The sequence below is a fragment of the Streptomyces sp. BRA346 genome (assembly GCF_052851135.1).
This window is the reverse complement of record NZ_JAIWIH010000007.1, coordinates 54,746-164,011: the sequence shown is the minus strand read 5'-3', so window position 1 is coordinate 164,011 and position 109,266 is coordinate 54,746. Positions and strand designations below refer to the sequence as shown.

At 71.5% G+C, this 109,266-nt stretch carries 104 protein-coding genes, 3 tRNA genes and 7 pseudogenes (1 of these 114 running past the window's edge); 53 read left to right on the top strand and 61 right to left on the bottom strand.

Annotation, left to right across the window (positions count from 1 at the left end; all coding sequences use genetic code 11):
• Together LCH29_RS13005 and LCH29_RS13000 are read left to right on the top strand one after the other, a co-directional pair.
• Positions 1-298 (top strand): annotated as a pseudogene (locus LCH29_RS13005) (hypothetical protein); the annotation flags it as partial.
• Complete coding sequence (locus LCH29_RS13000; protein WP_446461857.1) at positions 286-588, top strand: hypothetical protein; 303 nt, start codon at positions 286-288, stop codon at positions 586-588. The pseudogene LCH29_RS13005 and the gene LCH29_RS13000, both read left to right, overlap by 13 nt.
• Here LCH29_RS13000 and LCH29_RS12995 read toward each other — a convergent pair.
• A complete protein-coding gene (locus tag LCH29_RS12995) occupies positions 527-1,099 on the bottom strand; it encodes a hypothetical protein (RefSeq protein WP_446461856.1) in 573 nt (190 codons plus the stop codon). The two genes, LCH29_RS13000 and LCH29_RS12995, sit on opposite strands and share 62 nt — an antisense overlap.
• 133 nt (positions 1,100-1,232) lie before the next feature.
• Here LCH29_RS12995 and LCH29_RS12990 point away from each other — a divergent pair, with 133 nt between their 5' ends.
• The gene (locus LCH29_RS12990; RefSeq protein WP_446461855.1) at positions 1,233-2,447 is read left to right on the top strand and encodes a histidine kinase; all 1,215 of its coding nucleotides are present in this window, start codon (positions 1,233-1,235) and stop codon (positions 2,445-2,447) included.
• Positions 2,435-3,079 carry a response regulator transcription factor gene (locus LCH29_RS12985; protein WP_446461854.1) on the top strand — a complete coding sequence of 215 codons (645 nt, stop codon included), beginning with the start codon at positions 2,435-2,437 and terminating at the stop codon, positions 3,077-3,079. Before LCH29_RS12990 ends, LCH29_RS12985 begins: the two co-directional genes overlap by 13 nt.
• A 45-nt stretch (positions 3,080-3,124) precedes the next feature.
• Here LCH29_RS12985 and LCH29_RS12980 read toward each other — a convergent pair whose 3' ends face one another.
• The 3 genes from LCH29_RS12980 to LCH29_RS12970 form a co-directional block, all read right to left on the bottom strand.
• Positions 3,125-3,712, bottom strand: coding sequence for a TetR family transcriptional regulator (locus LCH29_RS12980; protein ID WP_446461853.1), 588 nt, complete (start codon positions 3,710-3,712; stop codon positions 3,125-3,127).
• A gap of 7 nt (positions 3,713-3,719) precedes the next feature.
• A complete protein-coding gene (locus LCH29_RS12975; protein WP_446461852.1) occupies positions 3,720-4,739 on the bottom strand; it encodes an aldo/keto reductase in 1,020 nt (339 codons plus the stop codon).
• 246 nt (positions 4,740-4,985) lie between these two features.
• On the bottom strand, positions 4,986-6,359 hold the full coding sequence (locus tag LCH29_RS12970; RefSeq protein ID WP_446461864.1) for an MFS transporter: 1,374 nt from the start codon (positions 6,357-6,359) through the stop codon (positions 4,986-4,988).
• A gap of 203 nt (positions 6,360-6,562) precedes the next feature.
• Between LCH29_RS12970 and LCH29_RS12965 the strand changes: the two genes are divergently transcribed.
• Positions 6,563-7,441 carry a helix-turn-helix transcriptional regulator gene (locus LCH29_RS12965; protein ID WP_446461851.1) on the top strand — a complete coding sequence of 293 codons (879 nt, stop codon included), beginning with the start codon at positions 6,563-6,565 and terminating at the stop codon, positions 7,439-7,441.
• On the opposite strand, the gene LCH29_RS12960 is transcribed toward LCH29_RS12965, so the two are convergent.
• Entirely contained in the window at positions 7,408-8,907 is a 1,500-nt protein-coding gene (locus tag LCH29_RS12960) for an MFS transporter (RefSeq protein ID WP_446461850.1), read from the bottom strand. The genes LCH29_RS12965 and LCH29_RS12960 overlap by 34 nt on opposite strands.
• A 133-nt stretch (positions 8,908-9,040) precedes the next feature.
• Here LCH29_RS12960 and dusB point away from each other — a divergent pair, with 133 nt between their 5' ends.
• Positions 9,041-10,180 carry a tRNA dihydrouridine synthase DusB gene (gene dusB / locus LCH29_RS12955; RefSeq protein ID WP_446461849.1) on the top strand — a complete coding sequence of 380 codons (1,140 nt, stop codon included), beginning with the start codon at positions 9,041-9,043 and terminating at the stop codon, positions 10,178-10,180.
• Positions 10,181-10,204: 24 nt separating this feature from the next.
• Here dusB and LCH29_RS12950 read toward each other — a convergent pair whose 3' ends face one another.
• Positions 10,205-11,554: an MGH1-like glycoside hydrolase domain-containing protein gene (locus tag LCH29_RS12950; RefSeq protein WP_446461848.1), complete on the bottom strand. Its 1,350-nt coding sequence runs from the start codon at positions 11,552-11,554 to the stop codon at positions 10,205-10,207.
• 491 nt (positions 11,555-12,045) lie between these two features.
• Here LCH29_RS12950 and ppdK point away from each other — a divergent pair, with 491 nt between their 5' ends.
• Both ppdK and LCH29_RS12940 read left to right on the top strand, forming a co-directional pair.
• A complete protein-coding gene (gene ppdK, locus LCH29_RS12945; RefSeq protein ID WP_446461847.1) occupies positions 12,046-14,772 on the top strand; it encodes a pyruvate, phosphate dikinase in 2,727 nt (908 codons plus the stop codon).
• A gap of 180 nt (positions 14,773-14,952) precedes the next feature.
• Entirely contained in the window at positions 14,953-15,384 is a 432-nt protein-coding gene (locus tag LCH29_RS12940) for a HEAT repeat domain-containing protein (RefSeq protein WP_446461863.1), read from the top strand.
• Here LCH29_RS12940 and LCH29_RS12935 read toward each other — a convergent pair.
• Both LCH29_RS12935 and LCH29_RS12930 read right to left on the bottom strand, forming a co-directional pair.
• Entirely contained in the window at positions 15,357-15,548 is a 192-nt protein-coding gene (locus LCH29_RS12935; RefSeq protein WP_446461846.1) for a hypothetical protein, read from the bottom strand. The two genes, LCH29_RS12940 and LCH29_RS12935, sit on opposite strands and share 28 nt — an antisense overlap.
• Positions 15,548-15,973, bottom strand: a complete 426-nt coding sequence (locus LCH29_RS12930) for a hypothetical protein (protein WP_446461845.1) — start codon at positions 15,971-15,973, stop codon at positions 15,548-15,550. The genes LCH29_RS12935 and LCH29_RS12930 overlap by 1 nt, the downstream gene beginning before the upstream one ends.
• A gap of 140 nt (positions 15,974-16,113) precedes the next feature.
• Between LCH29_RS12930 and LCH29_RS12925 the strand changes: the two genes are divergently transcribed.
• The 3 genes from LCH29_RS12925 to LCH29_RS12915 all read left to right on the top strand — a co-directional run bounded on the left by LCH29_RS12925 (position 16,114) and on the right by LCH29_RS12915 (position 19,518).
• Positions 16,114-17,316 carry a helix-turn-helix domain-containing protein gene (locus LCH29_RS12925; protein WP_446461844.1) on the top strand — a complete coding sequence of 401 codons (1,203 nt, stop codon included), beginning with the start codon at positions 16,114-16,116 and terminating at the stop codon, positions 17,314-17,316.
• Between the two features lie 40 nt (positions 17,317-17,356).
• Positions 17,357-18,073: a RibD family protein gene (locus LCH29_RS12920; protein WP_446461843.1), complete on the top strand. Its 717-nt coding sequence runs from the start codon at positions 17,357-17,359 to the stop codon at positions 18,071-18,073.
• Between the two features lie 377 nt (positions 18,074-18,450).
• The gene (locus tag LCH29_RS12915) at positions 18,451-19,518 is read left to right on the top strand and encodes an ArsR/SmtB family transcription factor (RefSeq protein WP_446461842.1); all 1,068 of its coding nucleotides are present in this window, start codon (positions 18,451-18,453) and stop codon (positions 19,516-19,518) included.
• Here LCH29_RS12915 and LCH29_RS12910 read toward each other — a convergent pair.
• The 10 genes from LCH29_RS12910 to LCH29_RS12865 all read right to left on the bottom strand — a co-directional run bounded on the left by LCH29_RS12910 (position 19,476) and on the right by LCH29_RS12865 (position 29,630).
• Positions 19,476-20,312 (bottom strand): carbohydrate ABC transporter permease, encoded by an 837-nt coding sequence (locus LCH29_RS12910; protein ID WP_446461841.1) that lies wholly within the window; start codon positions 20,310-20,312, stop codon positions 19,476-19,478. The genes LCH29_RS12915 and LCH29_RS12910 overlap by 43 nt on opposite strands.
• Entirely contained in the window at positions 20,312-21,226 is a 915-nt protein-coding gene (locus LCH29_RS12905) for a carbohydrate ABC transporter permease (RefSeq protein ID WP_446461840.1), read from the bottom strand. Before LCH29_RS12905 ends, LCH29_RS12910 begins: the two co-directional genes overlap by 1 nt.
• Positions 21,226-22,500 carry an ABC transporter substrate-binding protein gene (locus LCH29_RS12900; RefSeq protein ID WP_446461839.1) on the bottom strand — a complete coding sequence of 425 codons (1,275 nt, stop codon included), beginning with the start codon at positions 22,498-22,500 and terminating at the stop codon, positions 21,226-21,228. The genes LCH29_RS12905 and LCH29_RS12900 overlap by 1 nt, the downstream gene beginning before the upstream one ends.
• A gap of 90 nt (positions 22,501-22,590) precedes the next feature.
• Positions 22,591-23,778 (bottom strand): bifunctional 3-oxoadipate enol-lactonase/4-carboxymuconolactone decarboxylase PcaDC, encoded by a 1,188-nt coding sequence (gene pcaDC / locus LCH29_RS12895; RefSeq protein WP_446461838.1) that lies wholly within the window; start codon positions 23,776-23,778, stop codon positions 22,591-22,593.
• Positions 23,779-24,150: 372 nt separating this feature from the next.
• Positions 24,151-25,449: a 3-carboxy-cis,cis-muconate cycloisomerase gene (gene pcaB, locus LCH29_RS12890; protein WP_446461837.1), complete on the bottom strand. Its 1,299-nt coding sequence runs from the start codon at positions 25,447-25,449 to the stop codon at positions 24,151-24,153.
• Complete coding sequence (pcaG, locus tag LCH29_RS12885; RefSeq protein ID WP_446461836.1) at positions 25,436-26,014, bottom strand: protocatechuate 3,4-dioxygenase subunit alpha; 579 nt, start codon at positions 26,012-26,014, stop codon at positions 25,436-25,438. The genes pcaB and pcaG overlap by 14 nt, the downstream gene beginning before the upstream one ends.
• Positions 26,014-26,781, bottom strand: coding sequence for a protocatechuate 3,4-dioxygenase subunit beta (pcaH, locus tag LCH29_RS12880; protein WP_446461835.1), 768 nt, complete (start codon positions 26,779-26,781; stop codon positions 26,014-26,016). The genes pcaG and pcaH overlap by 1 nt, the downstream gene beginning before the upstream one ends.
• A gap of 67 nt (positions 26,782-26,848) precedes the next feature.
• On the bottom strand, positions 26,849-28,042 hold the full coding sequence (locus LCH29_RS12875) for a thiolase family protein (protein ID WP_446461834.1): 1,194 nt from the start codon (positions 28,040-28,042) through the stop codon (positions 26,849-26,851).
• Positions 28,039-28,812 carry a CoA-transferase subunit beta gene (locus LCH29_RS12870; protein WP_446461833.1) on the bottom strand — a complete coding sequence of 258 codons (774 nt, stop codon included), beginning with the start codon at positions 28,810-28,812 and terminating at the stop codon, positions 28,039-28,041. The genes LCH29_RS12875 and LCH29_RS12870 overlap by 4 nt, the downstream gene beginning before the upstream one ends.
• Positions 28,809-29,630, bottom strand: a complete 822-nt coding sequence (locus LCH29_RS12865) for a CoA transferase subunit A (protein WP_446461832.1) — start codon at positions 29,628-29,630, stop codon at positions 28,809-28,811. The genes LCH29_RS12870 and LCH29_RS12865 overlap by 4 nt, the downstream gene beginning before the upstream one ends.
• Positions 29,631-29,827: 197 nt before the next feature.
• Between LCH29_RS12865 and LCH29_RS12860 the strand changes: the two genes are divergently transcribed.
• A complete protein-coding gene (locus tag LCH29_RS12860) occupies positions 29,828-30,265 on the top strand; it encodes a MarR family winged helix-turn-helix transcriptional regulator (RefSeq protein ID WP_446461831.1) in 438 nt (145 codons plus the stop codon).
• A gap of 44 nt (positions 30,266-30,309) precedes the next feature.
• Here the strand turns inward: LCH29_RS12860 and LCH29_RS12855 are convergent, their stop codons facing one another.
• On the bottom strand, positions 30,310-31,125 hold the full coding sequence (locus LCH29_RS12855; protein ID WP_446461830.1) for an IclR family transcriptional regulator: 816 nt from the start codon (positions 31,123-31,125) through the stop codon (positions 30,310-30,312).
• A 419-nt stretch (positions 31,126-31,544) separates the two neighbouring features.
• Here LCH29_RS12855 and LCH29_RS12850 point away from each other — a divergent pair, with 419 nt between their 5' ends.
• The 7 genes from LCH29_RS12850 to LCH29_RS12820 all read left to right on the top strand — a co-directional run bounded on the left by LCH29_RS12850 (position 31,545) and on the right by LCH29_RS12820 (position 36,765).
• Positions 31,545-32,531 (top strand): zinc-dependent alcohol dehydrogenase, encoded by a 987-nt coding sequence (locus tag LCH29_RS12850; RefSeq protein WP_446461829.1) that lies wholly within the window; start codon positions 31,545-31,547, stop codon positions 32,529-32,531.
• Between the two features lie 65 nt (positions 32,532-32,596).
• Positions 32,597-33,946 carry an MFS transporter gene (locus tag LCH29_RS12845; RefSeq protein WP_446461828.1) on the top strand — a complete coding sequence of 450 codons (1,350 nt, stop codon included), beginning with the start codon at positions 32,597-32,599 and terminating at the stop codon, positions 33,944-33,946.
• Between the two features lie 65 nt (positions 33,947-34,011).
• Positions 34,012-34,341 (top strand): hypothetical protein, encoded by a 330-nt coding sequence (locus LCH29_RS12840; protein WP_446461827.1) that lies wholly within the window; start codon positions 34,012-34,014, stop codon positions 34,339-34,341.
• Between the two features lie 191 nt (positions 34,342-34,532).
• Positions 34,533-34,940, top strand: coding sequence for a hypothetical protein (locus LCH29_RS12835; protein ID WP_446461826.1), 408 nt, complete (start codon positions 34,533-34,535; stop codon positions 34,938-34,940).
• Between the two features lie 80 nt (positions 34,941-35,020).
• A complete protein-coding gene (locus LCH29_RS12830; RefSeq protein WP_446461862.1) occupies positions 35,021-35,782 on the top strand; it encodes a transcriptional regulator in 762 nt (253 codons plus the stop codon).
• 38 nt (positions 35,783-35,820) lie between these two features.
• A complete protein-coding gene (locus LCH29_RS12825) occupies positions 35,821-36,345 on the top strand; it encodes a roadblock/LC7 domain-containing protein (RefSeq protein ID WP_446461825.1) in 525 nt (174 codons plus the stop codon).
• A gap of 45 nt (positions 36,346-36,390) precedes the next feature.
• Positions 36,391-36,765: a hypothetical protein gene (locus LCH29_RS12820; protein WP_123107792.1), complete on the top strand. Its 375-nt coding sequence runs from the start codon at positions 36,391-36,393 to the stop codon at positions 36,763-36,765.
• A 5-nt stretch (positions 36,766-36,770) separates the two neighbouring features.
• On the opposite strand, the gene LCH29_RS12815 is transcribed toward LCH29_RS12820, so the two are convergent.
• From LCH29_RS12815 to LCH29_RS12805, 3 genes and pseudogenes are all read right to left on the bottom strand, one after another.
• The gene (locus LCH29_RS12815; RefSeq protein WP_446461824.1) at positions 36,771-37,574 is read right to left on the bottom strand and encodes a putative protein N(5)-glutamine methyltransferase; all 804 of its coding nucleotides are present in this window, start codon (positions 37,572-37,574) and stop codon (positions 36,771-36,773) included.
• A gap of 133 nt (positions 37,575-37,707) precedes the next feature.
• Positions 37,708-38,555, bottom strand: a pseudogene (locus LCH29_RS12810) (helix-turn-helix domain-containing protein).
• A gap of 21 nt (positions 38,556-38,576) precedes the next feature.
• Positions 38,577-38,882: pseudogene (locus LCH29_RS12805) on the bottom strand (DUF6879 family protein); the annotation flags it as partial.
• An 81-nt stretch (positions 38,883-38,963) separates the two neighbouring features.
• On the opposite strand from LCH29_RS12805, the gene LCH29_RS12800 reads away from it, so the two are divergent.
• Entirely contained in the window at positions 38,964-39,233 is a 270-nt protein-coding gene (locus LCH29_RS12800; RefSeq protein WP_446461823.1) for a hypothetical protein, read from the top strand.
• Here the strand turns inward: LCH29_RS12800 and LCH29_RS12795 are convergent.
• The 7 genes from LCH29_RS12795 to LCH29_RS12765 form a co-directional block, all read right to left on the bottom strand.
• Complete coding sequence (locus tag LCH29_RS12795; protein ID WP_446461822.1) at positions 39,226-40,155, bottom strand: oxidoreductase; 930 nt, start codon at positions 40,153-40,155, stop codon at positions 39,226-39,228. The genes LCH29_RS12800 and LCH29_RS12795 overlap by 8 nt on opposite strands.
• A 100-nt stretch (positions 40,156-40,255) precedes the next feature.
• Positions 40,256-40,804, bottom strand: coding sequence for a hypothetical protein (locus LCH29_RS12790; protein WP_446461821.1), 549 nt, complete (start codon positions 40,802-40,804; stop codon positions 40,256-40,258).
• A gap of 217 nt (positions 40,805-41,021) precedes the next feature.
• Positions 41,022-43,379 (bottom strand): beta-xylosidase/alpha-l-arabinosidase, encoded by a 2,358-nt coding sequence (locus LCH29_RS12785; protein WP_446461820.1) that lies wholly within the window; start codon positions 43,377-43,379, stop codon positions 41,022-41,024.
• 40 nt (positions 43,380-43,419) lie between these two features.
• Positions 43,420-44,268 (bottom strand): carbohydrate ABC transporter permease, encoded by an 849-nt coding sequence (locus LCH29_RS12780; protein ID WP_446461819.1) that lies wholly within the window; start codon positions 44,266-44,268, stop codon positions 43,420-43,422.
• 56 nt (positions 44,269-44,324) lie between these two features.
• Positions 44,325-45,230 carry a carbohydrate ABC transporter permease gene (locus tag LCH29_RS12775; protein ID WP_446461818.1) on the bottom strand — a complete coding sequence of 302 codons (906 nt, stop codon included), beginning with the start codon at positions 45,228-45,230 and terminating at the stop codon, positions 44,325-44,327.
• Positions 45,230-46,540, bottom strand: coding sequence for an ABC transporter substrate-binding protein (locus tag LCH29_RS12770; RefSeq protein ID WP_446461817.1), 1,311 nt, complete (start codon positions 46,538-46,540; stop codon positions 45,230-45,232). Before LCH29_RS12770 ends, LCH29_RS12775 begins: the two co-directional genes overlap by 1 nt.
• A 518-nt stretch (positions 46,541-47,058) precedes the next feature.
• Positions 47,059-48,111 carry a LacI family DNA-binding transcriptional regulator gene (locus tag LCH29_RS12765; RefSeq protein ID WP_446461816.1) on the bottom strand — a complete coding sequence of 351 codons (1,053 nt, stop codon included), beginning with the start codon at positions 48,109-48,111 and terminating at the stop codon, positions 47,059-47,061.
• A gap of 121 nt (positions 48,112-48,232) precedes the next feature.
• Here LCH29_RS12765 and LCH29_RS12760 point away from each other — a divergent pair, with 121 nt between their 5' ends.
• Complete coding sequence (locus LCH29_RS12760) at positions 48,233-49,285, top strand: endo-1,4-beta-xylanase (protein ID WP_446461815.1); 1,053 nt, start codon at positions 48,233-48,235, stop codon at positions 49,283-49,285.
• A gap of 12 nt (positions 49,286-49,297) precedes the next feature.
• Here the strand turns inward: LCH29_RS12760 and nirD are convergent, their stop codons facing one another.
• The 8 genes from nirD to LCH29_RS12720 all read right to left on the bottom strand — a co-directional run bounded on the left by nirD (position 49,298) and on the right by LCH29_RS12720 (position 57,950).
• On the bottom strand, positions 49,298-49,663 hold the full coding sequence (nirD, locus tag LCH29_RS12755; RefSeq protein ID WP_446461814.1) for a nitrite reductase small subunit NirD: 366 nt from the start codon (positions 49,661-49,663) through the stop codon (positions 49,298-49,300).
• Positions 49,660-52,281 (bottom strand): nitrite reductase large subunit NirB, encoded by a 2,622-nt coding sequence (nirB, locus tag LCH29_RS12750; RefSeq protein WP_446461813.1) that lies wholly within the window; start codon positions 52,279-52,281, stop codon positions 49,660-49,662. The genes nirD and nirB overlap by 4 nt, the downstream gene beginning before the upstream one ends.
• Before the next feature lie 98 nt (positions 52,282-52,379).
• The gene (locus LCH29_RS12745; protein ID WP_446461812.1) at positions 52,380-53,660 is read right to left on the bottom strand and encodes a cytochrome P450 family protein; all 1,281 of its coding nucleotides are present in this window, start codon (positions 53,658-53,660) and stop codon (positions 52,380-52,382) included.
• Positions 53,657-54,994, bottom strand: a complete 1,338-nt coding sequence (locus LCH29_RS12740; RefSeq protein WP_446461811.1) for a cytochrome P450 — start codon at positions 54,992-54,994, stop codon at positions 53,657-53,659. Before LCH29_RS12740 ends, LCH29_RS12745 begins: the two co-directional genes overlap by 4 nt.
• Positions 54,991-55,737: a GTP-binding protein gene (locus LCH29_RS12735; RefSeq protein WP_446461810.1), complete on the bottom strand. Its 747-nt coding sequence runs from the start codon at positions 55,735-55,737 to the stop codon at positions 54,991-54,993. Before LCH29_RS12735 ends, LCH29_RS12740 begins: the two co-directional genes overlap by 4 nt.
• The gene (locus LCH29_RS12730; protein ID WP_446461809.1) at positions 55,721-56,080 is read right to left on the bottom strand and encodes a DUF742 domain-containing protein; all 360 of its coding nucleotides are present in this window, start codon (positions 56,078-56,080) and stop codon (positions 55,721-55,723) included. Before LCH29_RS12730 ends, LCH29_RS12735 begins: the two co-directional genes overlap by 17 nt.
• On the bottom strand, positions 56,077-56,520 hold the full coding sequence (locus LCH29_RS12725) for a roadblock/LC7 domain-containing protein (protein WP_009718089.1): 444 nt from the start codon (positions 56,518-56,520) through the stop codon (positions 56,077-56,079). Before LCH29_RS12725 ends, LCH29_RS12730 begins: the two co-directional genes overlap by 4 nt.
• Positions 56,520-57,950, bottom strand: a complete 1,431-nt coding sequence (locus tag LCH29_RS12720) for an ATP-binding protein (protein ID WP_446461808.1) — start codon at positions 57,948-57,950, stop codon at positions 56,520-56,522. The genes LCH29_RS12725 and LCH29_RS12720 overlap by 1 nt, the downstream gene beginning before the upstream one ends.
• 192 nt (positions 57,951-58,142) lie before the next feature.
• On the opposite strand from LCH29_RS12720, the gene LCH29_RS12715 reads away from it, so the two are divergent.
• The 5 genes from LCH29_RS12715 (at position 58,143) to LCH29_RS12695 (ending at position 61,601) form a co-directional block, all read left to right on the top strand.
• On the top strand, positions 58,143-58,925 hold the full coding sequence (locus LCH29_RS12715) for a sulfite exporter TauE/SafE family protein (protein WP_446461807.1): 783 nt from the start codon (positions 58,143-58,145) through the stop codon (positions 58,923-58,925).
• A gap of 76 nt (positions 58,926-59,001) precedes the next feature.
• Positions 59,002-59,511 carry an RNA polymerase sigma factor gene (locus tag LCH29_RS12710; RefSeq protein WP_446461806.1) on the top strand — a complete coding sequence of 170 codons (510 nt, stop codon included), beginning with the start codon at positions 59,002-59,004 and terminating at the stop codon, positions 59,509-59,511.
• Complete coding sequence (locus LCH29_RS12705) at positions 59,511-60,167, top strand: hypothetical protein (RefSeq protein ID WP_446461805.1); 657 nt, start codon at positions 59,511-59,513, stop codon at positions 60,165-60,167. The genes LCH29_RS12710 and LCH29_RS12705 overlap by 1 nt, the downstream gene beginning before the upstream one ends.
• A gap of 75 nt (positions 60,168-60,242) precedes the next feature.
• Entirely contained in the window at positions 60,243-60,908 is a 666-nt protein-coding gene (locus LCH29_RS12700; RefSeq protein ID WP_446461804.1) for a hypothetical protein, read from the top strand.
• A gap of 54 nt (positions 60,909-60,962) precedes the next feature.
• The gene (locus LCH29_RS12695; RefSeq protein ID WP_446461803.1) at positions 60,963-61,601 is read left to right on the top strand and encodes a maltokinase N-terminal cap-like domain-containing protein; all 639 of its coding nucleotides are present in this window, start codon (positions 60,963-60,965) and stop codon (positions 61,599-61,601) included.
• Here LCH29_RS12695 and LCH29_RS12690 read toward each other — a convergent pair.
• A complete protein-coding gene (locus LCH29_RS12690) occupies positions 61,582-62,772 on the bottom strand; it encodes a GDSL-type esterase/lipase family protein (protein WP_446461802.1) in 1,191 nt (396 codons plus the stop codon). The two genes, LCH29_RS12695 and LCH29_RS12690, sit on opposite strands and share 20 nt — an antisense overlap.
• 187 nt (positions 62,773-62,959) lie before the next feature.
• Between LCH29_RS12690 and LCH29_RS12685 the strand changes: the two genes are divergently transcribed.
• From LCH29_RS12685 to LCH29_RS12675, 3 genes are all read left to right on the top strand, one after another.
• Positions 62,960-63,559: a TIGR04222 domain-containing membrane protein gene (locus LCH29_RS12685; protein ID WP_446461801.1), complete on the top strand. Its 600-nt coding sequence runs from the start codon at positions 62,960-62,962 to the stop codon at positions 63,557-63,559.
• Positions 63,560-63,753: 194 nt separating this feature from the next.
• Entirely contained in the window at positions 63,754-65,382 is a 1,629-nt protein-coding gene (locus LCH29_RS12680; protein WP_446461800.1) for an IS200/IS605 family accessory protein TnpB-related protein, read from the top strand.
• Positions 65,383-65,426: 44 nt separating this feature from the next.
• Positions 65,427-66,326 carry a hypothetical protein gene (locus LCH29_RS12675; RefSeq protein ID WP_446461799.1) on the top strand — a complete coding sequence of 300 codons (900 nt, stop codon included), beginning with the start codon at positions 65,427-65,429 and terminating at the stop codon, positions 66,324-66,326.
• Between the two features lie 11 nt (positions 66,327-66,337).
• Here the strand turns inward: LCH29_RS12675 and LCH29_RS12670 are convergent, their stop codons facing one another.
• Positions 66,338-66,499, bottom strand: a complete 162-nt coding sequence (locus LCH29_RS12670) for a hypothetical protein (protein WP_446461798.1) — start codon at positions 66,497-66,499, stop codon at positions 66,338-66,340.
• A gap of 32 nt (positions 66,500-66,531) precedes the next feature.
• Complete coding sequence (locus LCH29_RS12665; protein ID WP_446461797.1) at positions 66,532-68,691, bottom strand: alpha-galactosidase; 2,160 nt, start codon at positions 68,689-68,691, stop codon at positions 66,532-66,534.
• A 73-nt stretch (positions 68,692-68,764) separates the two neighbouring features.
• Between LCH29_RS12665 and LCH29_RS12660 the strand changes: the two genes are divergently transcribed.
• Both LCH29_RS12660 and LCH29_RS12655 read left to right on the top strand, forming a co-directional pair.
• A complete protein-coding gene (locus LCH29_RS12660) occupies positions 68,765-69,841 on the top strand; it encodes a LacI family DNA-binding transcriptional regulator (RefSeq protein WP_446461796.1) in 1,077 nt (358 codons plus the stop codon).
• Positions 69,838-72,414: a CBM35 domain-containing protein gene (locus LCH29_RS12655; protein WP_446461795.1), complete on the top strand. Its 2,577-nt coding sequence runs from the start codon at positions 69,838-69,840 to the stop codon at positions 72,412-72,414. Before LCH29_RS12660 ends, LCH29_RS12655 begins: the two co-directional genes overlap by 4 nt.
• 112 nt (positions 72,415-72,526) lie before the next feature.
• Here LCH29_RS12655 and LCH29_RS12650 read toward each other — a convergent pair whose 3' ends face one another.
• A complete protein-coding gene (locus LCH29_RS12650; RefSeq protein WP_446461794.1) occupies positions 72,527-72,886 on the bottom strand; it encodes a cupin in 360 nt (119 codons plus the stop codon).
• Positions 72,887-72,995: 109 nt separating this feature from the next.
• Between LCH29_RS12650 and cutA the strand changes: the two genes are divergently transcribed.
• Positions 72,996-73,319: a divalent-cation tolerance protein CutA gene (cutA, locus tag LCH29_RS12645; protein WP_123106591.1), complete on the top strand. Its 324-nt coding sequence runs from the start codon at positions 72,996-72,998 to the stop codon at positions 73,317-73,319.
• Positions 73,320-73,398: 79 nt separating this feature from the next.
• Here the strand turns inward: cutA and LCH29_RS12640 are convergent, their stop codons facing one another.
• Together LCH29_RS12640 and LCH29_RS12635 are read right to left on the bottom strand one after the other, a co-directional pair.
• Positions 73,399-74,082, bottom strand: coding sequence for a SanA/YdcF family protein (locus tag LCH29_RS12640; RefSeq protein ID WP_446461793.1), 684 nt, complete (start codon positions 74,080-74,082; stop codon positions 73,399-73,401).
• A 74-nt stretch (positions 74,083-74,156) separates the two neighbouring features.
• Complete coding sequence (locus tag LCH29_RS12635) at positions 74,157-74,765, bottom strand: Uma2 family endonuclease (RefSeq protein ID WP_446461792.1); 609 nt, start codon at positions 74,763-74,765, stop codon at positions 74,157-74,159.
• Positions 74,766-74,954: 189 nt separating this feature from the next.
• Between LCH29_RS12635 and LCH29_RS12630 the strand changes: the two genes are divergently transcribed.
• From LCH29_RS12630 to LCH29_RS12600, 7 genes are all read left to right on the top strand, one after another.
• Complete coding sequence (locus LCH29_RS12630; RefSeq protein ID WP_446461791.1) at positions 74,955-75,935, top strand: adenosine deaminase; 981 nt, start codon at positions 74,955-74,957, stop codon at positions 75,933-75,935.
• A gap of 34 nt (positions 75,936-75,969) precedes the next feature.
• Entirely contained in the window at positions 75,970-76,425 is a 456-nt protein-coding gene (locus tag LCH29_RS12625; protein WP_446461790.1) for a MarR family winged helix-turn-helix transcriptional regulator, read from the top strand.
• A gap of 100 nt (positions 76,426-76,525) precedes the next feature.
• Complete coding sequence (locus LCH29_RS12620; protein WP_446461789.1) at positions 76,526-77,305, top strand: sirohydrochlorin chelatase; 780 nt, start codon at positions 76,526-76,528, stop codon at positions 77,303-77,305.
• Positions 77,302-78,702 (top strand): deoxyguanosinetriphosphate triphosphohydrolase, encoded by a 1,401-nt coding sequence (locus LCH29_RS12615; RefSeq protein ID WP_446461788.1) that lies wholly within the window; start codon positions 77,302-77,304, stop codon positions 78,700-78,702. The genes LCH29_RS12620 and LCH29_RS12615 overlap by 4 nt, the downstream gene beginning before the upstream one ends.
• 234 nt (positions 78,703-78,936) lie before the next feature.
• On the top strand, positions 78,937-80,232 hold the full coding sequence (locus LCH29_RS12610) for an NAD(P)/FAD-dependent oxidoreductase (RefSeq protein ID WP_446461787.1): 1,296 nt from the start codon (positions 78,937-78,939) through the stop codon (positions 80,230-80,232).
• A gap of 64 nt (positions 80,233-80,296) precedes the next feature.
• Positions 80,297-82,219, top strand: coding sequence for a DNA primase (gene dnaG, locus LCH29_RS12605; protein ID WP_446461786.1), 1,923 nt, complete (start codon positions 80,297-80,299; stop codon positions 82,217-82,219).
• 247 nt (positions 82,220-82,466) lie between these two features.
• Positions 82,467-83,753, top strand: a complete 1,287-nt coding sequence (locus LCH29_RS12600) for an RNA polymerase sigma factor (protein WP_446461785.1) — start codon at positions 82,467-82,469, stop codon at positions 83,751-83,753.
• Positions 83,754-83,759: 6 nt separating this feature from the next.
• Here the strand turns inward: LCH29_RS12600 and LCH29_RS12595 are convergent, their stop codons facing one another.
• Positions 83,760-85,211, bottom strand: a complete 1,452-nt coding sequence (locus LCH29_RS12595; RefSeq protein WP_446461784.1) for an FGGY family carbohydrate kinase — start codon at positions 85,209-85,211, stop codon at positions 83,760-83,762.
• 25 nt (positions 85,212-85,236) lie between these two features.
• Positions 85,237-85,509, bottom strand: a complete 273-nt coding sequence (locus LCH29_RS12590) for a YtxH domain-containing protein (RefSeq protein WP_123101356.1) — start codon at positions 85,507-85,509, stop codon at positions 85,237-85,239.
• Between the two features lie 204 nt (positions 85,510-85,713).
• Here LCH29_RS12590 and LCH29_RS12585 point away from each other — a divergent pair.
• From LCH29_RS12585 to LCH29_RS12575, 3 genes are all read left to right on the top strand, one after another.
• Positions 85,714-85,786 (top strand) — tRNA-Asn (locus LCH29_RS12585).
• Positions 85,787-85,791: 5 nt separating this feature from the next.
• Positions 85,792-85,864: transfer RNA gene (locus LCH29_RS12580), tRNA-Asn, on the top strand.
• A 180-nt stretch (positions 85,865-86,044) separates the two neighbouring features.
• Positions 86,045-86,121: transfer RNA gene (locus tag LCH29_RS12575), tRNA-Ile, on the top strand.
• 110 nt (positions 86,122-86,231) lie between these two features.
• Here the strand turns inward: LCH29_RS12575 and LCH29_RS12570 are convergent.
• The 3 genes from LCH29_RS12570 to LCH29_RS12560 all read right to left on the bottom strand — a co-directional run bounded on the left by LCH29_RS12570 (position 86,232) and on the right by LCH29_RS12560 (position 89,751).
• Positions 86,232-87,500: a DUF418 domain-containing protein gene (locus LCH29_RS12570; protein WP_446461783.1), complete on the bottom strand. Its 1,269-nt coding sequence runs from the start codon at positions 87,498-87,500 to the stop codon at positions 86,232-86,234.
• Between the two features lie 440 nt (positions 87,501-87,940).
• A complete protein-coding gene (locus tag LCH29_RS12565) occupies positions 87,941-89,059 on the bottom strand; it encodes a sensor histidine kinase (protein WP_446461782.1) in 1,119 nt (372 codons plus the stop codon).
• On the bottom strand, positions 89,056-89,751 hold the full coding sequence (locus tag LCH29_RS12560) for a response regulator (protein WP_009718115.1): 696 nt from the start codon (positions 89,749-89,751) through the stop codon (positions 89,056-89,058). The genes LCH29_RS12565 and LCH29_RS12560 overlap by 4 nt, the downstream gene beginning before the upstream one ends.
• 164 nt (positions 89,752-89,915) lie before the next feature.
• On the opposite strand from LCH29_RS12560, the gene LCH29_RS12555 reads away from it, so the two are divergent.
• Positions 89,916-91,118, top strand: a complete 1,203-nt coding sequence (locus tag LCH29_RS12555; RefSeq protein ID WP_446461781.1) for a DUF418 domain-containing protein — start codon at positions 89,916-89,918, stop codon at positions 91,116-91,118.
• Between the two features lie 836 nt (positions 91,119-91,954).
• Here the strand turns inward: LCH29_RS12555 and LCH29_RS12550 are convergent.
• The 3 genes and pseudogenes from LCH29_RS12550 to LCH29_RS12540 all read right to left on the bottom strand — a co-directional run.
• Positions 91,955-92,209 carry a Txe/YoeB family addiction module toxin gene (locus LCH29_RS12550; protein ID WP_446461780.1) on the bottom strand — a complete coding sequence of 85 codons (255 nt, stop codon included), beginning with the start codon at positions 92,207-92,209 and terminating at the stop codon, positions 91,955-91,957.
• Positions 92,206-92,469: a type II toxin-antitoxin system Phd/YefM family antitoxin gene (locus LCH29_RS12545; protein WP_446461861.1), complete on the bottom strand. Its 264-nt coding sequence runs from the start codon at positions 92,467-92,469 to the stop codon at positions 92,206-92,208. The genes LCH29_RS12550 and LCH29_RS12545 overlap by 4 nt, the downstream gene beginning before the upstream one ends.
• 96 nt (positions 92,470-92,565) lie before the next feature.
• Positions 92,566-92,787: pseudogene (locus LCH29_RS12540) on the bottom strand (oxidoreductase); the annotation flags it as partial.
• Between the two features lie 301 nt (positions 92,788-93,088).
• Between LCH29_RS12540 and LCH29_RS12535 the strand changes: the two are divergent.
• A complete protein-coding gene (locus tag LCH29_RS12535; protein WP_446461779.1) occupies positions 93,089-94,171 on the top strand; it encodes a LacI family DNA-binding transcriptional regulator in 1,083 nt (360 codons plus the stop codon).
• Here LCH29_RS12535 and LCH29_RS12530 read toward each other — a convergent pair.
• The 4 genes from LCH29_RS12530 to LCH29_RS12515 are packed head-to-tail and all read right to left on the bottom strand — an operon-like array spanning position 94,134 to position 98,820.
• The gene (locus LCH29_RS12530) at positions 94,134-95,531 is read right to left on the bottom strand and encodes a glycoside hydrolase family 32 protein (RefSeq protein WP_446461860.1); all 1,398 of its coding nucleotides are present in this window, start codon (positions 95,529-95,531) and stop codon (positions 94,134-94,136) included. The two genes, LCH29_RS12535 and LCH29_RS12530, sit on opposite strands and share 38 nt — an antisense overlap.
• A 5-nt stretch (positions 95,532-95,536) precedes the next feature.
• Entirely contained in the window at positions 95,537-96,424 is an 888-nt protein-coding gene (locus LCH29_RS12525; protein ID WP_446461778.1) for a carbohydrate ABC transporter permease, read from the bottom strand.
• A gap of 15 nt (positions 96,425-96,439) precedes the next feature.
• The gene (locus LCH29_RS12520) at positions 96,440-97,414 is read right to left on the bottom strand and encodes a carbohydrate ABC transporter permease (RefSeq protein ID WP_446461777.1); all 975 of its coding nucleotides are present in this window, start codon (positions 97,412-97,414) and stop codon (positions 96,440-96,442) included.
• Positions 97,411-98,820: an extracellular solute-binding protein gene (locus LCH29_RS12515; protein ID WP_446461776.1), complete on the bottom strand. Its 1,410-nt coding sequence runs from the start codon at positions 98,818-98,820 to the stop codon at positions 97,411-97,413. Before LCH29_RS12515 ends, LCH29_RS12520 begins: the two co-directional genes overlap by 4 nt.
• 196 nt (positions 98,821-99,016) lie before the next feature.
• Between LCH29_RS12515 and LCH29_RS12510 the strand changes: the two genes are divergently transcribed.
• From LCH29_RS12510 to LCH29_RS12500, 3 genes are all read left to right on the top strand, one after another.
• Positions 99,017-100,606 (top strand): glycoside hydrolase family 32 protein, encoded by a 1,590-nt coding sequence (locus tag LCH29_RS12510; RefSeq protein WP_446461775.1) that lies wholly within the window; start codon positions 99,017-99,019, stop codon positions 100,604-100,606.
• Positions 100,607-100,877: 271 nt separating this feature from the next.
• Positions 100,878-102,287, top strand: a complete 1,410-nt coding sequence (locus LCH29_RS12505) for a M1 family metallopeptidase (protein WP_446461774.1) — start codon at positions 100,878-100,880, stop codon at positions 102,285-102,287.
• 197 nt (positions 102,288-102,484) lie between these two features.
• On the top strand, positions 102,485-103,021 hold the full coding sequence (locus LCH29_RS12500; RefSeq protein WP_446461773.1) for a hypothetical protein: 537 nt from the start codon (positions 102,485-102,487) through the stop codon (positions 103,019-103,021).
• A 23-nt stretch (positions 103,022-103,044) separates the two neighbouring features.
• Here LCH29_RS12500 and LCH29_RS12495 read toward each other — a convergent pair.
• Positions 103,045-103,209 (bottom strand): annotated as a pseudogene (locus tag LCH29_RS12495) (RICIN domain-containing protein); the annotation flags it as partial.
• Between the two features lie 46 nt (positions 103,210-103,255).
• Positions 103,256-103,624, bottom strand: a complete 369-nt coding sequence (locus LCH29_RS12490; RefSeq protein ID WP_446461772.1) for a low affinity iron permease family protein — start codon at positions 103,622-103,624, stop codon at positions 103,256-103,258.
• 536 nt (positions 103,625-104,160) lie between these two features.
• Here LCH29_RS12490 and LCH29_RS12485 point away from each other — a divergent pair.
• Positions 104,161-104,994 (top strand): PIG-L family deacetylase, encoded by an 834-nt coding sequence (locus tag LCH29_RS12485; RefSeq protein ID WP_446461771.1) that lies wholly within the window; start codon positions 104,161-104,163, stop codon positions 104,992-104,994.
• An 81-nt stretch (positions 104,995-105,075) separates the two neighbouring features.
• On the opposite strand, the pseudogene LCH29_RS12480 reads toward LCH29_RS12485, so the two are convergent.
• Positions 105,076-105,410: pseudogene (locus LCH29_RS12480) on the bottom strand (response regulator transcription factor); the annotation flags it as partial.
• Here LCH29_RS12480 and LCH29_RS12475 point away from each other — a divergent pair.
• Positions 105,410-105,619: pseudogene (locus LCH29_RS12475) on the top strand (ABC transporter permease); the annotation flags it as partial. The pseudogenes LCH29_RS12480 and LCH29_RS12475 sit on opposite strands and share 1 nt — an antisense overlap.
• A gap of 75 nt (positions 105,620-105,694) precedes the next feature.
• Here LCH29_RS12475 and LCH29_RS12470 read toward each other — a convergent pair.
• On the bottom strand, positions 105,695-106,045 hold the full coding sequence (locus LCH29_RS12470; RefSeq protein ID WP_446461770.1) for a helix-turn-helix transcriptional regulator: 351 nt from the start codon (positions 106,043-106,045) through the stop codon (positions 105,695-105,697).
• Between the two features lie 134 nt (positions 106,046-106,179).
• Between LCH29_RS12470 and LCH29_RS12465 the strand changes: the two genes are divergently transcribed.
• The gene (locus LCH29_RS12465; RefSeq protein WP_446461769.1) at positions 106,180-106,905 is read left to right on the top strand and encodes an ANTAR domain-containing protein; all 726 of its coding nucleotides are present in this window, start codon (positions 106,180-106,182) and stop codon (positions 106,903-106,905) included.
• Between the two features lie 58 nt (positions 106,906-106,963).
• Here LCH29_RS12465 and LCH29_RS12460 read toward each other — a convergent pair whose 3' ends face one another.
• Complete coding sequence (locus tag LCH29_RS12460) at positions 106,964-107,410, bottom strand: MarR family winged helix-turn-helix transcriptional regulator (RefSeq protein WP_446461768.1); 447 nt, start codon at positions 107,408-107,410, stop codon at positions 106,964-106,966.
• A 173-nt stretch (positions 107,411-107,583) separates the two neighbouring features.
• Between LCH29_RS12460 and LCH29_RS12455 the strand changes: the two genes are divergently transcribed.
• Together LCH29_RS12455 and LCH29_RS12450 are read left to right on the top strand one after the other, a co-directional pair.
• Complete coding sequence (locus tag LCH29_RS12455) at positions 107,584-107,904, top strand: DMT family transporter (RefSeq protein ID WP_446461767.1); 321 nt, start codon at positions 107,584-107,586, stop codon at positions 107,902-107,904.
• 46 nt (positions 107,905-107,950) lie between these two features.
• On the top strand, positions 107,951-108,358 hold the full coding sequence (locus tag LCH29_RS12450) for a DMT family transporter (protein ID WP_446461766.1): 408 nt from the start codon (positions 107,951-107,953) through the stop codon (positions 108,356-108,358).
• Positions 108,359-108,392: 34 nt separating this feature from the next.
• Here LCH29_RS12450 and LCH29_RS12445 read toward each other — a convergent pair whose 3' ends face one another.
• Complete coding sequence (locus LCH29_RS12445; protein WP_446461765.1) at positions 108,393-108,974, bottom strand: MarR family winged helix-turn-helix transcriptional regulator; 582 nt, start codon at positions 108,972-108,974, stop codon at positions 108,393-108,395.
• Positions 108,975-109,037: 63 nt separating this feature from the next.
• Here LCH29_RS12445 and LCH29_RS12440 point away from each other — a divergent pair, with 63 nt between their 5' ends.
• Positions 109,038-109,266 carry the beginning of an SDR family NAD(P)-dependent oxidoreductase gene (locus LCH29_RS12440; protein ID WP_446461764.1) on the top strand. 491 nt of this gene lie beyond the right edge of the window, so 229 of the gene's 720 nt are visible here — the first part of the coding sequence; its start codon is at positions 109,038-109,040; its stop codon lies off the right edge, out of view.

The window sequence follows — 109,266 nt, the reverse complement described above, 5'->3', positions numbered from 1 at the left end:
GCGACGCGCCCTCGGACACCCGATCCGGCGACGGACGACACCGCCCCCACACGACCAGAGCGATCGTGCGGGGCATCGGACCGCCCAGGCCCGACCGGAGACCCGACGGCGTGAGGGACCCCGCCCCCGCCATCCCGGACCACGGACGAGATCCGTGCCGCCCGGCAGCGGAGCGAACGCGGGCGACCAGCGTGCCCAACACCGTTCGGAGCACGCGGCCGAGCACCAGCTGTCCTGGAAACAGGACTCACTTCCGCTCAGTCCCCTAGGAACGGTTCACCAACCATGCGAGGCGTGACGCACCACATCACGGCCACCCGCGAGGACGGCACCGTCTTCGAAGTGGACTACGGCTACGGCCCGGGGCAGCGGCGGCTCCTCGGCTGCCGCCACTGCGACTGGACGGAACGCATCACCTACGGCGGCGCCCGCCACAAGGGCCTCGATCACCTCGCCCAGGCCCACGGCGCCCTTGGCTCCCCCCGCATGACGGCCGACCCCGCCGCCCGCCGCCAGGCCCTCCTGATCATGTTCGCGTGCTTCGCGGTGGCCGCGGTGATGCTGTGGTGGGCGGCGACCCAGGGGTGACCTGTCGGGTGTCCTCCGGCGTACTCCACTCGGCGCCCAGCGCGAGCGCCGCGCACAGCGCGGCCAGCGGCAGCTCGGCGCCCAGCGCCATCGCGACGGCACCGGACACCTCCCCGCCCGCAGCGGCCGTCATCGTGTCGAACCACGCGTCCACCAGCAGCAGCGTGCCGGTGGCGGCCGCGGTGAGGCGGTGGCGGTCATCACCGTGCATCCGCAGGACGGCGGTGGAGAGCAGCCCGAGCGATTCGGCCGCGTCCAGGCCCACCCACGCCGCGTTCCAGTGGGTGACCTGGGTGGTGGAGGGGAGCGTCCGCGCCAGTACGTACAGCCAGGGGACCAGCGCCGCCCCCGAGGCGAGCAGCACCGCCTCGGGGCGTACCCGGGTGATCCGTGCCAGGCGGGAGCGGCGTGTGCCGCTGCCGCTTGGCGCGGCGGGCGCGGCGGGCGGGGCGGGGGAGTGCAGGGCGGTCATGGAGCAGATCTCCTTCCGGGCGGCCCGTGACTCGGGCATGTCCGAAAGCCTCGTCGGCGCCCCCCGTCTTGTCGTTCATGGCAGTTGCCGATCTGGGGTGGCGCTGGTTACACGTCTTTTCCGGGCCTGTGCTCCAGTGCGCGGCCGGGTGGCGCCGCTCTAGGGTCGTCGCATGAGACTCCCCACCGTGCCGCGAGCCGTCCTTGAGCGGGGGCTTCACCGGCTGCGGCGCGACCTCGTGTTCGGTGTCGCGGGGGCGGCGGTGCAGTTCGTGGCCTGGCTGGTGCCGATGGCCATACCGTGGCTGATCTACGAGGACACGTCGAGCCTGGTCGGGATCATGGTCGCGCTCACCGTCCCCCTCATCGTTCCGGCCGTGGCCACGCCGCTGCTGACGCGCGTCCAGCGGCGGCGGTTCGCGGCGCTGCTCGGCATCGAGATCACCGGGCCCGGAAGGGCCTGGCGGCAGCTCTGGTACCACCTGCTGGCAGGCCCGGCCGTCGCCTTCGGCGGGGTGCTGGCCGTCACGATGGCCCTCGTCGGTCTCGCGGCCGCCACCGTCTACATCTGGGTGTGGAGTGTCCCGCTGTCCTGGCGGCTCGACCATGTCGGGTACTCGACCCAGGCCGCCTACGTCACGGCGGGCGGCGTGATCCTGCTGGCCCTCGCCTACGCCCTCGTCGGCGCCCTCGTACGGCTCGACGCGCGCGCCGCGACCGAGCTGCTGGGACCCCTGCCGACCGACGAACTGGAGCGCCGGGTCGAGGACCTGGCCGAGAGCCGTGCGGGCGCGGTCGACGCGGCCGACGCCGAGCGCCGCCGCATCGAACGCGATCTGCACGACGGCGCCCAGCAGCGGCTGGTCTCCATGGCGGTCAACCTGGGCCTGGCCAGGGCCACCCTGACCGATCTGCCGGACGAGGCCCGGCAGGTGATCGAAGAGGCGCACCGGGAGGCCAAGGGCGCCATCGAGGAGCTGAGCAGCCTGGTGCGCGGGCTGCACCCGGCCGTCCTCGACGAACTCGGCCTGGACGCCGCTCTCTCCGGCATCGCGGCGCGCGCCCCACTGCCGGTACGGTTGCAGGTCCATGTGCCGGAACGGGCCGCCCCGACCGTCGAGGCCGTCGCGTACTTCGTCGTGTCCGAGGCCCTCGCCAACGTCGCCAAGCACGCACGGGCCGAGCGGGCCGACGTCACGGTCGTCCGCGCCGGGGGCACGCTGCGGATCGTCGTCGAGGACGACGGGCAGGGCGGGGCCGACGCCGCCCGGGGCACGGGCCTCGCCGGGCTCGCCAAGCGGGCGGGATCGGTGGACGGCACCTTCGAGATCAGCAGCCCCCGCGGGGGCCCGACCGTCATCACCGTGGAGCTGCCGTGCGTGCTGTGATCGCCGAGGACTCGGTCCTGCTGCGGATCGGCCTCGTCAAAGTGCTCCAGATGGCGGGCTTCGAGGTGAGGGCGGAGGCGGCGGACGCGGAGGGCCTGCTGGCGGCGGTGGAGGAGCACCGCCCGGACATCGCCGTGGTGGACGTGCGGATGCCGCCAGGCTTCACGGACGAGGGCGTACGGGCCGCCCTGCTCATCCGGCGGCAGTGGCCGGACACGGCGGTGCTGCTGCTCTCGCAGTACGTGGAGGAGCGGTACGCCGCCGATCTGCTCACCGCGCACACGAGCGGGATCGGCTATCTGCTGAAGCAACGCGTCGCGGACGTTGAAGAGTTCATCGACGCCCTGCGGCGGGTCGCGGGTGGTGGCACCGCGCTGGACCCGCAGGTCGTCTCCCAACTCCTCGTCCGCCGCCACAGCGACCCGCTGGACCGGCTGACGCGGCGGGAGCGGGAGGTGCTGGAGCTGATGGCGGGGGGCAGGTCGAACGCGGGGATCGCGGCGGCGCTGGTGATCAGCGAGTCCGCGGTGGCGAAGCACATCAACAGCATCTTCGCGAAGCTGGACCTGCCGGTCGCCGATGCGGACCACCGCCGGGTGCTGGCGGTGCTGCGGTTCCTGGGCGTGCGCTGAGCCCCGGGGCCGTGGCGCGCCCCGGTCCTGGGCTCGGCCTGGGGATCAGGCGCGCAAGCCGTTCAGCAGCAGCTGGAAGAGGTCGGTGAAGGCCAGCTCCGCGCCGGGGTCCGACCACTCTGCGGCGTAGACGGGGTCGTGGAAGTGGGCCGTCGCGGACCACAGGGCCTGGGCCGTCTTGCGGGCGTTGGGCGTCTTGAACTCGCCGCTCGCGAGGCCGCTTTCGACGATCTTCGTGAGGTCGCCGACCATCGTCTCGATGTGCCGGGCGACGGTGGCGCTGTTCTCGTCGGCCAGGGACAGATACGTGGCGAACAGCTCCGGATCGTCGCCCGCCTTGCGCCGCTTGGCGGCGAAGAGGGTGGCCAGCCACTCGCGCAGCCGCTCGGCCGCCGGGCCCTTGGCGCGGGCGATGGCGGACAGTTCGTCGTGGGCCTGGTCCAGCCACCGCTCGGTGACCGCCTCGCGCAGGGCCGCCTTGGTGCGGAAGTGGCGGTAGACACTGCCGTGGCTGACCCCGAGCGCGCGGGCGACGTCCACGACCGTGGCCTTGGCCGGGCCGAAGCGGCGCAGCACGTCCTCGGTGGCTTCGAGGACGCGGTCGGGGGTCAGGGGTGTCTCGGGCGGCGGCATCGGGTCCCTACTTCTTCTCGCTGTCGAGGAAGGCCATTTGCGCCTCCCGGTAGCGGTCGCCCGCTGCGGCGTCGGCCGGGACGGCCTCCTCGATCGCGGCCAGGTCGTCGGCGTCGAGCGTAGCGTCCAGCGAGCCCAGGGCCTCCGTCAGCTGCGCACGTGTGCGGGAACCGATCAACGGCACGATGGCCGTGGCGTGCTTGGGGCCCTGGGCGAGCACCCAGGCGATGGCGGTCTGCGCGACGCTGATGCCCTTGTCATCGGCGACCTTGCGCAGGGCCTCGACCAAGCCGAGGTTGTGGTCGACGTTCTCGGGGCCGAAGCGCGGACTGAAGCTGCGGAAGTCGTCCTCCGCCAGCTTGCGGTCCCGGCTCCAGTGGCCGCTGATCAGCCCGCGGGACAGCACGCCGTACGCGGTGATGCCGACGCCCAGCTCACGGCAGACCGGCAGGATCTCGTCCTCGATGCCGCGGGAGATCAGCGAGTACTCGATCTGGAGATCGGAGATGGGGGCGACGGCGGCGGCCCGGCGTATGGTCTCCGCGCCCGCCTCGGAGAGCCCGATGTTCCGTACGTACCCGGCCTCGACCAGCTCGGCGATGGCGCCCACGGTCTCCTCGATCGGGACGTCGGGGTCGACGCGGGCGATGCGGTAGACGTCGATGTGGTCGGTGCCGAGGCGCTGGAGCGAGTAGGCGGCGAAGTTCTTGACGGCGGCCGGGCGGCCGTCATAGCCGGACCAGTTGCCGTCGGGGCCGCGCAGGGCGCCGAACTTCACGCTGAGCAGGGCCTTTTCGCGGTGGGCGGCGGGGGCGGTGCGCAGGGCCTCGTTGATGAGCAGTTCGTTGTGGCCCATGGCGTAGAAGTCGCCGGTGTCCAGCAGGGTGACCCCGGCGTCGAGCGCGGCGTGGATGGTGGCGAGGGACTCGGCGCGGTCGGTGGGGCCGTACAGGGCGGACATGCCCATGCAGCCGAGGCCGATCGCGGAGACCTGGGGGCCGGTGGTGCCGAGTTGGCGCATCTGCATGGGGGTGCTCCTTGCGGGGACTCGGGGGTTCCATACGGGTGCGTGCGTCGACAAGCGTGGCAGATGCGATGACAGATTTCAATATCTGTCATCGCCTATCCGTCATCGCCTACCTGTCATCCCATGACTGTCATCCCCCGGCTGTCATCGCCTACCTGATAGCGCTCGGCTGATATCGCCCGCCTGTCATCGCCCGCCTGCTATCGCCTGTCCGTCATCGCCCGGCTGCTCTCCCCACCGGCCCGCTCACGCCACCACGCGCGGCAGCCGCAGGCTCAGCAGCACCGTCAGCGCGACCGCCGCGAGCTGTGCCGCGAGCGTGATCACCAGCGCGTCGCCCATCCCCACCGACGGCACCAGCGCGAGGAACAGCGTGCCGAGCGTGGCGACGCCCAGCGCCAGCGAGGACTGCTGGGTCGTGACCATCACGCCGCTGCCCACCCCGGCCCGCTCGTTCGGCACCTCGGACAGCACGATCCGGACCAGCACCGGCAGCTGGAGCCCCTGCCCGAAACCGGCCAGCGCGACCCCCGGCAGCAGCCCCGCCAGGGACAGGTCCGGCCAGTCACGGGCCACGGCCAGCATCAGCAGACCGAGGCCGACCGCCTGGAGCAGCCCCCCGGTGGTCACGACGCGGCTGCCGTACCGGCCCACCAGGCGCGGACCCATGAGCGAGGCCACGAAGAAGGCGGCGGCCATCGGCGCCAGCGCCATACCGGCCGCGACCGGGCCGTAGCGCAGGCCCTGTTGCAGGGCGACCGCGATGACGAACATGAACCCGCCGAAGCCGATCGAGAACGGCACCAGCATCGGCAGTCCGCGCCGCAGCCCGCGCAGCGCGAACAGGCTCGGCGGCAGCAGGGGAGTGGCACCGGCCCGGTCGGCGCGGCGCTCGATCACGTAGAACGCCGCCGCCGCGAAGGGGAACGCGCCCAGCAGCAGCCAGGTCCACAGCGGCCAGCCCGCCGCCCGCCCCTCGGTCAGCGGCACCATCAGCGTGATCAGCGAGACGGCCAGCAGCACCGTGCCCGGCACATCCACCGGTGCGGGCCGGTCCGAGCGGGTCTCGGGCACCGTCCGCACGGCCAGCACCAGGCCGATCAGCGCGACCGGGACGTTGACCAGGAAGACCGCGCGCCACCCGGTGCCCGCGATGTCCGCGGCCACCAGCACGCCGCCCAGGATCTGCCCCGCCACCATGGCGAGACCGGCCGTCGCGCCGTACATGCTGAGCGCGCGGGCGCGGCGGGAGCCGCTGGTGGAGGCGTGGATGGTGGCGAGCACCTGCGGCAGCATCAGCGCCGCCGAGGCGCCCTGCGCGATGCGCGCCGCGACCAGGCTCCACGCGTCCGGGGCGAGCCCGCAGGCCAGCGAGGTCACCCCGAAGGCCGCCATTCCGGCGAGGAAGAGCCGTCGCCGCCCGAAGGAGTCGCCCAGCCGTCCGCCGAGGACGAGCAGCACCGCGTAGGCCACGCCGTATCCCGCGACGATCAGTTCCAGGACGGCCGGGCCCGCGTTCAGGTCGCGGTCCATGGTGGGCAGGGCCACGTTGACGATGAAGAAGTCGATCAGAGGAAGCGCCGCCCCGAGCAGCAGGGTGAACAGCCCCGGGCCGCTCAGCGTCCCACTGTCAGGAGTCCCGCCATGCGGCGTCGTGGCGGTGCTTCGGGCGGCCGGGGCGGCCGGTGCGGCGGTTCTGGCGCGAATCTCTGTTTCAGTCACGCTTCAGACGATCCCGCGGTGCTCAGCCGGGTACCAGAGTGTCTTTATCCTGGTACAAGAAGTACCTGGCAACCGGCTGAGCCCTGGGGCACTCTGGAGCCATGACCATCACGGTGCAGCGTGCCACGGCCACCGGCGGGGCCGCGATCAGACGGAGCGAGCTGGCGGCCTTTCTGCGCAGCCGCCGGGAGCGGATCACCCCCGAGCAGGTGGGGCTGCCCCGCGGCCGCCGCCGGCGGACCCCCGGGCTGCGCCGCGAGGAGGTCGCCCAGCTCTCCACGGTGGGCGTCACCTGGTACACCTGGCTGGAGCAGGCCCGGGACATCCATGTGTCGGTGCAGGTCCTCGACGCGATCGCCCGCGCGCTGCTGCTGGACCGCAGCGAGCGCGCGCATCTCTTCGCACTCGCCGGGGAGATCGATCCGATCCCCGGGAGCGAGTGCTCCGGGGTGCCGCAGTCGCTCCAGGTGATGTTGGAGCAGCTGGAGCCGTTCCCGGCGTGCGTGCAGAACGCCCGGTTCGACCTCCTCGCGTACAACCGCACCTACCGGCTGCTGATGTGCGACCTGGACGCGCTGCCGCCGGAGGACCGCAACTGCATGTGGCTGGCCTTCACCAACGAGGACTGGTGCGCGAGCCTGGTCGAGCGGGACGAGACGATCCGGATGATGGCCGCCAAGTTCCGCGCCGCGATGGCCGAACACGTCGCCGAGCCCGCCTGGAAGGCGCTGCTGAGGCGGCTGGAGGAGGCCTCACCGGAGTTCCGGGAGATCTGGGCGCGCCATGAGGTGCTGCGGCCCAGCGACAAGATCAAGGTCTTCCGGCAGTCGACGGTGGGCGTGCTGCGGCTGACCTCGACCAGCCTGTGGACCGGCCCCAACCAGGGGCCCAAGCTGCTCACCTACACCCCGGTGGACACCGAGACCCGTGAGCGGCTGGAGCAGCTTCACGCCCTCGCGCTCGAACTGGCCGAGGTCTGACCCGTCGGCCCGCCGTCCCCGAACAGCGCGGCGGCGTGCCGGGTGGTGGCCAGCGCCCAGCGGCCGGTGGTCAGGGCACCCAGCAGCAGGATGACGGCACCGCATCCGGCGATGATCCACCACGCGGGCCGGGCGGCGTCCACGAACGCGGCGGCGGCCGCGGCCGACGCCTTGTGGCCCGGCGCCGCACCCGCCGCCCCGGCCGCAGCGCCCGCGGCCAGCACCGCGCCGATCACCGCGACCCCGAGCGACTGTCCCACCTGACGGCTGGTGGAGGCGACGGCGGAGGCGACCCCGGCCTGTGAACGGGGCATCCCGGAGACGGCCGTATTGGTGATGGGCGCGTTGACCAGTCCGAACCCGATGCCGAACAGCACATAGCCGGTCAGCAGCAGCACATTGCTGGACTGGGCGTCGAACACGGCGAACAGCACCCCGCTGGCCCCTATCGTCACCCCGGCCAGCAGCAGCGGCAGCCGGGGCCCGCCGTGGCCCACCAGCCGCCCGGACAGCGGTGCGCAGATGAAGCACATGAACGCCATCGGCAGCATCCACAGCCCGGCGTGCAGGGCATCGAGCCCGCGGACGTCCTGGAGATAGAGCGTGTTCATGAACAGGAAGCCGCCGAGCGCCGCGAAGGCGCTCACCGCGATGACCGTCGCCCCGCTGAAGGGCGCGCTGTGGAAGAAGCGCACGTCGATCAGCGGTTCGTGACGCCGCCGCTCGTAGCGGATCAGCGCGACGAGCCCGACGACGGCGACCGCCGTGCAGAGGGAGATCAGCGGCGAGCCCCAGCCGTGCCCCGGCGCCTCGATGATGGCGTACGTCAGGGAGCCGAGGACGGCGATGACCAGCAGCTGGCCGATGGGGTCGGGCCTGCGGGGCTTCGGAGCGCGCGACTCCGGCACGAAGCGTGCGGTCAGCGCCACCGCCGCGAGCCCGACCGGAAGGTTTATCCAGAAGATCGAGCGCCAGCCGACCGACTCCACCAGCACCCCGCCGACGATCGGCCCGGCGGCCATGCTGATGCCGACGACCCCGCCCCACACCCCGATCGCCCGGGCCCGCTCCCGGGGTTCGGTGAAGGTGTTGGTGATGATCGACATGGCCACGGGGTTGAGCATCGAACCTCCGACGGCCTGCACCATGCGGAAGATGACCAGCGCCTCCAGGCTGGGCGCGATGCTGCACAGCGCGGAGCCGAGGGTGAAGATCACCAACCCGGCCTGGAAGACGCGCTTGCGCCCCAACCGGTCGGCCGTCGACCCGGCGAGCATCAGCAGCGCGGCGAGGACGAGCGTGTACGCGTCGATCGTCCACTGCATTCCGGAGACGGAGGCGTCCAGATCGCTCCGCATCGAGGGCAGGGCGACGTTCAGCACGGTGTTGTCGAGGCTGACGATCAGCAGGCTCATGCAGCAGATCGCCAGCACGAGCATGCGCCGCCGAGGACTGAGCTCAGGCATGGTTGAACGCTACAACGATGTCGGAGAATACGGGGGTACGAACCGCCCGGGCGGATCCCCTGCGCGGGTGCGGGACAATGAGAGGTCCGCCCCTTACGAACCCTCCTACCCGCCCCCGAAGGAAGCTCCCCCCATGACCCAGACGCAGCTGAAGGTCGGCCCGTACACGGTCCAGCCACCGGTCGTGCTCGCACCGATGGCCGGGATCACCAACGCGCCGTTCCGCACCCTGTGCCGGGAGTTCAGCGGCGGCAAGGGTCTGTTCGTCAGCGAGATGATCACGACCCGGGCGCTGGTCGAGCGGGACGCCAAGACCATGCGGCTGATCCACTTCGACGGCACCGAGAAGCCGCGCTCCATCCAGCTGTACGGGGTCGACCCGGTGACCGTCGGCAAGGCCGTGCGGATGATCGTGGACGAGGACCTGGCCGACCACATCGACCTCAACTTCGGCTGCCCGGTGCCCAAAGTGACCCGCAAGGGCGGCGGCTCGGCGCTCCCGTACAAGCGGAACCTGCTGCGCGCGATCCTGCGCGAGGCCGTGACGGGCGCAGGCCCGCTGCCCGTGACCATGAAGATGCGCAAGGGCATCGACGACGACCACATCACCTACCTCGACGCGGGCCGGATCGCGGTCGAGGAGGGCGTGACCGCGATCGCGCTCCACGGCCGCACCGCGGCCCAGCACTACGGGGGCACCGCCGACTGGGACGCCATCGCGCGGTTGAAGGAGACCGTCCCGGAGATCCCGGTGCTGGGCAACGGCGACATCTGGTCCGCCGAGGACGCGGTGCGGATGATGGACCGGACCGGGTGCGACGGCGTGGTCGTCGGGCGCGGCTGCCTGGGGCGGCCGTGGCTCTTCGGCGACCTGGTGGCGGCGTTCGAACCCGGCGGCGGGGCCGGTTCCGCCCGGCCCACGCTGAAGGAGGTCGCCGCCGTGATGCGCCGCCACGCCGAGTTGCTCGCCGAGTGGCTGGAGGACGAGGAGCGCGGCGTGATCGACTTCCGTAAGCACGTCGCCTGGTACACCAAGGGCTTCTCGGTCGGCTCCGAGATGCGCAAGCGGCTCGCGATCACCTCGTCCCTGGCCGAGCTGGACGACCTGCTGGCCGAGCTGGACCTGGACCAGGAGTGGCCCCCCGGCGCCGACGGCCCCCGCGGCCGCACCTCGGGCCGCAACCGGGTGGTGCTCCCGGACGGCTGGCTGGCGGACCCGTACGACTGCGCGGGCGTGACCGCGGACGCGGAGCTGGACACCTCGGGCGGCTGAGCCGGCAGGGAGCTTCAGGGGGCTTCAGGGGGACGAGCCGACCGCCAGATCCAGGGCCAGCGCCGCGGTCCAGCTGAAGTCCCGGGTGCCGCGCGCCTCCTCCGTGTACGGGTCGACGTACTCGGCGAACCCGGAGGCGGCGGCCACGTCCAGGGCCGCGGCCCGCAGCGCGTCCGCCTCGGGGGCGGCGCCGTGCAGCCGCAGACCGCGCTCCAGCAGCCAGTTGACGTTGAACCAGGCGGGGCCGCGCCAGTAGCGGGACGGGTCGAAGGCGCGGCCGCGCAGGTCGTAGCTGGGCACCAGGCGCACCGAGGTGCCCAGCCCGAAGTGCTCGCCCGCGGCGGTGCGGAGCAGTGCGTCGACCGTGTCCCGGGGCAGCTCCGGGACGAGCAGCGGCAGCAGGCCCGCCGCGCTCAGCTCGGGGATCAGGTTGCCGCCCACCACATCGCGGCACAGGAACAGCCCGGCGGCCGGGTCCCACAGCCGGTCCAGCAGGGCGGCCGTCAGACGGGCGGCCCGGGCGCGGTGCGGGCGGGGGGCCGCGCCGACGCTCTGGGCGATCTCGGCCAAGGCGTGTTCCGAGGCGATCAGCAGCGCGTTGACGCCCGGGTCCTCGACCACGAAGGCGGGCGCGCCGGGGCGGTCCGCGCCGGGGGAGTCCTCGTAGCCCCCGTCCCGGTAGCCCCCGTCCCGGTAGTCCGCCGCGAGGCGCACGTACCGCCCGTAGTCCAGGTCCGTCGGGCGGTCGGTGGCCGCGCCGTGGTCGAGGTCGGCGCGGTGGAACGTCTCCGGCGGTACGGGCTCGACGCGGGCCAACGGGGCGTCCCAGCAGGGGCTGTTGTCCATGCCCGGCTCCCAGGGGTGGACCACTGACACCAGACCGCCGCCGCCCAGATCGCGCCGGTCGGTCAGATAGCGGTGCCAGGCGGCGAGCCGGGGGTACGTACGGGCCAGGAAGCCGGACCGCACCGAGGCGCGCGGGTCGGCGCGGTGCACCAGCAGACAGGCGAGCGCGTGCACCGGCGGCTGGACGATCCCGGAGGTCGCGACGCCGGGCGGGGCGCCGGTGCTGCCCGTGGACGGCCGCCAGAAGTCGGGGCCCGGGAAGTAGGCGCCCGGCGGCACCGCCTGGTTGTAGACGATGTGGGGGATCCGTCCGTCGTCCCACTGGGCCGTGAGCAGGGTTTCCAGTTCCCGCTGGGCGCGGCGTACTGAAAGATGACGCGATCCGATCGCGATGAACGCCGAATCCCAGCTCCACTGGTGCGGATAGAGGCCGCGGGAGGGGACCGTGGAGGAGCCGGTCCAGTTCTCGTCGAGGACGCGCCGCGCGTCGGGCACCACCTGCGCGAGCGCGCGCCGGGCGCTGGTCACGGGGCCTCCTCGTCATGGCGTGTGGGGGCACGATACCGGCCCCGCGACCGCCACTCACCTGCGAATCGCTCATCTGAGCGAGCCCCCTCTCGTTAGTGTCCACGGAATGAGACGAGGCACTCTGGAGGGGGTGATTCTCGCCACTCTGATCAAGCCTTCGCTCAGATGAGCGGAAGCGGAGAGGTGGGTCGGCGGTCGTTCGCTGCGCTCACCTCCTCAATACATGGCACTCAGTGCCATGCCCCGATGTTCGAACCCTCGAACCAGCGATAACACACAGTGATCAATTGCCCGTCGGTGATATGCGTGGCGTGCGCATGTGTTCGACTCTTGAAGGAGTGACCCGCGCCACTCCTTTGAGTGGTGCCCTTTCGAACACGTGGCAGGCGGGTGGTTACAGCCGAATGACGGTGGAGTGGACATACTCAGGAGCCTTCGATCTGGGTACGCTCCCCGCCGTCAGGGCAGCCGAGCCGAGGAGATCGAGTCCCGTGCCGGAAACACAAGATCAGCAGAAGTTCGTTTACGACTTCACCGAGGGCAACAAGGATCTCAAGGACCTGCTCGGCGGGAAGGGTGCGAACCTCGCCGAGATGACCAATCTCGGTCTCCCCGTGCCACCGGGATTCACCATCACCACCGAGGCGTGCAAGGTCTACCTCGACAGCGGCACCGAGCCCGCGGCCCTCCGCGACGAGGTGAGTGCGCACCTCGAAGCCCTCGAGGGAAAGATGGGGAAGAAGCTCGGCCAGGCCGACGATCCGCTCCTGGTATCCGTACGCTCCGGCGCGAAGTTCTCGATGCCCGGGATGATGGACACCGTCCTCAACATCGGGCTCTCCGACGAGTCCGTCGCCGGGCTCGCCGCGCAGGCGGGCGACGACCGGTTCGCCTGGGACTCCTACCGGCGCCTGATCCAGATGTTCGGCAAGACCGTGCTGGGCGTGAACGGCGACCTCTTCGAGGAGGCCATCGACGCGGCCAAGCAGGCCAAGGGCGTCACCGTCGACATCGACCTGGACGCCGCCGACCTCAAGAAACTGGTCGCCGAGTTCAAGACGATCGTCTCCCAGGAGACCGGCCGCAGCTTCCCGCAGGAGCCGCGCGAGCAGATGGACCTCGCGGTCCGGGCCGTGTTCGACTCCTGGAACGGCGACCGCGCCAAGCTCTACCGCCGCCAGGAGCGCATCCCTCACGACCTGGGCACCGCGGTCAACATCTGCTCCATGGTCTTCGGCAACCTCGGCCCCGACTCGGGCACCGGCGTCGCCTTCACCCGCGACCCGGCCAGCGGCCACCAGGGCGTCTACGGCGACTACCTCCAGAACGCCCAGGGCGAGGACGTCGTCGCGGGCATCCGCAACACCGTTCCGCTCGCGGACCTGGAGCAGATCGACAAGCGCTCGTACGACGAGCTGATGCAGATCATGGAAACGCTCGAGACGCACTACAAGGACCTGTGCGACATCGAGTTCACCATCGAGCGCGGCAAGCTGTGGATGCTCCAGACCCGGGTCGGCAAGCGCACCGCCGGTGCCGCCTTCCGGATCGCCACCCAGCTGGTCGACCAGGGCCTGATCGACGAGGCCGAGGCGCTGCGCCGGGTCAACGGCGCGCAGCTCGCGCAGCTGATGTTCCCGCGCTTCGACGAGGAGGCCGCGGCGAGCGACGCCGTACGGAAGATCGGGCGCGGCATCGCCGCCTCCCCGGGCGCCGCCGTCGGCAAGGCCGTCTTCGACTCGTACACCGCCGTCAAGTGGTCCCGCTCCGGTGAGAAGGTCATCCTCATCCGCCGCGAGACCAACCCCGACGACCTCGACGGCATGATCGCCGCCGAGGGCATCCTCACCTCCCGCGGCGGCAAGACCTCGCACGCCGCCGTCGTCGCCCGCGGCATGGGCAAGACCTGTGTGTGCGGCGCGGAGGACCTGGAGGTCGACACCAAGCGCCGCCGCATGATCGTGCCGAGCGCCGACGGCAAGGACGACCTGGTCATCGAGGAGGGCGACGTCGTCTCGATCGACGGCTCCTCCGGCAAGGTCTACCTGGGCGAGGTCCCCGTCGTCCCGTCCCCGGTGGTCGAGTACTTCGAGGGCCGAATGCACGCGGGCGCCGACGACGCCGACGAACTGATCGGCGCCGTCCACCGGATCATGGCGTACGCGGACCGGGTCCGCCGCCTGCGGGTACGGGCCAACGCGGACAACGCCGAGGACGCCGCCCGCGCCCGCCGCTTCGGCGCCCAGGGCATCGGGCTGTGCCGCACCGAGCACATGTTCCTCGGCGAGCGCCGCGAGATGGTCGAGCGGCTGATCCTCGCCCACACCGAAGAGGACCGCGACGCCGCCCTCAGCGAACTGCTGCCGCTCCAGAAGAAGGACTTCGTGGAGCTGTTCGAGGCGATGGACGGGCTGCCCGTCACCGTCCGGCTGCTCGACCCGCCGCTGCACGAGTTCCTGCCCGACATCACCGAGCTGTCGGTGCGCGTCGCGCTCGCCGAGTCCCGCAAGGACCACAACGAGAACGACCTGCGGCTGCTCCAGGCCGTCCACCGGCTGCACGAGCAGAACCCGATGCTGGGCCTGCGCGGCGTACGCCTCGGCCTCGTCATCCCCGGCCTGTTCGCCATGCAGGTCCGGGCCATCGCCGAGGCCGCCGCCGCCCGCCGGGCCGCCAAGGGCGACCCGCGCGCCGAGATCATGATTCCGCTCGTCGGCACCGTCCAGGAGCTGGAGATCGTCCGCGAGGAGGCCGAGCAGGTCATCGCCGAGGTCGAGCGGGCCCACGGCGTGGACCTCAAGCTCTCCCTCGGCACCATGATCGAGTTGCCCCGGGCCGCGCTGACGGCCGCCCAGATCGCCGAGTCCGCCGACTTCTTCTCCTTCGGCACCAACGACCTGACCCAGACGGTCTGGGGCTTCTCCCGCGACGACGTCGAGGGGAGCTTCTTCACCGCGTACCTGGAGAAGGGCATCTTCGGCGTCAGCCCCTTCGAGACGATCGACAAGGACGGCGTCGGTTCCCTGGTCCGCGCCGCCGCCCAGGCCGGACGGTCCACCCGCCCCGACCTCAAGCTCGGCGTCTGCGGTGAGCACGGCGGCGACCCGGAGTCCGTCCACTTCTTCCACGAGGTGGGCCTGGACTACGTCTCCTGCTCCCCGTTCCGCATCCCCGTAGCCCGCCTGGAGTCGGGCCGCGCGGCGGCCAACGGCCGCTGACGGCGAGCGCCGAGCCGATGACGGCGGCGAGCCCGAGCCGATAAGGCCACCGGGGCACCACAGCCGGGACACCACCCTCACCCGGCAACGCGGCCCCGGCTCTCAAAGGGGGCGGCACCTTGTGCGGAGGTGTCGCCCCCTCTTCTTCGCCGAGCGTGAGACGGTCTGGTGGTGCCGGAGATGATGAGCGGGCTGGAGGCGGCCTTGGCCGAGGCCTCGTCTCCTTCATGGTCGCAACGTGCGCGTGCCGGGTGCGGCCTTGCTTCCTTCGTCGATGTTCCCGAGGCCGCGGAGGCGTTGGCAGGGCTGTTGCTGGACGCCGAGGACACGGCGGTGACGCGACGGACGGCAGAGGCCCTGGCCCGCGTGGGCACGGTGGCCGCCGTGCGGCTCATCGCTCGCGCGGTCGCCGAGGCCGACGACAACCATGCCGACTGGCTACAGACCGGGGTGCAGGACGCGCTCGTGGGGCCGGACCGGGTGCCGGACGTCGCAGCGGTCTGCGGTCGGCTCGCACACCACCCGGAAGAGGCTGTTCGTCGGGGCGCCTCGGAGATCCGGGCGTGGTCGGACGACGCAAGCCGTTATTGCCCGCGCTCGACGGGCGTATAGGCGGCGGGGCGGCCGTGGTCGAACGGGTCGCGCTGCTGCGGGAAGGTGGGTGCGCAGTCAGGGCAGGCGAACACCGTTCCGCCACCGGCGCTGGCGCCGTACTCGATCGCGACGACGACCGGCTCGCTTGTCGTCTGCTGGCAGCGGGCGCATACCTGGGGCATCACCGGGCCGTCGCCTCCTCCGCGGACTCGGTGGCGATCGCCCGCACCAGCGCCTCGTGGAGGCGGGTGGCGTCGGTGAGATAGCGGTCGGGGCCGACCGGGATGCGCCAGTGCAGACGAGGGCCGGTGGTGTGAGTGGCCGGTGGTACGCCGACGTAGGTGATCTCGGCTCCGTGTGCGCCGAGGGCACGGATCTCCCGGGGTAGCCGTCGCCAGCGCCGGGCGTGGCCGCTGGGGATGAGCCAGTACATGAGGCCGTAGTCGGCGATGACGGCGCCGGACGCATCGCCGAGTAACGTCAGGGCACGTTCGCCGATGTCGATGGGCGCGCGCAGTGCGTCCCAGTACGGGCCGACCTCGACCACCTCGACGTCGTCGCCGCGTGGTGGTGTCCACGGCGGGGCCGCGGGTTGAGGACTCGTCATGATGATGTCTCCGGCGGATGCGTCTGGCATGGGTGTCCAGACAAACGCGCTTGCCGTGCTGCCGTCCCGGCCACATGCGTCCCACGCTGCGCATATGCAGAACCTGCATACGCATGTGACGGAGTCGCTACGCTGGGTTCATGGTGCAGTCAGAACACCACCGCTGTGCAGGTGAGGCCATCGCTGCCGCCCGTCGCGAACGTGGGTGGACCCAGCAGCGTCTGGCCGATGTGTGCGGGTACAGCCAGAGCACCATCAGCCGGTTGGAGCGCGGTCGCCAATCCGCGCGCGACGTCGATGTGCTCGCGCTCATCGCCGACCGGCTCGGTATGGCCCCCTCCGAGGTCGGCCTGGCCGGAGGGGTGCCGCACACTACTGATGTGAACCGTCGCGACTTCCTGGGAGCGGCGGCAGGGCTCGGCATACTCCCCACCCCGGCCAACGCACCGGCGCGCCGCCCGGTCGATCCGGCCGTCGTCGGGCACCTGCGCCAACTCCGCACCAGTCTCGTCCAGTCGGACTGTCTCTACGGGCCGCACTACGCCATCAGCGCCGTCCGCGACCATCTCACCGTCATCGAGGAGCAGCTGCTTCCCGCGGCCGGTGGCACCCTCCGCCGCCAGGTGCTCGAAACGGCTTCCGAGTGGGCGGAGTTCGCGGGCTGGCTGTATGAGGACCTCGGCCGTCCCGATCAGGGCCTCTGGTGGTCCGACCGTGCCATGGAATGGGCGCAGGAAGCCGGTGACAGCGTGCGTCAGGCGTTCATCCTGATGCGCAAGGCACAGCAGTCGGTGGGCCTGATGCAGCAGCAGCGGGCCTTGGGGCTGGCGGGTGCCGCACTGCGGGTCCGTGGCGACGTGCCCGCACGCATCCGTGCCTCCGCCCATCTCCAGGAGGCCCACGGCCACGCGCTCGTCGGCCATGAAGCCGCCACGGTCCGAGCGCTGGATACCGCCCGCGAACTCGTCGAGGGCCACGACGCGGTGACCGATGACCTCGGCGGCTACTGCGTTCCCGCCTACACGGAGGCGCAGCGAGCGACCTGCTACCTCCGCCTGGGAAAACCAGCTGAGGCCGTGACCATCTATCAGCAGGCCCTCGACCACTGGCCTGCCCTATACCAACGTGAGCGCGGGCTCCACCTGGCACGGCTCGCCAACGCCCATGCCGCGGACCGGTCCCCGGACGCGGCCTGCACCACTGCGATGAGGGCCTTGGAAATCAGCGGTGAGACGGCGTCGCGCCGCATCACGGCAGAACTCCGTCGGGTCATCACCAGCCTGGCGCCGTGGCGACGCACGCCGCTGGTGCGGGACCTGGCCGAGGCGGTCGCCGCGGTGTGAAGACTAGGCTTCCCGGTACCAAGATCTGCCAGGAGGCCCCATGCACATCAGCGAGCTGGTCGGCACGGACGAGTGGCATACCGCCGAGGGGCGACCGTACGTCGTCTACAAGTACGCGGCCACCCTGGACGGCCGGATCGCCGCAGCGGACAGCACCAGCCAGTGGATCACCAGTGCGGAGTCCCGTACGGAAGTCCATGTTCTGCGCGCGGCCTGCCAGGCGACCGTGGTCGGCTCCGGGACTCAACAGGCCGATGACCCGCACCTCGCCGTGCGCTCCGCGAAGGACGACCCCAAGCTGAAGGTGGCCGTACCCGTCGACGAGCAGCCGTGGCGGGTGATCGTGGACAGCAACGCGCGGACCCCGGCCGATGCCCGGGTCCTCGATGACGCGGCGCCAACGATGATCGCTGTCGCCGACGACGTGGACGCCACGCACCTGGAGGGCATCGCGACCGTTGTCCGGCTGCCCCGGGCGAAGGAGGGGCTGGACCTCGGCAAACTGCTCGGTGAGCTGGGCGGCCGTGGCGTGCGCGGCATGTTCCTCGAAGGAGGACCCACCCTTGCCGCGTCGTTCGTGTCGGCCGGGTTGGTCGACCGGATCATCGCCTATATGGCACCCGCGTTCCTTGGTCGCGGCAAGAGCGCGCTCCAGGGCGGCACCATCGAGACGATGGACGACATCCTGCGGTGCGAGCTGCTGGACGTCTCGCGGTCCGGCCCGGACGTCCGGCTGGTAGCACGCCCCCGGCGATGACCGTTCGGGTGCCCTTGGACCGCACTATGAAGGGACGGCACCTTGTGCGGAGGTGCCGCCCCCTCTCACTCCCCCCACGGGAGCCGTTGCCGCCCGGCATCGGATCGGGCGGCAACAAGTGCCCTGTCGCCGTCGCACACTCGTCACCCCCCACGGGAACGAGCAATACGGCCCAGAGCACCGTCTGTTGAATTACGGACGGACGTCGGTGGTGTTTCCCCGGCGCGCCCGGTTTTCCCGGAGAACAGCTTTCCTCTTGGACGGGGCGTAGCGCTCCCCCTTTCACATCTGGCCAAAAGGGCGTGGTCACTGACCGTGCCAGCGTGCATACTCAACGGTGGTCGGGGGGCGGTCACCATGTCACTTGTGAGGGTCTGGTGCTACGTGTTCATTTCAGTGAACTCGATCTGGCCCGGCTGCGGATGGCCATCCGCCCGGACGCGCTCTGGGAGACCGTTCTAAGTTTCCACCGGTTGCGCGAGAACCGTGCGGAGAACGTATACGGGGAATGGCGCTCGGAGGCGCGTAACCGGCTCAACGGCGAAGGGCGGCTGCTGGCGCCGCTCATTCCCTCGCGGGGGTATTTCCCCGACTTCCTGACGCCCGCCGAAGGCGTCATCGGGTGCGACGCCGCCATGGACGCGCTGCACGCGACGCCCGCCGAGCGGCTGCACGCCGAGATCGACCGGCTGCCGTCGGCCCGGGCCCTGCCGGGGTGGATACGCGGGCTGGCGCAGGGCGAACGGCGGCCGCTGGACCGGCTGGTGACGGTGCTGCGCTCGTACCACGAGGCCGCTGTCGCGCCGTACTGGCCGCATATACAGGCCCGCATCGAGGCCGACCGGGCGGCCCGCGGACGGGCGTTGCTGGACGGGGGTGCCGACGGGCTGCTGTCTTCGCTGCCGCCGACGATGCGCTGGCGCGCGCCCGTGCTGGAGGTGGACTATCCCGTCGACCGGGACCTGGAGCTGCGCGGTCGGGGGCTGTTGCTCCTGCCGTCGTTCTTCTGTCGGAGGATGCCGGTGACGTATCTCAACCCGGAGCTGACCCCGGTTCTCGTCTATCCCGTGGAGCACGCGCGGAGCGGCGTCCCGGCCCAGCCGCGGGCCGGTATCGCGCCCGCGCCCGCCGCGCCGGGGCAGACGCGCGTCCTCGGCAAGCTCGTCGGCCACACCCGGTCGGCGGTGCTGCTGGAGGTCGGCGGCGGCTGTACGACGAGCGAACTCGCCCGCCGGGTCGGCGTATCGCTCGCCTCGGCCAGCCAGCACGCGAGCGTGCTGCGCGAGGCGGGGCTCGTCCACACGCTGCGCCAGGGCGGCGCCGTCCTGCACACCCTCACCCCGCTGGGCGCCGCCCTGCTGCGCGGCGGCGTCCCGGTGGCGCCGGCGCGGGGTGTGGGACGTCAGTCGTCGATGCCGGTGCGTTCGACGCCCGCGACGATGTAGCGCTGGAGGACGAGGAAGACGACCAGCAGCGGCACGATCGACACGGCGGCGGCCACGAACAGCTCGTGGAGGTTGACGCTCTGCGCGGTGGTGAACGTCGACAGCGCGACCTGGACCGTCCATGCCTGCCGGTCCTGGCCGATGACCAGCGGCCACAGGAAGGAGTTCCAGGCGCCGATGAAGACGATCGTGCCGACCGCCGCGAAGACCGGCCGCGCGTTCGGCACCACGACCTGCCAGTACGTACGCCAGTAGCCGAGCCCGTCGACTCGCGCCGCGTCCTCCAGCTCCCTCGGGAAGCCGAGGAAGTACTGCCGGAAGATGAACGCCGCGACCGCGCTGAACAGCGTCGGCACGACGAGGCCGCGCAGCGTGGAGATCCAGCCGAGCGAGCTGACCAGCACGAAGCTCGGGACGAAGGTGACGGCGGCCGGGACCATGAGGGTGCCCAGGATCCAGTAGAAGACGGCGTCGGCGTGGGCGTACGGGATGCGGGCCAGCCCGTACCCGGCGAGCGAGGCGAGCAGCACGGTGCCGAGGGTGGTGAGGACGGCGATCAGGGAGGAGTTGAGCAGTGCGTGCGCCATCGGGACGTTCGGGTCGTCGAACAGCTCGGTGACGTTCGACCAGTGCAGCTCGGCGGGGAAGAACGTCCAGCCGGGCGAGGTGATGTCCGCCTCGCTGGACAGGCCGTTGCGGACGAGGAGATAGAACGGGATCAGGAACAGCAGCGCGAGGGCGATCAGCAGGATGAGACGCACCGCGCGTCCTACGGCGACCATGGCGTCGTGCATCAGTCCTCCTTGCGGCCCAGGCCGAACCAGCGCGCCTGGACCACCGTCACCACCGCGATGATCAGCGCCAGGATCACCGCGCCCGCGCTGCCGAGGCCCAGGTTCTGCCCCTGCCCGAGCGCCGTGTAGTAGAGGTAGACCAGCGGCGGGCGGGCGTACGGCGGGTAGCCGCGGGAGTCGGCCAGCAGGTTGTAGAACTCGTCGAACGCCTGGAACGCGTTGATCACCAGCAGCAGCACCACCGCGACCGACGTCGCCCGCAGCTGCGGAAACGTGATGTGCCGGAAGACCTGCCACCCCGGCCGGGCCCCGTCCACGGCGGCCGCCTCGTACAGCCGCGGCGAGATGCGCTGGAGCCCGGCCAGGAACAGCACCATGTAGAAGCCCGCCTGGAGCCAGAGCCGCACGGTGACGATCACCAGCCAGTACCAGGGCGGATCGGTGGTCGACAGCCAGGCGATCTGATCGGCGCCGAACCAGCCGAGGACGGTGTTGGCCAGCCCGAACCGCACCCCGTTGAAGATCGACATCTTCCAGATCAGCGCCGCCACGACGTAACTGCACGCCACGGGAAGGAAGAACACCGACCGGAAGAACGCCTGCGCCCGGGGCAGCCGGTTCACCATCAGCGCGAGGGAGAGCGAGAGCACATAGGTCGCCGGGACGATGAAGGCCGTGAACACCAGGAACGTCACCAGGCTGCCGGTGAACGCGTCGTCGCGCAGCATCGCCGTGTAGTTGTCCAGCCCGACGAAGCGGGTCGGTGTGACCGTGTTGTGCGCGTCGAAGAAGCTGAGGTACGCGCTCCAGGCGAGGGGGACGTACGTGAAGAGGGTCAGACCGAGGACGAAGGGGCCGACGAAGATCCAGAACCAGAGCGTGCGGTTCTGACGCCCCAGCAATCTGCCGGGCATCAGCTCTTCTTCTGCGCGCTCTGCACGCGGCGCAGTTCCGCCGCCGTCTTGCGGACCACCGATCGCAGCTCGCTCTCCGGGTTCGCGCCGCCCTTGATGATGCGGCTCAGCGCGTCCTGGTACGCGACCTTGCTCGCGGGCGTCCACAGCAGCGGCTCGGCGTGGCCGTGCTCGGTGGCGTACCGCACCGCTTCGCCCGCCGCGCCCTGGCGCAGCTTGGGGGCCTTCTGGGCGAGCGACATCCGGGCCGGGATGTGGAAGCCGTAGGTGAGCGCGAAGTCCTCCTGATACTCCGTCTTCTCCACCCACAGCCACTTGACGTACGCCTTCGCCAGCTCCTTGTGCCGACTGCGCGCGCTCACCGCCGCCCCGTACGCCCCCACCGGCACCGCGGGCCGCCCCTGCGTGCCCTCCTTGGGGAACGGCAGCACCCCGAAGTCGTCCCCCAGCGCCTTCTTCACCTGCGGCAGTGCCCACAGCCCCGACCACTGCATGGCCGTCAGCCCCTGGGTGAACGCGGCCGGATCCGACCAGTCCGACGGCGCGCCCAGCAGCAGCGACTTCTCCGCGTACAGCTGGCGCAGCTTGCCGAGCGCGCGGGCGGCGGCCGGGTCGTCGAAACCGACCTTTCCGTCCTCGGTGATCAGCTCAAGACCGGCGGCGTTGAGCGGCGTGCCGCCGAGGACGCCGGGGCCGCCGTCGTTGCCCAGGAACAGCCCCTTGACGTCTCTGGTGGTCAGCTCCTTCGCCGCGTCGACCAGCGCGTCCAGGGTCCGGGGCGGCTCCACCCCGGCGTCCTTCAGCATGCTGGTGCGGTAGTAGAGCAGTTGCATGTCCACGACCTGCGGGATGGCCCAGACCTTGCCCTCGTACGTCTTGGGGGCGAGCACGGCCGGGTTGATGTCGTCCTTCGCCTCCTTGAGGAGGTCCGTCAGGTCGACCACCTGCCCGCCCTGGATCTGGTCCAGCGTCGGCCCGTTGACCTCGAAGACGTCCGGCCCGGACGTCGTCAGCAGCGCGGCGGCCGTCTGCTGGTCGTAGTTGCCCGGCCGCCACTGGACCTCGACGCGGGCGTCGTCGAAGTCGTCCGCGTACCGCTTCACCGCCTGCTCGGTGCCGGGCTCGCCGTACTGGTGGTACCACTGCGACAGGGTCGGCTTGCCGCCTTTGCCGTCCCCGCCCCGCCCGGTGTTGGATCCGCACGCGGTGGCCGTCGCCCCGGCCAGGGCGAGCCCGCCGCCGGTGCCGAGCAGTCTCCTACGGCTGATGGACATGTGGCCGCGCCCCCTTTTACTGCGTCGTCGCCGTCAGACTCAACGATCAACCTTGGGGCGGGATTACGACAGGTGGGTTGCGGCCGTATATCAACTGCCCTTGCTGTCCTCGGTGTCGATCTCGTCGAAGACGCGCTGGGCTGTCGCGAACGCGGAGTTGGCCGCCGGGACGCCGCAGTAGATCGCGCTCTGGAGCAGTACTTCGCCGATCTCGTCGCGGGTCAGGCCGTTGGTGAGCGCGGACCGGATGTGCATCGCCAGCTCGGCGTCATGGCCGTGCGCGATGAGCGCGGTGAGGGTGATGGCGCTGCGCATCCGGCGGTCCAGGCCGTCCCCGGTCCAGATCTCGCCCCACGCGTAGCGGGTGATGAAGTCCTGGAACCGGGCGGTGAACGGGGTCGTACGGGCCACCGCGCGGTCCACGTGGGCGTCGCCGAGGACGGCGCGGCGGACGGCCATTCCGGCGGCGTGCCGGGTGGTGTCGTCGTGCGGTGCTGTGGTTGTTTCCGCGAAGTGGGTGGCCAGGGCCGAGGTGACCGTCTCCGGGCGCTCCGCGCCCGCCAGGTGGGCTGCGTGGGCGACCTCCACCAGGCTCGCGCCCGGGATCGCGTCCGCGATCTCGCGGGCGTGCGGGGGAGGGGTGGCCGGGTCGTCGCGGCCCGCCACGACCAGGGTGGGGGCGGTGATGGACGGCAGCACGTCGCGTACGTCGTAGTCGGCGAGGACGTCGCAGCAGGCGGCGTAGCCCGCGCGGTCGGTGTCGCGGAGGTCCTGGAGCAGGGCGCGGCCGCGGTCGGTGTCGGCGAACGCGTGCGAGAACCAGAGGCCCGGGCGGCTCGCCACCATCGCTTCCGTGCCCTGTTCGCGTACGAGCTTCGCGCGGTCCCGCCAGACGGAGGGCTCGGCGAAGTGCGCCGAGGAGCAGACGATGGCGAGGGATGAGATGCGGTCGGGGTGGTGCGCGGCGAGATACAGGCCGACGGCGCCGCCGATGGAGATACCCGCGTAGGCGAAGCGGTCCCAGTTGTGGGTGTCGGCGAGGTTGAGTACGAGTGCGGCGAGGTCGGCGATGGTGGCGCTGCCGTCGTGGGGGAGCGCGGTGGCTGGAGAGCCACCGTGGCCTGGGAGGTCCCAGCGCAGGGTGCGGTGGGTGCGGGCGAGGGCGGGGAGTTGCGGCTCCCAGACGGCGAGGGATGTGCCGATGGAGGGGCCGAGGATGAGGGGTGGGGCGGTGGCTGGGCCGTCCAGGGTGGTGTGGAGGTGCGGGGTGTGGGTCACGGGGTTGCTCTCCGGGGGTGGTGGTGTGGTGGCTTGGGTGGGGGCGGGTGCGGGTGCCGGTGCGTGGGGTGCTTGTCCCCCACCCCGCCCCTTCCCGAACCATGGGCGCTGCCCCTGGACCCCGGGGTTTCGTCGCCGGGTGTGGGCCGGTGGGTGGGTTGTGCCCACCCGCTCCTCCCCCAGCTACCGCTGGGAGGTGCCCCCTTCGCGGAACGATTGCCCACAACCAGGGTTCCAGTCCCTCCGGGCGTGATCCCCAGCCCCTCCGGCGTTTGAGGAGCGGGGGTTTGGGGGCGGAGCCCCCAACCGGGGGGCCGGGGGTGTCCCCCGGTTCGGGAAGGGGCGGGGTGGGGACAGGCCCGCCGCCAGGCGTTACGCACGGCGGGTCAGGGCTCGGTCCGTCAGGGCGGGGGCGGAGCCTACGTACGCGGTGGGGTCGGTCAGCTCGCGCAGGCGGTCGGGCGGCAGGACGTCCGACAGGGCTTCGGCCAGGGGCCGACCCTCCCGTGCCGCCTCCGCCAGGAGCTCCTTCGCGCGGGCGCGGCCGACCACCGGGGCGAGCGCCGCGATGAGGCGTTCGCTGACGATCAGGCCGTCCGTCAGCTCCAGGTTCGCGGCCATGCGGTCGGGGAAGACCCGCAGTCCGGAGGCGAGTTCCGCGGCGTCCCGGGCGGCGCCACCCGCGAGCCGCAGCAGGTCCCGCAGCGGCTGCCACTCGGCGTGCCATGCCCCGCCGGGGCGTTCGTCCTCGGCGGCGAGGGAGCCGAGCAGGGTGGCGGCGAGGCCGGGGGCCTGGCGGGCGGCGGAGGCGATGAGGGTGGCGCGGACGGGGTTGGACTTGTGCGGCATCGCGGAGGAGCCGCCGCCCGCGCCCTCCGCGACCTCGCCGATCTCCGTACGGGAGAGGACCAGCACATCGGCGGCCATTTTGCCCAGCGCGCCAACAGCAATGGCCAGCGCGGAGCCCAAGTCGGCGATGGGAGTGCGGAGGGTGTGCCACGGGAGGTCGGGTTCGGCGAGCCCGGTTTCCGCGGCGAAGCGGGCCAGCAGCGGGATGCCGTCGTCGAAGGCGGCCAGTGTGCCCGCCGCGCCGCCCAGTTGGGCCACCGGGCGCAGCCCCAAGAGCCGGTCGCGGGCGTCGAGGACCAGCGAACGCCAGCCCGCCGCCTTGAGGCCGAAGGTGGTGGGGACGGCGTGCTGGGTGAGGGTGCGGCCCGGCATGGGCGTGGCGCGGTGGGCGGCGGCGAGCCGCGCCAGCTCCGCCGCCGTACGGTCGAGGTCGGCGACGATCAGCGGCAGGGCGCGGGCCGCAACCAGCATGGTGGCGGTGTCCAGGATGTCCTGGCTGGTCGCGCCGCGGTGGACGTACGCCGCGGCGTCGCCGTCCGTACGGGCCACCGCCGCGGTGAGGTCGGCGACCAGCGGGATGACGGGGTTGCCGCCGGAGCGGGCCCGCCGGGCGAGGTCGCGCACGTCGTACAGCCCGGCGCGCGCCGCGTCCGTCACCATGGCCGCCGCGTCAGCCGGGGCCAGCGCCCGGGCGAGCGCGGCCTCGGCGTCCAGCATGGCCTGGAGGAACGCCGTATCGCCGGTGGCGTCCTCGACCGCCGACCCGGTTCGTACGGGGGTCAGCAGCCCGACGTCGTCCCTGCCTGAATTACCGGAACTCAAGGAAAACCGTCTCTCCCTCTCCCTGGAGGCGGATGTCGAAGCGGTACGTCCCCGGCTGGGGTTCCGCCGTCGCCACCAGGGTCTCCCGGCGCGCCGGATCCAGCGCGGTGAGCAGCGGGTCGCCCGCGTTGAGCTGGGCGTTCTCGGGGAAGTACAGGCGCGTGTAGAGGTGGTGCAGCAGCCCGCGGGCGTGGACGCACACGCTGATGTACGGGGCGCCGGGGGCGCCGGGCCGGAGCGTACGGGCCGTCCAGTGGCCGTCGGCGTCGGTGGCGATGCGGCCGAAGCCGGTGAAGTCGACGCCGTTGCGCCCGGCGAAGCCGCCGGTCACCGGGTCGCGGCGCATCGATCCCGGCGCGCCGGACAGCGAACCGTCCGGGCTCGCCTGCCACAGCTCGATCAGGGCGTCCGGGACGGGCGCGCCCGCGCCGTCGTGGACGCGGCCGTGCACGGTGATGGCGTCGGGGTGGCCCGTGGGGGCGAGGTCGCCGCCGCCGGGGAAGGGGAGCGCGTACCCGTAGAAGGGGCCGACGGTGTGGGAGGGGGTGGGGGAGAGCTGGGTCATCAGCGGCCTTCCTCGATCCAGGTGGCCGACGGCCCGTCCAGCACGATGTCCCAGCGGTAGCCCAGCGACCATTCCGGCTGGGACAGCGCGTGGTCGTAGGTGGCCACGAGCCGCTGCCGCGCCGATTCGTCCGTCACGGACTGGAGGATCGGGTCGTAGACGAAGAGCGGGTCGCCGGGGAAGTACATCTGGGTGATGAGGCGCTGGGTGAACGCCGTACCGAAGAGGGAGAAGTGGAGGTGGGCGGGGCGCCACGCGTTCTCGTGGTTGCGCCAGGGATAGGCGCCGGGCTTGATCGTGGTGAAGCTGTACGAGCCGTCGTCGCCGGTCAGGGTCCGTCCGACGCCGGTGAAGTTGGGGTCGAGGGGCGCGGGGTGCTGGTCGCGCAGATGGGCGTAGCGCCCGGCCGCGTTGGCCTGCCACAGCTCGATGAGCTGGCCGCGGACCGGCCGTCCGCCGCTGTCCAGCAGCCGTCCGGAGACGGTGATCCGCTCGCCGAGCGGTTCGCCCTGGTGCTGGATGGTGAGGTCGTTGTCGACGTCGGTGATGTCGGTGTGGCCGAAGACCGGCGTGTGCAGTTCGACGGTCTCGGGGTTGCCCTGCACCGCGACCAGCGGTTGCTTGGGGTGGCGCAGCAGGCTGCTGCGGTACGGGGCGAAGTCGCGCGCCGGGTGGTCGGCGGCGGGGGCGCCGTCGGCGCGCGCCTTGTCGTACGCGGCGCGGCTGTCGGCGAGTTCGCGGTCGATGTCGGCTTGTGTGAGTGCCATGGGTGGGTGCGCCTTGCCTTTCGAGTACGCCTTGTCTTTCGAGTACGCCTTGTCTTTCGAGGACGAGCTACCGCTCGAGGACGAGGGCGATGCCCTGCCCGACGCCGATGCACAGGGACGCCACGCCCGTGCCCGAGCCCGCCGCGGCGAGCTGGTGGGCGACGGCTCCGGCGAGGCGGGCGCCGGAGGCGCCGAGCGGGTGGCCGATGGCGATGGCGCCGCCGCGCGGGTTGACGATCTCCGGGTCGAGGTCGGGCCATTCGGCGAGGCAGCCGAGCGACTGGGCGGCGAAGGCCTCGTTGAGTTCGAGGGTGGTCAGGTCGGCGAAGCCGCGGCCCGCCTTGGCGAGGGCGCGGCGTACGGCCTCGACGGGGCCGAGGCCGAAGTACTGGGGTGCGATGCCGGTGACGGCGGAGGCGCTGATGCGGGCCAGGGGCTCGCGCCCGGTGGCCGCCAGGCCCTCGTCGTCCACCAGCAACAGGGCCGCGGCGCCGTCGTTGAGCGGGGAGGAGTTGCCCGCGGTGACCGTGCCGGTGTCCTTCGGCCGGAAGGCGGGCTTCAGCTTGGCCAGCGACTCCATCGAGGTGGTGTCGCGGATGGTCTCGTCGCGGAGGAGATCGGTGTCCGGGTACGGCAGGACTTCGGCGTCGTACGCGCCGTCCTTCCAGGCCCGCGCCGCCTTCTCGTGGCTGGCCAGCGCGAACGCGTCCTGGGCTTCGCGGGTGATGCCGTGCTTGTCGGCGATCAGCTCGGCGCCCTCGCCGAGGGCGACGGTCCACTCGGGCGGCATGTCCGGGTTGGTCATGCGCCAGCCGAGGGTGGTGGAGTACATCTGCTGATGCCCGGCGGGGAAGGCGCGTTCGGGCTTCTGGAGCACCCAGGGGGCGCGCGACATGGATTCCACGCCACCCGCGAGCGCGATATGCGCGTCGCCGACGGCGATGGCGCGGGCCGCCTGGAGCACGGCTTCCAGACCGGAGGCGCACAGCCGGTTGACGGTCGCGCCGGGCACGGTGACGGGGAGCCCGGCGAGCAGGGCGGCCATGCGGGCGACGTTGCGGTTGTCCTCGCCCGCGCCGTTGGCGTTGCCGAGGTAGACGTCGTCGATACGGGACGGGTCGAGGCCGGGCGTACGGGCCAGGAGGCCGCGGACGACATGGGCGGCGAGGTCGTCGGGGCGCACGGCCGCGAGCGCGCCGCCGTATTTGCCGATCGGAGTGCGGACGGCGTCGACGATGTAGACGTCGCGCAGGGTGTTCATCGGGGCTCCTTCCCGGCGGCCTTGAGCGCGCGCAGCGCCGCCAGTTCGTCGGGGGTCGGCGGCTCGGTCGTGCTCACGGTGTCGGCGACGGTCAGCTCCCAGCCGGTGGCGGCCCGGACCTGCTCGACGGTGACGCCCGGGTGGAGCTCGGTCAGGGTCAGCTCGGCGGTGGCCGGGTCGGGGCGCAGGATGCCGAGGTCGGTGATGACGGCGACGGGGCCCGCGCCGGGCATGCCGAGCTTGGTGCGGTCGCCGGGGCCGCTGCCGTGGCCCATGGTGGTCACGAAGTCGAGCTTCGGCACGAAGCTGCGGGTGGAGTGGCGCAGCACCATCAGCACCCGGCCGCAGTTGGAGGCGATCTCGGGGGCGCCGCCCGCGCCGGGAAGGCGGCCCTCGGGCTTGTCCGGGCCGCGGTCCACGACGGTGGTGTTGATGTTGGCGTAGGCGTCGACCTGGGCGGCGCCGAGGAAACCGACGTCGATCCGGCCGCCCTGGAGCCAGTAGTTGAACATCTCGGGCACCGGGACCACGGAGTCGGCGGTCTCCGCGAGTTCGCCGTCGCCGATGGACAGCGGCAGCCGGGTCGGCTTGGAGCCGATGGTGCCCGACTCGTAGATGAGGACCAGGCCGGGGTTGATGGTGGCGCGGGCGAGGTTGGCGGCGGTGCTGGGGAGGCCGATGCCGACGAAGCAGGTCTTGGCGCCCGCGAGCGCGCGGGCGGCGTTGATCTCCATCAGCTCGTCGCGGGTGAAGTCGGGGGTCGCGGTCATCGCACTGCAGTCCTTTCGGTGCGCACGTTCTCCTCGATCCACCGCGTGAACGCCTCGCGGTCCCGGGCGATGGGGTCCCACGCCTGGTAGAAGGCGTTGTCGCGCACCGAGTACCCGGTGGCGTACGAGGGGTGCGCCCCGCCGGGGACGACCGACACCGCGTCGATCACCCAGGTCGGCAGGACGATCCCGCCCGGCCGTGGCTCCAGCTCCTCGACGATCTCCTCGACCGTCACCAGCACCCGCTGCGCGGCGAGCGCGGCCTCCTTCTGCACCCCGGTCAGCCCCCACAGCTGGACGTTGCCCGCGCGGTCGGCCTGCTGGGCGTGGATCACGGTGACGTCCGGGTTGAGCGCGGCGACCGCGGCCAGCTCCTCGCCGGTGAAGGGGCAGGTGACGGTGGAGATGGTGTCCGTACGCGCCGGGATGTCGCTGCCGCGGTAGCCGCGCAGCACGGCGAACGGCAGCTTGGACGCCCCCGCCACATAGCGGTTGGCCATGCCCGCGTGGCTGTGCTCGTCCAGCTCCAGCGGCCGGGGCCAGCCGTTCTCGACGGCGTCGCGGAAGCGGTGCAACGAGCCGACGCCGGGGTTCCCGCCCCAGGAGAAGACCAGCTTGCGGACGAGTCCGGCGCCGATGAGCTGGTCGTAGACGACGTCGGGGGTCATGCGGACGAGCGTGAGGTCGGTGAGGCCCTGGCGGATGACCTCGTGCGCGGCCGCGTACGGGATCAGGTGGGTGAAACCCTCCATCGCGACGGTGTCCCCGTCGTGGATGAGGTCCGCCACGGCGTCGTGCAGGCTTCGGATGTCGGCCATCGTCACTCCCGCGGTGATCGACACGGTTTCCGGAATGCTCAGTGTGCTGACTATTTTCGTGTCGCTTCCGAACGCTCCCATCGCTCGGTGCGCTCGTCAAGGGAGTCTAAGGCGAATGAGCACTGCTCGACACTGCTGCTTCCACAGGGCAGAATCATTCAGTACACGAACCAAACGCTCCGACAGGGGAGGTCAGCATGGGTGCGGTCGACCTCAACACTCACCCCGGGCATCTGGCCCGCCGCCTCCAGCAGGCCCATTCACTGCTGTGGGGCGCGATGGTCTCCGAGGAGACGACCTCGCCGCAGTTCGCGGTGCTCAACGCGCTGATCGAGAAGCCGGACATCGACCAGCGCACCCTGAGCGAACACGTCCACCTGGACCGCTCCACCATCGCCGACGTGGTCGCCCGGCTCGGCCGCCGCGGGCTCCTGGAGCGGGTCCGCGATCCGCGCGACGGGCGCCGCAACGTCCTCAAGCTGACGGACGAGGGCGAGCGGCTGCACCGGAAGCTGGTCACGCGGACGGCGCGGATGAACCGGGTGTTCCTGGCGCCGCTGGACGAGGACGAGCGGGAGCTGCTGCTGCGGCTGATCGGGCGGGTGGCGGACGCGGCGGAGGAGCTGCGGGCGTAACCTCCGACGCCGGCCTTATGGGGTTTCCGGGGTGAAGCCCCAGGTCACCCCTCCGTCGGGAGCGCACCCAGGCCGCCCGCCACCGTACGGGCCGCGCCCGCCAGCGAGGCCACGAACCGCGGCAGCCGCTCCGGTGTGAAGCGGACCGACGGGCCGCCGAAGGAGAGGGCCGCGACCACGTCGCCGCCCCGGCCGCGGACGGGGACGGCCACCGAGGACAGGCCCTCCTCGTGTTCGCCGTGGCTCACCGCGTATCCCTGACGGGCCGTCTCCGCCGCCCAGCGGCGCAGCGTCGCGGCGTGCGCCGGGCCGTGGGGGGAGCGGCGGGCGATCCGGTCCAGGAGGGCGTCGTCGGCGCCGAGGAGCAGGACCTTGGAGGGTCCGCCCGCCCACAGCGGCAGTTCGTCCCCGACCTGCACGATGTGGCGCAGCGCCTGGGGTCCCTCCTCCTGGGCGACGCAGACGCGGTGCACATCGCGCCGTACGTACAGGTGCACCGTCTCCCGGTGCTCGGCGGCCAGGTCGCGCAGCGCCCGCCGGGCCGGGGCGGGCAGGCGCCAGCCCTGGTCCGCCATGCGGACCCAGCGCAGGAAGGTGGGTCCGGCGGTGTAGCGGCCGTGTTCGTCGAGCCAGAGCAGCCCGTTGAGGCGCAGGGTCTGGAGGATGCGCAGGACGGTCGTCTTCGGCAGCCCGCTGGCCTCGACGATCTCGCGGATGGCCAGGGCGGGGCGGTGTTCGCTGAAGAGGCCGAGGATGTCGATGGCCCGCTGGACCGTCCTCATGCCGCCGCCCGCGCCGCCTCCGTCGCCCCCGCCGCTGCCGCCGGACCCCGCGTCCTCCGGCCCCGCGCCCTTGCCCATGCCGCCACTCCTCGCACCGGTCCGCCGGCTGGTCCACCGACGGCCCCAGTATGGGCTAGGGGGTGTCTTGTCGGTCAGGCCGGATCAGCGAGCGGCGTCAGGGGGCACCGCCCAGCGGTAGCTGGGGGGAGCGACGAGCGCGGGGCCGCGAGGTGCCGCCCGCCGCGGCAGCGGCTGATGTCACAGCGGCCTCGGGAGCCCGGCGTGATCGGCAAGACACCCCCTGGGTCCGCTGCGCGGACCAGTGGCCTCGGCTCCGGCGCGGGCGTTCGGGCACGTCAGGGCGGCGCCCGGGGCCGCGGTCCGCGTTACGTCGCGGATACTCGTCCGCAACCTCTTGTCGATGCTCAGCATGCGTCCTATCGTCACCGTCACTCGGACCTCAGGGTCCATTCAGCGGACCAATGTCAGGAGTCACGGTGAAAGCAGCCGTTCTCACCGCACCCCGCCGCCTCCGGATCGCCGATGACTGGCCGGAGCCCGTATGCGGCCCCCGCGATGTCCTCGTCCAGCTCGACGGCATGGGGATCTGCGGTTCCGACCTGGCCGTCTTCGACGGCGCGCGCCAACCCCCGGCCCTCCCCTGGGTGGTCGGCCACGAGGGCTTCGGCCGGATCGTCGCCGTCGGCGCTCAGGCCACCGCGGCGCCCGCCCCCGGGACCCGCGTCGTCATCGAGCCCAACTACGCCTGCCTCCAGTGCCCCGACTGCGCCCGCGGGCTCACCTCCGCCTGCGCCAAGCGCACCATCGTCGGGATGAACGCCCCCGGTCTCCTCGCCGAGCGCGTCGCCGTCCCCGCCCCCTTCGCCCACCCGGTCCCCGACTCCGCCCGCGCCGTCGACCTGGCCTGCGCCGAGCCGTACACGGTGGCCCGTACCGCCGTACGCCGCGGGGGCGTCACCGCCGACGACAAGACCCTCGTCGTCGGCGCGGGCGCCCAGGGGCTGCTGCTCTGCCAGGCGCTGCTGGCCGTCGGCGTCCGCCCGGCCGTCGTCGAACCCCATCCGCCGCGCCTGGCGCGCGCCGTGGAGCTGGGCGCCCGTGCCGCGGCCGACGGCGAGGGCGGGTTCGGGTACGTCTTCGAGTCGTCCGGCGCCCAGGCCGCACTGCGCGCCGCGCTGGAGCGTACGGCGCCGGGCGCCACGTTCGTCCTGGTCGGGCTGGGCGCGGACCCGCTGCCGCTCACCCTGAACCAGCTCGTCCGCGCGCAGCTCACCCTCCGCGGCTCGCTCATCTACGACCACCCCGGCGACTTCACCGCCGCCCTGGCCGACATCGCCTCGGGCGCGGTACGGCCCGGCGCCGCGATCGACGCGTGCTTCCCGCTGGAGCGCGCGCAGGAGGCGTTCGCCGGAGCCCGTGAACGCGCGGGCAAGACCTGGATCTCGCTCACCGCCGCCGACTGAGCTCCACCGCCGCCGACCGAACTCCCCCTCCCCACGCCTCTCCCCTGAGACGAAGGAGTCTCGCCATGAGCACCACCGGCACGCCCGCCCCCGCCGCACCCCCGCCGCTCGTCCCCGACTCCGCCCGCCCGGCCGTCAGCCGGGCCCGCTACGGGCTGCTGACCTCCCTCTTCATCATCACCGCGATCAACTACCTGGACCGGACGAACCTTTCGGTCGCCCTTCCGCACATCAAGGACGACCTCCACCTCACCGCCACCCAGCAGGGCATCCTGCTGTCCTCCTTCGGCTGGGCCTATCTGCTGCTCCAGATCCCCACCGGACGGCTCATCGACAAGGTCGGCGCCAAGCTGGCCTTCGGGTACGCCCTGGTCGGCTGGTCGCTCGCGACCGCCGCCGTGGTCCTCTCCCGCGGCTTCGGCTCGCTCGTCGGCATCCGGGTCGCGCTCGGCGCCTTCGAGGCACCGGCGTTCCCGTCCAACAACCGCCTGGTCGTCAACTGGTTCCCGGGCAACGAGCGCGGCCGGGCCACCGCCACGTACACCTCCGGCGAGTACATCGGGCTCGCGGTCGCCGCGCCCGTCCTGTCCCTGCTCACCGTGCACTTCGGATGGCACTCGGTGTTCCTGGTCACCGGGGCGGTCGGGCTGCTCTTCTCCGTCGTCTGGTTCCGCCGGGTGTACGACCGCCCCGAGCAGAGCCCGAAGGTCAGCGTCGAGGAGCTGGCGCACATCCAGCAGCCCGACGAGCAGGAGTCGGCGGCCGCCGTGGAGAAGGCATCCGAGGCGGAACTCTCCACCATGGGCGCCGATCTGCGGGTGCTGTTCACCAACAAGCGGCTGTGGGGCATGTACATCGGCCAGTTCGCCAGCGCCTCCGTCCTCTTCTTCTTCCTCACCTGGTTCCCCAGCTATCTGGTGGAGGAGAAGGGGATGGGCATCATCAAGGCCGGTTTCTGGGCCTCCGCGCCCTACCTCGCCGCGCTGGTCGGCACGCTCGCGGGCGGCGCCTGGTCGGACCGGATGCTGAACAACGGCCGCTCCCGCACGGTCGCCCGCAAGCTTCCGGTGATGATCGGCTTCGTACTCGCCTCGATCATCGTGTGCGCGAACTTCACCGACTCCGCACCGCTCGTCATCACCTTCATGTCGATCGCGTTCTTCGCCCAGGGGCTGATGCAGAACAGCTGGGCGCTCTTCGCGGACTCCGTCCCGCGGCGGCTCACCGGCACCGGCGGCGGCGTCTTCAACTTCATGGCCAACGCGGGCGGTGTGCTCACCCCGCTCGTCATCGGCTTCATCGTCGACGCGACCGGCTCCTTCGCCTGGGCGCTCGGCTACATCGGCATCGTCGTCGCCGTGGGGCTGGTCGCCTACGCGCTGCTCATCGACCGGGTCGAGCGCATCGAGGCCTGACCGCGCTGGTCCGCTGCACGGACCACGCGACCCACTCAACGGTCCACCGGCGTTACGATGGCCGGGTGACCGTGACCCCAGAACCCCCCACCCCCGGCGACTGGTGGGTGACCGCGGACCAGTCGCTCACCCTCGTCGGCCACCACACCGACGCCGCCCACACCGCGCCCGATCTGCTCGCCACCCTGAGCCGGATCGGCGAGGCCCGCCGAGCCACCGACCACGCGCTCGGTGCCGCCGTCCACGCGCTGCTCGCCTCGGGCCGTACGTGGGACGAGATCGCGGGCGCGCTCGGCCACCCGGATGCCGCGTCCGCCCGGCGGGCCACCGCCGCCGCCCTCGACGGCGCCCGCCGCGCGCTGGACCGGCGCATCGGCCACCACCGCACCGGCTGACGCATCGAGAAGCCGCCTCCGGCGGGAGATTTGGGCTGTTTCGTCCATGCGTGACGGAACCTCAGAACATTGACATCCGCTACTCATTAGTCACGGGTTCCACAAAACTTTACCCGCGTCTTCACATTTCCCCCACATATGGAGTCTAGGTTCTCCATATTCGTTCGACGCACGCGGGGAGGGATGTCACGGTGCCCGGCATCGACGAGTGCCTGCTGGAGGCCATGAAACTGCCCGGCGCCCGGGGCGCCGCCGTGGTCGACTGGACCAGCGGTCTGGCTCTGGGCACGGTCGGGGAGTCGCCGAGCGGCGACCACGAGACCACGGCGGCCGAGACGGCGGAACTCGCGCGGATGGCGGCGGAATCCCCGTCCTTCGCCCCCGCCGACGGCTCCGACTGGTCGGACTGCTCGGACGCTGACATTCCCGTCAACGATCTGATCGTCAGCAACCGCGACAGCTACCACCTCCTCCAGTTCGTCCGCACCACCTTCGACAGCAGTGTCTTCCTGCATCTGTGGCTCGGCCGTACGGAGGGCAATCTCGCCCTCGCCCGCATCCGGCTGGGCGAGATGGCGCGGCAACTGGTGCTGGGGTGAGCGCCTTGCGGGCACTCTCTTCCGGTCTGCCCCGGCGGCGCCCCGCGACCACCGCCGACAGTGCTCCGGCGGGCTTGTCCATGCTGCACCGGCTCGCCGCCGAGAAGGCCACCGGCTCCTTCATGCGGGAGCGGGGCACGCTCCATCTCGCCGACGGACACGTGATCCACGCGGAGAGCCCGGACACGCCCGATCTGGAGCTGCTGCTCACCACGGGCGGCGCCCTGTCACCCGAGGAGTGGCGGCAAGCCCTCGACGCGGCCGGACCCGAACAGCGGGTGGGGCGGTTTCTGGTGGACAGCGGCCGCTTCCCCGAGGGCGCGCTGGAACTGTGCCACCTCGGGGCGCTGTACGACGCGGCGTTCTTCGTCCTCGGCCCGGACGATGGCCCGGCCCGCTTCCGCTACGGGGTCGGACACTGGCTGGGAGCCGTGCGCCCGGTGCCGGTCGACGCGGTGCAGCGTGAGACATCGCGCCGACAGGAGCTGCTGCACGAGATCTGGCCGGAGGACGCGGCGGACACCGAACCGCTGTCGCGGACCCGGCTCCCCCTCGACGCGAGGTTGCCGCGGCGGCAGCGCGCGGTCCTCGAGCACGTCGACGGGGTGCGCACCGCAGCCGACATCGCCCGCCTCCTGGGCCGCCCCGCCTTCCACACGCTCGTCGACGTCCGCCGTCTCGCCGCCGCCGGGATCGTGGCGCCGGCCCGCCGCCACGATCCCGTAGCGCCGACCCGGCGGCGGCCACGGCCCGAAGCCGTGGCCGCCCGGCCTCCGGAGACGTCCACCGGCCCCGACATCAGCCTCCTGCGCCGACTCAGGAACGCACTGGAGGCCCTGTGATCCGCGCGCTCGGACAGCGTGCCGAAAGGAGACAGCTCATGTCGGCCGAGGCGGAAATCCTCGACGAACTCCACCGGCTCCGGTCCCGCATGCCGCAGCTGACGGGCGCGCTCGCGGCCAGCGCCGACGGCCTCGTGCTGGCGCAGGACACCCGGGGCGTGGAGCCGGAGGGCGTGGCCGCCCTCACCGCGGCCGCCCTGGGTATCGCCCTCCGGCTCACCGACGCCACCGGGCAGGGCGGCTTCCGCGAACTCCTCCTCCGCAGCGACCGCGGTTATGTGGCCACCTACGCCGCCGGGCCGTCCGCCGTGCTGACCCTGCTGGCCGAAGGACAGGTGAACGTCGGCCGACTGCACCTGGAAGGACGCCGCTCCAGCAGCCGCGTCGGCGAACTGCTCCAGGCCACCGCGCGGGTGTCCGCCCAGCAGCCCGACCGTCCCCGCGGACAGCCATCCGCCACCCCCGGCGCGCCTCCCTTGCCCGTACGGCCCACCTCCCCCCGCGCGGGCGGGGCCCGCACCCGCTCCCGGCGCCCGGCCGCGGGGGAGACCCCGACGACGTAGCCACACCCCACACCGCAGCACCATCGCAACCCGAAGGGAACCGTCATGGCGAACACCGAATCAGCACTGAAGGACGCACTCTCGACGATCGAGGGCGCCACCGGAGCCGCGCTCGTCGACTACACCAGCGGGATGGCGCTGGGCACCATCGGAGGCGGCGCGAGCTTCGACCTGAACGTGGCGGCCGCCGGTAACACCGACGTCGTCCGCGCCAAGCTGCGCACCATGGAACACCTCGGCCTCCAGGACGAGATCGAGGACATCCTCATCACCCTGGGCACCCAGTACCACCTGATCCGGCTGCTCAAGAGCCGTGGAGGCAACGGCCTCTTCCTGTACCTCGTCCTCGACTCCGGACGCGCGAACCTCGCGATGGCCCGCCACCAGCTGAGAAAGATCGAGGCCGAACTGGAGGTCTGAATCTCTCAGCGGCCGAGGGTCCCGATCACGATCGTGGCCTCCCGCTCCTCACACACCTCCACCCGCGGGACCAGCCCGTCACCGGCGACGATGTCGAGTGCGTGCGACGCCTGCCGCTCGCTCGTCTCGAACAGCAGACTGCCGCCCGGCGCCAGCCACCCCGACGCCCCGGCGGTCACCCGGCGCAGCACGTCGAGCCCGTCCGCGCCCCCGTCCAGCGCCACCCGCGCCTCATGGACGCGCGCCTCCGGCGGCAGCAGGCCGACCTCCCCGGTGGGGACGTACGGCACGTTGGCCAGCAGCACATCGACCCGGCCGCGCAGGGCGGCGGGCAGCGGCTCGTACAGATCGCCCTCGAACACCGCCCCGCCCGCGGGCTCGACGTTACGGCGGGCGCAGCGCACCGCGGCCGGGTCGATGTCGGCCGCGTACCACTCGGCCCGGCCCCCCAGCGCCGCCACCAGCGCGGCCCCCAACGCGCCCGACCCGCAACACAGATCCACCACCACCGCGCCCGGCCGCGCCAGCGCGGCCGCCCGCTCCACCAGGAACTCCGTACGCCGCCGCGGCACGAACACCCCGGCGTCGACGGATATCCGCAACCCCCGGAACTCCGCCCAGCCGAGCACGTGCTCCAGCGGCAGCCCGGCGGCGCGCCGGTCGACCATGGCGTCTGTTTCGGCCGGACCGCGGCCTGCGGACAGGATGAGCTGCGCCTCATCCTCGGCGAACACACACCCGGCGGCGCGCAGCCGGGTGACGACGGTGGACATGCTGATGAGTGAAGGTGAAGAAGATGTAGCCGACATGGAAGCCTTTCGGGATGCCCCTGGGGCGCTCCCGGCGGTCAGCTGTGCCGCATACGGCCCTGAGGCGAGAGCACCCAGCCTGAACTGGCGTTGATGGGTCTCACCTCCTTGGTGCGTACGAGTGACGGCCACATTACCCGATCAGCGCCCGCCGGGCCTCGTGGATCAGACGGTGGGCGTCGGCCCCGTAGACGGCGGATTCGCGGAGGGCGTTCCAGGCGCGGAGATAGAGGGCGATGCTGTCGGCGTCGTTGATCCAGAGTTCCGCGTGCCAGTCCTCGACGAGCACCAGCCGCTCGTCGTGGATCCAGAATCCGTTGGAGGGATGGATCTTCAACGACGCGGTGAATGGGACGATCCCCAGCTCGACCGTGTCCAGTCGATCACGCTCATCAGCCGGTCGAGCTGTGCGGCGAGCACCGACGGCGGGCAGACACGAGCGCGGAGCGCTCCTTCCCACATGAGGATGTGGTACCGCTTGCGCGAGTCGTACAGCGCTTCCTGACGCTTCACCCGGGCGCGGACCGCGGCTTCGGTGTCTCGTGGAGACTTGTGCAGGTCGGCATTCCGGGTGAAGACCGCTCGTGCGTAGTCGGCCGTCTGGAGCATGCCTGCCACGAGACAGTTTTCCCAGATGCGCAGTGTGGCCGTGCGGTCGTGTTCAGCGGTGATCGCGTCCTGTACGGGCTTGTGCCCCGCGGCGAGTTGGCTGCGCCATGATCGGATGTGGGATTCCAGCCCGTTGAACCGGGAGAGCAGTTCCTCGGCGGCTTCCGGCTGATCGGTTGCCGTGGCCCAGGCGCGCAGATCCTCGGCTGTCGCTGTCTGGCGGCCGTTTTCCAGCTTGTAGATCTTGGAGTGCGGCCAGCCCAGTCGCTCCGCGAGTTGTCTACCGGTGAGCCGACCTCCAGGACATGACGCACGCAGCTCCCGAAGCCGCGCTCCCAGGGCCACCCGTGCCTGTTGAAAGTCAGTGCTCACCGGTCACACGGTACTTGCAGCCTACGTGGTCAGTCCCGCTGCGAACGTGTCGTACCGGACGGCGTAGTGCCATGCCGCATCCCGAACCTGGAGATAGCGGTTGACCGCCACCGGCTCCGTGATCACCTCCACGGTGAGCAGATTGTCGTCGTCATCGAAGTTGAGGAGGGCGACGAGCCGGGAGTCGAAAACCCAGAAGTCTTCGGCGGGCAGTCGCAGCCGGTCGGCGTCCGCGCGCCACATGTTGCGGATGTCCTCTCCTGCCGCACAGTTCCGCTTGGCGCCCTCAAGCAGATAGAGCTGCCCGGGAGTGGGCGGGTTGTCGACACCGGATACGAGCTGTCGAAGGACGGGCCCAGGCGGCCCATCCACCCCGAGTTCACGTCCAGCAAGGTCGTCCCGCTGGACGTGGCTCACTGGCTGCTGAAGCCGCCGTCGTTCATCCAGGGCACCTGGTCCGACCCCGCCGAGGCAGCTGACTGGTTCGCCGAGCAAGTGCGCACGCACATGGCGGGCTTCGTCCCGGAGGCGGACAAGGCCTCCCGCGCGGTGCGGGCCTGGGAGGACGTCGTCGGGGGCTGGTACCTCGCGGGGCAGCGGTTCCTCTCCGTCTGCCTGGTCGCGTGCAGCCCGCACCGTATGCGGCCCGAGATCCCCTGCCCGCAGCGGCTCACGTGAGCGCCCCGTACCGCACCCCCGTGAGCTGTTCCGAGGCCGCCCACAGCTGGCGGGCCGCCTTGTCGCTGAGGGTCCACTTGGCGCGGGCCGCCCGGGTGGGGGAGCCGGGGCGGAGGCCCTGGAGGGGCGGGCCGACGTAGTCGTCCTGCCGGATGCCGGGGGCGGTCGCCGCGTAGAGGGTGGGCAGCGCGCCGCGCTCCGCGGGCTGGGCGAAGTAGCGGTTGCCGATCTCCATGAAGCGCTCCTTCGCCCGGTGGCCCTCCATCTTCGGCGCGGCGGACATCAGGTTGGTCGCGGCGTAGCCCGGATGGGCGGCGGCCGCCACCAGGGGGAGGCCCGCGGTGCGCAGGCGGTGGGCCAGTTCGTGGGTGAAGAGGAGATTGGCGCTCTTGGAGCGGGCGTAGGCGACCCAACGCCGGTATGTGCGCTGCATGGAGAGGTCAGCCGGATCGACCGTGCCCAGCAGGTGCATGAAGCTGGACACGGTGACCACGCGGGCGCCCGGCCCGGCCTCCAGCAGCTTCGGCAGCAGCAGTCCGGTGAGCGCGAAGTGGCCGAGGTGGTTGACGCCGAACTGCATCTCGAAGCCGTCGGCCGTCCGGCGGTACGGGAGAGCCATCACGCCGGCGTTGTTGATCAGCAGATCGAGCCGGTCTTCCGGGAAGTCCGCGGCGAAGGCCCGTACGGACGCCAGATCCGCCAGGTCCAGCGGCGCGAACCGCACCGCCGCGCCCGGCGCCTCCGCCCGGATCCGCTCCTCGGCGTCCTTGCCGCGCCCCGCGTCCCGGCACGCCAGCACCACCTGGGCGCCGCGCCGGGCCAGTTCGCGGGCGGTGGCATAGCCGAGGCCGCTGTTGGCGCCGGTCACCACGGCGGTGCGGCCGGTCTGGTCGGGGATGTCGCTCGCGGTCCAGCCCTTCATCACGCACTCCTTCGCGGTCTGCGTTATGCGCCGGTAGCCCTCGCTCGGAGCGACAGCCTAAGCGCGCGGCCGTGAAGGTGCGACACCATGTGCCGGGGCCTCAGATTCCCGGATCTAGCAGATGCGACTCTGCCAGCTCCCGGTGCCGCCCCTCGCCGAACACTTCGCCGATCACCATGCCCGGGAACTCGATCGGCTCCGTACGGCCCGCCAGGGCCACCCGCACCCGCCACCGCTCCCCGTGATGCTCCGTCAGCACATCCGCCCACTGGCGTGACGGCACCTCCACCCCGAGCAGCGTCGGGCCGCCCTCATGCCCGTACTCCCGGAACGCGTGGACGAAGGGAAGCTCCCGCAGGAGCCACGCCAGATGCGCCCACGCCGGGGAGGACGCCGCGGGCGCCCCACCGGCCGTGTCGACGACGGCGCGGGCATCCGGTTCGGGTGCCTGACGGAAGGTGCACGACCGGTCGACGGCGTCCAGGCGGGTCAGCTCCCTCCCCAGCGGGCCTCCCGTGAGCACCCTGTCCGAGACCTGCTGGAAGAACTCGGACACCGCCACGTCCTGCTCATCCTGACTGCCGGGAGCGGCCTCCGGCCCGCCCAGCGGCTCGTACGAGGACACGTACCGGAAGATTCCCTTGCCCATGCCCGCTGCCTTCCCGCTCTCCGCGCACCAGAACCCGGCGCACCAGAACCATTGTCGGACCCGTGGGGAGGATCTCCCCATGACGCGATCGAACGGGGAGGGTCGATGACGGACGCGCGCGCCCGGGCCGCTCTGGACGACCGGTGGCTGGTGCACGCGCTGGCGGGGCCATCGACGGCACGGGGCACTGGGATGCGCCTTGCGCCCCGCCCGCCCGCTACTTCACCCGCGCCTCGCACACCAGCCGCCGCCGGTGGTCCACCCGGCGCTCGGGCCCGGTCAGCGTCAGCGGGACGGTGTGGCGTACGTCGGCGTCGGCGCTGGAGGACGCCAACCGCAGCTCCAGCGCGCCCGGTTCCACGATCCGGCTGCCGTCCCGGTCCACCGGGTACGCGGCCATGTCGGCGTGGAAGGTGAAGTGCACCTCGGCCGACTCGCCCGGGCCGAGCGGCACCCGGGCGTAGCCGACGAGCCGCGCCACCGGGCGGGCGGTGCGGGCCACCGGGTCGTGCAGATACAGCTGCACCACCTCGGTCCCGGCCCGGTCGCCGGTGTTGCGCACGGTCAGCCGTACCGTCGTCTCGCCGTCCGTCGCCACTTCGGCGGCGTCGGCCTCCGGCCGCTCCCAGGCGAACGAGGTGTACGTCAGCCCGTGGCCGAAGGGGAACAGCGGGGTCGGGTCGACGGTGCTCGCCCCGCTGAGGTGGCCGAGCGGCGGTTGCAGATACGTCCAGGGCTGGCCGCCGGGCGCGTACGGCACGCTCACCGGCAGCCGCCCGGACGGGCTGACGCGCCCGCCCAGCACACCGGCCACCGCCGGGCCGCCCTCCTCGCCGGGGAAGAACGCCTGCACGGCGCCCGCCAGCAGCCCCGACCAGCGGCCGAGGGCATACGGGCGGCCGGTGAGCAGCACCAGCACCACGGGCGTACCGGTGGCCAGCAAGGTGTCCAGCAACGCCCCCTGCTCGCCGGGGAGTTCGAGGTCGGCGGCGTCGCACCCCTCGCCGGAGGTGCCGCGGCCGAAGAGCCCGGAGCGGTCGCCGAGCACGGCCACGCACACCTCGGCGTCCGCCGCCATCCGGGCCGCCTGCGCCAGGCGGCTCTCGGCGGTGAGCGCCGCCGCCCCCGCCGAGCCGGGCCCGGCCGGGGCGGTGGGCGCCGGGCCGGGCGGGGCGCACCCCTCGGCGTGGCTGATCCGGGCGTCGGGCAGCTCGGCGCGCAGCGCGGCGAGCAGCGTCGGCACCTCGACGCCCATGGGCAGGTCGGGGTGTTCGATGCCGACGTGGCGGGGGAAGGTGTAGCAGCCGAGCATGGCGGCGGGGTCGTCGGCGAGCGGCCCGACGACGGCGATGCGCGCGGTGGGCGCCAGCGGCAGCACGTCCCCGTCGTCGGCGAGCAGCACCACGGACTCCTCGGCCAGCTGCCGCGCGACGGCCCGCATCGCGGGCGGGTCGAAGTCGACGCTGTCAGGGGCCTCCGGCGACCAGTCCGGGTCCAGCAGCCCCAGTTCGCCCTTCTGGGTGAGCACCCGGCGCACCGCCCGGTCGACCAGCCGCTCCGGCACCTCCCCGGCCCGTACGGCGTCCCGCAGCGGGGTGCCGTAGCAGCGGACGGCGGGGAGTTCGACGTCCACGCCCGCCGCGAGGGCGAGGGCGGCGGCGCGCCCGGGGGAGTCGGCGACGCGGTGGGCCAGCTCCAGGAAGGAGACGCCGAAGTAGTCGGCGACGACGGTGCCGGTGAAGCCCCACTGCTCCCGCAGCAACTCGGTCAGCAGCCATGGGTTGGCGGCGGAGGGGACGCCGTCGAGGTCGTTGTAGGAGTGCATCACCGAACGTGCCCCGCCGTCCCGCAGCGCCATCTCGAACGGCGGCAGGATCATCTCCGTCAGCTCCCGCGGGCCGATCGAGGCCGGTGCGTGGTTGCGGGCGCCGCGCGAGGCCGAGTAGCCCGCGAAGTGCTTGAGCGTGGCGATGATCCCGGCGGATTCGAGGCCGCGGACGTACGCGGTGCCGACGGTCGCGACCAGATACGGGTCCTCGCCGATCGACTCCTCCGTACGCCCCCAGCGCGCGTCCCGCACCACGTCCAGCACGGGCGAGAGCCCCTGGTGGACGCCGACCGAGCGCATCGATCCGCCGATCAGCGCGGCGGCCCGCTCCACCAGCGCCGGGTCGAAGGACGCGCCCCAGGCGAGCGGGGTGGGGAAGACGGTGGCGCGCCAGGCGGTGAACCCGGTCAGGCACTCCTCGTGGACGAGCGCCGGGATCCCGAAGCGGTTGGCGGCGGTGATGTGGGCCTGGGCGCGGGCGAGGGCGGCGGCGCCTTCGGCGGGTTCGACGGGGGCGGTACCGAAGGGGCGGGTCAGCTGGCCGAGGCCGTGCGGAAGGAGGCCGTCGAGGTCCACGGCCTCCGCCACCTCATGCTGGAGCGGCGCGACGTCCCCGCCCGCCTCGGTCTCCGAACCCGGCCACACGCTGTACAGCTGCGCGAGCTTCTCCTCCAGCGTCATGAGGGAGAGCAGATCGTCCGCGCGGTCCTCGGCGGGGAGGGAGGTGTCCTGCCAGGGGTGAGGCATGAAGCTCCTTGTGGTGAGCGGCGAACTGGGGGCGGCCGGATTATTTGCCGCCCACACCCATCAGACCGTTGATCAGCTGGCGCCGCGCGAACAGATACACGAGGAAGATCGGGACGATGGACAGCACGACCGCGGTGAGCAGCGCCGGGGTGTCCACCCGGAACTCGCCGACGTAGTCGTACAGGCCCAGCGTCAGCAGCCGGTTGCTCTTGGACTGGGTGAGGATCAGCGGGAAGAGGAACCCGTTCCAGGCGTGCAGCGCGGACATCACCCCGACCGTGGAGATCCCGGACCGGGACAGCGGTACGACCAGCTGGAGCAGCACCCGGGTCGGGCTCGCGCCGTCCAGCGCCATCGACTCGTACATCTCCTCGTCGATGTCGCGCATCGTGCCCACCAGGATCAGCACGCTGACCGGGAGGGAGAACGCGGCCGTCGGCAGGATGACGGCGAGGAGGGTGTCGTACAGATGCAGCTTGGTGATGACCAGGTAGATCGGGATGATCACCGCTTGGGAGGGGATCGCGAGCCCGAGCAGGAAGAGCTGGAAGATCCGGCGGGAGGTGCGGCTGCGGGTGCGGACGACGCTGTAGCCGACGGTCACCGACAGCACGATCACGAGCGCCGCGCAGACGGCCGTGACCAGCGCGGTGTTGAGGAGGTAGTGGAGGAAGCCGGAGGTGAGCACCCGCCGGTAGTTGGCGAGGGTGGGGTGGTCGGGCAGGGCCAGCGGGCCGTCGTCGATGTAGCCGTCGCGGGTCTGGAAGGTGGCCGCGACCAGCACGTACAGCGGCAGCCCGACGATCACCAGCCAGATGAGGGAGCCGAGCCCGGCGGGATAGTTGCGGCGGGACAGACCCCGGCGGCGTTGGCGGGGGCGTGACGCCACCGGGGTCCTTTTCGGCGTATGGACGCCGTTTCGGGGGCGGCCGTGCAGGACGTCGGTCACATGCCCTCCCGGGTGCTGCGCATCGTGGTGAAGCCGGTGAGCCGTACGAGCAGCAGGGAGACGGTGGTGGCGACGACCACCAGGATGGTCGCGACGGCGCTCGCGTAGCCGAGGTCGAACGCCTGGAAGCCGTTCTTGTACATCAGGTACGGCATGATCGTGGTGTCGGTGCCGGGACCGCCTTTGGTGAGGATCAGGACCGTGTCGAAGAAGGTCAGCGCGCCCACCACCATGATCACCGACGAGGTGACGATGGTGTTCCGCAGCTGCGGCAGGGTGATCGAGAAGAACTGGCGTACGGTGCCGGCGCCGTCGATCGCCGCCGCGTCGTAGAGAGACCGCGGGACGGCCCGGGCGCCGCCCTGGTAGATCAGCGTGTGCAGCGGGATGAACTGCCACGCGGTGACGAAGAGGACCGCGCCGAACGCACCCGTGGAGCTGCCCAGCAGATCGCCGTCCTCGAACCCGAGGGCCGGGCCGATGTCGGCGATCAGGCCGAAGTTCGGGTCCAGCAGCGACTTCCACACCAGCGCGAGCGCCACGGACGACCCCAGCAGCGGCAGGAAGAAGATCGCCGACAGCACGGCCCGGTTGCGCTGGTGCCCCGCCGCCCAGACCCCGAGCAGCAGCGCCAGCGGGGTCTGCACCAGCCAGGTCAGCACGGTCAGGACGAGGCTGAGCCGGATGGCCTGGTGGGTGTCGGGGTCGTCCCACAGCCGGGTCCAGTTACTGAGGCCGGTCCACTGCGGGGTGCCGATGCCGTCCCAGTCGGTGAAGGCCAGCGCGACGACGAGGACCATGGGGGCGACGGCGAAGAAGACGAAGAACAGGGCGCCGGGCAGGGCCCAGGCGGCGCTCGGCCGCCCGACGCTCTTGCTGTGCCGGATCGCCGCGTTGGCCATCACATGCCCTTCATGGCGTCGACGAACGCCGTCGGGCTCAGCTGGCCGTTGAACAGCTTCTGCACGTTGGTGTGCAGCGGCGGGGTGTACTTGGCGGGCAGCGCCTGGTCCCAGGAGAGCGTGAAGTCCGGGGCGTCCCGCACCATGTCGTACTGGAACTTCGCGTACGTGGGGTTCTCGTGCCCGTTCAGCAGCGACGACGCGTCGGAGGTCGTGGGGACGTCGCCGTTGGCGATCAGCGCCTTGGCGTAGTCCTGCTTGGCCGCGAACTTCACGAAGTCGATCGCCGCCTGCTGCTTCTTGCCCTTCAGCTTTCCGCTGATCGACCAGTAATTGGTCGGGTTGCCGACCACGTTCTTGGGGTCGCCGGTGCCGCCGGGGACGGCCGGGAAGGTCGTCCAGCCGAGGCCCGACTTGGCGAACGCGGGCTGGTTGGCCTGCTGGTTGGCGTACTCCCAGCTGCCCATCAGATGCATCGCGGCCTTGCCCTTGGCGAAGTACGTGGACGCGCCGTCGGCGGTGTAGTTGACCGACTTGTAGTTCTTGCCGAACGCGCCGCGGTCCACCAGGTCCTTGATGGTCTCCGCCGTCTTCAGCACCGCCGGGTCGCCCCAGGCGTCCTTGCCCTCGCTCTGGATCTTCTTGAAGACCCCGGCCCCGCCGTAGCGGTCCACCAGGTACTCCACCCACATCAGCTCGGTCCACGGGTCGGTGCCGGCCACGACGAAGGGGGTGATGCCCTTGCCCTTGAAGGTGCCGATGAGCTTGATGATGTCGTTCCAGGAGGTGGGCGGCTGGGCGCCCGCCTTCTTGAAGACGTCCTTGTTGTAGAAGAGGATCACCGGCTGCATGCCGCGCATCGGGATGCCGTAGTGCTTTCCGTCGATGCCGCCCGCGTCGAGGATGGAGGGGATGAACCCCTGCTTCAGCGACGGGTCCTTCTTCATCGCGGGCCCGAGGTCGAGCAGCATGTCCTTCTTCACGAACTCGCTGATGCTGCCGCCGCCCCAGTTGAAGAACACGTCCGGGGCGTTGGGCGTGCCCATGGAGGTGCGCAGCTTGTCCGAATAGCCGTCGCCGGGCACCTGGGTGAGCTTGACCTTGATCTTCGAGGTCTTGTTGAACCGCTCGACGACCTGGCGCTGCACCTTGGTGGAGGGGTCCTGGTAGACCCAGACGCTGATGTTCCCCTCGCCCGACCCTCCGGGCCCACTGCTTCCGCAGCCGCTGAGCGTTCCCCCCACCACGAGCGCGGCTGCCGCCGCGAGGCCCGTCGCACGGAGGGATGACCTTGACCGAGGTATGCGCATCACGTGCCTTCCGGAAGTAGCCCGATAATTCTCGGAAGCGGTTGCGTGGACGGTATGGGGGGTCTGATGCGGTGTCAATACCTCGGGCAGCGACGCGGCCTCAGTCCCCCACCCCGCCCCTTCCCGAAACCGGGGGCAAGCCCCCGGCCCTCCGCGGCGGGGAGCCACCCCAGGGGCTCCGCCCCTGGACCCCGTTCCAGCGCAGCCCTCGGCCACGGCGGCTCGCTATGGGGGCTCCGCCCCGGTCCGCGTCACGGGGACTCCACCGGGCTTCGCCTCGGGCCGCCACAGCGGCGCCGCTCCCGGTCCCGCCGGGGCTCTGCCCCAACCCCGCCACCGGGGCTCTGCCCCAGCCCTGCCGCAGCGGCGCCGCTCCCGGCCCCCGATCGCCGGCTTGGGCTGGTGTACCGGACGCGCTTCGGGCGTGTCCTCAAGCGCCGGACGGGCTGGAAAATCCAGCCCGTCCAGGGGGCACCTCCCAGCGGTAGCCCCGGGTTCGGGGAGGGGCGGGGCGGGGGTCAGGCTCCGGCCGGTGGGGCGGTGCTGGCTCGGATCATCAGCTGGGTCGCGAGTTCCACGCGGGGGGAGTCGATCTCCTCGCCGCGCGCCTGCCGCAGCACCGTGCGGGCCGCCAGTTTGCCCATGTCGGCCAGGGGCTGTCGCACCGTCGTCAGGGGCGGGGCGGACCAGCTGACCTCGGGGAGATCGTCGAAGCCGACCACGCTCACATCCTCCGGCACCCGCAGCCCCCGCCTCCGCAGGGCCTCGATCGCGCCCAGCGCCATCTGGTCGCTGGAGGCGAAGACGGCGGTCGGCGGGGTGGGGGAGGCCATGAGCTGGTCGCAGCCGTGGAAACCGGATTCGTGGTAGAAGTCCCCCTGGGCGACGAGAGCTTGATCGAACGGAACACCTGCCGCCTCCAGGGCGGCCCGGTGTCCGTCCAGCCGCGCCCGGCTGCACAGCAGCCGCGGCGGGCCCGCGATGAAACCGATACGGCGGTGCCCCAGGCTCAGCAGGTGTTCGGTGGCGGCCAGGCCACCGGCCCAGTTGGTGGCGCCGACCGTGGGCGCCGCGGGGCCGTCGAGGGCGGGGGAACCCGCGGGGTCGACGACCACGATGGGGACGTTCAGCCGCCGCAACTCGGCGTGGACCACCGGCTCCAGGACGGACGTCACCAGGATGACCCCGTCCGAGGCGCGGGCCCGCAGGTTCTTCATCCACTGCCGGGTCGAGCCCGCCCGCCCGTGGATGGCGGAGACGACCGTACCGACCCCGTCCTGGTGCGCGACCTCCTCCACACCGCGGATGATCTCCACGGCCCAGGGGCTGTCGAGGTCGTTGAAGACCAGGTCGACGAGGGCGGCGCGGTCGCCGGGGGCGGACGGGCGGCGGCGGTAGCCGTGGAGACGTAGCAGGTCCTCGACCCGGGCCCGGGTCTCGGGGGAGACGTCCGACCGTCCGTTGACGACCCGCGAGACCGTGGGCACGGACACCCCGGCCTCCTGGGCGATGGCGGTGATCGTCACCTTGGGCTTGGTACCGCCGTCGGGGCCCGCGCTCTCCGTAGCCATTTCCGCCTCCTCCGTTGACGGGCGTCACGCCCGCCTCTAACTTTCCGGTCGCACCCTCGGAACCTTGCAGAAGTCTTCCGGAAAACCGGAACAGACGTGAAGAGAAGAGAGGGACACTCCCATGAAGCTCCAGCTCCTGAGCTTACGCAGAGCCCACGCCACCGCACTGCTCGCTTCCGCGGTGCTCGCCGTCACCCTCGCCGCCCCGACCCAGGCGGCCGCCAACCCCACGCTGCGCGAAGTCGCCGACCGCACCGGCCGCTTCGTCGGCACCGCGGTCAACGACGGACGCTTGAGCGACGGCACCTACGCGAACATCGCCAAGAGCGAGTTCTCCAGCGTCACCGCCGAGAACGCCATGAAGTGGGACTCGGTCGAGCCGAACCGGGGCCAGTTCAACTGGGCCGCCGCCGACCGTCTCGTCTCGTTCGCCCAGGCCAACCGCCAGAAGGTGTACGGGCACACCCTGGTCTGGCACAGCCAGATGCCGAACTGGCTGGCCAACGGCTCGTTCTCCAACGCCGAGCTGCGCACCATCATGACCGGCCACGTCACCACCCAGGTCGCCCGCTACAAGGGCAAGGTCCAGCGCTGGGACGTGGTCAACGAGGCGTTCAACGAGAACGGCACCCTGCGCGCGTCCAAGTTCTCCAACCAGCTCGGCCAGTCGTATATCGCCGACGCCTTCCGGGCCGCGCGCGCCGCCGACCCGAGCGCCAAGCTGTTCATCAACGACTACAACACCGAGGGCACGAACGCGAAGAGCGACGGCCTGTACAACCTGGTCAAGTCGCTGAAGTCGCAGGGCGTGCCGATCGACGGCGTCGGCTTCCAGAGCCACCTGATCGTGGGCCAGGTCCCGTCGACGATGAAGGCCAACCTCCAGCGCTTCGCCGACCTCGGCGTGGAGGTCGTGATCAGCGAGCTGGACATACGGATGGCCACCCCGGCCAACGCCACCAAGCTCCAGCAGCAGGCCAACGACTACAAGGCGGTGGCCCGGACCTGTCTGGCGGTCGCCCGCTGCACCGGCATCACGGTGTGGGGCTTCGGCGACCGGGACTCCTGGGTGCCGGGCACCTTCCCGGGCCAGGGGGCGGCCAATCTGTACGACACCAACTACCAGCCCAAGCCCGCCTACAACGCCTTCCGCGACGGGCTCGCCGGGTCGTAGGCGTCCAGGCGTCTAGGCGGCCACGGCCTCCTCCGTGCGCGTGGCGTACGCCTGGACGGTGACCGTCTCATCGTCCAGGCACCGCCCCGTCTCCAGGTCGAAGCGCTGCTTGAGCAGCGGCGAGGCCACGAACGGCCGTCCGTCCGCCGAGCCCAGCAGCCCCCGGGAGAGGACGTACGCGCCGGTGAAGGGGTCGCGGTTGTCGATCGCGTACGGACGGCCCGCCCGGTCCAGGAAGACCGCCACCTGGCGGCCGTCCGGCAGCAGGGCGGCCACGCCGCGGCCCGGGATGAGGTCGGTGAGGCCGCAGATCGCGAACCACCGCTGGTCGACGAGGAGTTCCACGCGGAGGTCGATCCGCTCGGGCGCCATGGTCATCGGCTCGAAGTCCCTTCGAGAGTGCGTGCGGTACGGACGGGGATGGTGGGGCCGGACAGCAGCGTCAGGTCCGGCTTGACCTGGTCGCGCTCGGGGACGAAGGCGACCGTCGGGTCGGGCGATTCGGGCGCGTTGACGAAGGAGACGAAGCGCCGCAGCCGCTCGGGGTCGTTGATGGTCTCGGCCCATTCGTCGCGGTAACCCGCCACGTGGTCGGCCATCAGCGCCTCCAGCTCGGCGCACAGCCCCAGCGAGTCGTGGACCACCACGTCCCGTACGTGGTCCAGGCCGCCCTCGATCCGCTCCAGCCAGGCCGAGGTGCGCTCCAGCCGGTCCGCGGTGCGGATGTAGAACATCAGGAAGCGGTCGATGAGCCGGATCAGCCCCTCGTCGTCCAGGTCCTGGGCGAGCAGATCGGCGTGGCGCGGCTCGGCGCCCCCGTTGCCGCCGACGTACAGGTTCCAGCCGCCTACGGTGGCGATGATGCCGAAGTCCTTGCCGCGCGCCTCGGCGCATTCGCGGGCGCAGCCGGAGACGGCCGACTTCAGCTTGTGCGGGGAGCGCAGGCCCCGGTAGCGCAGCTCCAGGTCGATGGCCATGCGCACCGAGTCCTGGACGCCGTAGCGGCACCAGGTCTGGCCCACGCAGGACTTCACGGTGCGCAGCGCCTTGCCGTACGCGTGGCCCGATTCGAACCCGGCGTCCACCAGCTTGGCCCAGATCACCGGGAGCTGGTCCACCCGGGCGCCGAACAGGTCGATCCGCTGACCGCCCGTGATCTTCGTGTAGAGGCCGAAGTCCCGGGCGATCTCGCCGATCACGATCAGCTTCTCCGGGGTGATCTCGCCGCCGGGGATGCGCGGCACGATCGAATACGATCCGTTGCGCTGGAGGTTGGCCAGGAAGTGGTCGTTGGTGTCCTGGAGGGCGGCCTGTTCGCCGTCGAGGACGTAGCCGCTGGCGCCCAGCGTCGGGGCGAGCGAGGCGATGATCGAGCCGACGGCCGGCTTGCACACCTCGCAGCCGTCGCCGGTGCGCGCCTCCTCGCGGCCGTGGCTGTCCAGCAGCTGCGCGTAGGTGGTGATGCGCAGGGTGCGGACGATCTCGTACAGCTCCGCGCGGGTGTACGCGAAGCAGCCGCACAGCCCCTTGTCGACGCTGATCCCGCTGGCCTCCAGCTCGCCGCCCACGAGCGTGGTGAGCGTCTTGACGCAGCTGCCGCAGCCGGTGCCCGCCTTGGTGCACTTCTTCACCTCGGGCACGGTGGTGCACTCGTGCTCGGTGACCGCCGAGCGGATCGAGCCCTTGGTGACGTTGTGGCAGCTACAGATGACCGCCTCGTCGGGCAGCGCGGACGGGCCGAGCGCGGCGGGCGCGCCGAGCCCCGCGGGCAGCACCAGCTGCTCGGGCGCGACGGGCGGCACGGAACCGGTCAGCGGCCGCAGCATGCCGTACGAGTCGGCGTCGCCGACCAGCACCCCGCCGAGCAGTTCGCCGCCCGCGCCGATCACCAGCTTCTTGTAGACGCCCGCGCGGGAGTCGGAGTAGACGACGTCGAGACAGCCGTCGGCGGTGCCGTGGGCGTCGCCGAAGGACGCCACGTCCACGCCGAGCAGCTTGAGCTTGGTGGAGGTGTCGGCGCCGGTGAAGCCCTCGCAAGCAACCGCGGCGAGGTCGTCGGCGACGGTCTGCGCCATCTCGTACCCGGGCGCGACCAGCCCGTACACCTTGCCGTCGGCGGTCAGCGCGCATTCGCCGATCGCGTACACCGCCGGATCGCTGGTGCGGCACCGCTCGTCGACCGTGATGCCGCCGCGCTCGCCGACGTCCAGGCCGCAGTCCCGGGCCAGCTGATCGCGGGGGCGCACCCCGGCCGAGAAGATCACCAGGTCGGTGTCGATGGACGAGCCGTCCGAGAGGGCCATGGCGGTCACCGCGCCATTGGAGTCGGCGGTGATCTCCTTGCCGCCGACGCCGGTGTGCACGATCAGCCCCATGTCCTCGACGGTGCGGCGCAGCGCGGCGCCGCCGCCCTGGTCCACCTGGAGCGCCATCAGCCGCTCGTTGAACTCCACGATGTGCGTGGTCAGCCCGAGCCCCTTGAGGGCGCCCGCCGCCTCCAGGCCGAGCAGCCCGCCGCCGACCACGGTGCCGGTCGCCCGGTCCTTGGCGTACTCCTCGATCGCGAGCAGGTCCTCGACCGTGCGGTAGACGAAGCAGCCCTCGCTGTCCTTGCCGGGCACCGGCGGGACGAACGGGTACGAGCCGGTGGCCAGCACGAGCGTGTCGTACGTGACGGTGAGCCCGGAGCGCGCGGTGACCGTGCGCGCCTCCCGGTCGATGGCCTCGGCCGGGTCGCCCAGGTGCAGCTCGATGCCGTGCCGCTCCATGAAGCCGTCTTCGACCATGGACAGATCGTCCGGGGTCCGGCCGGAGAAGTACGAGGTCAGCTGCACCCGGTCGTAGGCGGGCCGGGGCTCCTCGCACAGCACCACGACCCGGGCGCGGGCGGTCACGCCCCGGTCGGCCAGGCCCTCCAGGAAGCGCTGGCCGACCATGCCGTGCCCGACGAGCACGATCGTGGGGGCAGTCTCGGTCTTCGGTGCGCTCAACGTCATGCCAGGAAGCGTGCGGGAGTGCTGTTTCCCGACCGCATCACCATCGTTTCCCGGACGAAACGCTGCCCTCAGCGCGCCGCCCGGGTGGCTGTGAGCCCCTACCCCAGGGTGATCGGCAGCTTCTGCGGGCTGTTGCCGACGAAGCTCCGGTGCGGCACCAGCTGATCGTCCGGAACGGCGAGGTCGAGGCCGGGGAAGCGGGTGAAGAGCGCCTCCAGCGCGATCACGGCCTCCATCCGGGCCAGCGGGGCGCCCAGACAGAAGTGCGCGCCGTGGCCGAAGGACAGATGGCGCGCCGCCCGGGTCACGACGAAGCGGTCCGCGTTCGGTCCGTACGCCCGCTCGTCGCGCCCCGCGGAGGTGTACGAGACGAGCACGGGCGCGCCCTTCGGGATCACCGCGTCGCCGACGGGCAGGTCCCTGGTGGGGTAGCGGAACGGGAAGTAGCTGACCGGGCTGTCGTACCGCAGCGTTTCCTCGACCACGTCGTCCCAGGTCGCGGCGGAGGAGCGGACCAGCTCCAGCTGATCGCGGTGGTTGCACAGCGCCCGCACCGCGTTGGTGATCAGGTTGAGCGTGGTCTCGTGCCCCGCGATGATCGTCAGCATCAGGGTGCCGATCAGCTCCTCCTCGCTGAGCCGGTCCCCGTCCTCCGCACGCGCCGCGATCAGCGCGCTGGTCAGGTCGTCGCCCGGGTCCTTCATCCGGGCCGCGGCCACCTGGCCGAGAATCGCCACCATCTCGCGGTTGGCCTCCGGGACCCGCTCGGGGGCGGTGCCGGTGGAGACGATCTCGTTGGACAGCTCGTGCAGCCGGTCCTGGTACGCCGCGTCGACGCCCAGGAGCTGGGAGATCACGCTCATCGGCAGCGGCATCGCGAAGTGCCGGCGCAGATCCGCCACCCCGTCCGGGTCCGCGGCGGCGGCCTCGCCCAGCCGGTCCAGCAGCGTGCCGGTCAGCTCGTGCACGACCGGACGCAGCGCCTCCATGCGGCGCGGGGTGAACGCGCGCGTCACCAGGGACCGCAGCCGCTTGTGGTCGTCGCCGTCGGCGGTGGTCATGCCCCGCACGGTGGCGAAGGTGAGCATCGGCCAGCCCGGCGGAAGCTCCCCGTTCCGGAGGGCGGCGAAATGGCAGGCGTTCTTGGCCACGTCGGGGTGAGTGAGGAAGCCCTTCAGCTCCTCGTGCCGGGTGACGGCGTACGCCGGTACGTCACCGGGCAGCAGGACCGGGACCGCGGCCCCGCGGGCACGTAACCGGTCGTTGACCGCGTGCTGGTCGTCGGGGTCCAGCCGGTGCGGCGCGGGGCCGTCGTGCGGGAGGGGCCCGTCGTGCGCCACGGGGTCGTCGTGCGGGACGGGGCAGCGGCCGTCGGTCATCTGCGGTCTCCTGGAGGCGAGTCGGGCGCGTCGGACGCGTCGGACGCATGGGACGCGGTGGGCCACTGGTGAAGCGGTGGCGGGGCCGGGGCGTCGGCGGCGAGCTGCGGCGCGGAGAACCGCACGGGCAGCCCGGCCAGCCCCTTGGACCAGGGCGAGGTGATCCACGGAAGCTGCTCCTCCGGCACCGCGATCTCCAGATCCGGCAGCCGGTGGCGGAGCGTGTCCACGGCGGTACGGGTGATCAGCCGGGCCGGATCCCGCGCCGGGCAGGCGTGGGGGCCCGCGCCGAACGCGAGATGCGAGCGGTTGCCGACCACCGGGCGGCCGTCCTCCGGCAGCACCTCCGGATCGGCGTTCGCCCCGGCAAGACCCAGGATCAGCATGTCCCCGGCGCGGATGTCCTGCCCGCCGAGGCGCAGATCGCGGGTGGCGTAGCGGCCGGGGAAGTTCTGCGTGGGCGGATGGCGCCACAGCACCAGGTCGAGCGCGTCGTCCACGGTGAGATGGCCACGGGTCAGGGAGGAGCGGAACGCGGGATCGGTGAGCAGGATCTGTGTGGTGGAGGCGATCCAGTTCACGGTGGTCTGGTTCCCCGCCACGATGATCACCACCAGGTTGTGCATCACCTCCTCGTCGCTCAGCCCGACCGGGTGCTCCAGCAGCCACGAGGTGAGGTCCGCGCCCGGCCGCTGCTTCTTCCACGCGACCAGCTCCAGCAGGATCTGGCCCATCCGCTTGTTGGCGCCGGTGGCGGCCACGGTGGGGGCGACGATGGTGGAGATCGCGTCGACCAGCCGCGGCCCGCTCTCCTCGTCAAGACCCAGCAGCTCGGTGACCACCTGGAGCGGCAGGACGCGCGCGTACTGCGCCACCAGATCGGCCCGGTGCTGCTCGGCGAACCCGGCGACCAGCCGCTCCGCGGTGGCCCGCACCGTACGGATCAGCTCGTGCCCGTTCACCCGGCCCAGCGCGTCGGCCACCGCCGAGCGCATCCGGCGGTGCTGCGCGCCGTCCGCGAACAGCAGCGCGGGCCGCCAGCCCACCAGCGGCATCAGCGGCGAATCGGCCGGAACCCGGCCGTCGCGCAGCGGCGTCCAGCGGCGCGGATCGTGCGAGAAGTACTGCTCGTCGCGGGTGAGATGGAGCAGCTCGCGGTAGCCGATGACGAGCCACGCCTCGACCCCGGGCGCGATCTCGACCGGCACCACATTGCCGTGGTCGCGGCGCATCCGCTCGTACAGCTCGGTCAGCGGCCCGTCCAGCGCCGTCCCGTACAGCGGCACCCGCTCCGTCGCCGTACCGGCGGAACCGGTGGCGCGCGCCGCCGTCATGCCGTCTCCGTGACGGTCTCGATGAGATGGCTCACCAGCGAGATCAGCGCCTTGACCGACGACTTGTGCTCGCGCGCGTCACAGATGACCAGCGGGGTGTGGGGGAGCAGATCGAGCGCCGAGCGCAGATCGTCCTCGCTGTGCAGCACGCTGTCCGGGAAGGAGTTGACGGCCACCGAGAACGGTACGTCCAGGTCCTCCAGGTGGCCGATGGCGTCGAACGACGCCTCCAGGTCGCGGGTGTCGACCAGCGCGAGCGCGCCCAGGGCGCCGCGCGCCAGGTCCTTCCACGCGGGGAGGAAGCGCTGCTGGCCGGGGGTGCCGAAGAGGTACAGGACCAGCTCGCCGCCCAGCGTGATCCGCCCGAAGTCCAGCGCCACGGTGGTGGTGGACTTCGTCGGCCGCACCGGCGTGTCCAGCCGGGCGCCCGCCCGGCTCATGGTCGCCTCGGTGGACAGCGGCTTGATCTCCGACACCGTGCCGATCAGCGTGGTCTTGCCGACCCCCATCGGCCCGACGACCAGGATCTTCGCCGCGCCGGACACGCTGGGCTGCACGTACATGACCGTCGTGTCGTCCAGGTCGTCCAGGTCGTCCAGGTCGTCCAGGCCGTCCGCGCCGTCCGTGCCGTTCATGCCGTGGGTGTCATCCATGTCGTCGTCCACGCCGTCCGTGCCGTCGACGCCTTGCGCGCCGTCCGTGCGGCCCGTGTCGGGCATCGAGATCTCAGAGCTTGCTTTCAAGCCCATCGAGCACCTTCCTCAGCAAGTCCATATCGGCGCGCTCGGCCGCCCGGATGGGCGGGCGCGCCACGATGTGCCCCCAGTCGATTAGATCGGCGAGCAGCACCTGCACCACGGCGGGTGGCTGGCCGAGGTGAGCGGCGACCTCCGCCACCGACAGCAGCCCCTGACAGCAGCGGACGATCCGCCGGTACTCGGGCTGGAGGGCCGGGGGCAGCGCGCTTCCGGAGGACTTCACCAGCGTCTCCAGCGGCAGAGCATCCCGTGAGGAACCCGCGCGCCCCCGTGTGATCACGTATGGGCGCACCGCGGCCGTGGTGCGTTCCTCCCCGGGCTCGGTCATGGTGTGCTGATCTGCTCCCGTGGCCGACTGCTCAGATGGGCGCCGATTCTCGCCACCAGCACTTGCATCTGCTGGGCCACCAGGCCGACATCCGCCTCCGTGCCGGTGGCCACCCCCAGCGAGGCGCCCTGTCCTGCCGAGGTGAACAGCACGAACCCGCCGTCCGATTCGATCATCAGCTGTCTCACCCCCGCCTCCTCGCCGAACAGCAGCGACACCGTGGACTGGCTGGTCACCGTCAGCGCCGCGCAGGCCGCGGCCAGCGACTCGGCCTCGGCGACGCCCAGTTCGGGGACCTCTCCCGTCAGTCCCTCGGCGGAGCCGTGCCCCATGCGCAGACCGTCCTCCGAGACCACGACGGCGTGCCGCACCCCCGGAATCTGGGTCAAGGGACGCAGCATCCATCCAACGTCGGGCAGCCTGGATATGGTTCCGGCCACTACCGGCCTCCTTCTCGATCCTCTTCTCGGTCCTCGTGGTCTTCGCGGTCCCGGCCCCGGTCGTGCTCCGGACCCCGCCCCCGGTCATGGCCCCCGCCTCCGGCTCCGGCTCCGGCTCCGGCCTCCGTGGCCTCGGCCCGCCCGCGGCGGGTGCCGGACACCACGCTCGCGACGGAGGCCCGGGCGGCCTCGGGCGTCCAGGGGGCGGCGTCCGCCGCGGTGTTCCCGGATGCGGTGTCCCCGGGTGCGGTCCCGCCGGGCCCGGTGGCGGCCGTACGCGGGGCGTCGCCGCCCGGGGCGGCCGTACGGGAATCCGTCCGCGGGGCCGTACGCCGCCGGTTGCGGCGCTGCGGAAGGCCGCCGCCCGCCGGGGCGGGGGTGCCCCCGGCCGTGGCCGGGCCCGAGTCGGCGGGCTCCGCGGTCACCGGCCCCGGGTCGATGACCACCGGCTCGGCGTCCGCCTCCGGGGCGCCCTCCTGCGGCTCGGTCAGCAGCCGGTGCGGGACGAAGACCACGACCCGGGTCCCGCCGTACGCCGAGGCGGTCGACAGCTCGACGCCGAAGCCCAGCTCGCGCGACCAGCGCCCCACACACGCGAGTCCCAGCCGTGGGACCGCTCCCAGTTGGGCCAGATCCAGCCCCTCGCGGAGCTGCCCGGTGGCCTGTTCGAGGACGTCCGGCGGCATGCCGAGCCCCGCGTCGTCGATCTCGATGACCGCGCCCGCCGCCACCTCCCGGACGGAGACGGCCACCTGGGTGCGGGACGGGGAGAACACCGTCGCGTTCTCCAGCAGTTCGGCGACCGCGTGCATCAGCCCTTCGACGGCCGGTGCCACCGCGTACAGCGTCTGTCCGCCGTGCACCTCCACCCGCCCGAACTCCACGATCCGCGATTGGGCGCCGCGCACGCAGTCGAAGAGCGTCACCGGCCGGGTCTCCCGCCGCGCGGGCCAGATCCCGCACATCACCAGCAGCGTCTGCGCCTTGCGGGTCATCTGGGCGGCGGCGTGGTCGGCCTTCATCACCTCGGCCATCAGCCGCGCGTCGGCCACGTGCTGCTCCAGGCCGTCGAGCACCTGCTGCTGGACGGTCGACATGGCGTGCATGTTCCGCGCCACGGACTCGAACGACGCCTGTACGGAGTCGCGCAGGATCCGCTCGCGGCGGGCCGCCTCGTCCAGTTCCTCCCGTACGGCCGCCAGCCGGGCGATCTCCTCGGCGCGCTCGGCGGAGCGTGCCCGTTCCCGCTCGGCGGTCGCGCGTTCCTGATCGGCGACGGCCCGTTCCCGCTCCGCCGACGCCCGGAACCGGCTGACGGAGGAGCGCAGTCTGGAGACCCACAGCAGCCCCAGGAGCAACACCAGCGCCAGAACGACGGACAAGGCCACGATGACGGCCACCGTCCCCGACAGCACCTTTGACACCTCCATCCGGGACACGGCCATGAACCGGGCAGATACTACTCATCAACTGATCAGTTGCGTCTGGTAGTTGCCAAACTCTCACCCGTGACGGATCACGCCTTCACAGCGGCCCGAACATGCGGTAAACGCACCCGAACCCGGACCCGCCGGGCGGCCCGCCCGGCCCCATCGAGCGGCCCGGATCATAGGCTCCCGACCATGCCCGACATACCGCTGATGACGTTGCTCCTGCTCTGCCTGGCCGCCGGGGCGGCCGGCTGGATCGACGCCGTGGTGGGAGGCGGGGGACTGCTGCTGCTCCCCGCCCTGCTGGTCGGGCTGCCGGGCTTCCCGCCCACGTACATCCTCGGCACCAACAAGGCGATCGCCATCTGCGGTACGACGGGCGCCGCCGTCACGTACACCCGCAAGGCCCCGGTGGACGTCCGGATCGCCGTACGCATCGGCATCGCGGCCGCCATCGGCTCCCTCGCCGGGGCCTCCCTCGCCTCCGGTATCGACAGTGCCGTGCTGCGCCCGCTCATCATGGTCGTCCTGCTGGCGGTCCTCGCGTTCGTCCTCCTCCGCCCCACCTTCGGCAGCGCCCCCGCCCTGACCGGCCCCCTCTCCCGCCACCGGGTCCTCGCCGCGGTGCTGGGCGTGGGCCTCGGCATCGGCTTCTACGACGGCCTGATCGGCCCGGGCACCGGCACCTTCCTGGTCATCGCCCTGGCCGCGACGCTGGGAACGGACCTGGTGACGTCCTCGGCCACCGCGAAGGTCGTCAACGTCTGCACGAACGTCGGTGCCCTGGTGACCTTCGGCTCCCAGGGCACCGTGCTGTGGGGCCTGGCCGCCCTCCTGGCCTGTTTCAACCTGGCGGGCGGCATGGTCGGCGCCCGCATGGCCCTGAAGCGGGGGAGCGGCTTCGTCCGCGGCGTGCTGGTCCTGGTCGTGGTCTCGCTGGTGGTCAAGCTCGGCTACGACCAGTGGCTGTCCTGAGCCGCGCCCCGCGGCCGTCAGGAGAGTCCTGGGATCGGGCGGTAAGGATGCACCGGGTCCACGACATAGGAGAGGTGTGGACACCTTGCAGACTGGGAGCGACCGTGACCGCGCCGCGCGGTTCACGGCCCTGTACGTCCGTGACCACCCGCGGGTGTGCGCCTTCGTGCACCGGCGGTCGGGCGATCGAGGAGCGGCGGAGGAGCTGACCGCCGAGGTCTTCCGTATCGCGTGGGAGCGCATGAAGGCCGGGGAGGAGGTCGGGACCGGGTGGCTCTTCGTCACCGCACGCAACCTGCTGAGCAACCACTACCGCTCGCTGGCACGCCTGACGGAGCTGCACCGGACCATCGCCGATGCGTTGGGCCGCGCTCCGGCGTCGGGCCGGGACAACGCCGTGCTCGACGCGCTCGACCGGCTTCCGTCCGCTCACCGCGAGGTGCTGCTGCTGAGCTATTGGGACGGGCTCAGCGCCGCGGAGGCCGGTGAGGTTCTCGGATGCAGCACGTCCGCGGTATGGGTGCGGCTGCACCGCGCGCGCAAGGCGTTCCGTGCCGTTTGCGATCTTCCTGGGGAGCCGGAGTGATGCGCGTCAAACCTCTGATCAAGAACGCCAACCCGATCCCGGCCCCGGCCCACGAGGGCCTGTCGGAGCGTGCCGCCGAGGAACTCGCCGCGCTGGTCGGACCCGGCGGCGCGACACCCGCCGCGGCCCCCCGCCGGTCGTCGCGGCGGGGTTTCGTCATGGCCGCCGTCGCCTGCGGGGCCGCCGTCGCCCTCGGCGGTGTCACGCACTTCGGTCTGGAGAGCGACCCGGCGGGGCCGGGCGCGGGACCGGGAGTCATGGTCGATGAGCCCTCGTACGGCAGCACGGCCGGGCTGGAGGGCGCGGCGGACGTGATCGTACGGGCGCGGCTCGGCGCCGGGCGCGAGGAGACCGACGACGACGTCCGCTCGACCGTGGCCACGGCGAAGGTGGTGGCGACCGCCAAGGGCAAGACGTCGGGCGATGCGATCCAGGTGGCCTACACGACCCCCGGCTCCGGGCCCGAGACCGCCGGACTCGGTGCCGGGAAGGAGTACGTCCTGCTGCTCGAAAGGGGCGACGGCGGACGGTACTTCCTGGTGAACACCACACAGGGCTGGTACGCCGTCGAGGGCGGCGCGGCGGTCGCCGGGAAGGACAACGACGTGGCGCTGAGCCCGGGCGTGCGCCGGGCGCTCCGGCTCGAAGCACCGTAGGGCGGCACCGTGCTCCTCCGGGCGGCTGGGGAAGATGGGGTCCCACAACGGCAAGAGGCAGCACAGGGAGCGGGAATGGCAACGGGGACACGGGACAGCGAGATCGCGGTGATGAACGGGCGGTTCCCGGAGGACATCAGCCCGTGGAAAACGGTGCGGCGCACGCTCGCGCTGGCGGTGTTCGCGTGGGCCGCCGCGGCGGGCACCGCCTGCGCCGCCTATCTGGCCGTGGGCATGGAGGCGGTCCCGATCTCGATCGGGGTTTTCCTCTGCCTGGCCTTCGCCGTGCTGCTGATCCTGCTCCACCGCGCCCTCTGGCTGGCCGTACTGTCCGCGGTGCCCGCGCTGTTCGTCCTCGTCGGGGCCGTCCAGTACGCGCCCGAGGCGGCCCTGGACCGGCGCGGTGTACGCGAGAGCGTGACGATCGTGGCGGACAGCGCGGCCAGGACGGGCGGCGACAACCACCGCTTCACCCTTCGTCGTACGGACGGAAAGCAGCTCAAGGAGAAGCTGGAGTACGACGGTGACACCTGGGCTCCCCAGGTGGGCGAACGGCTCGATGTCATCCGTGACCCGGAGGGCACCGTGCCGATGGAGCAGGCGGACGACGTGGACGCCGCGGGTCGGCTGGGCGGTCTGATCGGCGGCACCGTGGCCTGGACCCTGATGGCGGTCCTGGCAGGTCGGCGCGGCCATGTCCGCCGCCGCCGGGGCATCGAGCTGCCGGACTACATGTGGTGACCGGCCTTGCCGGTGAAGAGGGAACACCACACCGGCCGCGGGGGTTCATGGGGCATGGCTGTCATCCACAAAACGACCATGAAGCCCACCAAGCTGGAGCTTCTCACGCCCTGGCTCCCCGCCCAGCCCTGGTACCTCGGCGCGGGCCGGGATCCGGAGCTGTCCAGGGTCGGGGGCTTCCGGCTCGATGATCCGCGCGGCGAGGTGGGGATCGAGTTCATGGTGGTCCGGGACGATTCCGGGGAGCGTCCCGTCCACTACCACCTGCCGCTCAGCTACCGCGGTGCCCCGCTCGACGGCGCCGAGCAGGGCCTCATCGGCACGTCGGAGCACGGAGTGCTGGGGCGGCGGTGGGTGTACGACGGGACGCATGCCCCCGTCCTCGTCGCCCAGTTGCTCGCGCTCCTCCAGGGCCGCGCCGAGCCGCAGATGCAGAGCGTGTCCGACACCCCCGACCCGTCCGTCACCGTCGAGGCGGCCGATGTCCCCCTGGCGGACGGCACCGCGGCCATCACCAACGGGACGGACGGCACCCGCCTCGTGGTGGGGGAGGTGGCCCTCGATGTGACGCGCGTCCTCGAAGCGGACCGGCGGGCGCCGGAGGCCGAGGGGCGTGTCACCGCCATCTGGCGGCTGCCGGACGGCAGCGAGGAGCGTGGCGTGTTCGCCGTCCTCACGCGGGAGCGGCGGTAAACGGACCGCCGCTCCCGAACGCCGCATCGGCGAAGCGCTCGCCGATGCGGCGGTGGGTGACCGCGTCCGGGTGGAGCTGATCGGGCAGCGGCAGCTCCGCGAAGTCGGCCTCGCCGTAGAGGTCGCGTCCGTCGAGGTAGTGCAGAAACGGATCGTCGGCCGCCCGCTGCCGCACGATGCGGGCCAGCTCGTCCCGTATGACGGTGAGCGTCAGCTTCCCGGCGGCGCGCTCCGCGGGGTCGCCCGTGGCCCGGAACTGGAGCTTCCCCTCGCTGAGTCGGGAGAAGTCCGGGGCGCAGGGGCCGGGGGTGTCCTCGTGGATCGGGCAGTACACGGGGGACACGACCAGCAGCGGCGCCGTGGGATGCCCCTCGCGGAGGGTGTCGAGGAAGCCGTGCACCGCCGGGCCGAAGGCGCGCAGCCGCATCAGATCGGCGTTGACCAGATTGATGCCGATCTTGACGCTGATCAGGTCCGCGGGGGTGTCCCGGATCGCGCGGGCGGTGAACGGGTCGAGCAGGGCGCCGCCGCCCAGGCCGAGGTTGATCAGTTCCACGCCGCCGCGTGAGGCGGCCAGCGCGGGCCACGTCGTGCTGGGACTCTCGGCGTCGGAGCCGTGGCTGATCGAACTGCCGTGGTGCAGCCACACCCTGCGGCCCCGGTCCGGTACGGGCTCGACGGCGGCGTCCGCGCGCAGGGCGACCAGCTCGGTGATCTCGTTCCACGGCAGCCAGATCTCGATGTCCTTCATGCGGTCGGGCAGCCCGGCGAACCGTACGGTGCCGACCGGACCGGGCTCGGTCTCCGCGGCGCCGCCGCCCATGTCGACCGTCCGGACGTTGCCACCGGTCACACTGCCCCGCGCGGCCAGGTGGCCGTCGACCAGCAGGTCGTACACACCGTCAGGGCGGGGCGGGGCGCCCCGGTAGGCCATCTTCGTGCGGAGTGCGTCGAGTTCGACGGCGGTGGCCCGGGTACGGAACACCAGCCGTACGCCCGAGGGCTGCGCCTCGACCATCGCCAACTGCCCGTCGGCGCACTGCGCACGCGCCCGGGCGGGCAGCCGGTGCGGCAGCAGGCCGTGCTCGGTGCGCTCCAGATCGAGGGCGCCGCGCAGGAGTTCCGCGGTGATGGGGGTGGTGGTCATCTCGGTCGGTTGCTGGGGTGCCATGTCCTTCCTTCCTTTCGCCATAAGCGATTATGTGTCTGCCTAATTGCTTTAGGCAAAGTTGGGTGCGGGACGACGTCGGCCGCCAACCTCAAATCTCCCTCTGAACTGGCGTGATCACGGTTCGTGATCACGTTGTCCGGACAAACCTGACGACAAGGAAGCAGTAGGGGTGGAAGGGGGCATTCCGATGAAGGGTATTTTCCGACGCACCACCGATGCCGCACCGCACACGCTGGATCTGTACGACGTCGCCTATCTGAGCGGCGCGCCGCAGCGCATGATGGAAGTCGCCCTCGTCGCGCTGCACGAGCGCGGCGCCGTGCGGATCCGCCTCTCGCGTGTGCGCGTCGTGGACGAACCGGCCGACCAGCCCGCCCACCCCGTCGAGCGCGCCGTCCTCGCCCTGTGCCGACGCCGCTCCCGGAGCACGGTCTCCCTGCTCGGCGCGCTCGAGATCGGGCCCGAAGTGGAGGAAGTCCAGCGCCGCATGGTCTCCTCCGGCCTGCTCACCGCCCGGCGCCTGCGCCTCACCCGTGCGGGCCGGCAGCACCTGGAGGCGGCCGAGCAGAGCGGGGCGTATCCCGCGTACGTCTTCGACGGCCTCGACGCATTGCCGGACGGTGCGCTGCGATACCACATCGGCGAGGTGATAGAGCCGCCGCCCACCCTCGGCCGCCGCCTGATCCGCCTGGGCGAGGCCCTCGACGACCGGGCGTCGGACCGCGGCCACGACGGCGGCGGCCACTCCTGCGGCGGCCACTCCTGCGGTGGCGGTGGTGGTGACTGAGCCCCGCTGCGGTGAGGGGTTGGAGTTGCTGCCGGTTGGCGGCCCTTAGGTGAGATGTGGTGTGTGCGTGAGTATCGATGACCGTGTGATGGGCTTTCGAGCGGGACGGAAGTTCTTGCGTCGAATGCGTGACCTGTACGGGGCGTGTTCGTTGGATGCAGTGACGGGGGATCTCGGGTTGTATAGGGGGCGGGGTGAGCGGGTTGCGCGAGGTGACGGCGCGGTTCGTGGTGCCTGGCCCGTCCGGGGTGGCCATCCGCACCGGTCTCAAGGGGCTTACCGGGGAGGACGAGATGGCCCTGCGTTTGGTCGGTGATCTGCTGGGCTCCCTGGCCTCCCGGGACTTGAAGGCCCGCTGTGCGGCTGGGCTGGATCATGACAGTGCCCGGTGGGCGCAGCGCAAACGGGCGTTGACCGGCCAGTCCTCCTCGCGTTGGGCGGGCAGCATTACCAAGGCCACGCATGATCAGTGGACGCTGGCCCGGCGTGGTCAGCTCGCGTATGTCCAGTCCCTTGAGGCCGGTGTTCGTACGATCGCTCGCAGGCTGTCGCTGCCGGTCGGGGCGAAGGGCTCCCGGGGCTTGCCGGGTGGTTACCGTTCCCGGCAGGAGTGGTTCGCCAAGTCCCGGCGCCTGCGCCTGCTTCAAGACCGGCTGGAGCGGGAGCGGGCCGACCGTGCGAGCGGTCGCGTGCGGGTGGTGCGGGGTGGCAGAAAGCTGCAATGCAACCGGCACAACCTTCAAGCCGCCCGGCTGGCCGAGGCCGAGTGGTGGGTGCGGTGGGAGGCTGAGCGCTGGTTCCTTCAGGCCGACGGCGAGTCGGGGAAACGGTACGGGAACGAGACGATCCGGGTCAGTCCCGACGGTGAGGTGAGCATTAAGCTTCCGGCGCCGCTGGCCGGGCTGGCGAACGCCTCCAACGGCCGGTATGTGCTGGCCTGTCGGGTCGGCTTCCGGCATCGGGGCGAGCAGTGGGCCGACCGTATCGCGGCCAACCGCGCTGTGGCATACCGGATCCACCTCGACGTGGAGCGAGGCCGCTGGTACCTGACCGCTTCTTGGAAGATCCCTCCGGTGAGAATGGTGCCTCTGGAGGCGGTCCGGTCCGGCGGGCTGATCGGTGTGGACACCAACGCCGACCACCTGGCGGCCTGGTGCCTGGACACCCATGGCAACCCGGTCGGTGAGCCCCGCAGGTTCGACTATGACCTGTCCGGCAGCGGATCACACCGGGATGCGCAGGTGCGGCATGCCCTCATCCGTCTCCTGCACTGGGCCAAACGCCACGAGGGAGCCATCGCGATCGAGGACTTGGACTTCCAAGCCGACACCACCCGGGAAAAGCACGGGCGGCGGAAGCGGTTCCGCAAGTTGATCTCCGGCATGCCTACCTCCAAGCTACGGGCAAGGCTGGTGTCGATGGCCGCCGAACTCGGCATCACCGTCGTGGCTGTGGATCCGGCCTACACCAGCCGCTGGGGCGCCCAGCACTGGAAGAAGCCCCTCACCAGCAAGAACAGGAAGACCACTCGCCATCACGCGGCAGCGGTGGCGATCGGCAGGCGCGCCCTGGGGCACCCGATCCGGCGACGGACGGCACCGCCCCCGCACGACCAGAGCGATTGTGCGGGGCATCGGACCGTCCAGGCCGCATCGGGCACCTCGGGGCGTGAGGAAACCCGCCCCCGCGTTCCCGGACCACGGACACGATCCGTCGGCGCCGGACGCGGAGCGAAAGCGGGCGACCAGGGTGCTCACAACCGTTCGGGGCACCCGGCTGAGCACGAGTTCTGGTACCAGGGCTCGCCCCCGCTCAGTCACTAGGACCGGTACTCAGGTGTTCGGTGGCGCCCTGACATGATCGGGGCGTGAAGGTCACGGGGAAACGATGGACACACCTCGCCCTGTACCTGGGGCTGGTGTGGGCGGCCGGGGCACTGGTGGTGCCGCGCGCCTACCGCATCGGCTTCGGTCGCGGGCTCGGACTCGACGTCGACCGGCTGCCGGCGGTCGCGATCGGCGCGGCGGCCATGGTCAGCGTGCTCGCCGTCGGCGTGGCCCCGGTGGGCCATGTGGTGGCGCCCTGCCGTACGGCGGGCGGGCGGCTCGGCTGGGCCGTGACGGTGTTCCTCGGCGGCACGGTCGGGCTCGCGGCCGGGGTCGGTGCCTGGCACTCCGGGGCGCTGCACGTGGGCGGGCCCGCGCAGCGCGCCGCGCTGTGCGGGGTGCCGTACGCGCTGGTGGCGGCGCTGTTCATAGCGGGCGTGACGGTCCGTCTGATCTCCGGTGTGGCGGTGCTCGGAGTGGTGGCGTACGGCACGGCCGTCACCCACAAGTCACAGCAGGAGAAGGAGATGCGGGGGCTGATGTCCGGTACCTCGCTGGCCCGCCAGGAGCTGCTGCTGCCCGACCCGCCCGCCGGATACCGCGTGGACGAGGGCAACGGCGACCTGACGGCCGACGGCTTCCGGGTCCACTACATCCCGTACGTCCCGGGCTCGGCGGGCGTCGCGCGGCCCGATGTGGCGTTCGCGGTGACCCACGGCACCGGGCCGCACGGCGACGGCATCACCGAGGTCACCCGGGAACTCGGCGGCGGGGCCGTCGAGTTCGTTCTGACGGCACACCGCGACGGCGTACGGCTCACGGTGACCGCCCAGGGCACGACGGACCCGGCCGACCGGGACGAGCTGCGGCGCATGCTGCGCACCGCCCACCCGGCGAGCGATGCCCAGGTGCTGCACGCGCTACGACGCCCCGCCGCCTGAACCGGCGTCCCTCACAGCCGGCGCCGTGCGGCCTGCGAGCTGTCGCCGGGATGGGTGTTGGCGCCGTGCTCGCGGAGGCGGGCCATGTCCGTGTCGATGAGCGCGAGAACGGCGTCCGTGTCCATGCCGGGCGCCAGCCGCGGATCGAGTCCCGGAAGGAGCACAGAAGGCATGCCGCGAGCCCGGCATGATCGGCGAGACCCCCCTAGCGCGCCGGTCGGTGCGGGGCGGCGGTCAGGCGGAGCAGCAGCGCCGCGGGGGTGTGGGGGAGCGTGACGGTGAGTTCGGCGCGGTCCGGCGCCCAGGTGGTTTCGGCGGGGGAGGCGGCCGGGTGGAGATGTTCGATGCGGAGCGCGCGGCCCGCCACGTGGGGGAGCGGTACGACCCGGGTCGGCGACGCGTCGCCCCGGCGCCAGACCGTCACGTACGTCCGGTCACCGCCCGTACGCAGCCCCAGCGCCAGCCACGCGTCCGTCCACCCCGGCAGCCCCAGCGGCCAGAAGGGGACGGCCGAGGGCAGGTCGGGGCGCACCTCCCGGTACGCCGCCAGGGCATCGCGTACGAGGTCCAGTTGGGCCGGGGTCATCCGGTCGAGGTGGCCCGAGAGGTGGACGCGGCCCAGCAGCGCACCGGCCAGCGCGAAGCGGATCTCGTCGTCGGTGAAGCCGGGCTGCGGGTACGCCCACACCGCGCCTTGCTCCGGCGGCACGGCGGTCGGCGCGGCGGCGGCGATGGGCGGGTAGCGGAGCGGGTCCTGCTGGTCGCTGGTGGACTGGAGTTGGGTGAGGGCGAGTGAGGCGCCGTCCATGCGCAGGCCGCCCGAGGCGCAGTTCTCGATGACGAGCGCCGGGTGGCGGTCGAGCACGGCGGCCAGCCAGCGCTGATGGGCGCGGGCGTGGGCGAGCAGGCCCGCACCGGGGGCGGCGTGGCCGTGTTCCGGATCCCAGTCCGTGCCCGGGGCGATGCTGATGTTGTAGTCGAGCTTGAGGTAGCCGACGCCCCAGTCGCCCACGAGGCGGTCGACGGTCGCGTCGAGGTGGCGGCGCGCGGCGGGGTGGCGCAGGTCGAGGTGGTGGCGGCCGTTCTCGGCGAGGCGTACGCCGTCGCGCTGGAAGAACGCGTCGTCCGGCAGCGCGGCGGCCACCGGGCTGCGGACGCCGACGACTTCGGGCTCCAGCCACAGCCCGGGGACCATGCCGAGGGAGCGGATGCGGTCGAGGACGAGCCGCAGCCCTCCGGGGAAGCGGCGGGTGGAGGGCTGCCAGGCGCCGACGCCGTCCCACCAGGCGCCGGTGTCGTCGTACCAACCGGCGTCGATGCAGAAGTACTCGGCCCCGGCCCGGGCGGCGGCGTCGATCAGGGGCAGCAGCCGCTTGGTGGTGGGGTCGCCCATCAGGGTGTTCATGTAGTCGTTGAACACGATGGGCAGCGCGGCGTGGTCGGGATGCGGGCGCCGGACGGCCCGGCGGTACGCGGTGAGATGGGCCGTCGCCGCGTCGAAGCCGCCCCGGTCGGCGAGCGCGAGGGCGACCGGGACGGTGGTGAACGATGCGCCGGGCGCGAGCCGTTCGCGCCACTGGTGCTCGGCGTCGGTCGGGCCGCCGAGCGCGACGTACGTCCCGTGGGCCCGCTCCCCGGCCTCCCACCGCCACCCCACCGGCGACTCGACCTGCCAGAGCCAGGCCCGGCCGGTGGCGCGCTCGGTCAGGGCGCCCATCGGCAGATGGCCATCGGTGGGCCAGCTGCCGACGCTGCCGAGGACGAGGGCGGCGCGGCTGTCGTGGCCGTGGGCGTCGCGCGAGACGTCCACGATCCGGTCGCGCAGCGGTACGGCGGCCCAACGGCACTCGGCCAGCCACTCGTTGTGCGCCCAGTGCACGTCGAGCGCGTCGGGGGAGGGGAGGCCGCCGAGGACGAGGCTGGGGACGGCCTGGACGACGAGCGGCTCCGTGCCCTGGTTCGTCAGCAGCACCTCGGAGCGCAGCACCGGCAGGCCGTCGGGGGAGGAGAGGCGGACCTCGGCGGTGAGGCCGGAGCCGGGGTCGTGGAGGTCGAGCGTCAGGCGGTGCCAGCTGCCGCCGTGGTCGCCGCCGTCGGTGTCGCGTCCGTCCGTCTCGGCGCGGTGGCCGCGGTAGCGCAGCCGCGCGCCGAGCGCCGTCTCGATGCCGCGCTGCCCCGACCAGTCGCTGCCGTGGCCGAGCGCCAGCACCTCCACCACGGGGAGCGGGGCATGGCCGTCCGGTGGCGGTGTGCCCGGCGGGGTGCCGTCCGCGGGGGACAGTCGTACCAGCCGGAGCACCCCGTCCAGCCCGGTCGCGAACGCGGCCGCCAGCGCCGAATGGCCCCATGTGAACGTCTCCCGCACGCCGCGCCCCTTCCACCCGCAATCGCTTGACGAGTGCCTTGACGGCCCCTGTGTGACCGGTCACAATCCTGGCGTGCATGTGACCGGTCACACAAGAGGCGGCAAGCGGCCCGGCATCCGCGACGTCGCCACCGCCGCGGGGGTCTCGTACCAGACCGTCTCCCGGGTGATCAACGACCATCCGAGCGTCAAACCCGCCACCCGCGAACGCGTCCTCGCCGCGATCCAGTCCCTCGGCTTCCGCCGCAGCGCCACCGCGCTCGCCCTGGCCAGCGGGCGGACCCGGTCGGTCACCGTGCTGACCGCGAACACCACCCACTACGGCTATGCCGCCACCCTCCAGGGCATCGAGGAGGCCGCCCGCGCCGCCGGTTACACCGTCGCCATCGGCGTCCTGGAGTCCGACACCGTGGCCGACGTGCGGGCCGAGGTCCGGCGGGCCGCCGACACCGGCGGCGGGCTGATCGTGATGGCGTACGACACCGCCGGGGTCCGGGCCCTGGCCGCCGTACCCGACGAACTCCCGGTCGTGGGCGTCGTCGAGACCCCGTCCCGGCCGCCCGCCGGGCACCGCCCCTGGGTGTGGACGGACGACCGCGAGGCGGCCCGCACCGCCACCCGCCACCTGCTGGACCTCGGCCACGAGACGGTCCACTACGTCGCCATCCCCTCCAGCACCCGCCGCACCGGCCGGCGCACCGCGGGCTGGCGGGACGCGCTGCGCGCCGCCGGGGCGCCGGAGCCGCGCCCGCTGGCCGGGAGCTGGGATCCGGCCGGGGGCTACCAGGCGGGGCGGCGGCTGGCCCGCGACCCGTCGGTCACCGCGGTCCTGTGCGGCAATGACGACCTCGCGCTCGGCGTGATCCGGGCGCTGCACGAGGCGGGCCGGGCGATCCCGGGCGAGGTGAGCGTGGCCGGTTTCGACGACGCCCCCCACTCCGCGTTCCTCACGCCCTCCCTGACGACCGTGCGGCTCGACTTCAAGGGCCTGGGCGGGGCCGCCTTCGGCCGGTTGTACGGCCTGCTGGAGGAGGCCGAACCGGTCGCGCCGTGCCCCGTCTCCGTACCGCTGCTGATCGTCCGCGAAAGCTCCGGCCCACCGCCGGCCCCGTTACCGCCGAACCCACCCTCGGAGGTCCCCCGCGCATGAGCAGGTCCAGCAGGTCCAGCAGGTCCGGCAGATACCGGATACGAACGGCCGCCACCGCCACCGCCACCGCCCTCGCCGCCGCGCTCCTCGCGGCGGCCGTCCCCGCCGACGCCGACACCCCCGCCGACACCCCTGCGGCCGCCCCGAAGGCGGCCCAGAACCTCGCAGTCGACCTCGCCGCCTCCGAGGGCCCCGTCCTGCGCGGCGCCAACGGATCGCTGTACGGCCTCAGCGACGACGGCGTGCCGACCGACGCCGCCCTCGCGCCGCTGAAGCTCACCACGGTCAGCCAGAAGCCGGAGGGCGGAGCCCAGCACCCGAACGGCGACGCCGTCACCGTCTCGAAGTCGTTCTTCCGCAACGGCGGCGGCGACGTCCTGGTGATGATGCAGGACATCTACGCGAAGTGGCCGTACGAGGACCTGGGCATCGAGGACTACCTCACCAAGGTCGGCAAGGTCGTCCGCGACATCGCCGACGCGCCCGACAGCGAGCACTTCGTCTACGTCCCGTTCAACGAGCCCGACCAGATCTGGTACAACCTCGGCGTCGCCGACCAGGCCACGTACGAGAAGAACCGGGACCGCTTCTTCCGCGACTGGAAGACCGTCCACGACCGCATCCGCGCCATCGACCCGGACGCGCGCATCGCGGGCCCCAACGAGTCCTCGTACCACTCCCGTCTGATGGGCGACTTCCTGACCTGGGCGAAGAAGGAGAACGTGCTGCCCCAGGTCACCACCTGGCATGAGCTGGGGCCGGACTCCCTGCGCGGCTTCCAGGGCCACTACGACGACTACCGCGCCCTGGAGAAGCGCGCGGGGATCACGCCACGCCCGATCAACATCGACGAGTACGCCAACCGCCGCGATCTGTCCGTCCCGGGCCAACTGGTCCAGTGGGTCTCGATGTTCGAGCGCAACAAGGTCTACGCCGACCAGGCGTACTGGGACGCCGCGGGCAACCTCTCCGGCAGCGTCGCCCAGTCCAACATCCCCAACGGCGCGTGGTGGTTCTTCCGCTGGTACGCCACCATGACGGGCCGGACCGTCAAGGTCACCCCGCCCACCGCGAACGCCGTCGACACCCTCCAGGGCCTCGCCTCCTACGACACCGCCAAGCGCCAGGCGCAGGTGCTGCTCGGCGGGGCGGCGGGCGACACGGACGTGACGATCGGCCACGTCGACCCGAAGGTGTTCGGCCGCCAGGTCACCGCCGCCGTCTCGGAGGCCGCCTGGTCAGGCTACGAGGGCGCGCACGCCGCACCCCGCACCCTCGCCCGGCTGAAGCTGAGGGTCGGGCCCGACGGATCGGTGACGGTGCCGCTCAGGGCGATGGAGCGGATGTCCGCGTACCGGATCGTGCTCACCCCGGCGGGCAGCGGCTCCCCGCAGCCCGCGCGGGTGCCGTGGCACGCGGCGTACGAGGCGGAGGACGCGGCGATCACGGCGGGCAAGGTCTACACCCAGGGCACCGTCTCCAACGCCAACGGCTACGCCGCCTCCGGCACGAGGGACGTCGGCTCGCTCAACCAGGACACCAGCAAGGTCGCCTTCACCGTGGACGTGCCCCGCTCCGGGGACTACGACCTGTCGGTCCTCTACGGCAACCAGAGCGGCGGCCCGGCCACCCAGCGGCTCACGGTCGACGGCGGCGCGGCCCGCACCGTCACCTACCCCTCCACCGAGAACTGGACCTACCGCGGGCTCAAGCCCGTCCCCGTCCGGCTCTCCGCGGGCCGCCACGTGATCGCCCTGGCGCACGACACCGCCGAGGTGACCCTCGACCGCATCGACCTCACGGCCGCCACGAAGCCCTCCGCCGCGTACGAGGCCACGCTCGCCGACACCACCGGCAGCCCGTCCTACGACTACGGCTCGGCGAGCGGCACCGGCACCGGCGCGCTGGTCCTGGGCGGCGGGGACGGCGCGGTCTTCGACGTCTACGCACCCCGCGAGGGGTACTACACGGTGACGCCGCGCGCGACCGGCGGCCCGCTCGAGCTGACCGCGCACGGGGCGACCACGACGACCTCCCGGCGGCTCTACCTGACCGCGGGCAACAACCGCGTCACCGCCGCCCCGGCCGGAGCGGCGCCCGTCCGGCTGCGCTCCCTTGACGTCACGGGCGCGGGCGACGACACGGCTGGGGTGCGCGGGTACGAGGCGGAGAGCGGTGCCCTGTCCGGCGCCGCCAAGCCCGAGTCCGGCGCGCACGCCTCGGGCGGCGCTTATGTCGGATGGCTCGGCAACGGCGCGTCCAACACCGCCACCCTCACCGTCCGGGCCCCGGCCGCGGGGCGCTACCTGATGGCCGTCCGGTACGCCAACAACGAGCGGCGCGACAACGGTCACGCGTACAACACCGACATCGTCTCGCGCGGCGCGGACATCACGGTCGGCCAGGGGAAGCCCCGGCGCGTGATGTTCAAGAACACCTGGGGCTGGGACGACTACTGGACCCTCGCCGTCCCCGTCGACCTCGCCAAGGGCGCCAACAAGGTCACCTTCGCCAACCCGGGCGCGTACGCCCCCGACCTCGACCGGATCGACCTGGCCCCGGTCATCGGCTGACCGCCTCCGCGTGATGCGCCCCGGTGCGGCCGTGCAGGCGCACCGGGGCCTGATCCCCGCCCCGGCGTCAGCGCGGTACGACGCCGGGGCGGCGTACATCCGGGCCGCGGCTTCAGGCGGTGGCCGCGTCCTCGGTGGGGGTGGGACAGCCGACGGTGGCGGTCACGGCGGTCAGCAGCACCACCGAGTCCTCCAGCGCGAGCATCCCGTGCCGCTCGTGGGGGACGCGCTCCACCTGCCCGGCGATGAGATCCGTGCGCACCCCGCTCCCGGTCAGCCGCACATGACCGTGCAGCACGTGCAGACTGGCCGCCGGGGGAGCGTTGTGCTCGTCCAGCTCACAACCGGAGACCATCGCGATCACGCTCTGCCGCAGCGGCCCGTCGTGCAGGAACAGATGAGCGCTGCGCCCGTGCGGATCGGCCTTCGCCTGGTCCAGATGGTGGCGGGCGAGCGCGGTGAGGTCATCCATGAGTGCCCCTCGATCGGCCTGATCTGTTCCTTGCCGGGTTCCCTCAATCGTCACCGGCTAGCGTGATGCGCGCCAGTTCGCACCCCCGCGACACCCGAGAGAGGCAGCCGTGGCCGACTACCTGACCGTCCTGACGACCACCGACACCCCCGAGAAGGCGGAGGCGCTGGCGCGCGGCGCCGTGGAGGCCCGGGTGGCGGCCTGCGCGCAGATCAGCCAGCCGGTGACTTCCGTCTACCGGTGGCAGGACACCATCGAGACCGCCGCCGAGTGGCAGGTGCTGTTCAAGACGACCGCCGCCCGGTACGACGAGCTGGAGGCGCACCTCCGCGAGGCGCACGACTACGAGACGCCGGAAGTGATCGCGACGCCGATCACGCAGGGCAGTGAGGACTATCTGGCGTGGGTGGTGGCGGAAACGACGATCGACTGACAGAAATCAAAATCTGTCACCCGCTATCTACTATCTGTCATCCGCCACCTGTCATCCGATAACTGCTATCCGCAATCTGCTATCCGTCCGCCGCCAACGCGTCGCTGATACCCCGCTCCCGGGGCCCCAGGAAGTGCGGGTCGGGCCGGAACGTGGCGTCGAGCACCGCCTTGCTCGCCGCCACGGTCTCCCGCAGCCCGCCGAAGCCCCACGTCGCGTCGTGCGGCTCGTCCACCGCGACCCCGTACGCGTCGATCCCCGCCGCCCCGCACAGCGCCACCGCCCGGCGGATATGGAACCCCTGGCTCACCAGCACCGCCCGGTGCACCCCGAACACCCGCCGGGCCCGGCTGCACGAGTCCCAGGTGTCGAAGCCCGCGAAGTCGCTGACGATCCGCCGGTCCGGCACGCCCCGCTTCACCAGATAGGCGCGCATCGCGTTCGGCTCGTCGTAGTCGTCCCGGCTGTTGTCCCCGGTGACCAGTAGCGCCCGTACCTTCCCGTCCCGGTACAGCGCGACGGCCGCGTCCAGCCGGTGCGCCAGATACGGCGACGGCTCCCCGTTCCACAGCCCGGCCCCGAACACCACCCCGACCGGCGCCGACGGCACGTCCCCGACCGCCGCACGCACCCGCCCTTCCGTGCTCAGCCGCAGCCAGGTCGCGGGCAGCAGCGCCAGCACGCTGACGAGCGCGGCGACCTGAAACGCCCGCCGCCACCCCCGCCGCGTCCGCGGCAACCTCCGCCGTGCCCACTCGAGCATGCCCGCCTCCCCTTGGCCCCACCAGCACCATCGCGCTGTGTGACGCGGCCAAGGGGCGCGGCGGTTGCGCCGGGCTATTCGGCGGCGTCGTCCTCTTCCGGCTCCTCGGGAACAATGAATTCGCTGGTGTCGAGATCGAAGCCGAACGGAGCCGGGATGGGCAGCGGCTTGCCGAAGGGAACGGTCGTCCGGGCCCGGTAGCCGTGGTCCGACGGGTCCCAGAAGGCGGTGATCTCCTCGGCCTGCATGTCGAGTACGAGATACACCGGCACATGGCGGCCGTAGACCTCGAGCTTCTCCTGCCAGTCGACGTCACGCGTGGAGACCGACGTCAACTCGGCGACGAGGGACAGCGCCTCGCCGTCAACATGGCGCGCGTTGCCGCGGAAGGCCGCCAGGTCCGCGACATGCAGGTCCGGTCCGTAGGCGCGCTCGGAGGAGGCGAAGCTGAAGAGGAACGGGGAGGTGTCCGCGTCGTGCCCCTCGGGGACATGGGCCGCAAGCTGAAGGCGCAGCGACCTCATGTACAGCTTGTAGAACGGCCTCGACCACGGCGACACGACGATCTTCCCCCTGATGAGCTCGGCCTTGAAGCCGTCCGGCGTATCCAGTTCCTCCGTGGTCCGGAGCAGGTCGTCGAACCCCTTCCGGGGCTCCTCGGCATCCGGTTTGTCTGTGGTCATCGGCCGCTCCAATATCGCGGTCACTGCATCCTCCATCTGCTACGGAGCGTACTCTCGGGCTCACCGTAGCGACGCGCGGCACCAGGTATCCGTTATCCGTTCGCATTACCTCGAATGAGCGATGTGCCCCATCCCGCATAGCCTTGGGGGGTCATCCCGTACCAGCGAAACCAGCAGGTGATCCCAGCCGTGCCGCCGCTCCCCAAAGCCGAACTCCACCTCCACATCGAGGGCACCCTGGAGCCTGAACTCGCCTTCGCGCTCGCCGAGCGCAACGGCGTCGAGCTGCCCTACGCCACCCAGGACGAGCTGCGCGCCGCGTACTCCTTCACCGACCTCCAGGACTTCCTGAACCTGTACTACGCGCTGATGGCGGTCCTGCGCACCGAGGACGACTTCGCCGACCTCGCCAACGCCTATCTCGCCCGCGCCCGCGAACAGGGCGTTCGGCACGCCGAGATCTTCTTCGACCCGCAGGCGCACACCGCCCGCGGTGTCGACATCGGCACCGTCATCCGCGGCCTCTCCCGTGCCCTCGACGCCGCCCCCCGGGCCTACGGCATCACCACCCGCCTGATCATGTGCTTCCTGCGGGACGAGTCCGCCGAATCGGCCCTGGCCACCTTCGAATCCGCGCGCCCCTACCTCGACCGGATCACCGCCGTCGGCCTCGACTCGGCGGAGGTCGGCCACCCGCCGTCGAAGTTCCGCGAGGTGTACGCGCTGGCGCGGGAGGCCGGGCTGAAGTGCGTCGCGCACGCGGGCGAGGAGGGGCCGCCCGCGTACGTCTGGGAGGCGCTGGACATCCTCGGGGTGGACCGCGTCGACCACGGCGTCCGCTGCCTGGAGGACGACGCCCTCGTGGCCCGGCTGGTCGCCGAACAGGTGCCGCTGACGGTCTGCCCGCTCTCCAACGTCCGCCTCCGCGTCGTCGACCGCCTCGCCGACCACCCGCTCCCCGCGATGCTGGACGCGGGCCTGCTGGTGACCGTCAACTCCGACGACCCCTCCTACTTCGGCGGCTACGCGGAGGACAACTTCACCGCCGTACGGGACGCCCTCGGGCTCGACCGGGCGGCGCTGCGCACCCTGGCCCGCAACTCCTTCCGGGCGTCCTTCCTGGACGAGGAGACGCGGGCGGCGTACCTGAAGGAACTCGACGCGTCTTGACCTCAACCTTGGTTCAACTTCTACGTTCGTCGCCATGGAGTTCTCACACAGCGACACCGAACTGATCCGCCAGCCCATCGGCTACTGGAGCTGGGCCGCTTCCAAGGCGGTCGTCACCTACATCCGCGAAGGGCTGTCGGAATTCGGACTCAGCCAGCCCCAGTGGTGGATCCTGAACCAGGTCTTCGACGGCGGTGAGGACGGCCGCACCCGCGCCGAGGTGCGCGCCGTCCTCCAGGGCTACCTGGACGTGGGCGCCGCCCTGGAGCCCGAGACCGACGCCCTCCTGGACCGCGGCCTGCTGACCATCACCGACCAGCGCCTCCACCTGACCCCCGAGGGCCGCGCGCTGCGCGCCCGGGCGGCGGAACGTCAGGTGGGAATGCGGGCACGCATCCACGACGGGATCCCCGACGAGGACTACGTCGCCACCCTCAAGGTCCTCCAGCGCATGATCCACAACACCGGCGGCCAGGCCTGGCACCACTGACCGTCACCTCATCCCGCCCCGCACCCCACCGTGAAGTCGACGCAATCACCCGTCACGGCCGTGCAACGGGGGCGCAATATGCCCCTGCCACAGTCGCTTCATGACAGCGTCGCTCCGCCCCTTCCCCTCCGGCCGCCCCACCGGCGAGCGTCCCCCGACGCTGGTCGCCGTGGCGCACGGCAGCCGGGACCCGGCGGCGTTGCGCACCGTGACGGCGCTCGTGAACGCGGTCCGGGCCCTGCGGCCCGACGTGCCCGTACGGCTCGGGCACATCGAGCTGAACCGGCCGCTGCTCGAGGACACCCTCGCCGCGCTCCGCGGCGAGGCCGTCCTCGTACCGCTGCTGCTCGGCCGCGGCTACCACGTCAAGGAGGACCTTCCGGCGGCGGCCGCGCGGGCCGCCCACCTCAGCACGCGCATCGCCGCGCCGCTCGGCCCCCACCCGCTCCTCGCCGAGGCCCTGCACGCGCGCCTGAACGAGGCCGGTCGGCGGCTGCGCGCCCCGCGCCGCCCCGGGGCCGTCGTGCTGGCCGCCGCCGGTTCCCGCGACCCCGACGCGGCCGTCGACGCCGCCGCCACCGCCACCCTGCTCGGCGCCCGGCTGGGCGGCGTGCCGGTCGTCCCGGCGTACGCCTCCGCCGCCGGCCCCACCGTGGCCGACGCCGTACGCGCCCTCGCCCCGCACCACCGCGACATCGCCGTGGCCTCGTACTTCACCGCCCCCGGCCGCTTCGCCACCCAGTGCGCCGACGCCGCCCCCGGTGTCGCGGCGGCCCCGCTCGGCGCCCACCCGGCCGTCGCCCGGCTGGTGCTCCACCGCTACGAACAGGCCCTCGCCTGTGCTCCGCTGTCGTACCGGGCGGTTACCGTCGGTGTATGAGCCGCAGAGCAGGTCGTACGACAGGTCACACCCCGGACCGCACCACGCACCACCCCACCGCACCACCGACGACCCCCGGCTATGACGCGGCGGACCTGGAGCGCTGGGTCCAGGAGCCGGACAAGCGGCCCGGCCGGACGGCGTTCCAGCGGGACCGGGCCCGCGTGCTGCACTCGGCCGCGCTGCGCAGGCTGGCCGGAAAGACGCAGGTCGTGCCCGCCGCCCCGGCCACCGACGCGGACCTCGGCGGCAGCGCCCGCACCCCCGCCTGGGACGCCACGCCGCGTACGCGCCTGACCCACTCCCTCGAATGCGCCCAGGTGGGCCGGGAGCTGGGGGCCGCCCTCGGCTGCGATCCGGATCTGGTGGAGATGGCCTGCCTCGCCCATGACCTCGGCCACCCGCCCTTCGGCCACAACGGCGAACAGGCCCTCAACGAGGTGGCCCGCGACTGCGGCGGCTTCGAGGGGAACGCCCAGTCGCTGCGGCTGCTGGCCCGGCTCGAACCGAAGCGGTTCGTCCCCGACGAGACGACCGGCGAACCGGTCAGCGTCGGCCTCAACCTCACCCGGGCGGCCCTGGACGCGGCCACCAAATATCCCTGGCCGCGCGGCGGCCACCCGCGCGACCCGGATTCGCCGAAGTTCGGGGTGTACGAGGACGACCTGCCGGTCTTCGCCTGGTTCCGGCGCGGCGCGCCGGACCGGCGGACCCCGTTCGAGGCCCAGGTCATGGACTGGGCCGACGACGTGGCGTATTCGGTGCACGACGTCGAGGACGGCCTGCACGCGGGCCATCTCGACCCGAACAGCCTGCTCGCCGAGCCCGAGCGGCGCGAGGTGTTCGCCGTCGCCGCCGCCCGTTACGCGCCGGGCGCCGAGGCGGAGGAGCTGGCCGAGGCGCTGGACCGGCTGCTCGACCAGGAGTGGTGGCCGCACGGCTACGACGGCACGTCCGTCGCCCAAGCCCGCCTCAAGGACGCCACGAGCCAGCTGATCGGCCGGTTCTGCCTCGCCGCCGAGGCCGCGACCCGGGCGGCGTACGGCACGGGCCGGTTCACCCGCTACCGCGCCGAGTTGGTGGTGCCGCGCCCGGCCCGGCTGGAGTGCGCGGTGCTCAAGGCGGTCGCCGACCGTTACGTCATCCAGCGGGCCGACCAGGAGCTGGTCCGTGCCGATCAGCGCGTCGTGATCGCCGAACTGGGCGAGGCGCTGATCGCCCGCGCCCCCGACGGGCTCGACCCGCAGTTCCGCGCCCTGTTCGACGCGGCCGACGCGGCGGGCGACGAGGCGGGGCGGCTGCGCGCGGTCGTGGACCAGATCGCGGCCTTGACGGACGTCTCGGCCCGCTCCCTCCACGCCCGTCTCACGGCCCCGCGTTCGGTGCGCCACGTATGACCGCCCCTGACCGTATGTGGCCACCCACGACCGCGTACGACCGCCACCGCTTCGCTCTCGCACCTCACAGGGCCCGTTCCCGCCACTCCGCACGGCCCCCTTCCCCCGTCCCGCTTGGTGCGGGAGGCTCCCACGAGGCTCCCCATGGCCAAAGCTCCGGCTGATGCGACTGGTCGACGCGACCGGGGTACAAGCAAACGCAGAGGCACCGCCCGGCAGCGAGGAGGAAAACAAGTGGTCGACGCACACCAGACGTTCGTCATCGTCGGAGGGGGTCTGGCCGGGGCGAAAGCCGCGGAAACCCTTCGGTCGGAGGGCTTCACCGGCCGGGTGATCCTGATCTGTGACGAGCGCGACCACCCCTATGAGCGTCCGCCGCTGTCCAAGGGCTTCCTCACCGGCAGCCAGGAGCGCGACAGCGTCTTCGTCCACGAACCCGCCTGGTACGCGCAGGCCGACATCGAGCTCCACCTCGGCCAGCCCGCCACCCACCTGGACCGCGACGCCAAGGCCGTGACCCTCGGTGACGGCACCCGCGTCCACTACGACCGGCTGCTGCTGGCCACCGGCGCCGAGCCGCGCCGCCTCGACATCCCGGGCACCGGCCTGGTCGGCGTCCACCACCTGCGCCGCCTCGCCCACGCCGAGCGGCTGAAGGGCGTCCTCACCAGCCTCGGCCGCGACAACGGACAGCTGGTCATCGCGGGCGCGGGCTGGATCGGCCTGGAGGTCGCGGCCGCCGCCCGCGGGTACGGCGCCGAGGTGACCATCGTCGAGCCCGAGCCGACCCCGCTCCACTCCGTCCTCGGCCCCGAACTGGGCGCCCTCTTCGCCGACCTGCACAGCGAGCACGGCGTCCGCTTCCACTTCGGCGCCACGCTCACCGAGATCACCGGCCAGGACGGCATGGTGCTCGCCGCCCTCACCGACGACGGCGAGGAGCACCCCTGCCACAGCGTCCTCGCCGCCATCGGCGCCGCCCCGCGCACCGCCCTCGCCGAGGCCGCCGGGCTGGAGGTGGTGGACCGGGCGTCGGGCGGCGGCATCGCCGTCGACGCGGCACTGCGCACCAGCGACCCGGACATCTTCGCGACCGGCGACGCCGCCTCCGCCCCGCTCGCCTTCCTGGAGGGCACCCCGGTGCGCGGCGCCCTCCCGCCCGGCGCCCGGCTGCGCGTCGAGCACTGGGCGAACGCGCTGAACGGCGGCCCGGCCGCCGCCCGCGCCATGCTCGGCCAGGACGTCTCGTACGACCGGGTGCCGTACTTCTTCTCCGACCAGTACGACGTCGGTCTCGAGTACTCCGGCTACGCGCCGCCCGGATCGTACGACCAGGTGCTGATCCGCGGCGACGTCGGCAAGCGGCAGTTCATCGCCTTCTGGCTGAGCGACGGCCGGCTGCTGGCGGGCATGAACGTGAACGTGTGGGACGTCACCGGGCCCATCCAGCAGCTCATCCGCAGCGGCGCCCAGCTCGACCCGGGCGCCCTCGCCGACCCGTCCGTCCCGCTCACCTCCCTGCTGCCGTAAGCCCGGGCCGGGGTCCGACCCGTGCCGGAACACCGGTGTCCGACCCCGGCCGTAGAATTCACGCGTGGCAGGCCGGATCAACGATGACGACGTAAGGGCGGTGCGGGACGCGGTCCCGATCGACGCCGTCGTATCCGAATATCTCCAGCTGCGGAACGCGGGCGGTGGCAATCTCAAGGGGCTCTGCCCCTTCCACGACGAGAAGTCACCGTCCTTCCAGATCAGCCCCAGCAAGGGGCTCTATTACTGCTTCGGCTGCCAGGAGGGCGGCGACACCGTCGACTTCGTCATGAAGATCGACCACCTCTCCTTCTCCGAGACGATCGAGCGGCTCGCCTCCCAGGCCGGCATCACCCTGCGGTACGAGCAGGGCAGCGCCACCCCCGGCCGCCAGCAGGGCGAGCGCACCCGCCTGGTCGAGGCGCACCGGGCGGCCGCGCAGTTCTACGTCGAGCAGCTGGACGGCCCCGAGGCGGAGATCGGCCGGAAGTTCCTCGCCGAGCGCGGCTTCGACCAGGCCGCCGCCCAGCACTTCGGCGTCGGGTACAGCCCGGCCGGCTGGGACCACCTCGTCCGCTTCCTGCGCGGCCGCGGCTTCACCGACCAGGAGCTCCTCGTCTCCGGACTCGCCCAGGAGAGCCGCCGCAACCCCATCGACCGCTTCCGCGGCCGCCTGATGTGGCCCATCCGCGACATCACCGGCGAGGTCGTCGGCTTCGGCGCCCGCAAGCTGCGCGACGACGACAACGGCCCCAAGTACCTCAACACCCCCGAAACGCCGCTCTACAAGAAGTCCCACGTCCTCTACGGGATCGACCTCGCCAAGAAGGACATCGCCAAGACCAGCCGCGCCGTGGTCGTCGAGGGATACACCGACGTCATGGCCTGCCATCTGGCCGGTGAGACGACCGCCATCGCCACCTGCGGCACCTCCTTCGGCGGCGACCACATCAAGATCCTGCGGCGGCTGTTGATGGACAACTCCGGCGCCGAGGTCGTCTTCACCTTCGACGGCGACGCGGCGGGCCAGAAGGCCGCCCTGCGCGCCTTCGAGGACGACCAGAAGTTCGCCGCCGAGACGTACATCGCGATCACCCCGGGCGGTATGGACCCCTGCGAGCTGCGGCTCGCGCAGGGCGACGCCGCGGTCAAGGCGCTGGTCGAGAGCCGCACCCAGCTCTTCGAGTTCGCCATCCGGCAGATCGTCGGGCGCCACAACCTCGACACGGCGGTGGGCCGCGCCGCCGCCCTGGACGAGGCCGCGCCCGTCGTCGCGGGCATCAAGAACAGCTCCATCCAGCACGAGTCGGCCGTCCATCTCGCCGGGCTGCTGGGCATCCTCGACACCCAGTTCGTCGTCCAGCGCGTCAGCCAGCTCGCCCGCTGGGCGCGGGACCGCGGCCGGGGCGGCGACCAGCGCCCCGACCAGCGCGGCCGCCCGCAGCACCGGGGCGCCGCCCCCGGCGGGCCCCAGAGTCCCGCGGCCCCGCCCGGCCCCCGGGGCCCCGCCCTGAACCTCCGCAGCCCGGCCCGCCGCGTCGAGCGCGAGCTGCTGAAGCTGGCCCTCCAGCGCCCCGAGCTGGTCTCCCCGGCCTTCGACGCCTACGGCGAGGACGAGTTCACCGCCCCGCCCTACGCCGCCGTGCGCCGCGCCATCGAGGCCGCGGGCGGCGCGGAGGCCGCCGACGCCGACTACCTGCGCCGCGTCCGCGAGGCCGCCCCCGACGACACGGTCCGCGCGATGGTCACCGAGCTGGCCGTGGAGCCCCTCCACACCCGCCGCGACGCCGACGAGGCGTACGCGGGCGAGCAGCTGGTGAGGGTCCGCCAGGCCGCCGTCAACCACCGCATCGCCGAGGTCCAGGGCACCCTCCAGCGCCTGGGCCAGCGCGCCGACCCGGCCCATCTGGCCGCCGTCCAGAACGAGCTGTGGGTGCTCCAGCAGTACGCCCAGTCCCTCCAGACCCAGGGCGCCGCGGCGCTCTAGCCCGGCCGTGCCCGCGCTGTGGCCACGCCGTACCCGCGCCGTGGCCGTGCCGTAGCCGGGCTGTGGCCGCGCCGTATCCGAGCGTCGCGGACGTCGCGTAACCGGGCGGTCACCGGCCGCTGCGCAAAAAGTGCCCGCACGCCCCTCGTGGCGGGCGTGTGTCGTACTCCACACTGGTTGCGGTGCCTGAGTCCTCGGAGCGCGGCGGTGTTGGCCGGGTAGGCCGGGACCCCCCGCAGATCCGCTCATGATGTACGGGACGGACGGCGGCGTGGCCGGCGCATCCGTACCCGATCGTTCTGCCGCCTCAGCAGCGATCACCCTGGAGGTCGCCCCCGTGCAGACCCAGACCCTCACCGACGCGGCCCCCGCGGCGCCGCCGAACCCCCTGGCACCGTCGCCTGTGGAGCCACCGGAACCGCCCCCGCTGCCCGACGCGGCCCGCGCCCCGGAGCCCCCGGACGCCCCGGAGCCCCCCGAGCCCCCGGGCGCCGCCGACACCCGGCCCGCCGACCAGGACCCCGAGACGGCAGACGCCGAGGCGGTGACCGAAGCGGACGCCGAACCCGACGCCGACGCGGACAGCGGCCCCGCCGAGCGCCCCGTACGCCCCGAGACCACCGGCCCCTCCTCCGACCTCTTCCGCCAATATCTGCGCGAAATCGGCCGGATTCCGCTCCTCTCCGCCGCCGAGGAGGTCGACCTGGCCCGCCGGGTCGAGGCGGGCCTGTTCGCCGAGGAGAAGCTCGCCTCCGCCCCCGACCTCGACAGCCAACTCGCCCTCGACCTCGACCGGTTGGTCGTCCTGGGCCGCATGGCCAAGCGTCGGCTGATCGAGGCCAACCTGCGCCTCGTCGTCTCCGTCGCCAAGCGCTACGTGGGCCGCGGCCTGACGATGCTGGACCTCGTCCAGGAGGGCAATCTCGGCCTGATCCGAGCGGTCGAGAAGTTCGACTACGCCCGCGGGTACAAGTTCTCGACGTACGCGACCTGGTGGATCCGCCAGGCCATGTCCCGCGCCCTCGCCGACCAGGCGCGCACCATCCGGGTGCCGGTCCACGTCGTCGAGCTGATCAACCGGGTCGTCCGCGTCCAGCGCCGGATGCTCCAGGAGCGCGGTTACGAACCCACCCCCGAGGAGGTCGCGGTCCACCTCGACCTCACCCCGGAGCGGGTGAGCGAGGTGCTGCGCCTCGCCCAGGAACCGGTGTCGCTGCACGCGCCGGTCGGGGAGGAGGACGACGTCGCGCTCGGCGACCTCATCGAGGACGGCGACGCCGCCTCACCGGTCGAGTCCGCGGCGTTCCTGCTGCTCCGCGAGCACCTGGAGGCCGTGCTGTCGACGCTCGGCGAGCGCGAGCGCAAGGTCGTGCAGCTGCGGTACGGACTCGCCGACGGCCGCCCCCGCACGCTGGAGGAGATCGGCCGGATCTTCGGCGTGACCCGGGAACGCATCCGCCAGATCGAGTCCAAGACCCTCAACAAGCTCCGCGACCACGCCTTCGCCGACCAGCTCCGCGGCTACCTCGACTAGACCCCGCTACGGCTGCGCCTCGAACGCCCCCGGGTGCGTCTGCTCCCGTACCGCCACGTACTGCTGCCGCACCGCCTGCCCCACCGCCAAGTCGTCGCCCGGCTCGAACACCTGGCTGGCGGCCGCGGGCCAGCGCGGCGGCTCGTGCGGGGACAGCGTCCCGTGCGCGGCGCCCAGCGCCCACGCGGCCTGCCGGGCGGCGCCCAGCGCGCCGTAGTCGGCCGGCTGCGGCACCACGATCTGCGCGCCCAGCAGCGCGGGCGCGATCGCCCGTACCGCCTGGAGATCGGCCGCCGGGCCCAGCAGGAACACCCGCCGCACCCCGACCCCGCGCCCGCGCAGGATGTCGAGCGCGTCGCCGAGCCCGCACAGCATGCCCTCGAACGCGGCCCGCGCCAGATGCTCCGGCTTCATCGACTCGCGCCGCAGCCCGGTCAGCGTCCCGGCGGTGTGCGGCAGATACGGGGTCCGCTCGCCCTCCAGGTACGGCAGCATCACCATCCCGTACGACCCGGGGGTGGACTTCAGCGCGAGCGCCGACAGCCCCTCCAGGTCCGTGCCCAGCAGCTCCGCCGTACCGCGCAGCGCCCGCACCGCGTTCAGCGTGTGCACGACGGGCAGATGCATCCCGGTGGCGTCGGCGTACGACAGGATCGTGCCGGTGTGGTCGGCCAGCGCCTCGTGGTGGATGGAGAAGACCGAACCCGAGGCCCCCAGCGAGATCACCGCGTCGCCGACCCCCACGCCGAGGCCGAAGGCCGCGGCCATGGTCTCGCCCGTACCGGCCGATATCAGCAGCCCCTCCGGCGTCTGCCCCGCGGCCTGGGCCGGTCCGATGACCTCCGGCAGCCGCACCTGGTGCCCGAGCGCCAGCTCGACCAGATCCGGCCGCCAGGCGCCGGTCGCCGCCGACCAGTAGCCGGTGCCGGAGGCCGTACCGCGGTCCGTCGTACGCCGCAGCGGCCGCCCGAGCAGCTGCCACACCAGCCAGTCGTGCGGCTGGAGCACCTCGGCCACCCGGCGCGCCGCATCCGGCTCCGACCGCGCCATCCAGCGCAGCTTCGCGACCGACTGGGCGGCGGTCGGCACCGCGCCCACGGCCTGGGCCCACGCCGCACGCCCGCCCAGCGTCTCGACCAGATCGGCGGCCGCGGACTGCACCCGCCGGTCGTTGCCCATCTGCGCGGGCCGCACCAGCGCCCCGCTGCCGTCCAGCGCCAGCAGCCCGTGCTGCTGCGCCGACACGCCGATGGCCTGCACCCCCTCCAGCAGCCCGCCCTCGGCGGCCTCCCCGAGGGAGAGCAGCCACGCCTGCGGGTCCACGTCGTTGGGCGATCCACCGGAGGACGGCGCCGGGTGCGGCGCGTACCCCTGCTTGAGTACGGCACCCGTATCCGTATCGCAGACGACGATCCGTGTGCTCTCGGACGAACTGTCCAACCCGGCGACTATCCCCATGGATCAGATCATGCCACCGCGGCGGCTAGGTGTTGCTGCTGCCCCAGTCGTCCTCCTCCGCCGCGGAACGCGACTCCCGCTGCGCGATCTTGTCCCGCAGCGGCCGCACCTTGCCGAGCGCCTTCGTGGCGGCCTCCCGGCCGCCCAGCGCGGCCGACTCGGCGGTATTGCGGACGGCCGGATTCTGCGCGAGCCGCTGCGCGCACGCACGCAGCTGCTCATACCGCTCGCGGCCGGCCCGCGTGCCGAACACGTAACCCACAGCCAAACCGGTCATGAACGTCAGCCGGTAGCGCATCGACCTGCCCTTCTGGTTGTCCTTCGCATCGGACCCCGGAGTCGTGCCGCACGTCTACCCGTACACGCCGCAGATCACCCTCCGATCATCCGCGGCCATACCGATTGGCGGAGCACCCCCCTGCTTGCGCTAATGTATGTGTCGCAGCGAACGCACGCCCTCCGGGAACCCCGGACGGGGGCGCGGTCGAGGCACACGGAGCAATCCCCTGTAGCTCAATTGGCAGAGCAGCCGGCTGTTAACCGGCAGGTTACTGGTTCGAGTCCAGTCGGGGGAGCTCGGTCCCCTGTAGCTCAATTGGCAGAGCATTCGGCTGTTAACCGGAGGGTTACTGGTTCGAGTCCAGTCGGGGGAGCAGCACGGGAGAGGACCCCTGGCGGGGTCCTTTTTCATGCCCTCATCCCCAGATCACGGGCCTCTCCACCCCTGATCCACGGCATGGGGGCGCCCAACATCGGCCCGCCGAAGCAACAGATCGTATGAGCGGCTATGCTGCGGCAGACGGCGCGCACAGATGTGCACGACGCGCCGTTACGGGGCGGTAGCTCAGCCGGTTAGAGCAGCGGACTCATAATCCGTCGGTCGAGGGTTCGAGTCCCTCCCGCCCCACCAGGAAGGTCCGTGACCTGCGGAAACGTCTCAGCGGGCGTGCGGATGATCAGGAACGGTCGGTGCTGGCCTCACAGGTCATGGCGACGGAGCCCCGCTACAGCGGCCGGGGCTCATCGGATGTGCTTCGTCGGCTTGGTGGCGGAGTTGAGCAGATACTCCAGGGGGCCGCGGCGGAAGAAGCGGGACCAGATCGCGGCGAACAGGGTGGCCCCGAGGATGAACATGAGCAGCGGTCCCCATGATTGCTGAGTGCTGGTCCCGACTGGCAGGGACAGCGCGGACTGTGCGATGAAGTGGCCGACGTAGGCCGTCAGGGACATGGTGCCCACGGCGATGACCGGTTTCGCCAGGCGGCGCAGTCGTGGCAGGCGGTCCATCGCCGCCGTTGCGCCCACGATCACGAGGGTCGCGACTCCGACGCTGCCGATGATGTCGAACGTGGTGCCGCTGTGCGGCCCGGCCGTCAGGAGCGACGACGCCGGCATATCGGGGAACGACCCGCCGTCCAGTGGTGCCGATCCGCTGTCGACGGGCAGTGACCCGGAGCTGCCGGACGACGGCCCGTCTTCCGCCATGCTCCGCAACGCGTCCTTGCCGGCGAGCAGCAACGACATGCCGTACGCGGCCACCGTGAGGGTGGCACCGAGCGCGGCCAGGCGCCGCTGGACAGTGCCGGAGGACAGGTCGAGGCGGCCCAGCGCCATGCCCGCGATCACGAACGACATCCACGTGAGCGCCGGGTAGAAGCCGGTGAGCAGCAGATCGAGCACTCCCACGTCGCTGAGCCGGTGGAGCGGGTCGTAGGCGTTGATGCTCTGTCGAACCGGGTCGGTCAGCAGCGCGTTCAGGGCGAACGCCAACTGGGGTGTGACGAGGGCGAGGGCGGCCGCGGTGATCGCGAGCGTCCTGGCGCGCAGTCGCACCAAGGGCAGGGCGAGCAGGAAGTAGACCCCGTAGAAGCCGAGGATGATCACTCCCCCGTACTCCATCGCCATCGCGGTGCCCAGCGCCAGCAGGACCACGGCGCGGATCGCGATCCGAGCCTTCGCCTGCCGGCCGGCCAGGCCGGTCTTCGGCTCCCGGCGGCCGGCGATCAGCATCAGTGAGAACCCGGCGAGGGTGGCGAACAGGACCGACGAGTGACCGTCCGCCAGGTACCGGATCCAGCTGGCGACACCCTCCGTGGCCGACAGCGGGGGGCCGATGTGCACGACGTACATGCCGAACACCGCCAGCGCGCGGGCCAGGTCCACCCCGACGAGGCGTCCCATCGAGGGACCGGGCGAGGCCGGCACGGCGGACTCGGGCGGGGTCCGGGGCTGCGGAGGTGAGTTCTCCTGGGGAGCTGACGTCTCCTGCGGCGGCTGCGACTTTGTCATACGGAGAATCTCGCGTGGACGTCAGGGGCGGACCATCCGGCAGGCTTCGGTAACGGCCCCGCCGATCGGCGGGTACTGCCCTGCCGACCGGCGGAGTCTCGTCCCCGGCCGGTCCGGGGTGCGACCGGACGGCTGTGTACCGGCGCTCCTGGGAGTGGCCGTCGCATTGGTCAGCACATTGCTGAAGTGACGCGGCGACTTGTCACAGATACCGGTGAGGAGGGCGTGACCGATATGCGAGCCCGCGTACGAGATCCACGCCGATAGGCCGACCGACCGAAAACATCCAGCCACCACCACGGCATGTGGTCACGTCCGCGGAGGGACCGTCGGCAAGCTTCCGTCGTCCCGTGAGCCGGCACCACCCGATGGGTCAGCATGAGGTGGCGAGCCGTGGCCAGTAGCCGGGCGGCGGCTGGGCCGTCCGGCCGCCTGGCCGGTCAGTCCGCGCTGAGGGGAATCCGCAGCCGCACCCGGTAGCCACCCTCCGCGGTCGGGCCCGCTTCCAGGTTGCCGTGCAGGATCTCGGCCCGTTCCCGCAGACCTACCAAGCCCTGCTGCGAACCGGGGAGGGAGAGGGAGGGACGCGTGGGCGGGGTGTTGGTGACGGTCACTCCGACGTCGCCGTCGTCCTGCCACAGCTCGACGCACGCGGTGGCGCCGGGTGCGTGCTTGCGTGTGTTGGTCAGCGCCTCCTGGACCGTGCGGTAGACGGCCCGTTGCGCGGGTGTGCCCACGGTGGGCGGCAGCTCACCCGTCAGCTCCGCTTGTGTGCCGCTGGATTCCACCAGTTTGCGCAGGTCGGCCAGGGTGGGCTGAGGAGTCAGCTCGGTTGTGTGGCCGCCGGAGGCGCGCAGCAGCGTGACCATGGTGCGCAATTCGTCGAGCGTGGTGACGCTCAGCGAACGGATCGTATGGGCAGCCTCCTTGGCGTCCGCGTCCTTGGTGGCGACCTGCAAGGCTCCGGCCCGTACAGCGATCAGGCCGACCTGGTGGGAGACCACGTCGTGCATCTCACGGGCCAGCTGGGCGCGTTCGCGGGCGAGCACCGCCTGGGCGTGCAGTGCCCGCTCGTGCTCCCTGGCCTCCTCGATCTCGACGAGCCGCCGCGCCAAGACCCGATGCGTCTGGAGAAGTTGTGCGATGAGGACCGGTGCGGCGGCGGTCGCCAGGCAGTATACGAAGGTGATCAGCGTCATGGTCCGGCCAACCTCGGTGAGGCCGGCCAGGGGCCACGGAGTGCTGTTGGCGAGGGCGGTCAGGGCGACGCACACCGCGAGGAGAGGACGGTTCCGGGAGCGTTCGGCCAGCGTGAACAGCGCCGCGAGCGGAGCGACGGCGACGGGCTGCGTCAGCGCGATGGGCAGGGTGAGCAGGAACACACCGAGCGGGAACCTGCGCCGGAAGGCCAACGCGGCGCAGCCGAGCGTGGCCAGCGCGACGCCGAGGCGCGTGTCGTCCCACAGGTTCAGCCGCAGGTCCACGGCCGCTGCCACCACCAGAACGAGGTCGACGGCCGGCGCGGGCACACGCTCCCACAGCGCGCGGGCGCCATTCATCGCCCGGCCTCCGGCCGCGGGTGCTCGTCGAGCAGTCCGGCTCGCTGCGCCAGCAGCGCGGCCTGCACCCGGCTCGTCACCCGTAGCTTGGTGAGCATCGCGCTGACGTGGTCCTTGACCGTGCCGACACCCAGGTGGATGCGCGCCCCGATGTCGGCGTTCGACAGCCCCTCCGCCACCAGGACGAGGACGTCGCGCTCGCGGGCGGTGAGCAGCCGGACGCGGGCCGCCTTCTCGTCGACGACCGCCTCGGTGCCGGGGTGGCTGTGCAGCAGGGTCCGCGACGCCTTGGGGGAGAGCACCACGCCGCCGGCGGCCAGGGTGCGCACCAGGTGGGCGAGCTGCTCCGGCTCGGTGTCCTTGAGCAGGAAACCGGCCGCGCCGGAGTGCAGCGCGGTCAGGATGTACTCGTCGGCGTCGAATGTCGTCAGCATCGCCACTACCGGCGGATCCGGCATCGTTCGCAGCTCGCGCAGGACGGTGAGTCCGTCGACGTCCGGCATCCGTATGTCCAGCAGCACCACGTCGGGTCGCTCCCGGCGGACGGTTTCCAGGGCCTCGCCACCGCTCGTGGTCGCGACGACCTCGATGTCCTCGGACGCGCCCAGAATGAGTTCGAAGCCCGAGCGGATCAGTGCCTCGTCGTCCACCACCACTACCCGGATCACGCGCTGCGCCTCACCTTCGTTCATGCCGTCCGGCCCATGCCGACTCGACCCTAAAGCCATGCAGAGCCCCGGCGGCCCGACGAGCGGCGGCTCCAGCCACACGGCAGGGCAGCACCCTCCAGTCGGCAGGGAGCCCCCAGCCTTCTGCCGGATACTCCGTGATCAGCCCGGTCTCCAGCCTGAGTGGCATGACAGATCACGCGGACTCCCCGCCGACCGCACCGTCCCCTGCACGCGAGCGCAGTGAGCCCTCGACGGGCGCGCCCGGCGTGGGCCGACTGATCGGGCTGGACCTGGCCCGCGGCCTGGCCGTCTTCGGCATGTACGCGGTCCACGTGGGGCCCGCCCCGAGCCAGGGCGGTGTCATCGGCTTCCTGATGGAGCTGGCGCAAGGACGCTCCTCCGCCCTGTTCGCCGTCCTGGCCGGCTTCGCGGTCGCTCTCATCACCGGGCGTCGCAGGCCGAAGACAGGCCTGGCCGGCCGCCAAGCCGTCGCCAAGGTCGTCATCAGGGCCGTCATCCTGTTGGTCCTCGGCAGCGCCCTGACCATGACCGGCACCCCGGTCGTCCCGATCCTCGCCTTCTACGGACTGTTCTTCCTGCTCGTGTTGCCGCTGTACCGGCTGGGCGCCAAGCCGCTGGCGATGATCGCCGCAGGATGGGCCCTGGTGGGCCCGCAACTGCTGTACCTGTTGAAGCCGGTGGTCGGCGGCCGCGAATTTCCCACCGTCGGCCAGGCCGACGGCATCGTCTCGCTGCTCTTCACCGGTGGCTATCCGGCCCTGACCTGGGTCCCGTTCGTCATCGCCGGTATGGCTGTCGCCCGCTTCGACCTGGCAGCCACGGCTGTCCGGATACGCCTCGCCCTCACCGGCGTCGCCCTTGCCGTCACCGGCTATGGCGGCTCCTGGCTGGCGCTGCGTCTCGTGCCCGGTGCCGCAGAAGCCATTCGGGAAGCTGCGGGGGGACCGGGCATGCCGTCCATGTCGTCCGCACCGCCCGGCAGCGCTGGCATCTTCGGCGACACCTCCGCCGGGATGCTGGTCGCCTCCCCGCACAGCGAGGCGACCCTGTCCATCGTGGGCCACACCGGTGTGGCGATCCTGGTGATCACCGCGTGTCTGGCCGCCATGGACGCCTTCCCCCGGCTGCGCCGCTTGGCCAAGCCCGTCATCGCGGTCGGCTCGATGTCACTGACGGCGTACGTCTACCACATCGTCGCCATCTGGCTCCTGGATACCGAGGAACTGGCCGTCCCGCCGCTGTACGTCCTGCTTGGCTTCATTGCGTCCGTCACCGTCCTCGCCACCCTCTGGTCCCGCTTCTTCCAGCGGGGGCCGCTGGAATGGCTGATGGGCAGGGCGACCGGGATCGCCCGACGCATTCGATGAGAGCCATCCGAAGCGGCACGGGCCGCGAGATCCCGACCTCGTCTCCTCATTGCCCCTTACCGTGGATCACTCCGGCTGGCCCGCCACGGGCAGGGGTGGCCCAGCACACTGGTCATAGAGCCTCCGTCCCCGGTTCCGGCACCGTGCGCATTCGCGTTGGAAGGGAAAGCCGCTGCGTACGAGTTCGAGGTCCGTTTCCGAGCTCCCGCGATGTCCGGCCAGAGCCTCAGGCTCGGTCCTGGTGGGGCCGGTGAGGACGCGTTGGGGACACAAGATAGGAACAGACCGACAAGGACCAAGGGTTGCCGACATGATTCACCCTGTTTGACCTGCAGAGACGCCAAGAATCGACGTAGAAGCGCAAGGAGATCCTCGAAGGACTCATCATCCGTCGGCCGTGGGTTCGAGTCCCGCCCGCCCCACCACGCGCTACGCGGGCAGAATCCTTCTGGCCTGCGAGGACGGGAAGGCCATGGGCTGTCGTCCCGCCTTCCTCACCCGTGGCGCCACGGTAGGCACAGGCCTGCGGACATCTCGAACCCTGGCGTCACGCCGCCGTCGGTGGCTGTCACGCGGCAGGAGCCCCGGGTCAGTACGGCGACCGGTCCCGTCGCCTGAGCGCTGAGGGCGGGTACGGCCTCCCACCGTGTAGCGGCCGCGGGGACGGCCGGGGCCGTTACACAGTGTCCTCGGGGGTCGGCGGGGTGTCGGAGACCGAGCCTCAGCCCTCCAGCCCCGGGCCACACGACAGTTGCTGCGTTCGAACAACGCGTCGCCGATGCCCTTCAGGCGGGGTTTCGTTCGCCCTGTGGCCTGCCCACCATGGAAGCGCGTGGTCAGTAGTGGTACCTGGCCTGGACGATGATCAACTCGTCGTCTGTCGGCTTGTACACCAGCCGGTGCGTGTCGTCGATCCGCCGGGACCAGTATCCGGAGAGGTCGCCCTTCAGGGGCTCCGGTTTGCCGATGCCCTTGAAGGGGTCACGCATCGTGTCGTCGATCAGCTTGTTGACGCGCTTGACTATCTTGCGGTCGCTCTCGGCCCAGTAGGTGTAGTCCTCCCAGGCGTGCGACGTGAACGAGATCCTCACGCATGCTCCGCGTCGGGGTCGATCAGCTCACGCTGCTGAGTCCGGCCGTCCTCGGCCTCGGCGATGGAGTCGAGCAGGCGGCGGGCGTTCTTGGGGGAGCGCAGGAGGTGCACCGTCTCCGTCCAGGAGGTGAAGTCCTCTTCGGACATCAGGACGGCGTTCCCCTTGCGGGAGGTGATGTGAACCGGGGCGTGGTCCTCGTTGACCTGCTCGATCAGCGGGAACAGGTTCTGGCGTGCCTCGCTGGCGGTGATGGACATGGTTGCTGCCTCCTCTCTTGACTTGTACAAGATATAGTACGAGTTCTGTGGGTGTCCACTGGTCGCGAGCCGGGGGCCGGACCCAGGACAGGGTGGGGTGCGGGTGACACCCGCGATGACAGCGGTCGTCAGCACCCAGCCGAAGGCGGGGGAGTCAGCGCCGAAGGACAGCGTGCCCAGCAGGATCAGCGCGAGGAGCCAGATGCCTGCCAGCCAGGGGCGGTAGCCGTAGCCGACGGTCACGTCGAGGAGATGGCCCCATGCGCGGGCCGCCGGGGACAGGGCGCGGCGCCGGTGGCGTTGCTTGGCGAGGAGGACGCCCGGATGAGCGCCTTCGAAGCGGTCACCAAGATGCCCTGCGGCTTCTCCGCGGCCCGGACGCGGTGCATGGAACTCACGGCACAGCTCCTTTACGGGGACCTCTCCGCAGACAGCTGATCGCTGGTGCGGCCGTGCGAATCCACACAAGGTTTGGCGCTTCGCTGACCTGCGCATTTGGTTTTCCGTATGCATCGCGGAGGCTGTCAGGCGAATGACTCTCCGGCGCGCGGCGGATTCAGGACGTCGGCAGGACGGGCTCCGCAACATCTTCCGCGGGTAGGCTGGCCTGATCAGGCAAATGCGGCGGGGACGAGGCATGGGCGGGGTCGACAAGACGCGGAGTGGCGGGGCTGAGCGGGCGACCTCGCGGGATGTCGCCCGGCTTGCCGGGGTGTCGCACACGGCCGTGTCCTTCGTCTTCAACGGGCGTGCCCGGGGCAACCTCTCCGCCGAGACGCAGGAGAAGATCCGCAAGGCAGCCGCACAGCTCGGCTACCGGCCGAACGCGGTCGCCCGCGGCCTGCGCCGACGTCGTACCGCCGTGATCGGTCTGGTCACGGACGAGATCGCCACGTCGCCGTTCGCCGGGCGGCTGCTGCGCGGGGCCATGGACACGGCCTGGAACAGTGAGCATCTGGTGCTCACCGTCGACTCCGGGCAGGACCCGGTCACCGAGGACGCGGCCGTCGCCGAACTGCTCGACCGGAGGGTCGACGGGATCATCTACGCCGCGCTCTCATTGCGCCGCGCCCGAGTCCCCGAAGGCCTGCACCGCACGTTCGCCGTGCTCGCCAACTGTCTCGCCGAGGACGGCTCCCTCCCGGCCGTCATCCCCGCCGAGCGGGCCGGTGGCCGCAGCGCCGCGCGCGTCCTCCTCGACGCGGGCCACCGTCGTGTCGCCCAGGTGGGCGGCCTGGACGACATCGCCACCGCGGAGCGCCTGCGTGGCTTCCGGGACGCGCTGCGGGCGGTGGGGCTGACCGCCGAGAAGGACTGGCTCCTGCGGACGGGAGGGGAGATCGCCGCCGGGTACGAGGGAGCGTTGCGGTTGCTGGACGGTGTTCCCGCAGACCGGCGGCCCACGGGGATCGTCTGTTACAACGACCGGGTCGCCGCGGGCGTCATCCACGCCGCCGCGCGTCTGGGCCTCGACGTGCCCGCCGATCTGTCCGTCGTCGGCTACGACGACCAGGAGCACATGGCTGCTTTCCTCAGCCCGCCCCTCACCACGGTGGCGCTGCCCCACCGCGCGATGGGAGAGACGGCCGCCCGCCTGCTCCTGGACGCCATCGACAGCGGGACGGCGCCGCCCGTCACCACCCGGCGGCTGGAGTGCCCCGTCGTCATGCGGGGCTCGGTGGGACCAGCGCCCAACCCGTGACCTCGACGTCCGTCCCCGACACGGTCAGCTCCGGGACGTCGTCGTCCCGTCGGTACACCCGTTCCGTGGCCATCGCCCGGTCGCCCGCGAACAGTTCCAGAAGGGAGCCGTCCACGAGGATCCGTACGGTGAGGGCCTCGCCCCGCGGGGTCGGCAGGACCAGGGGGGCCGTGCCGTCCGGGCGGGAGCGTGGCCAGGCCGTGCGGTTCAGGGTCACGGTGCCGGACCCCGGGTCGAGCCGCACGGTCAGTTCGCCTCCGGACGCGGCCCGCAGCAGACTCAACGTCGCCGCCGACCGGGCGGTCACCAGCAGGTCGTACGAGAGGGGGAGCGGCCAGTGCGGTCCGGGTGTGGCCGTGAACGGGACGGCCGCTCGAAGCAGTTCGAGCTCCGCAGCCGGTGCGACCCGCAACGTGCCGTCCTCGTGGGTGTCCACCACGCGTGGTGCCGTGAGAACTCCGGACCAGTCGGCGCGGTCCACCCCCTCGGGCGGACGTGACTCCCAGGACCAGCCCCACAGCAGGGTGCGGCCGGACTCCGTGTCCTGGAGGACGGAGGGGGCGTAGAAGTCGCGGCCGAGGTCCAGGGGGCCGCCGGTGCCGACTCCGAACCGCAACGCACCGTCCTCCTTTTGCAGCAGATGTCCCGTCAGGTAGGCCGTGTTCAGCGGGTCGCCGTCCCACAGCGCCACCGCCAGCACCCAGTCGCCCCGGGCGGTCTCCCACATCTGCGGGCATTCCCAGCCGATCGCCCGCGTACCGAAGGCGCGGGCCGCCGCCGCGTCACGGCCGTCCAGCAGGACCCCGGCGAACCGCCACGCGTACAGGTCCTCACAGTCGTACACCACAACGGACGGGGTGCCGTCGGCGTGGCCCGCGCCCACCAGCGCCCAGCGACGTCCGGCGAAGCGGAAGACGAAGGGGTCCCGGAACATCGTCACGTCCATGCCGGGTGGCGGGCCGGCGACCACCGGCACCGGCAGTTGCTTCCACTCCTCCAGGCCATCGTCCTCGGCCACGGCGAGACAGATCGTGCTCAGGCCCTGGTGATCGCGGTCGATTCCGGAGTACACCGCTGTCGGTACACCACCGTCGTCCACCACGCAGCCGGACCAGCAGCCCGCTTCGTCCGGGCCGCCGGGTGTCGGCCGCAGGGCGATCCCGTGGTCGTCCCAGTGGGCGAGGTCGGGGCTGGAGGCGTGGCCCCAGTGGATGTTCGCGTGGACGGGGGCGTCGGGATTGTGCTGGTAGAAGAGGTGGTAGCGACCGCCCCAGCGGAACGGCCCGTTCGGGTCGTTCATCCAGTTGGTCGGCGGGCGGACCCGGAAGCGCGGGCTCTGTGCGTCGGTCGACCGGCTCACGGAACTCAACGATTGACTCCTGCGGAGGTGATGCCCTCGCGCAGAGGGCGCTGGCCGACGACGAACACGACGACGGCGGGGATCATGGAGAGGACGACTCCGGCGAGGACGACGGAGATCGAGCCGGTGCCGAGGTTGCCCTGGAGGGAGACCAGACCCAGCGGCAGCGTGAGGTTCTCGGTGGAGGTTTCGAGGATCAGCGGCCGGAAGAACTCGTTCCAGTGGTAGTTGAAGGCCAGTACGCCGACGATGGCGAGACCGGGGGCCGCCAAGGGGGCGTACACGGACCGGAAGACGCGCCACGGGCCCGCGCCGTCGATCATCGCGGCCTCGCCCAGGTCCTTCGGCATGCCCAGGAAGTACTGGCGCATGAGGAAGGTGCCGAAGGCCGTCGGGAAGGCCGGGATGATGAGGCCGAGCAGGGTGTCGGTCAGACCCATCGCCTTCAGCTCCAGGAAGACCGGGACGATCGTGACCTGCAAGGGCACCATCATCGTGGCCAGGACCAGCGCGAACAGCGGCTTCTTGAAGCGGAATTCGAGGCGGGCGAAGGCATAGCCCGCCAGGCCCGCGGTGATCATCTGGCCGACCGCGATCAGCGCGGTCACCAGGGTGGAGTTCAGCGCGTACAGCCAGACGTCGATCTGGTCGAACACCCCGCGGTAGGCGACGACGGTGGGGTTCGTGGGAATGATCTCCGGCGGCAGGTCGAAGGACTTCGCCGGTGTGCGCAGCGACGTGGACACCGTCCAGATGACCGGGCCGAGCGTCAACAGGGCGCACAGCGCCAGGCCGGCGATCCGGGCCCAGGGCGCGAGGCCGTGCCGTACACGCGACACGGCGGGGCTCGGGAGGGATCCCGACGCGGAACCCGACAGGGAACTCGTACTCATTTCGGCTCACCCGGCTCACTGGTAGTGGACATAGCGCCGGCTGAGCCGGAACTGGAGGGCGGTGACCGCCATGATCAGGACGAAGAGCAGGACGCCCACGGCGGACGCCTCGCCGAAGCGGAGCTGCTCGAAGGCCGTCTCGTAGATGACCATCACGACCGTGCGGGTGGAGTCGCCGGGACCGCCGGCCGTGAGAACGTACGGCTGCTCGAATACCTGGAGGGCGTTGATGATGCCGACCACGGACGCCACGAGCAGCGTGGGCGACAGCAGCGGCAGGGTGATGGCGAGGTGCTTGCGCAGGCCGCTCGCGCCGTCCAGCGAGGCCGCCTCGTGCACCTCCTTCGGGATGTTGTTCAGTCCGCCGACGAACAGCAGGAACGAGAAGCCGAACTGCTGCCAGACGTATGCCAGGACCACGGCCGCCATCGCCCCGTTCTCCGAGGTCAGCCAGGGGACCGAGGGGATGCCGACCGTGCCCAGCAGCCAGTTCACGGGGCCGAAGTCCTGATTGAACAGGTACTTCATCACCACCGAGATGGAGGCGGCGGACAGCACCAGCGGGAAGAAGAAGGCCGAACGGAAAACTGACCGCAGCCACTTGGGCATCCGGCCGTTCACCGTGATCGCCAGCACGAGCGCGAACAGCAGCTGGAGCGCGACCGCGAGCACCATGAAGACGAGCGTGTTGCGGAAGGAGACGAGGACCGTCGAATCGGTCAGGATCTTGCGGTAGTTGGCCACTCCCGCCCACCGCGGGTCCTCGATCACGTCCCAGTGGAAGAGGCTGAGGACGACCGAGCCGACGATCGGTAGGACCGTGAAGACGACGATGCCGACGACGGTGGGCGCGAGGAACAGTGCGGCGAGCAGGCGGGTGCCCCGGCCGCGGGCGGTGGTGGCCGCGCGCTCGGACGCCTGACGGCTCTGACGGGTCTTGCGGGTACGGACGGACTCCGGTCGTACGGGCCTGATCTCGGTGTTCGTCATACCTCACGCTCCATGGCCTGCTCCAGGTCCCCCTGTAGCCGTCGCAGCGCGGGGCGCACCGTGCGGGGGCTCGCGAGGGCGGTTCCGGTGTGCTTGATCAGCAGCTGCTCGACTTCGTTGACCTGCGGCGGGGCCGGGATCGGGCCGGTGGTGGGGATCTTGTCGAGGGTGTCGTAGAAGACCTGCCAGTGGGCCGGGCCGGTCTCCCGGTAGCGGGCCGCGTCGACCATGGAGCGGCGGGCCGGGGTGGTCTGGTTGGCTGCGAAGAGCTGGGTCATCACGTCCTTGCGGGTGGTGTACTTGATGAACTCCCAGGCCTCGTCCCGCATCTTCGACGTGCGCAGCAGCGCGTACCCTGCGGCGCCGAACTGGTGACGTCGCGTGCGCCAGCGCGGGAAGTACCGGACGTCGTAGTCGGTCGGTTCCATGCCCGCGAGGTGCAGGCCGCCCGCCCAGAAGCCGCCCGCGGGCGTGACGCCGACGCGGCCGGTGGAGAACACGCCGACGAGGTTCCGGCCGTCGCCGCCCTCCGGGCGGGTGCACAGGTCCTCCTGGACGAGGGAGGCGAGGTAGTCGTACACCTCCGCGACGCGGTCGGAGTCGGCCTGGGGTGTCGTCCATCGGTAGCCACCGCCCCGGCCGCGCCGCTGCGCCTCGGGATAGAAGGAGTTCCAGAGCCACTCACCCCCGGGGGCCTTGGACTCGGCGAGGAGGTTGGTTCCGTTGGCGAAGAGCCAGGGGACCACTCCGCCCCACAGGCGGTTGGTCCAGAAGTAGGGGGTGAACCGGGCGCCGTTGCCGCGCTTCATCGCGCGCAGCAGCGTCGTGAAGTCGTCGCGGGTCCAGTCGGCGTCGGGTAGGCCGCCGCCCGCCCGCTCCAGGACCCGGTTGTTGACGTACATGTCGGCCGCGTTGAACTCGACCGGCAGCTGGTAGAGGCTCCCCTCGTACATCATCGACTCGACCAGCGAGGGATGGACATCGGCGAAGTACGGGCGCAGCTCGGCCGCGTCCCGCTTCGCCCACCTGTCCAGCGGAACGCCGAGCCGTTGGGCGAAGAGCTGCACGCCCTCGGTGGCGACGTACACGAGGTCGGGTGCGGTGCCCGCGGCGATCTGGGTGAGGATCTTGGAGAAGAAGTCCGACCAGTCGGAGGCCTGTACGGCGTTGATACGGATCTTGATGTCGGGGTGGACCTCGCGGAACCCGTCGCGCAGGGCGCGTTGGGCCTCGGGGGTGAGGGCGGAGCCGAGGGTGGCGATGACGAGCGAGCCGTCGTCGCGGCCGGGGATGTCGGCGGCGGTGAGGCGGTCCCAGCCGGCCGCGACGCCGGCGAGAGCGGCGGCTCCGGCGCCGTACGCCCCGTAGCGCATCAGGCCCCGGCGGGAGAGGAGCGAGTCGGTCATGGGCGAGCCTAACTCGAGTTAGCCACAGTTGATTCCCTGATGATGAGAATCCCGTTACTGCCCTGTCAAGGGATGTGGTGGTGGGGAAGTCGCTGAACGAACTGTGTGCGAAGGCTTGACCTTTAACGAGTTAGGTATACGGTCCGGTCCACATGAGCCGCGTCCCGACGACGACGTCGGGGAAGGGAGTCGCACGATGCGTGGCATATCGAGGAGCTCGCTGGATCCGAGCAGGACCCTGTCCAGGCGGTCGCTGTTGGCGGCCTCGGCCGCCGGCGCCGCCGGTGCTCTGCTGCCGGTCCCCGCGAGACCTGCGGAGGCGGTGTCCGGTGAGGCTACGGCCGCGTGCACGGGCAGCTACCGCGCCGAGTATCACTTCACGGTCCCCGACCAGTGGATGAACGACCCCCAGCGCCCGATCTGGATCAACGGCGAGTACCACTACTACTACCTCTACAACCCCGACTACTCGACGGGCGGCACGACGGCAGGTACCGCCTGGCGCCTGGCCACCAGCACCGACCTCGTCTCCTTCACCGACAAGGGCGTCGCCGTGCCGAAGGACACGACCCCCAACGGCGATGTCTGGTCCGGTTCGGCGGTGGTCGACACGGACGGTACGGCGGGCTTCGGCGCGGGCGCGGTGATCGTCATCGCCACCATGGCGCCCGACGATGTCACCCAGGCGCAGTACCTGTACTACTCGACGGACGCCGGCCGCACCTTCACCCACCACGGCACCGCCCCGGTCCTCCCCAACCCCGGCGTACGGGACTTCCGCGACCCCAAGGTGATACGAGACGAGGAGCGCGGGCGGTGGGTGATGACGCTTGCCGAGAACGACAAAGTGGGCTTCTACCACTCCGCCGACCTCAAGGCGTGGACGTACGTGAGCGGCTTCATCAAGGGTGGCATCGGCGTCATGGAGTGCCCCGACCTGTTCCGCATCAGGGCGGAGGACGGGGCCTGGAAGTGGGTGCTGGGCGTCAGCGCCAATGGCAAGGGCTCCGGGCTGCCGAGCACGTTCGCGTACTGGACGGGCTCCTTCGACGGCACGACCTTCACCGCCGACGTATCCGATCCCCAGTGGCTGGACCACGGCTGGGACTGGTACGCGGCGGTCACCTTCGACAAACGCGACGCGAACGGGGCCCTGGACCCGGCCGCACGGTACGCGATCGGCTGGATGAACCACTGGGACTACGCGAGCACCACCCCCACGATCGAGTGCGACGGCTTCAACGGCACCGACTCGATCGTCCGCGAGGTGCGGCTGAAGCGTACGCCGTCGGGTACGTACTACCTGGCGTCCCAGCCGGTGGCGGCCCTGGACGACCATGTGTCGCGTACGGTGAACCTCGGCGACATCACCGTCGACGGCACGCGACTGCTCGACTACACGGGTACGGCGTACGAGCTGACCTGCGAGATCACCTGGGATCAACTGGTGGGTGCCGGACTCCAGTTGCGGCGGTCTCCGGACGGTGGGCGGCACATCGACGCGGGGATCTACGGCGGCTACGCCTTCGTCAATCGCGGTTACACCATCAGCCCCGACACCTCCGGCCGCTGGCAGGAGAGCCGTACGCCCTTCGACCAGTCCGCCCGCACGGTCCGCCTGCGCATCCTCGTCGACCGTTCGACCGTCGAGATGTTCGTCGGCGACGGCCGGTACGTGCACTCGACCGAGGCCTTCCCCGACCCGTCCGACACAGGGCTGGCCCTGTTCACGATCGACGGGCAGGCGGTGTTCCGTAACACCGTGATCCGGGAATTCACGGTCTGATCCGACGTGAGGTGGCCGGGGCGGACAAGGCTGCCGGTGCCGGCGCGCCAGGGCTGCTACTCGTAGCGGGTCATGCTCCGGGAAGTCGGCATCACCGTCGTTCTCGCGCTGACCCTGGCCGCCCTGTGCGCGGCCATCCTCAGACCGATGAGTCCGGCCCGCACGGGTTCGGCGGCACACGAGGTGACCTGAACGGGGGTGAACGAGGGGTCCGATTGCCTACCCTGAGGCTCCTTTGCTCACACGCCACCCCCCCCCAAGGAGCGCGCACGTGACCCACCCCCGCATACGCCCCGCCGTCCTCGGCCGCGGAGCCGCCACCGTCCCCGTCGCGGTGGCGGCCCTGCTCGCGGCGGCGGGACCCGCCGCCGCTGCCGGACGGGCGGGCGCGCCCGGCGTCGGCGACCCCTACTTCCCACGCGCCGGCAACGGCGGCTACCACGTCGCCCACTACGGACTGACGCTCGGTTACGACCCGAAGAGCCGACACCTCACTGGCAAGGCGGTCCTCACCGCCCGCGCCACCCAGCGCCTGACCCGCTTCGACCTCGACTTCAAGGGCCTGAGGATCACCGGTCTGACCGTCGACCGGGCCAGGGCGGCGCACAAGCGCAGTGGTCAGGAACTCGTCGTCACCCCCCGCCGCGCCCTGCACAAGGGGCAGACGTTCCGCGTCACCGTCACCTACCAGGGCAAGCCCGCCCCGGTCACCGACCCCGACGGTTCCCGCGACGGCTGGATCCCCACCGACGACGGCGCGTTCGTCGCCGGCGAACCCCAGGGCGCCATGACCTGGTTCCCGGCCAACAACCACCCGCTCGACAAGTCGTCGTACGACATCACGCTCACCGTCCCCAAGGGGCGTACCGCCGTCGCCAACGGCGTCCTGCTCGGCCAGCGCACCCGCAAGGGGAAGACCACTTTCCGCTGGCGGCAGAAGGAACCCATGGCCGCCTACCTCGCCACCGCGACCGTGGGGAAGTTCAAGGTCAAGCAGTACACGACCCGTAGCGGCATCAGGGTCTACGACGCCGTCGACCCGCGCGAGGCCACCGCCGCCGCACCCGTGCTGAAGAAGCTGCCGTCCGTGCTGGAGTGGGAGAGCAAGCTGTTCGGGCCCTACCCGTACCGCGCCGCCGGCTCCATCGTCGACCACGCGCCCAACGTCGGCTACGCACTGGAGACCCAGACCCGGCCCGTCTATGACAGGGCCCCCGGCCTGGGCACTCTCGTCCACGAGAGCGCCCACCAGTGGTTCGGCGACTCCGTCTCCCTCACCTCCTGGAAGGACATCTGGCTCAACGAGGGGTTCGCCAGCTACGCCGAGTGGCTCTACGACGAGCAGCACGGCGGCGCCAGTGCCCAGGAGAGCTTCGACGACCTGTACGCCACTCCCGCAGGCGATCCCCTGTGGGCGTTCCCGCCCGGCAACCCGGGCAGCGGCGCCAAGATCTTCGGCCGCCCCGTCTACGACCGCGGTGCCATGGCTCTGCACGCCCTGCGCAGCGCCGTCGGCGACCGTGTCTTCTTCCGCGTCCTGCGCGCCTGGGCCGTACAGCACCGCCACGCTCACGGCACCACCGCCCAGTTCCAGCGGCTCGCGGAACGGGAGTCCGGGAAGAACCTCGGTCCGCTGTTCAACAAGTGGCTCTACGCTCAGGGGAAACCCCGCACCCCCTGACGGCCGCAACCGTCCCCGAGCTGACCGGTTCCACACAGGGTGGCACTTCTTCGGATTGACGTCGGTGAAGGTCCCGCTGGTGTCGGTGTCGTGATCCGCTCGAAGGAGTGTCCACCACGCGATGTCAGGCCGAGCCCTCTTTTTTCGGGCTACCGTCGGACATGCCGTGTTGCCCACGCACCCCGAGGAGTCATCCTGTGTCATCGCCCTGTGACCCCCAGTACGCTCCCGCCGGCGATGTGGGTGCTGCGCTCATGGTGATCGACTCTCGGCTCAAAGCCATCTACGACGGCAAGGCCGAGACCGACCCCGAACAGCAGCAGCTGAGCGAACAATTCGCCGCGTCACTCGGCCCCAACGAGGCCAAGGACATGCTGGACGGTGCATGCACGCTCATCTACATGTTCATGCAGTGGCTGCGGATGGCCCACGAGGACCACGACAGGGATGTCATCGAGTACGTCGTGCCCAGCTTCGTGGCCTCGATGCGCATGATGCCCAAGAGCATCTGTCCCGAGGTCATCCCCACCATGACCGGCCTGGTCGTCGCGGCCGGCACCGGCCTGAGCCCCAACCTGTGGCGCAAGCAGTTCGGCGACTGGACCGAGGACGAGATGAACCCCCTGGAAGCCACGGCCTTGCTGCTCGCGGAGCACATCAACCGGCTCACCGACGACCGCGACTTCGCCACGCGCATGATCAGTGAAGCCTTGTCCAGCTCTCCGGAGGCTTAGCTGAGCGGCGGCCTGCTGTGACTGTTGTCGCTGCCGCTGATGGACGCGGTGACCTTGACGTTGCCGAGGATGTCCACGGCGAGCTTGGGCCGTCCCCGGAACCGGCCCTTGACCGACTGGGGCACGAGTTCGGCCCGTACCTTGCTGAACGGGGTGACGGTGACGTTGCCCTCGGGGACGGTGGTGGCCCCCGTGAAGCCGGCCGCACGGGGGCTGGTAGCCACGCCTGCGTGGTCAGCTCTGCTTCTCCATGCTGATGGCCTGGCGGAGTTCCTCGCTCGCCGCTCCTGGTTCTTGCCGCTGGCTCTCCAGCAGAGCGGCGGCTATGGCGTCGAGCTTGCGTTGGATGGCGTGTTCTGCACGCCGTTCGGAGTTCTTCAGCAGTGCCAGAAGCAGCAGCGACACAGCGGACATCGCCTCGCCCACCATCAGCAGCCACGGCGTGGGCAGCTTCAGTATGTGCGCGGTGATCGCGCCGGCAACCAGAACGAGGCACACACCGAAGAAGCCGGGAGAGCTGGTGAAGTTCGAAGCGTGTTCCGCCAGGCGCGTGAACCAGCCCGGCCGGTCGCCGTCGCGGTGTGCGGGGTGCTGAGGTGCCATGAGGTCTCCAGCCGTCCTCACGAGGCCGCCCCGTCGGCAGGGGCCCCCAGAGCAGAGTCCTCCGATCCGATGGCCGTCGACACTACGTTCTCCTCATGGTCGGCACTACGTTCTTCCAGCGGTCGGCCCCCGTGCGGGTCTTGGCCACACCTCTGAATTCGAGCTGATGTGGGCGTGCTTACCCCGCCTTCCGCCGAGCATGCACCTGCTTGGAGAGGGGCCGGGTACTCCAGCAGGATGATGAGGCCGAGTGGCACCCACCGCGGATTGCGGCTCCCGGGTCAGCCTGCCAGCCGGGCTCGCCGAAGCAGCAGGCTCAGCCGACCAGCACCACCAGTTCCGCCTAGCAGCACCAACCTTGCTGCGCAGGGAACAGCCGCCCCGGCGGCGCGGTTGCATCGACCGGGGGACCGGCGCCGCACGGCGGAGAACACGGAGAGCACGAGGTCGTCCGTCCACCAGGATCCGGACCCCAGGTTCGCGGTACGCCCGCCGCGCACGTGGATCACGACGTATGTCCGCAGGAGGACTGTTTCATGACTGACCGGCCCTTGACGCTCATGGCAGTACACGCCCACCCCGACGACGAGGCCACCGGAACCGGAGGGGTCCTCGCGCGGTACGCGGCGGAGGGCATCCGCACGGTTCTCGTGACGTGTACCGATGGCGGCTGCGGTGACGGACCCGGGGGTGTGAAGCCGGGCGATCCCGGGCACGATCCGGCGGCCGTCGCCTCGATGCGCCGTGAAGAACTCAAGGCCAGCTGTGACGTCCTGAAGATCAGCGATCTGGAGATGCTGGACTATCCCGACTCCGGAATGACGGGCTGGCCGAGCAACGACGCCCCCGGATCCTTCTGGCAGACCCCCGTGGAGGAAGGCGCCGCCCGACTCGCGGAACTCATGCGGCACTACCGGCCCGATGTGGTCGTCACCTACGACGAGAACGGCTTCTACGGCCACCCCGACCACATCCAGGCCCACCGCATCACGATGGCGGCGCTGGAGATGACCACGCTGACACCGAAGGTGTACTGGACCACGATGCCCCGCTCGGGGATGCAGCGGTTCGGGGAGATCATGCGCGAGTTTCATCCGGACATGCCGGAGCCGGATCCTGCCGAGGCCGCCGCGATGGCCGAGATCGGCCTCCCCGACGACGAGATCACCACGTGGGTGGACACCACCGCGTTCAGCGGTCAGAAGTTCGATGCGCTGGCCGCGCACGCCAGTCAGGGCGAGAACATCTTCTTCCTCAAGATGGGCAAGGAGAGGTTCGGCGAGTTGATGGGCATGGAGACCTACGTACGTGTCAAGGACGCCACCGGCGCCGCCGTACCCGAGAACGATCTCTTCGCCGGGCTGCGCTGATCCGCGCTGCCGACCGTGCCCGGCCCCGCCCTCGGCTACGGTCTCCGGCTGCTCGGTGGGCTGCTGGGCGGCCTCGTGTGCGCCGGCGCTGACCAAGCCCGTCTCGTAGACGGCGATGACGGCCTGGACGCGGTCGCGGAGTCCGAGCTTGGCGAGGATGCGGGCGACGTGGGTCCGGTCGCCTCGGCCAGGTGGAGGCGGGTGGCGAGTTCGGCGTTGCTCAGTCCCCGGGCCAGCAGGCCGAGGACCTCCAGTTCGCGCGGGGTGAGCGAGGCGAGGTCGCGGTGGAGGACGGCGGTGTCGCTGCCGCGCCGGGTGAACCTCTGCACGAGGCGGCGGGTGATGGCGGGCGCGAGGAGGGCGTCGCCGCTACGGACCGTGCGGACGGCCGCGGCCAGTTGCTCGGGGGTGACGTCCGCTCGGCGTCACCCTGCACGGCTGGGTCATGCCCGCGATGGGCGACAGCGTGGGGCTCCGCTTCCCCGACTCCGTCATCGCCGTCTACCACGCGGCCGAACTGCTCCCGCTCGCACTCGGCGGCCTGCTCATCGCCACCCTGGGCGCGCTCCTGCCCGCCGGCTGGGCCGCCAGGGCCCGGACCGCCACGGCCCTGCGCACCGAATGAGCCGTCCCTGCCGACAGATGCTTCACCGACGCTTCTGGAGCCCGGCCCGCGCCCGGGCCCGGCTCAGCGCCGTGGTCAGCTGGGGTTCTGGGACCGGGGGTGGCTGTCGGGGGCCGTCTTGCGTTCGGCCTCGTCTCGGACGAGCCAGGAGAGCAGTGATGCCACGGTCAGTCCGGCTTCGGCCGGGTGGCGCAGGACTTTGCTCGGATCGATCTGGTACGTGTTGGTGCGTCCTTCCCGGACGTGGGAGAGGTAGCCGTCCCGCTCCAGGTCAGAAATGATCTTCTGGACGGCGCGTTCAGTGAGTCGGCAGTGCGCGGCGATATCGCGGATGCGGGCGTTGTGGTTGTCCGCGATGGCTGACAGCACCCGTGCATGGTTGGTCAGAAACGTCCATCCGGTGTGAGGTTCGGGCACTTCATCCATGGTCCAACTCTAGAGACTGACCATACGTGCATTCAAAAGCACGTAATGCATTTCATGTATTAGTTGACGCATGTGGGGCAGGTAGGTGAATCTGAAGACTGAGGCCGGCGACCGGACAAGGGGAGGCCACCGCCATGCCGGAACCTGCACAGCCCCTCTTCGTGGAGGGCGCCGGGCGCGCGGAGGGCGACGGTGAGTCGGCGGTGCTCATGCCCTGCCTGGTGGCTGTCGACGTGGTGCCGGACGGCCGCCGGATGCGCGTGAAGGTGCGGGGGGAACTCGACTACGGCGGCCAACCGCTCCGGCGCGACCTGGACGAGGCCCTCCACCGATCGGACAGCGGTATCGACCTGGACCTGACCGCGTTGGAATTCTGCGACTGCTCCGGCCTCAACGTCCTGCTCGGCCTGCGCCAGCGGGCCCTTGGTCAGGGCAAGACCGTCGCCATCCGCGGAAGCAGCCCGGCCGTCGAGCGGCTGCTCGACGTGACCGGCACGCGGGATCTGTTCGCTCAGCCGGGCCCCGACGACCAAGCCACGGCACCCACCGACCCCCGCGACGCGAGACCGCAACGGGAAACCGAGCAGGACTTACGCACCGAAGTGATCCAATTACGCCGGGCCATACGGACCCGGCCGACGATCGACCTGGCCCGCGGCATGCTGGTGGTCTCCTTCGGTCTGAGTCCCGAAGCGGCCTGGAACGTGCTGGTCAACACCTCCCAGAACACCAACACCAAGGTGCACCGCTTGGCCCGGGACCTGATCGGCACGATCCACGGAGGCAGGCTGCCCGAGGCAGTCCAGAAGCAACTGGCGGCCGAGGTCGCCAAGGCCCGTCGTTCGACGTCCTCTCCGTGAGGGGCGGTCGGAGGCGGGTGGGCAGCCGTCGACTCGGGGCGGGTGCCCGCGATGTCGCTCAGAGGGCGCTGCGCAGCGCCTGGACCGTACCGGCCAACTCCGGGGCGGCGCCCGCGGTGTTCAGCGCCGCGCTGAGGACCTCGGAGTAGGTGCCGCGCGCGTCGGCGTAGCGCTGCCTGCCGTCGTCGGTGATGACGGCGTAGACGCCGCGCTTGTCGTCGGGGCACAGGTCCCGGAAGGCGAAGCCGGCCGAGAAGAGCCGACCGACCAGCCGGGTCACCGAGCTCTGCCCGAGGCCGACCTTGTCGGCGAGTTCCTGCATGCGCAGCTCGCCGTCCTTGGCCTGGACGAGACACTCCAGGGCGCGGAACTCGGAGAGCCCCATTCCGTGCTTGCGCTGGAGTGCCTGGGTGAGCTGGTGTTCCACCTGTGCGTGCAGGGTGAGGACCCTTCCCCACATGGCCTGGTCGGACGAGGCGGCCGGTGCAGGGGAAGTCGTGGTCATGGGGCAGCTCTCCCTCTCAGGCGATGCGTTGACAACAAGATACATGCTCATGCAAGCTTACTCCGCTTCCGCCCGCCCATCGGGCTTCTCTGGCATCCAAAAGCATGCACGTACAAGCAAATATATGGGCGGCATCATCCTGCTCCGACCGCGGCCTGAGACAAGGACTACCCATGCACTGGCTCCACCTCGCCATCGCCGTCATCTTCGAGATCACCGTCGCCATCGCGGCAGGCAAGGCCGAAGGCTTCACCAACCGCCGGTGGACCGTCGCCACCCTGCTCAGCGGTGCCATCGCGACCTACTTCCTCAGCAAGGCGCTGCTCACCTTCGACGTCGGCGTCGGCTACGCCCTGTGGACGTCCGTCGCCGGAATCGGCATCACCGTTCTCGGGGTGCTGCTCTTCGGCCAGCGCCTCAACTGGCGCAAGGCGCTCGGCATCGCCGTCGTCATCGCCGGGGTCGTCGGCCTCCAGCTCAGCGGTGTCGCCTGACGATCCCGCCACCCACCCGATTCATCCCGCGAAAGGACTCACCGACATGTCCGACACCCACCGCAACTCGGCGCAATCCTGGCTCATGCTCCTCCTCGCCGGAGGGTTCGAGGTCGGCTACGCGCTCTCCGTCGGCGGAAGCCATGGCTTCACCCGCCTGACGTGGTCGCTGGTCGCTGTCGTGTTCTTCCTTCTGACGCTCTACGCGCTGAGCGTCGCACTGCGCACCATCGACGTCGGAATCGGCTATGCCGTCTGGGCGGGGATCGGCGCGGTCGGCGCGGCACTCCTCGGTCCCGTCTTCTTCGACGAGACGCTCACCCCGGCCCGAGCCGTGTGGTTGGGCGTCATCGTCGCCGGACTGGTCTGGTTCAAGCTCGCCGACAGGCCGCGGAACCCCCAGGAGCCCGTGGACGCTCCGCAGGGCGTCCAGGGGGCCGTTGCCAGGTCGTAGGAAATCCCGCCGTGCATGACGGCAGGACCTGGCGTCACTCCTCGCCGACGTGGGTGATCTGGCTGTCGCCGAGGCGGTGCTGCACGTCCTGGAGGAGGCGGTGCAGGAGCGATGTGAGGTGGGCCTGCTCGTCGGGGGTCAGGCCGTCGATCAACTCGGACTCGCGGCCGAGCACCTGGTCGACGGTCGCCTCGACCAGCTCGTGGCCCGCCGGGGTCAGGGTGACCTCGACCGTACGGAGGCGGCCCGGGACGGGTTGGCGGATGACCAGCCCCTCCCGTTCGGCGCGGGCGGTGCGTTGCGAGATGGCGCCCGCCGTGACCAGGGAGCGACGGCTGAGCTCGCGGGTGCTGAGCGTGTACGGGGGGCCGCTCCGGCGCAGGACGCTGAGCAGGTCGAGGGTGGCGGCGTCCACCCCGGCCTGGGTGAGGACCCGGCGCCGGTCGTCCCCGAAGAGCTTGGCCAGTTGCCAGATCGGCGTGACGATCCGGATCGACGAGACCGGGGTCCCGGGGCGCTCCCGCTCCCAGGCGGCGGCGATGTCCCGCGCGTGGTCGTGCTCGGTGTCGTCCACCGGCTGCTCGTCGTTGCCTCCCGCCCTGGGGCCGTTTGGCATGGCACCTCTCCTCCGTTACGTTTAGATCTAAATTTAGATCTGAACACGATCGGAGCCCAGCTTATGCCACGCAACATTCTGATCACCGGCGGCGGTACGGGTATCGGCCGCGCGGTCGCCCGGCACTTCGCCGAGCACGGGGAGCACGTGATCGTCACCGGCCGCCGCCCCGGCCCGCTCAAGGAGTTGGCGGACGAGGCGGGCGTACGGGCCGTGGTCTGCGATCACACGGAGCCCGAAGCCCTCACCGGGCTGCTCGCCGAGCTGCCCGACCGGCTCGACGTGCTGGTCA

Excerpts from the sequence above, each read along its gene's own strand:
- LCH29_RS13000 (WP_446461857.1), top strand. The coding sequence starts at position 286 with ATGCGAGGCGTGACGCACCACATCACGGCCACCCGCGAGGACGGCACC.
- LCH29_RS12995 (WP_446461856.1), bottom strand. The coding sequence starts at position 1,099 with ATGCCCGAGTCACGGGCCGCCCGGAAGGAGATCTGCTCCATGACCGCC.
- LCH29_RS12990 (WP_446461855.1), top strand. The coding sequence starts at position 1,233 with ATGAGACTCCCCACCGTGCCGCGAGCCGTCCTTGAGCGGGGGCTTCAC.
- LCH29_RS12980 (WP_446461853.1), bottom strand. The coding sequence starts at position 3,712 with ATGCCGCCGCCCGAGACACCCCTGACCCCCGACCGCGTCCTCGAAGCC.
- LCH29_RS12975 (WP_446461852.1), bottom strand. The coding sequence starts at position 4,739 with ATGCAGATGCGCCAACTCGGCACCACCGGCCCCCAGGTCTCCGCGATC.
- LCH29_RS12965 (WP_446461851.1), top strand. The coding sequence starts at position 6,563 with ATGACCATCACGGTGCAGCGTGCCACGGCCACCGGCGGGGCCGCGATC.
- LCH29_RS12960 (WP_446461850.1), bottom strand. The coding sequence starts at position 8,907 with ATGCCTGAGCTCAGTCCTCGGCGGCGCATGCTCGTGCTGGCGATCTGC.
- dusB (WP_446461849.1), top strand. The coding sequence starts at position 9,041 with ATGACCCAGACGCAGCTGAAGGTCGGCCCGTACACGGTCCAGCCACCG.
- LCH29_RS12940 (WP_446461863.1), top strand. The coding sequence starts at position 14,953 with ATGATGAGCGGGCTGGAGGCGGCCTTGGCCGAGGCCTCGTCTCCTTCA.
- LCH29_RS12935 (WP_446461846.1), bottom strand. The coding sequence starts at position 15,548 with ATGCCCCAGGTATGCGCCCGCTGCCAGCAGACGACAAGCGAGCCGGTC.
- LCH29_RS12930 (WP_446461845.1), bottom strand. The coding sequence starts at position 15,973 with ATGACGAGTCCTCAACCCGCGGCCCCGCCGTGGACACCACCACGCGGC.
- LCH29_RS12925 (WP_446461844.1), top strand. The coding sequence starts at position 16,114 with ATGGTGCAGTCAGAACACCACCGCTGTGCAGGTGAGGCCATCGCTGCC.
- LCH29_RS12920 (WP_446461843.1), top strand. The coding sequence starts at position 17,357 with ATGCACATCAGCGAGCTGGTCGGCACGGACGAGTGGCATACCGCCGAG.
- LCH29_RS12910 (WP_446461841.1), bottom strand. The coding sequence starts at position 20,312 with ATGCACGACGCCATGGTCGCCGTAGGACGCGCGGTGCGTCTCATCCTG.
- LCH29_RS12905 (WP_446461840.1), bottom strand. The coding sequence starts at position 21,226 with ATGCCCGGCAGATTGCTGGGGCGTCAGAACCGCACGCTCTGGTTCTGG.
- LCH29_RS12900 (WP_446461839.1), bottom strand. The coding sequence starts at position 22,500 with ATGTCCATCAGCCGTAGGAGACTGCTCGGCACCGGCGGCGGGCTCGCC.
- pcaG (WP_446461836.1), bottom strand. The coding sequence starts at position 26,014 with ATGACCCAGCTCTCCCCCACCCCCTCCCACACCGTCGGCCCCTTCTAC.
- pcaH (WP_446461835.1), bottom strand. The coding sequence starts at position 26,781 with ATGGCACTCACACAAGCCGACATCGACCGCGAACTCGCCGACAGCCGC.
- LCH29_RS12875 (WP_446461834.1), bottom strand. The coding sequence starts at position 28,042 with ATGAACACCCTGCGCGACGTCTACATCGTCGACGCCGTCCGCACTCCG.
- LCH29_RS12870 (WP_446461833.1), bottom strand. The coding sequence starts at position 28,812 with ATGACCGCGACCCCCGACTTCACCCGCGACGAGCTGATGGAGATCAAC.
- LCH29_RS12865 (WP_446461832.1), bottom strand. The coding sequence starts at position 29,630 with ATGGCCGACATCCGAAGCCTGCACGACGCCGTGGCGGACCTCATCCAC.
- LCH29_RS12860 (WP_446461831.1), top strand. The coding sequence starts at position 29,828 with ATGGGTGCGGTCGACCTCAACACTCACCCCGGGCATCTGGCCCGCCGC.
- LCH29_RS12855 (WP_446461830.1), bottom strand. The coding sequence starts at position 31,125 with ATGGGCAAGGGCGCGGGGCCGGAGGACGCGGGGTCCGGCGGCAGCGGC.
- LCH29_RS12845 (WP_446461828.1), top strand. The coding sequence starts at position 32,597 with ATGAGCACCACCGGCACGCCCGCCCCCGCCGCACCCCCGCCGCTCGTC.
- LCH29_RS12830 (WP_446461862.1), top strand. The coding sequence starts at position 35,021 with ATGCTGCACCGGCTCGCCGCCGAGAAGGCCACCGGCTCCTTCATGCGG.
- LCH29_RS12825 (WP_446461825.1), top strand. The coding sequence starts at position 35,821 with ATGTCGGCCGAGGCGGAAATCCTCGACGAACTCCACCGGCTCCGGTCC.
- LCH29_RS12820 (WP_123107792.1), top strand. The coding sequence starts at position 36,391 with ATGGCGAACACCGAATCAGCACTGAAGGACGCACTCTCGACGATCGAG.
- LCH29_RS12815 (WP_446461824.1), bottom strand. The coding sequence starts at position 37,574 with ATGTCGGCTACATCTTCTTCACCTTCACTCATCAGCATGTCCACCGTC.
- LCH29_RS12795 (WP_446461822.1), bottom strand. The coding sequence starts at position 40,155 with ATGAAGGGCTGGACCGCGAGCGACATCCCCGACCAGACCGGCCGCACC.
- LCH29_RS12790 (WP_446461821.1), bottom strand. The coding sequence starts at position 40,804 with ATGGGCAAGGGAATCTTCCGGTACGTGTCCTCGTACGAGCCGCTGGGC.
- LCH29_RS12785 (WP_446461820.1), bottom strand. The coding sequence starts at position 43,379 with ATGCCTCACCCCTGGCAGGACACCTCCCTCCCCGCCGAGGACCGCGCG.
- LCH29_RS12775 (WP_446461818.1), bottom strand. The coding sequence starts at position 45,230 with ATGGCCAACGCGGCGATCCGGCACAGCAAGAGCGTCGGGCGGCCGAGC.
- LCH29_RS12770 (WP_446461817.1), bottom strand. The coding sequence starts at position 46,540 with ATGCGCATACCTCGGTCAAGGTCATCCCTCCGTGCGACGGGCCTCGCG.
- LCH29_RS12765 (WP_446461816.1), bottom strand. The coding sequence starts at position 48,111 with ATGGCTACGGAGAGCGCGGGCCCCGACGGCGGTACCAAGCCCAAGGTG.
- LCH29_RS12760 (WP_446461815.1), top strand. The coding sequence starts at position 48,233 with ATGAAGCTCCAGCTCCTGAGCTTACGCAGAGCCCACGCCACCGCACTG.
- nirD (WP_446461814.1), bottom strand. The coding sequence starts at position 49,663 with ATGACCATGGCGCCCGAGCGGATCGACCTCCGCGTGGAACTCCTCGTC.
- nirB (WP_446461813.1), bottom strand. The coding sequence starts at position 52,281 with ATGACGTTGAGCGCACCGAAGACCGAGACTGCCCCCACGATCGTGCTC.
- LCH29_RS12745 (WP_446461812.1), bottom strand. The coding sequence starts at position 53,660 with ATGACCGACGGCCGCTGCCCCGTCCCGCACGACGACCCCGTGGCGCAC.
- LCH29_RS12740 (WP_446461811.1), bottom strand. The coding sequence starts at position 54,994 with ATGACGGCGGCGCGCGCCACCGGTTCCGCCGGTACGGCGACGGAGCGG.
- LCH29_RS12730 (WP_446461809.1), bottom strand. The coding sequence starts at position 56,080 with ATGACCGAGCCCGGGGAGGAACGCACCACGGCCGCGGTGCGCCCATAC.
- LCH29_RS12720 (WP_446461808.1), bottom strand. The coding sequence starts at position 57,950 with ATGGAGGTGTCAAAGGTGCTGTCGGGGACGGTGGCCGTCATCGTGGCC.
- LCH29_RS12715 (WP_446461807.1), top strand. The coding sequence starts at position 58,143 with ATGCCCGACATACCGCTGATGACGTTGCTCCTGCTCTGCCTGGCCGCC.
- LCH29_RS12705 (WP_446461805.1), top strand. The coding sequence starts at position 59,511 with ATGCGCGTCAAACCTCTGATCAAGAACGCCAACCCGATCCCGGCCCCG.
- LCH29_RS12700 (WP_446461804.1), top strand. The coding sequence starts at position 60,243 with ATGGCAACGGGGACACGGGACAGCGAGATCGCGGTGATGAACGGGCGG.
- LCH29_RS12695 (WP_446461803.1), top strand. The coding sequence starts at position 60,963 with ATGGCTGTCATCCACAAAACGACCATGAAGCCCACCAAGCTGGAGCTT.
- LCH29_RS12690 (WP_446461802.1), bottom strand. The coding sequence starts at position 62,772 with ATGGCACCCCAGCAACCGACCGAGATGACCACCACCCCCATCACCGCG.
- LCH29_RS12685 (WP_446461801.1), top strand. The coding sequence starts at position 62,960 with ATGAAGGGTATTTTCCGACGCACCACCGATGCCGCACCGCACACGCTG.
- LCH29_RS12670 (WP_446461798.1), bottom strand. The coding sequence starts at position 66,499 with ATGCCTTCTGTGCTCCTTCCGGGACTCGATCCGCGGCTGGCGCCCGGC.
- LCH29_RS12655 (WP_446461795.1), top strand. The coding sequence starts at position 69,838 with ATGAGCAGGTCCAGCAGGTCCAGCAGGTCCGGCAGATACCGGATACGA.
- LCH29_RS12650 (WP_446461794.1), bottom strand. The coding sequence starts at position 72,886 with ATGGATGACCTCACCGCGCTCGCCCGCCACCATCTGGACCAGGCGAAG.
- LCH29_RS12640 (WP_446461793.1), bottom strand. The coding sequence starts at position 74,082 with ATGCTCGAGTGGGCACGGCGGAGGTTGCCGCGGACGCGGCGGGGGTGG.
- LCH29_RS12635 (WP_446461792.1), bottom strand. The coding sequence starts at position 74,765 with ATGACCACAGACAAACCGGATGCCGAGGAGCCCCGGAAGGGGTTCGAC.
- LCH29_RS12625 (WP_446461790.1), top strand. The coding sequence starts at position 75,970 with ATGGAGTTCTCACACAGCGACACCGAACTGATCCGCCAGCCCATCGGC.
- LCH29_RS12620 (WP_446461789.1), top strand. The coding sequence starts at position 76,526 with ATGACAGCGTCGCTCCGCCCCTTCCCCTCCGGCCGCCCCACCGGCGAG.
- LCH29_RS12615 (WP_446461788.1), top strand. The coding sequence starts at position 77,302 with ATGAGCCGCAGAGCAGGTCGTACGACAGGTCACACCCCGGACCGCACC.
- LCH29_RS12600 (WP_446461785.1), top strand. The coding sequence starts at position 82,467 with ATGATGTACGGGACGGACGGCGGCGTGGCCGGCGCATCCGTACCCGAT.
- LCH29_RS12595 (WP_446461784.1), bottom strand. The coding sequence starts at position 85,211 with ATGGGGATAGTCGCCGGGTTGGACAGTTCGTCCGAGAGCACACGGATC.
- LCH29_RS12590 (WP_123101356.1), bottom strand. The coding sequence starts at position 85,509 with ATGCGCTACCGGCTGACGTTCATGACCGGTTTGGCTGTGGGTTACGTG.
- LCH29_RS12570 (WP_446461783.1), bottom strand. The coding sequence starts at position 87,500 with ATGACAAAGTCGCAGCCGCCGCAGGAGACGTCAGCTCCCCAGGAGAAC.
- LCH29_RS12565 (WP_446461782.1), bottom strand. The coding sequence starts at position 89,059 with ATGAATGGCGCCCGCGCGCTGTGGGAGCGTGTGCCCGCGCCGGCCGTC.
- LCH29_RS12560 (WP_009718115.1), bottom strand. The coding sequence starts at position 89,751 with ATGAACGAAGGTGAGGCGCAGCGCGTGATCCGGGTAGTGGTGGTGGAC.
- LCH29_RS12555 (WP_446461781.1), top strand. The coding sequence starts at position 89,916 with ATGACAGATCACGCGGACTCCCCGCCGACCGCACCGTCCCCTGCACGC.
- LCH29_RS12545 (WP_446461861.1), bottom strand. The coding sequence starts at position 92,469 with ATGTCCATCACCGCCAGCGAGGCACGCCAGAACCTGTTCCCGCTGATC.
- LCH29_RS12535 (WP_446461779.1), top strand. The coding sequence starts at position 93,089 with ATGCGGCGGGGACGAGGCATGGGCGGGGTCGACAAGACGCGGAGTGGC.
- LCH29_RS12525 (WP_446461778.1), bottom strand. The coding sequence starts at position 96,424 with ATGAGTACGAGTTCCCTGTCGGGTTCCGCGTCGGGATCCCTCCCGAGC.
- LCH29_RS12520 (WP_446461777.1), bottom strand. The coding sequence starts at position 97,414 with ATGACGAACACCGAGATCAGGCCCGTACGACCGGAGTCCGTCCGTACC.
- LCH29_RS12515 (WP_446461776.1), bottom strand. The coding sequence starts at position 98,820 with ATGACCGACTCGCTCCTCTCCCGCCGGGGCCTGATGCGCTACGGGGCG.
- LCH29_RS12510 (WP_446461775.1), top strand. The coding sequence starts at position 99,017 with ATGCGTGGCATATCGAGGAGCTCGCTGGATCCGAGCAGGACCCTGTCC.
- LCH29_RS12490 (WP_446461772.1), bottom strand. The coding sequence starts at position 103,624 with ATGGCACCTCAGCACCCCGCACACCGCGACGGCGACCGGCCGGGCTGG.
- LCH29_RS12485 (WP_446461771.1), top strand. The coding sequence starts at position 104,161 with ATGACTGACCGGCCCTTGACGCTCATGGCAGTACACGCCCACCCCGAC.
- LCH29_RS12470 (WP_446461770.1), bottom strand. The coding sequence starts at position 106,045 with ATGGATGAAGTGCCCGAACCTCACACCGGATGGACGTTTCTGACCAAC.
- LCH29_RS12465 (WP_446461769.1), top strand. The coding sequence starts at position 106,180 with ATGCCGGAACCTGCACAGCCCCTCTTCGTGGAGGGCGCCGGGCGCGCG.
- LCH29_RS12460 (WP_446461768.1), bottom strand. The coding sequence starts at position 107,410 with ATGACCACGACTTCCCCTGCACCGGCCGCCTCGTCCGACCAGGCCATG.
- LCH29_RS12455 (WP_446461767.1), top strand. The coding sequence starts at position 107,584 with ATGCACTGGCTCCACCTCGCCATCGCCGTCATCTTCGAGATCACCGTC.
- LCH29_RS12450 (WP_446461766.1), top strand. The coding sequence starts at position 107,951 with ATGTCCGACACCCACCGCAACTCGGCGCAATCCTGGCTCATGCTCCTC.
- LCH29_RS12445 (WP_446461765.1), bottom strand. The coding sequence starts at position 108,974 with ATGCCAAACGGCCCCAGGGCGGGAGGCAACGACGAGCAGCCGGTGGAC.